Below are 115,343 nucleotides of genomic sequence, written 5' to 3'. Positions count from 1 at the left end.
CGGTGCGCCAGGGCAACTCCGGCGGCCCGCTCCTCACGACGGACGGCCGCGTGTACGGAGTCGTCTTCGCCAAATCGCTCGACGATCCCGACACCGGCTACGCCCTCACCGCCGACGAGGTCCGCGACGACATCGCCCAGGGCCGCACCGCGAACCAGCGCGTCGACACGGAGAGCTGCGCGCTCTGACCGCACGCGGGGCCCCGGCCCCACGGATCACGTGGGGCGGGGCCCTGTGCGCGCGTACGTACGGGGTGGAGCGGGGCCGGGAGGCGGGGCAGTCGCGCGCGCGGTGGCGGCGCGCCCTGCGGCCGTATGCGGAGAACAGCGCCGTCCTGCGGCTGCCGTACGCGGGAGTGTGCGCCCCCGCGCCTCCGTGCTCCCCGGCCGGGCCCTGGCGTGGGCGCCGGGGCGGTTCAGTCGCGCGTGTGCCGGAGACGGGCCGAGACCCAGCGGGCCCGGCGGCGGAGGATGAGGGGGATATTGACCCCGTCCGGGGAGGGATGCGGTGCGCCGGAACCCAACGGGCCCGGCCCCTCGTGGCTGCTCAGCGCGGAGACTGAGCGGCGGTCGCGTGCTGCGTCACTGTAGTCGTGCGTCCAGCCCATACCCCGTCCCTGCCCGGCTCCCATGGTCGGTAATCGCACCCCCGGCACCTAATTGGCCTATGCGGCTGGCAACACCTGTTCGATCGTCAGACGGCCCCGTCCGCTCAGCGGTACGGGTGGGGCCGGACGGACCGGAGAAGGGGAGCACACGGCAGCGCGGGGGGCGCACGCCCCGGAACGCACGTCGGCGGTCCGACGGCGGACGCGTGGGGTTCCGGGGACCCGGCGGCCCACCTCAGCGGTATGCGGCCCGCCTCACGGGTCCGCGCCCGCCTCAGCGGTCCGGTTCGGGGTCCCGCAGCCAGTCGATCAGCTCGCGGTTGAAGCCGAGCGGGTCCTCCTCGTGCGGGAAGTGCCCGAGCCCCTCGTAGAGCCGCCAGCGGTACGGGGCCTCGACGTACTCGCCCGAACCGGCCGCCGAGCGCGTGCGCAGCACCGGGTCGAGCGCCCCGTGCAGGTGCAGCGTCGGAACCCGTACGGGCCGCTTCATGCGCCGGTAGAACTGCACCCCGTCGGGCCGCGCGAGCGAGCGCACGAGCCAGCGGTACGGCTCCACCGCGCAGTGCGCCGTCGAGGGGATGCGCATCGCCCTGCGGTAGACGTCGACCGTCTTGTCGTCCGGGAGACGCGGCCCGGACCAGTTCCGCAGCAGCTCCCCGACGAGCGCGCCCTCGTCGGCGACGAGCTGCCGCTCGGGGACCCAGGGGCGCTGGAAGCCCCACACGTACGAACCTGCGGCGGACTGGCGGGGGTCCCTGAGCATCGCCGCGCGCCAGCGGCGCGGGTGCGGCATGGAGGAGACGACGAGGCGGCGCACGAGCTTGGGCCGCATGACCGCCGCCGTCCAGGCGAGGTAGCCGCCGAGGTCGTGCCCGACGAGCGCCGCGTCCGGCTCGCCGAGCGAGCGGATCACGCCGGTGATGTCGAGTGCGAGGTTCGCCGGGTCGTAACCGCGCGGCGTGCGGTCGCTGCCGCCGACTCCGCGCAGGTCCATCGCGACCGCCCGGTACCCGGCGGCGGCGAGCGCGGTGAGCTGCTCGCGCCACGTCCACCAGAACTGCGGGAAGCCGTGCACGAGCATGACGAGCGGCCCCTCGCCCACCTCCGCGATGTGGAAGCGCGCGCCGTTCGCCGCCACGTCCCGGTGGGTCCAGGGACCGTCGATCCGGATCGCGGGGGCGGATTGCGCCGAACGGGGGTCGGTAGCCGTCATGAGGAGGAGCGTGCCACAGCGGAGGCGCCGTCCGCTTCCTCGCCGCCCTTCCGCGCCAGCGGCGGGAACTTCTCCAGCTCCGGCGTCTCGGGACGCGGGTGGGGCTTCGCGTTGGAGAGGACCGCGGCATCGGCCTTCGCCGCCGCCGCCGCCTTCTGCGGACCCCGGCCCTTCTGCGCCTTCTTGAAGAGGACGAGCCCGATGAGGGCGAAGAGACCGGCCACGATGAGGCTCGCGGCGAAGGAGAGCAGGAAGCAGACGGAGATGTGCCAGCCGCTCCACGACCGGATGCCGTAGGCGAGCGCGAAGCTCAGCATCGGGAGCGAGAAGAGGGCGAGGGTCAGCGCGACGATGAACGCGGCGCTCCCGGCGACCCCCTTCTTCACGTCCTTCATGATCTGCACCTTGGCGAGCGCGATCTCGTCGTGCACCAGCGCGGACAGTTCGGAGGTCGCGTGGGCCACGAGCTGGCCGAGGCTGCGGTCCGCGCTCAACGCCGCAGCCGCCTTCTCGGGCTCGCCGGGACGGTGGCTCGCGCTGTCGGGTGCGCTCATCGCGTACTCCCTCTTCTCTTTCGCCGGTCTGCGCGGGGACCGGGCTCGCGGCCCCCGCCTCGTCCGGGCGGCGGCGCACCCGCCCGAAACACGGTCAGGGTTCAGATCATGCCGGACCCTTGCCCTTGCCGCTTCCCCCGCCCCGCCCGGCTGACTCCTCTTGGGTGCGGTACGGGTTCTCCCACGGGGGCGTTGTGCCAGTCCGGGCGTACGGCGTGCGGGTCCGCCTTGCGTCGTACGGGTCCGTCTGGCGTCTGGCGTCGTACGGGTCCGCGTCGCGGCGTACGGGGCTGCCTGACCGCGTTACGGGTCCGCCTGACCGCGTACGGGTCCGCCTCGCGGCGTAAGTCCGTCGCATGGCCCATGGCGCGTCCTCGCTCGCCGACGCCCTGTCAGGCGTCCCCCGCCTCCGGGTCCTCCCGCTCCCGGGCGCGGGCGCGGTGTTCGGCCGCCCGCCTCTCGTAGGAGTCGGCGAGGCGCTGATGGTGCGCCGGGTCGTCCTGCTGGTAGACGTCCGGTACGCCGTCGAGGTCCTCGTCGCGCTCCTCCTCCGCGAGCAGCCGCACGTAGACCCGGTTGCGCAGCCGCAGCAGGACGGCGGCCAGCAGGACCGCGAGGAGTGAGCCGACGAGCACGGCCGCCTTGACCTCGTCGGTGAGGTGCGGGTCGTCCGTGAAGGCGAGTTCCCCGATGAGGAGGGACACGGTGAAGCCGATACCGGCGAGCACGGAGACCGCGAAGAGATCGGACCAGGCCAGTTCGTCGCTGAGCGAGGCCCGCGTGAAACGCGCCGTCAGCCACGTACCGCCGAAGATCCCCACCGCCTTGCCGACGACCAGCCCGAGGACCACCCCGAGCGTCTCGGGGCGCGTGAAGATGTCGGCGAGCGCGTCGCCGCCCACCGCGACCCCGGCGGAGAAGAGCGCGAACAGTGGCACCGCGAGCCCCGCCGAGAAGGGGCGCACCAGGTACTCGACCCGCTCCCCGGGGGACGCCTCCTCGCCCTCCTCGCGGTGGCAGCGCAGCATGAGGCCCATCGCGACGCCCGCGATCGTCGCGTGCACGCCGCTGTTGTACATGAGCCCCCAGATCACCAGCGCGAGCGGCACGTACACGTACCAGCCCCGCACCCGCAGGTGCCGCAGCAGGACCCAGAAGACGACGAGCCCCGCGACGGCCCCGCCGAGCGCGAGGAAGTTCAGGTCGCTCGTGAAGAAGACCGCGATGATCAGGATCGCGAAGAGGTCGTCGACGACCGCGAGCGTCAGGAGGAAGGCGCGCAGGGGCGAGGGCAGCGCGGTGCCGAGCACGGCGAGCACCGCGAGCGCGAAGGCGATGTCCGTCGCGGTCGGGACCGCCCAGCCGCCCAGGTCGCCCCCGCCGACCGTGTTGACGAGCGTGTACACGAGCGCCGGCGCGATCATCCCGCACGCCGCGGCGACCACAGGCAGCAGCGCGGCCTTGGGATCGCGCAGATCCCCCGCGACCAGCTCGCGCTTCAGCTCGGCGCCCGCGACGAAGAAGAACACCGCGAGCAGCCCGTCCGCCGCCCAGTGCTCCACGGAGAGGCGCAGCCCGAGGGAGCCGGGCCCGAAGTGGAAGTCGCGGACGGTCTCGTAGCTGTGCGACAGGGGTGTGTTCGCCCAGACGAGCGCGAGGACGGCGGCGACGAGGAGCAGCACCCCGCCGAGCGTCTCGGCGCGCAGGGCGTCGGCGAGGTAGCGGTACTCGGGCAGCGGGAGGCGGCCGAGGAAACGGCGCCCGGGAGGGGGCATGCGGGTGCTGGGCACAGGGGTCTCCAGGTCCGGCGCCCGTGCGGGCGCGGTTCGGCGTCAGGTGATCACACGCCGACCAGACTTCCCGGCACCCCTCTTCGTTTGTCGGTACGCAGGGCGTACGGGGCCACCTTACTCACCGGTCCCACGCCGGGCCCTGACCTGCCGGTCGGACGGCAGGGACACAGCGGCGTCGGCCGCGCCGCGTGCTTGGTGTACAACTGTACGCCGAGCACGCGTGTGCGGGTCGGTTTACATCTGTACACCGGGGGAGCGTGCATACGGGTGTACAGCTGTGCACCGGGCGCCCCCGCGCCTCCCCGCGAACGGCGAAGGGACGGGCCCCGGAGGACCCGTCCCTTCCTCAGCCGACGGATACCGTCAGTCGTCGCTCCCGCCGGAGGCCGGCAGCTTCGACTGGATGAGGTCCATCACCGAGGAGTCCGTCAGCGTCGTGACGTCCCCCAGCTCACGGTTCTCCGCCACGTCGCGCAGCAGCCTCCGCATGATCTTCCCGGACCGCGTCTTCGGCAGCTCGGCGACCGCCATGATCCGCTTCGGCTTGGCGATCGGCCCCAGCGTCGCGCCCACGTGGTTGCGCAGCTCCGCGACCAGGTCCTCCGACTCCGTCGCGCTGCCGCGCAGGATCACGAAGGCGACGATGGCCTGACCCGTGGTCTGATCGGCCGCGCCGACGACCGCCGCCTCGGCGACAGCCGGGTGCGAGACGAGCGCGGACTCGACCTCGGTCGTGGAGATGTTGTGCCCCGACACGAGCATGACGTCGTCGACCCGGCCGAGCAGCCAGATGTCGCCGTCCTCGTCCTTCTTCGCCCCGTCACCGGCGAAGTACTTGCCCTCGAAGCGCGACCAGTACGTGTCGATGAAGCGCTGGTCGTCGCCCCAGATGGTGCGGAGCATCGACGGCCACGGCTCGGTGAGCACGAGGTAGCCGCCGCCCCCGTTGCCGACCTCGTTGCCCTCGTCGTCCACGACCGTCGCCGAGATCCCGGGCAGCGGCGTCTGGGCCGAACCCGGCTTCGTCGCGGTGACGCCTGGCAGCGGCGAGATCATCATCGAGCCGGTCTCGGTCTGCCACCACGTGTCGACGATCGGGGCCTTGTCGTGCCCGATGTTCTTCCGGTACCACATCCACGCCTCGGGGTTGATCGGCTCACCGACCGAACCGAGCACCCGCAGCGAGGAGAGGTCGAACTTCGCGGGGATGTCGTCGCCCCACTTCATGAACGTGCGGATCGCCGTCGGCGCCGCGTACAGGATCGTCACCCCGTACTTCTGGATGACCTCCCAGAAGCGCCCCTGGTGCGGAGTGTCCGGCGTGCCCTCGTACATCACCTGGGTCGCGCCGTTGGAGAGCGGCCCGTAGACGATGTACGAGTGCCCGGTGACCCAGCCGATGTCGGCCGTGCACCAGTAGACGTCCGTCTCCGGCTTGAGGTCGAAGACCGCGTGGTGCGTGAAGCTCGCCTGGGTGAGGTAGCCGCCCGAGGTGTGCAGGATGCCCTTCGGCTTACCCGTGGTACCCGAGGTGTAGAGGATGAAGAGCGGCTGCTCGGCCTCGAATGCCTCGGGCGTGTGCTCGGCCGACTGGCGCTCGGTCAGCTCGTGCCACCACACGTCGCGGCCCTCGGTCCACGCCGTGTCCTCGCCCGTACGGCGGACGACGACGACGTGCTCGACCGTGTCGAAGCGCGAGACGGCCGCGTCCACGGCCGGCTTGAGCGCGCTCGGCTTGCCGCGCCGGTAGCCGCCGTCGGCCGTGATGACGACCTTCGCGTCCGCGTCGGCGATCCGCGCGGCGATCGCGTCGGCCGAGAAGCCGCCGAAGACGACCGAGTGCATCGCGCCGATGCGCGCGCAGGCGAGCATCGCGATCACGGCCTCGGGGATCATCGGCAGGTACACCGCGACCCGGTCGCCCTTGCCGACGCCCAGCTCGATCAGGCCGTTCGCGGCACGCGAGACCTCGTCCTTGAGCTGCGCGTACGTGATGCTGCGGCTGTCGCCCGGCTCGCCCTCGAAGTGGATCGCGACCCGGTCGCCGTTGCCCGCCTCGACGTGCCGGTCCACGCAGTTGTACGCGACGTTCAGCTTGCCGTCCGCGAACCACTTGGCGAACGGCGGGTTCGACCAGTCCAGGGTCTCGGTGGGCTCCGTCTCCCAGCTCAGCCGACGCGCCTGCTCGGCCCAGAAGCCGAGGCGGTCCTCGCGCGCCCGCTCATAGGCGTCCGCCTTCACATTGGCGTGCGCCGACAGCTCCGCCGGCGGCGCGAACTTGCGCTCTTCCTTGAGCATGTTGGCGATTGACGAACGCTCGCTCACTGACCCACCGTCCCGTGGTGTAGACCAATTCTGTCCTGCCATGGGGATTCAACGCTTGCGGAGACACGAGGTCAACCCCCGCAAAGCGGACCCGCCAGAGCGCGCGTGGGCCACGCGGCCCCGCTACCCCTGGCACGTACGTCCCAGGTCGGAGGTTCATCCGCCACGCCCACGAGGTGCGCGAACGCACCGCGAGCTTCAACGAGCCCACCCGCCCGGCGACACCCCGACGGCCCCGCTTTTCCCGCTCCTGCCCACCCGCCCCGCCTCCCACTCCCCGCCGCCTGGCGGCGCGTCTCCACCGGGTGGCGGGCCCGGCTCCGCCGGAGACTGGGGGCCGGGGGCAGCGGGCAGCGGGCAGCGGGGGCGCGACGTGGCGGGGCGGCGTGGCTCCGCCCTCGTACGTACGGGATGGAGCAGCCGTACGTAAGAGGGCGGACGCCTCGGGTCGGACGCCGCAAGGTGGGCGCCTGCGGCGTGGACGCCTGCGGGCGGACGCCTCAGGTGGGACTCAAGGTGGACGTCACCGGGCGGAGGTTCGGCCAACGGACGGGCGTGTCCGGGTCCTCCGCGCGGGGGAGTCGTCCTCCTTCCCGCGGATCATTCGCGGTCCGCTCAGGCGGGCACGGGCCGCTCCGGCTCCTGGGCGCCGCTCACCTCCTCGAAGACCGGTACGGCCCCGGCGGCGTCCTCACGGAGCAGGTACGCCTGCGCCTCGCCGACGTGGAAGTACACGCCGTGCAGCGCGAGGCTGCCTTCGGCGAGCCTGCGGGCCACCGCTGGATGCCCCCGCAAGTGGTCGAGCTGCTGCACGATGTTGACGAGGCAGAGCTGCTCGGCCACATCGGCGGGATCGCGTCGCGCGAATCCGGGAAGCGCGCTCGCGTCCCCCCGCAGCCGCGCGAGGCTCGGCGCCCCGTACCGCAGCCACCGCCACAGCGGCGACAAGAGCGCGCCGTCCCGCTCTTCGCCCACGGCCCCGCCGCGTCGTTCGTCCTCGCTCAACAGCGCCTGCATCGCGCCGCAACCGGAGTGTCCGCACACGGTGATCGACTCGACGCGCAGCACGTCGACCGCGTACTCGATAGCCGCTCCCACCGAGTCGTCGCCGCTCATCGCGCCGCCACCGTTCACGGAGGCGACCCCGCTCCCCGTCGGGCCGTCCGGACCGTCGTCCGCTCCGTGCGGGGGGACGAGATTGCCCACGTTGCGGACGGTGAAGAGGTCGCCCGGACCGCTCGCCGTGATCATGCTCGTGACGAGGCGGGAGTCCGCGCAGGTGAGGAAGAGCTGCGAGGGCCGCTGCCCCTCCCGCGCGAGACGGGCGAGTTCCTCGCGCATGTGGGGCGCCGTGTCGCGCTGGAAGGCGCTGATCCCGGAGACGAGGCGCTGCGCCCCGCTGCCCCTGCCGGTCGACGCGGCCACGGGGCCGATCGTCGCCGGCCTGCGGTGGTTGCGCCAGGGCGTCCAGGGGCGGCAGTGGCCGTGCGATCCGGCCGCCGGTTCGGTGATACGGGTGCCGACCGGCCCCGTCATGCTGACCACGCCTCCCTGCGCGGTGTACGAGGTCCGCCAGTCCTGGAGCGTCTCGAAGGCGGCGTGGTCCATGAACGAGCCGTCCAGCTCGACGACCACGGTGGCTTTCGCCGGTACGTGGTGCAGCATCCGGCTGAGCCGGGGCACGGCCAGGAAAGTCAACTCCCCGCGCACGTGTACGAGGTGGTGACCCGCCCGCTCGTGGTGGACGATCCGGGTGCGGCTGAGCCGGTGCAGGGCGAGCCCAACCGCGACAGCGATGCCGAGACCGACCCCTTCGAGCACCCCGAGGAAGACGACACCGCACGTCGTCACCCCGTAGACGAGGAACTCCCGGTGCCTCGTCACGGTCCTGATGTGGTGCAGATTGACCATCTGGACGCCCACGGACATCACGAGCGCGGCGAGCACCGCGAGCGGGATGTACTGGAGCAAAGGCACCGCGAGCAGCGCGGCGACCAGTACCCACACCCCGTGCAGCATCGTCGAGGCGCGGCTCACCGCGCCCGCGTTGATGTTGGCGGTGCTGCGGACGGCGACCCCGGCGACGGGCAGTCCGCCGAGGGCGCCCGAGGCGATGTTCGCCGCGCCCTGGCCGAGCAGTTCGCGATCGAGGTTCGACCGCGGCACCCGGGCCGCCTGCTCGGGCCGTCCGGCGACGAGCTTGTCGACGGCGACCGCGCCGAGCAGCGACTGCACACTCGTGACGAGCGTGATCGTCACGACCGCGGCGACGACGCCACCGAGGGAGCCTTCCGGCAGGGCGGCCAGCGCGTGGTTGCTCCACGAGGGCAGGTCCACGCGGGGCAGCGAGAGCCCCAGGAGCGCCGCGACGAGCGTCGCCGCGGTGACCGCGACGAGCGTGGCGGGCAGCAGCTTCGCGAGCCGCGCGGCACGCCCCGGCAGCTTCGGCCACAGGTAGAGCACGGCGAGCGTCACCACGCTCATCGCGAGCGCTGCCCACTGTGTCCCCGCGAGCTGCGCCGGGAGCCCGCGGAGATTGTCGAGCACACTGCTCTGTGGCGTACCGCCGAGCACGATGTGCACCTGCGCGACCGCGATCGTGATGCCGATGCCCGCGAGCATCCCGTGCACGATCGCCGGGCTCACCGCGAGCGCGGAACGCGCCACCCGCAGCATCCCGAGCCCGAGCTGGCAGACCCCGGCGAACACGGTGATCGCGCAGGTCGCCCGCCAGCCGTACTGCTGGATGATGTCGGCCGTCACGACCGTGAGCCCGGCCGCGGGCCCGCTCACCTGGAGCACCGAGCCCCCGAGCCGCCCCGCGATGAGCCCGCCCACGGCGGCGGCGACGAGCCCCGACTGAAGCGGCGCCCCGGTCGCGAGCGCGATGCCGAGCGAGAGCGGCAGGGCGATGAGGAACACGGAGATCGAGGCGGAGAGATCGACCGCCTCGGGGAGGCGGAAACGGGGGTGCGAGCGGAGGCGGGGGCCGCCGCCGGGAGGGGGGGATGGGGGGCGAGGGGAGTCGTGGGGGGCGGTGTGCGGGGGGTGTGGGGTGTCGGGGTGGACGTGGGTGGGGGGTGTGGGAGACGTCTGGGGCGTGGGGGATGTCGGGCGTGTGGGGGACGTCTGGGGTGTGGGGGGTTCGGCCGTACGGGCCGGGGTGGGCCTGGTGGCCTCGGCCTCGCCGGGGCCGGGCTGGTCGGGGCCGGTCCGGCCCAAGCCGGGCTGGCCGGAGCCTGTGTCGGCCTTGTCGGGAGCGGGGGCAGGTCCGGGCTTGCCGTGTCCGGGCTTGTCGGGGCCGGGTCCGGGCTTGTCGGGCTCCGGCGGTCCGTGCGAGGTGTGGGTGTTTACGCGAGAGGTCATCTTCCCGTCTCCTCCGGGGCTGCGCGGTCGCGTCAGAGCGCGGCCGTGGGTCACGGCGTACAGCGGCGGGATGCGTGGTGTGCGGGGTGCGCTGAGTGTGCGGTCGGTGGCTGCCTGCGAGGGTCCGGGGCCGGGGACGTACGCGCGAGATGGGGGTGGGGGAGGCGACGCGCCGGTTCCGGGAGGACCACCGAGCACAGTGTTTCAACACTTGGTAAACGGATCGTAATTGAGAGTAAAGGATTCTTGCCGTCTATCGGGGCAAACAGGCCATCACTTCACCCGCAAGAGTGATTAATCATTTTGTACGGCTTGTCAGTCCATGACGGAATCGCCCCGTGTGTGACCTTGGCGCGGACCTCGGCCGGACCCTTCCCGCCTGCGGGACGCGGTGCGGCCCACGTGAGCGATGCAAGGAAGAAGGTGGGCCGTCATGGCTGCCACCAGAAGAATGACGGCGGTGGCCACAGTGGCCGCCGCCTGCGCCGTCGCCCTGACCGGCTGCGGGGGCGGCGCCTCCCACAACACCGATCACCCCAGGGCTCAGGGCAAGAAGGAGAAGGCCGAACCCGCCCCCGCCCCGAAGAACGCCGTCCGCCTCATCGGCGACGGCTCGACCGCCTTCACCGGCGTCCAGCCGCACCAGCTGCGCCCCGAGAAGCTGAAGCCCGGCCAGGAGCCACCCCAGTTCGTCGTCTTCTCGTGGGACGGCGCGGGCGAGGACGGCCAGAAGCTCTTCTCGCACTTCCGCAAGGTCGCCAAGGAGAACAACGCGACCATGACCTTCTTCCTCAGCGGGGTCTACATGCTCCCCGGCGCGAAGAAGGACCTCTACCACCCGCCCATGCACTCCCCGGGCCGCTCCGACATCGGCTTCAACGACCTCAAGGGCATCCGCGACACCGTCGACCAGGTCCGCGGGGCCTGGCTGGACGGCCACGAGATCGGCACCCACTTCAACGGCCACTTCTGCGGCAAGGGCGGCGGCGTCGGCGAGTGGTCCGTCGCGGACTGGCGCAGCGAGATCAGCCAGGCCAAGCAGTTCGTGAAGACGTGGAAGACCAACACCTCCACCGGCAAGACCGACCCGCTCCCCTTCGACTACGACAAGGAGCTCATCGGCGGGCGCACCCCGTGCCTCGAAGGCCAGAAGAACTTCATGGCCGCTGCGGGGCCGATGGGCTTCCGCTACGACAGCAGCGGTGTCCGCGAACAGGTCTGGCCCACCAAGAAGCAAGGCATGTGGGACCTCTCGATGCACATGGTCCCGATGCCCGGCCACACCTACGAGACCATCTCGATGGACTACAACTTCCTGGTCAACCAGTCCGGGACGACGCAGGGCGACCCCGCGAAGCGCGAGTTCTGGGGCAACCAGATGCGCCAGGGCCTCCTGGAGTCCTTCGACCGCTCCTACCGGGGCAACCGCGCCCCGGTGATCATCGGCAACCACTTCGAGTCCTGGAACGGCGGCACCTACATGCGCGCCGTCGAAGGCGTCGTCAAGACGGTCTGTCACAAGAAGGGCGTCCGCTGCGTCTCCTTCCGCGAACTCGCCGACTGGCTCGACGCCCAGGACCCCGCGACCCTCGCCAAGCTCCAGAAGCTCGGCGTGGGCCAGCCCCCCAAGGACGGCTGGGGCGCGCTCGACTCCACCACCCCGGCCGCCGCCGACGCCGCCGCGGGCGCCCAGCCGCAGAAAAAGGAGGAGAAGAAGCACTGAGCCGGGCGGGGACGAACGAAGCAGGCCCCTGCGGGGCCGGCGTCCCACAGGGGCCCGCCCCTCCGGGACCGTCCTCGCGCAGTGCGTCCCCGGAACCGTTCAGCGCTCCCGGCAGCTGGGGGGAGCGCCGCGGCCGGTCCCGCTGGCGCACAGCGGCACGGCCGACAACCGGTGAGATGTGGTGGGGTCCGTCGCGACGGACCCCACCGGCTCCGCACCCGGACCGGCATTCGGGGTGCCGGCCCGGGTACGGGCTCTGGGCTGATCGTACGGGTCCCGGGCCGGGGGAGGGGCCGGTTCGGGAGAACGACGCAGACCGTGGCCCGGACGCTACACGGACCACCCATCCCCGCAGTACGCCTCGCCGCCCTCCGCGCCTCCCACCCCCACACGCCTTCGCCGACTGCCCGGCACCCCGTCAGCCCCGGCCCGCCACCCCCACGGCGCGTCGCCCGACCCCTCAGGATTCCCTGCCGCGCAAGGGCTCCAGGCACCCGGGCGCCCCTCCCCGGCCCCGCGAACCGGCCTCCGTCAACGCCGGCTCACCGCCCGTCGCCCCGCTTCGCGGACGTCAACCTCGCGCCTCTCTCAGACCCTTCCTTCGGGGAGCCCCAAGCCGTCAACGAGCCGCCCCCGGTTCGCCCGCCCGTGTCACCACACCCGCTCAGGGCGAGGACAGCGGAGACGGTCGACCCCGTCCTCGCCGCGCGCCGTCCCGCACCGATCGCGTCTCCTCAGACCGCGTCCGTCATCGCGTCCTGGTCGAGCACGTGCCGCAAGCCGCCCGGACTCCGCTTCCGTCCGCTCTCGTCCAGAACGAAGTCGGGGTCGACCTGCGAGGCGAGGTTCGCCCCGGTCCGGTCGTTGCCCCAGCTCCGCGCGTTCTTCAGGTGGAAGTGCACCATCTGCCGCGTGTACCGCTCCCAGTCCCGCCGCGTGTACGTGGCGTCCGCGCACCCTTGGAGACTGGCCAGAGCCGCCCTGTTCTCCTCCTCCAGCTCCCCGAACGGCGCCGAGCGCCCCTTCTCCATCGCCCGCACCCACCCCGACCTGCCGACCGTCACCAGCAAGTCTTCGCCGACTTCGTCCCGCAGGAACGCGAGGTCGTCCGGCTCGTCCACCTTGTTGCCCACGACGCGGAGCGCCACCCCGAAGTCCCGTGCGTACTCCTTGTACTGGCGGTACACCGACACGCCCCGCCGGGTGGGCTCCGCCACCAGGAAGGTCATGTCGAAGCGGGTGAACAGACCGGAGGCGAAGGAGTCCGCTCCGGCGGTCATGTCCACCACCACGTACTCGTCCCGCCCGTCGACGAGGTGGTTCAGGTACAGCTCCACCGCCCCGACCTTCGAGTGGTAGCAGGCCACCCCGAGATCCGCCTCGGTGAACGCCCCCGTGACCATGAGCCGGGCGTCCGCCCCGTCCAGCTCCACCCGGCGTGCGCAGGCGTCGTGCACCGGGTTCGCCTCCGCCACCCGCAGCAGACGCGAACCGGCTCCCGGCGGCGTCGTCTTGATCATGGTGTCCACCGAGGCGATACGGGGGTTGCTCCCCCGCAGGTACTCCTTGATGAGCGGAAGGCGCACGCCCATCGCAGGCAGCTGGGCGGCCTCCTCCTCGGCCAGGCCGAGGGCCACGCCGAGGTGCTGATTGATGTCGGCGTCCACGGCCAGGACGGGGGCGCCCGTCCGCGCGAGGTGACGAACGAAGAGTGCGGCCAGGGTCGTCTTGCCGCTGCCGCCCTTCCCTACGAAAGCGATCTTCATATTCACCAAGCGTAGAGAGGTCGTGGCGCCCCGTGTCCAATCCGCGTGAAGAACACCACTCCTTCGAGGGGCGCGCCCGCCGAATGCGTAGGGTCGTACTCATGAGTACGACAGCAGCGGGCGCCGACCCGTTCGCCGCCCTCGCGGACCTGCCGGGGGTGCCCGAGGCGGTCGAATCCGTCCGCACCGCCGTGGACCGGGTCTACGCCCACCGCGTCATGCGGCGCCGCAGCAACGAGATCAGCTCCGAGGCCGCCCTACGGGGCGCTCGCGCCTCCGCCGCGCTCGACGGGGCCGACTGGGCGCTGGAGGAGGTGCGCCGCCGCACCGACTTCGGCTCGGAGCTCGAGGCGCGCACGGTGGGCGCGGCGCTGCGGCTGAGCGCCGAGGCGGGACAACTCCTCTCTGTATGGGGCCAGTCGCCCATGCGTGTACTGGCCCGGCTGCACGTGGTGGCCGAGGCCAAGGAGGCCCCCGAGGTGGGGCGGCCCCGGGTGGCGGGCGAGGGCGTCCAGGACCGCGATCTCGGGCTCGCCCTCCCTGACGCCGCCGAGACCGCGGCCAGGCTGGAGGGGCTGACCGCCCTGCTTGCCTCCGGCTCCAAGGCGCCGGCCCTGGTCGTCGCCGCGATCGTGCACGGCGAACTCCTCGCCCTGCGACCTTTCACGACACGCAACGGACTGGTCGCGCGCGCCGCCGAGCGCATCGTGCTGGTCGGCTCGGGCCTCGACCCGAAGGCGGTGTGCCCCGCCGAGGTGGGTCACGCGGAGCTGGGAGCCGAGGAATACTCCCGAGCCCTGGCCGGATACGTGACCGGCGCCCCGGCGGGTGTGGCCGGCTGGATCCGGCACTGTGCGCGTGCGGTGGAACTCGGCGCGCGCGAGTCCACCGCCGTGTGCGAGGCGCTTCAGCGCGGGGCTGCCTGAAGCGCCCTCCCCGAGTGGGTGAGCCGTCGGCGACGGCCTCCTGGCACCCGCTGTCGGTGCGAGGGCTCGGGGGGATCACGAGCGGGGGCGGCTCAGCTGCTCGTGAGCGAGCGGCGGCGGCTGGAGTACCAGACCAGCCCCGCGGCGGCGACGGCGCCGAACGCCGCCGCGGCGAGGAGCGCCGGCGTGGGCGGCCGGAACCTCGGCAGGCGCTGCTTGAGCCGTACCGGACGGTGGAAATCCAGTACTGGCCACTCACGGGCCTGTGCCTCCTTCCGCAGCGTGCGGTCGGGGTTGACGGCGGCCGGGTGTCCCACCGCCTCCAGCATCGGCAGGTCGGTCGCCGAGTCGCTGTAGGCGTAGCAGCGGGCCAGGTCGTAGCCCTCGGTCGCCGCCAGTTCCTTCACCGCCTCGGCCTTGGTGGGGCCGTAGGCGTAGTACTCCACTTCGCCCGTGTAGCACCCGTCCTCACCCACCACCATGCGGGTCGCGACGACCCGGTCGGCACCCAGCAACTCGCCGATCGGCTCCACCACTTCGGCGCCCGAGGTGGAGACGATCACCACGTCGCGCCCGGCCGCGTGGTGCTCCTCGATGAGGGACGCCGCCTCGTCGTAGATGATCGGGTCGATGAGGTCGTGCAGGGTCTCGGCCACGATCTCCTTGACCTGCCGCACGTTCCAGCCGCGACACAGGGAGGAGAGATAAGAGCGCATCCGCTCCATCTGGTCGTGGTCGGCGCCGCCCACGAGGAAGACGAACTGCGTGTACGCCGTTCGCAGAGCGGCCCTGCGGTTGATCAGTCCGCCTTGATAGAAGGACTTGCTGAACGTGAGTGTGCTCGACTTCGCAATGACGGTCTTGTCGAGATCGAAGAAGGCGGCCGTGCGCGGCAAGGAGTGGTTTTCCACGGGGCCGAGCATAGGCGCCCTCCATTCGGCGTAAGGCAGCGCGTACGGGTTTGCCTGAGAGGACCCTCGGGTACACCATGGAAGTCACGGATCGTTCGCGACCGTGTCCAACACGGCCCGACTCCTCCCCCCCCCCGAGTCGGCCGTGGAAGACGACCCCCGCTCTCCCCCCCCGGCGGGGGTCGTCGCATGTCTGCGGTCTTTTGATGCGGTATGTCCGACTCGCCATCAGCTTCACCCCCTCCGTGCACGACGTGCTCCTGCCCCGGCCGCCGGTGCGGTCGAGTGCTCGTGATGCACAGCCTGTCACGGTCCGTGGTCGCTCGGCCGCATCGAGCTGAAATCTGTGGATAACTTCGGTACTTCTCCCACTCTCGTCACCGGAATGAGTGACGGGAATATCCACTTCCCCTGAGTTATCCACAGATTTGCCGTCGGCTGCTCAATGCCTCCACGCCCTCTGCAAGCCTTAATGCGTTCGCGAAGAACGCGCAGGCCGTCACGGGGGTCTTCCTCGTCGACGAAGCGCTTCATTTCGCGGTGCGCGCATATGCGCGGCAGGCCGGTCAGCGGGGCGGATCCCGCGCGCGGACGGCAAAGACGACCGAAGGGAAGCGGAAGTGATGGGTGTGCACGGGGGAAGGCGCGAAGGGGTACGAGCAGGCGCGGGGCGGGACGGGACAAGGCCCGGGTACTTCGCGCCGGGGAGCACGGCCCGGATGCCGCGCGGGAAGCCGATGGCGAGTGTCTCCGGTACGGAGGTGAAGGAGGGGCGCCCGCCGGGGCCGCTCGTCATCACCGAGGACCCCGAACTCCTTGATGACGTGCTGCGGTTGTGCGCCGCGGCGGGCGTCCTGCCCGAAGTGCGTCACACGGCGCCCGAGCGGCGCGGGGACTGGGAGGCGCCTCCTCTCGTCCTGCTCGGCACCGACGTACTGCCTCGCCTCTCAGGAGTGAACCGCAGACCCGGGCTTCTGGTGCTGAGCCGCGTCCCTGTCACCGGGCCCGGCGTCTGGCGGCACGCGGTGGAGCGGGGCGCTGAGCACGTGCTCGTGCTGCCCGACGCGGAGGAATGGCTCACCGACCGGCTCGCCGAAGTCTCCGAGGTGGCTGAGGGAGGGACCGCGGGACCCGCCCTCACCGTCGGCGTCATCGGGGGCCGTGGCGGTGCGGGCGCCTCGACGCTCGCCTGCGCCCTGGCGCTTTCCTCGGCGGCCGACAACAGGAAGACGCTCCTCGTGGACGCCGACGCCTGGGGCGGTGGCATCGACGTCGTCCTCGGCGCCGAGCGCCAGAACGGCCTACGGTGGCCAGACTTCGCACGCTCCCGGGGCCGGTTGAGCGGCAGCGCGCTGGAGGAGTCCCTGCCCGCCGTGCACGGTCTGCGCGTCCTCAGCTGGGACCGGGGGGAGACCCCCGGCATCCCGCCCGAGGCGGTACGCGCGGTCCTCGCGGCCGGACGACGCCGGGGCGGAGCCGTCGTCGTCGACCTGCCGCGCCGCTGCGACGCGGACGTGGCGGAGGTACTGCGCCAGCTCGACCTCGTACTGCTCCTCGTCCCCAAGGAACTGCGTGCCCTCGCTTCGGCGCGCAAGGTCGCCGCGAGCCTCGGCGCCCTGACGCCCGACGTCCGGCTTCTCGTCTCCGCGCCGCCCGTCCCCGTGGCCACCGCACTGGACACGGCGGAAATGGTGCGGCTGCTCGGGCTGCCCTTCGTCGGCGAAGTGCCCTGGGAGGGCGGCCTGGTGCGCGCACAGGCCACTGGGCAGCCGCCCGGCTCGCGTGGCCCGCTCGCCCGCTTCTGCCAGGACTTCTGGGACGAGGCCGCGCCACCGCAGCAGGGAACGTCCCGGCGCGGCCGAGGACGCAAAGGCGTACGGGGCACCCACGCCCGGAGCGCCCGCCGGGAACGCCCCACGCCACCGGGCGGCCCGGAGGCCGCACTCCCCGCCCCCGCGGGACCACGCGACAGCGGCGCCGCGCAGCGTACGGCCGAAGCGTGGGGGTTCGGGAGCGGTACGCGTGTGCTCGGCCGCCGCCCCGTCGGGGCCTGGCCCGAGGGAAGCCGCCCGCCTCGTCTCGCACGGCCCTCATGCACGACGTCGGGCTCGCGAGGCGCGCGGGAGTACGCGGCGGACGAGCAGGCGGCGCTCGCCTACCGGGCCGCTGTGCGCGAGGCGGGAGCACGCCGGTGATCGCCACCGCCGAAGGGCTCCTCGACGGCGTGCGCCGCTGGCTCGCCGAGCGCGGCGCCGAACCCACCCCGGCCAAGGTCGCGCTCGCCGTCCGGGAGCAGGGGGGCGTGCTGGGCGACAGCGAGGTGCTGCGCTTCACGCACCTCCTGCGATGTGAACTCATCGGCGCCGGACCGCTCGAACCGCTGCTCGCCGACCCGGAGGTGACGGACGTCCTGGTCTCCGCGCCGGACCGGGTCTGGGTGGAGCGCGGCGGCGGCCTTGAGCTGAGCGGTGTGCGCTTCGCGGACGCCGCGGCGGTACGGCGGCTCGCGCAGCGCCTCGCCGCCGTCGCCGGCCGCCGCCTCGACGACGCCCACCCCTGGGTGGACGCGCGCCTGCCCGACGGGACACGCCTGCACGCCGTGCTGCCCCCGGTCGCGGTCGGCTCCGCGTGCCTGTCCTTGCGGGTCGTGCGCCCCCGCGCCTTCACCCTGGCCGAACTGACGGCGGCCGGCACGATCCCGCCCGGCGGGGACACCGTCCTGCGCGCGCTCGTCGCCGGACGGCTCTCCTTCCTGGTCAGTGGCGGTACGGGTACAGGCAAGACGACGCTGCTCAGCGCGTTGCTCGGCCTCGCGGGGCCGACGGAGCGCCTCGTGCTGGCCGAGGACTCCGCCGAGCTGAGGCCCGCCCACCCCCACGTCGTGCGGCTGGAGACGAGGCCCGCCAACCAGGAGGGCGCGGGGCGCGTCACGCTCCAGGACCTCGTCCGGCAGGCGCTGCGAATGCGGCCCGACCGGCTCGTGGTCGGCGAAGTGCGCGGCGCCGAGGTCGTACACCTCCTCGCCGCTCTCAACACAGGCCACGAAGGCGGTTGTTGCACCGTCCACGCCAATACGGCCTCTGATGTTCCGGCCCGCCTGGAGGCGCTCGGGACCGCTGCCGGGCTCGACCGGGCCGCGCTGCACAGCCAGGTGGCCGCCGCGCTCTCCGTGGTCCTGCACCTGGCCAGGGACAGTGCGGGGCGGCGCAGGATCGCCGAGATCCGGGTGTTCGCGCGCGACCCGGCCGGGCTCGTCACGACGGTGCCCGCGCTGCGCTGGGGTGAGGAAGCCTTTGTACGTGAGGAAGGCTGGCCCCGGCTCAGGGAGTTGCTGCGCGAACGGGGCCAGGAGCTGGCGTCATGAGCGGGCACTCCTGGGCGGCGCTCGCGGAAGCGGCGCCCGGATGCCTCGGGGTGCTCGGATCACCCGCCTGGGCGCTCGTGCTGGCAGTGGCGGGCCTGGTGGTCGTACGCCGGGTCGGGCGGCCGGGCACCGCGAGGGCCAGGGCGCTGCTGACCGGCGGCACAGGGCAGGAGCCGCCCGAGGCGTGGCGACGCGCGCTCGCGCGACTGCGGGCCGGGTGGCGCCCGGAGTGGTGGTGTCCGCCGGGGGCGGCGGCGGTGGCACTGCTGGCGGGCTCCTTCGTCCCGCTGGTGCTGGCGCTGCCCGCCTGGCCAGTCGTGCGTCGCGTGCGTCGCACCCGCGCGGAGGCCCGCGCGCGGGCCGCACGAGCGGACGCGGTGGTGGTGCTGTGCGGACTCCTGGCCGGCGAGGTACGCGCCGGTAGCGGACCGGCCGAGGCCCTGGCCCACACGGTGAACGCCTGCGGCGAGCTAGGCCCGGCTCGGGCGGACATCCTCGCGGCGGCTCGCTTCGGCGGAGACGTTCCGGCGGCACTGCGCCAGGCGGCGCGCGTGCCGGGCGCCGAAGGGCTGGTCGGCCTGGCCGCCTGCTGGCGCGTGGCGCTCGACCGCGGAGCCGGGCTCGCGGTCGGCCTGGAGCGACTGGAGCGCGCGCTCCTCGCCGACCGGGACCAGCGCGCGGACCTCCTCGCGCAGCTGAGCGGAGCGCGCGCGACGGCGGGGCTGTTGGCCGCGTTGCCGCTCCTCGGACTGCTCCTGGGATCGGCGGTCGGCGCGGCACCGCTGCGCGTGCTGTTCGGCTCGGCGCCGGGGTTCGTGTGCCTTGTGATCGGGAGCGGGCTGGAGGCCGCCGGCGTGTGGTGGTGCCTGTGGCTCGTACGGCAGGCACAGCGCGGGGCGGGGGTGGCGCGGTGAACGCGGAGGCCGTCCACAGGATGGGGATCGCGTTGTGGGCGCTGACGCTGCTCCTTCTCCCGGCGACGCTCCTCGCCCGCCGCCGGCGAGCGGTGGTACGGGGCCGTGGGCGGCGGCTGTTCGGCGCGGCGTGGGGTGGCTCTCCGCTCCGCACGGGCATTCGGGCGGAGCCTGCCGCGGCGCGGCGGTGGGTGAGCGTTGTGGGAGCGGGGTGCGCCGTGTGGTCGCTGGTCGGCGGTACGCCGGGGGCGGCCTGCGGGTTCACGGTGGCCTGCGTCGTGCACCGGTGGATGCGTGCTGACGACGTACGCCGGTCGAGGAGCGCGTCCGAAGACGGTGGGCCGCCGAGGAACTTTCGGCGACCACGGCGGCGGGAGGAAGGGACTCCGGCCGATCTGCCGCTCGCGGCGGACCTCCTCGCCGCCTGCGTGGCGGCGGGGGCGGGGCCGGTGGAAGCGGCGGAGGCGGTAGGCGCCTCGCTCGACGAGCTGGTCGGGGAGCGGTTGCGGCACGTCGCGGCGGAGATCCGGCTGGGCGGAGAACCGGAGCGGGCCTGGGCCCTGTTCGGCTCGTTGCCCGGGGCGGGCGGGCTCGCGGGCCTGCTCCAGCGCGCCACGGTCTCCGGCGCGCCGGTCGCGGGACCGGCCCTGGCGCTTGCGGCGGACTGCCGCGCCCGCTGGGCGCGCGGCGCCACCGCGGCGGCTCGGCGGGCCGGGGTGCTCGTGACGGCGCCGCTCGGCCTCTGCTTCCTGCCGGCCTTCCTACTTCTCGGGGTGGCGCCCGTGCTGCTGGGGCTGGCGGGGGAGTTGACGCGCCGCTGAGCAAGGGCGACGACGGACAGCTCGGTGGGGCGAGAACCCGCCGAGGCGGAATGAAAACCAAGGAGTACGTGATGGGGAACAACGTGAAGGCTGCACGCGGGACGCGGGCGAAGGGCGCTGGGGCGCGCGGAACCACCCCCGGCAGGAAGCGGGGCACGACCGCCGCCAGGGGCAGGGCTCGCCAAGAAGTGAGGGAGGAGCGCCTCGTCATCGCTCGTGGCTGCCGCGCTCTCGCTGCCGGTGCGCGCGAGCGGGGCGCTCCGGACGGTCACCGGGCGGGGGATAGCCGGACAGGCGATCAGCGGGTGGCAGGCGCGGCGCCTCGGCCCGGTGGCGAGCGGACGCCGGGGTGCACGGCGCTGAGCCCTCGCCGGGCGGGCAATGCCGTGGGAGAGGGGCACCCGAGGGAGGACCGCCCGGCACGCCCCGCGAAGGAGAGTGGTTCCGTGGAACCGGTGGGCTCGGTGGAGGTCAACGTCTCCGCAGCGGTTGGCGATCCTGCGGAGGCGGGCGCTTCCGCGACGCCGAGCGATCTGCCGGGGGCCGCGCGCGTGGTGGCTGGTGCTGGTCGCCGGAAGACGAAGGCCGGTGGGCGCAAGCGGCGAACGGGATCGGGGCGGGGCGCGGCCGGTAGTGCCCTTGCGCCCGGCACGCGCGCGTCGAAGCCTGCGGGTCCGGGGTCGGCTGATGGCGGCGCGGCGGAGGCTGTCGGGGCGGAGGAGGCGAAGACCGGTTCCCTGCCGGTGGACGCGGAACGTGGCGCGGGGGCGGCGCGGGCCGGGGCGGCGCTGGTGCGGGCGCGGCGCCGGGCGGAAGTGCTCGATCGTCAGCGGTCCGCCGTGGAGAGGGGCGCGGACTTCTCCCGGTACCACCGCAGGGACGCGGCGCGGCGGGAACTGATGCGGCGGCGCATCCGCTGGACCCTCCGGCAGGCGACGAAGGAGGTGCGGGAGCGCGGCGATCTCGGGATGGCGACCGCCGAGTACGCCGTCGCGCTGCTCGCTGCCGTGGGGCTCGCCACGGTGCTCTACAAGGTTGTCACGGGCGGGGCGGTGCAATCGGCCCTGCAGGCGGCGGTGATGAAGGCGCTCCATGGGTGAGGGGCGCGGTGCCGGGCGGTGTGCGGTGCGGGCCGCCGCCCGGGGGCGTCGCTCGCTCGGCCGTTTCGCCGGGCGCGGGGGCGACGAGGGGACGGTGACGGTGGAATCGGCGGTGGTTCTGCCTCTTCTCGTGGCGGTGACGCTCGCCCTCGTGTGGGCGCTGTTCGCGGCGGCGGCGCAGGTGCGGTGCGTGGACGCCGCCGGTGCCGGCGCCCGGTCCGCCGCCCGGCAGGACCCCGAGGCGAGGACGGTGGCGACGGCCCGGAAGGTGGCGCCGGATGGCGCGCGGGTGCGGGTCGAGCGCGAGGGGGACCTCGTACGGGTGAAGGTCACGGCGGAGGCGCCGGGGCCCGGCGGGCTCGGGGTGCGACTTGGCTCCTCCGCCGTAGCGCTCGCCGAAGAGGTTGTCGGCGCGGGGGAGTTGGCCTCGTGAATCCTGTGGGCAGGACGTGGGCGGGGGACGGCCGGGGTGCGGGGGACCGAGGGGCGGCGACGGTGTGGGCCGTCGCGGTACTCGCCATGCTCGGGGTCCTCTTCGGCGGTGTCCTCGCCTGCGGGCAGGTGGTGCTCGCCAGGCACCGGGCCGCCCAGGTCGCCGACCTGGGAGCGCTGGCGGCGGCGGACTCGTGGGTGGGCGGGACGGACGCGGCCTGCGGCGCGGCCGGGCGGGTGGCCGGGGCGCAAGGCGGGCGGCTCGCCGGGTGCAGGCTGCGCGGCCGGTACGCGGATGTCACCTCGGTGGGGTCCGTCGGGCCGTGGACGGTGAGAGTCAGGGCGCGGGCGGGGCCGCCGGTCGGGGCACTGGCGCCGGGCGGGTCTGCGGCGACGGAGCCGCGTCGGGGGCGCCCTTGAGGAGTTCGGTGAGGAGGCGGACGGCAGCGCGTTTGTGGAGGGGCTCGTTGCCGTTGCCGCACTTGGGCGACTGGACGCAGGAGGGGCAGCCGGAGTCGCACTCGCAGGCGGCGATGGCCTCGCGCGTCGCGGTGAGCCACTCGCGGGCGGTGGCGAAGGCGCGTTCGGCGAAGCCGGCGCCGCCGGGGTGGCCGTCGTAGACGAAGACGGTGGGCAGCAGGGTGTCGGGGTGGAGCGGTACGGAGACTCCGCCGATGTCCCAGCGGTCGCAGGTGGCGAAGAGCGGAAGGAGACCGATGGAGGCGTGTTCGGCGGCGTGGAGGGCGCCGCCGAGTTGCTGGGGGTGGACGACGGCTGCGTCGAGCTGGTCCTCGGTGACGGTCCACCACACGGCGCGGGTCCGCAGGTGGCGCGGCGGCAGGTCGAGTTTCGTCTCGCCGAGGACCTCACCGGTCAGGAGCCGGCGGCGCAGGTAGGAGACGACCTGGTGGGTCACCTCGACCGAGCCGAAGCACAGGCGGCCCTCGCCCCAGGGGATCGAGCGATCGGTCTCCAGGACGGAAACGGAGGTGGTGTCACGGGCGACTGTCGTGTACGGGGGTGACGCCTCCTCGACGAGGGCGACGTTCGCGTCGAGATCGAAGGTACGCACCTGGTAAGTGCGGCCCTGGTGGAGGTGGACGGCGCCCTCGTGGACGGTCGTGTGCGAGGCGGAGGCGTCGACGGTGCCGAGCAGGCGGCCCGTGCCCTCCTCGACGATCTGCACCGGGGGGCCGCCCTCGCCGCGGATGTCCGTGAGGTCGGCGGCACGCTCCTTGCGGGTCCAATACCAGGACAGGCCGCGGCGGCGCAGCAGCTTGGCGGCCTCCAGCTGCGGGAGCAGCTCGGCGGTCGCCGGGCCGAACAGGTCCCTGTCCTGCCCGGTCAGGGGCAGCTCGGCGGCTGCCGCGCACAGGTGCGGGGCGAGGACGTAGGGGTTGTCCGGGTCGAGGACGGTGGACTCGACCGGCTGGTCGAAGATCGCTTCGGGGTGGTGGACGAGGAAGGTGTCCAGCGGGTCGTCGCGGGCGACCAGGACGGCGAGGGCGCCCTGCCCCGTACGGCCCGCGCGTCCCGCCTGCTGCCACAGAGAGGCGCGCGTGCCGGGGTAGCCGGCGATGAGGACGGCGTCGAGACCGGCCACGTCGACGCCGAGTTCGAGGGCCGTGGTGGCGGCGAGGCCGAGGAGCTCGCCGGAGTGCAGGGCGCGTTCCAGGGCGCGGCGTTCCTCGGCGAGGTAGCCGCCGCGGTAGGCGGCGACGCGGGACGCGAGGCTCCGGTCCCGGTCGGCCAGGCGCTCCTTGGCGATGACGGAGATCAGCTCGGCGCCGCGCCGGGAGCGTACGAAAGCGACGGATCTCACACCCTGGAGTGTGAGGTCGGTGAGGAGGTCGGCGGTCTCGGCGGTCGCGGTGCGGCGGACGGGCGCGCCCTTCTCGCCCTGGAGTTCGGTGAGCGGGGGCTCCCAGAGGGCGAAGACGACCTCGCCGCGCGGGGAGCCGTCCTCGGCGACCTCGGCGATCGGCAGTCCCGTGAGCCGCTGTCCGGCGAGGGCCGGTTCGGCGGCGGTGGCGGAGGCGAGGAGGAAGACGGGCTCGGAGCCGTACCGGGCGCAGAGCCTGCGCAGCCGGCGCAGGACCTGGGCCACGTGGGAGCCGAAGACGCCACGGTAGACGTGGCACTCGTCGATGACGACGTACTTGAGCGCGCGCAGGAAGGAGGACCAGCGCGGGTGCGAGGGCAGGATGCCCCGGTGGAGCATGTCGGGGTTGGTCAGGACGTAGTTCGCGTACTGGCGGACCCACTCGCGTTCCTCGACGGGGGTGTCTCCGTCGTAGACGGCGGGGCGCACGGCGCGGCCGAGCGGGGCGGCGAGTTCGCGCACGGCGCGCCGTTGGTCGGCGGCGAGCGCCTTCGTCGGGGCCAGGTACAGAGCGGTGGCGCCACGCCCGTTGGGGGCCTCGGAGCCGTCGAGGAGGGTGGAGAGGACAGGGACGAGATAGCCGAGCGACTTGCCGGAGGCGGTGCCGGTCGAGACCACGACGGACTCGCCGTTCAGGGCGTGCTCGGCCGCACGGGCCTGGTGCGACCACGGGTGTTCGATGCCGGCCTCCTGCACGGCGGCGATCACTTCCGGCCGAACCTGATGCGGCCAGACGGCATAGCTCGCCGGACGTGGGGGCAGGTGCTCCGTATGAGTGATGCGCTCAGCGCGGCTCGACCCCCCGGCGAGACGGTCCAGAACGGCTCGGGGAGAGTGCTGTGCGGCCGTGCCCCGAGGGGGCCGGCCGGTCGTGGAGTACGTGGCCATCGACATCGAGTGTGTCACTGGCGCGGCGGACAATGCTCTGAAGGCGTCGTGCGCGCGTACCGGTAAGTGATTGAATGCCATGGCGGCTGGCGAACCGTCCCGGGGGCTCAGGCCGAGGTGTCCCGAGGGACGACCGCTCGATAGCAAGGTGCTGGAGGATCAGTGGACCTGTCCCTGTCGACTCGCAATGTGTCCGGCCCCGGTGGCGACCGTACGGTCGTCGAGGTTGGCGGCGAAATCGACGTTTACACCGCTCCCAAGCTGCGTGAGCAGCTCGTGGAGCTGGTGAACGACGGCAATTTCCACCTGGTGGTCGACATGGAAGGGGTCGACTTCCTCGACTCCACCGGTCTCGGCGTCCTGGTGGGTGGCCTCAAGCGTGTCCGGGCTCATGAGGGCTCGCTCCGTCTCGTGTGCAATCAGGAGCGCATTCTCAAGATCTTCCGAATCACGGGCCTGACGAAGGTCTTCCCCATTCACACCTCGGTCGAGGAAGCCGTCGCGGCCACCGACTGAGTTCCGCTCCGCCCCGGGCCGCAGGGCCCGGGGCCGGAGGCGGGTCGCCGCCGAGGCTTCCCCTCGACGCGCCCGCAGGCACGTTCGTACGTCTGAGGGGGACCGCATGGCCACCGTCGAACTCCGCTTCAGCGCGCTGCCCGCGCACGTCAGGACGGCCCGGCTGGTGGCGGCATCGGTGGCACGTCGCTCCGGTGTCGACGAGGCCGTACTCGACGAGGTACGGCTCGCCGTGGGCGAGGCGTGCACGCGCGCCGTGGGTCTGCACCGCAACCACGGGGTGACCGAGCCGGTGAGCGTGCGGCTGATCGAGGCGGAGAACCAGTTCTCCATCGAGGTCGTCGACCAGGCCCCGCATGCCTCGGTGACGGATGCCACCCCCGGCGCGATGATCCGCGACGACGAGGTGGACACCGAGGGCGAGGACGAGATGGGCCTCGCGGTGATCAGCGGACTCGTCGACGACGTGGAAGTCACCACGGGCGAGAACGGCGGCCGTCTGCGGATGACGTGGCCGGCGAAACCGGGCGTCCTCGCGGACAGCGGGAACCCCGTCGTCTGACGATTCCCGCCGCGCCTGAACGATTCATCTGTGCACTGGCCCTGGCCGGGCTCTTCGGGTCCGCGCCGGGCTTTCGTGTACTCGTTTGCTGGATCGTTCCTGCCCTACTATCCGGGCGCGCCGTGCAGGGGGGCGTGCCCGTGTTCGGCGTGCGCGCTCGGTCTCGGCCGACGCGGCCCGTTTCGTGCCGACGGGCCCGGTCTCGTGCCGAGGGCCCGGCGCCGGACGGACCCTCTCGCGTCGTACGGACGCGCCCGGTGTCGCCCGCCCCGTCCTCCGCAGACGCCGACCAGGGACGCCCGCGGGGATGCGCGAAGGTATTCGGCTGGCCCCCTCGTGCTGCTGAGCCCACGATTCCGCGCAGTATGCCGTGAGTCATCTCTCCCGTGGGGCAAATGGCGCAATAAGCCGCGAACTTCTCGAAGATCGAGCAGGCTCTTCCTCGGCCCCGTGTAAGTTCCGGGGCCGACAGCCATGGAGGGACCGATCCGTTGAGCAAGAAATTCGTGTGCGCACTGTCCGGCGGTGCGGTGCTGCTGCTGGCCCTGTCGGGATGCGGCGATGACAACGACGCCAAGGTCAACGACTGGGCCAAGACCTTCTGTGGCGACATCAAGCCCGATGTCGACAAGATCAACTCGGCCACCGCTGCGATCGACAAGCAGACGGCCGACACGAGCAAGCCGGCCGAGGTCCAGAAGACCGACTCGAAGGCGTTCCAGGACCTCTCGACCGCGTACAAGGGCTTGGCCCAGTCCCTCGACAAGGCGGGCGCGCCGCCGGTGGACAACGGCGAGGACACCAAGAAGGACGTGGTCAGGGAGCTGAACGCCAGCTCTGCCTCGTACGCGCGGCTCAAGAAGACCGTCGACGGGCTCGACACGAGCAACCAGGCGAAGTTCGCCGACGGGCTCAAGGACGTGGCCGCGCAGCTCGCCAAGATCTCGCAGGGCAGCAACGCCGCGCTCAACAAGCTTCAGTCCGGCGATGTCGCGAAGGCGATGAAGAACCAGAAGAACTGCCAGAAGGCGTCGCCCTCGCCCTCGGTGCCGAACGCCTCGCCGTCCACGTGAGTCCGCGCCGCCTCGCGCGGGCGGGGCGCTTCAGGCGGGGTGCCTCACCCCGGAGTGCCTGAGCCCTGGGGGGCCTCAACACGGAACGCCTCGGGCCTGGGCGCCAGCCCGGCGTGCCTCCCGCCCGAAACGCCTCAGCCCGGGGGCGTGCGCCCGGAGGGCGTGCGTCCCGAGCGCGGAAGGCGGGAGTCGCGGGCGCCCGGTTCGGGTGAGGCCGTGCCGTCTGTTGTCAGTGGGGCCCGTCACAATGGACGGGTGAGCACCACTTCCACGAACGCGAGCCCCCACGACCCCGCCGAGCCACTGCCCGGCGCCGAGAGCCTGCCCGCCCACGAGGGCAGAGGCGCCGAGGTCGCGGGCCTGCTGCGGGAAGCGCTGCGCAAGGCCGAGTTCACCGCGGACGGACTGCTCGACCTGCTGGGCGCTCCCGCGTACGCGGCCCTCGCGCGCGGCGAGACCGTGCCGGCCCTGCGCGCCACCCGCGCCGCCGGTCCTGTCGCGACGCTCGTGCGGCTCTTCCTCCTCCAGCGCGGCGTGACCCGCGCGGCGCTCGTGGCGGTGCTCGGCGAGGAGCTGGTGGCAGCGGCGGCGGAGTGCGACTGGCTGCGCGAGGACGGCGGGGGCGAGCTGCGCGCCACCGTCGACGTGCGTCCGTACGGCGGTCCCGAGGACGAGGACTGGTACGTCGTCTCCGACCTGGGCTGCGCCGTGGGCGGGGCCGGCGGGATCGGCAAGCGCGCGGAGGGCGTCGTCCTGGGCGTCGGCGGCGCCTCGACCACCCTCGCCGGGCTCACCGTGCGCACCCCGGTCGGCAGCGTTCTCGATCTCGGTACGGGCTCCGGCATCCAGGCCCTGCACGCCTCACCGCACGCCGCCCGCCTCACCGCCACCGACCTCAACCCGCGTGCGCTCGTCTTCGCCGCGCTCACCCTCGCCCTCTCCGGAGCGAAGCCCGCGCGCCTCCTCGCGGGCTCGCTCTTCGAGCCGGTCGGGACGGAGACCTTCGACCTCGTCCTCTCCAATCCCCCCTTCGTCATCTCACCGGGCGCCCGGCTCACCTACCGCGACGGCGGCCGGGAGGGCGACGGCCTCTGCCGCGAGCTGGTCTCCTCGGCGGGCGAGCGGCTCAATGAGGGCGGGTACGCGCAGTTCCTCGCCAACTGGGAGCACGTCGACGGCGAGACGTGGACCGAGCGGGTGCGCGACTGGGTCCCGGCCGGCTGCGACGCCTGGTTCGTGCAGCGCGAGGTGCAGGACGTCACGCAGTACGCGGAGCTGTGGTTGCGGGATGCGGGGGACCACAAGGAGGGGAGCGCGGAGTACACGCGGCGGTACGAGGAATGGCTCGATTCCTTCGCGGCGCGCGGCACCACCGCGATCGGCTTCGGCTGGATCACGCTGCGCCGTACGACGGCCGCCGAGCCCTCCGTGACGATCGAGGAGTGGCCGCACCCGGTCGAGCAGCCACTCGGGCCCGAGGTCCGCGCGCACTTCGCCCGCCTCGACTATCTCCGTACGCACGACGACGCGGCGCTCCTCGCCGACCACTTTCGGCTCGCCGCCGAGGTGGTGCAGGAGCAGATCGGGCAGCCGGGCGCGGAGAACCCGGAGTACGTGGTGCTGCGCCAGCACCGCGGGATGCGCCGAGCGACGAGGGTCGACACGATCGGCGCGGGCTTCGCGGGCGTGTGCGACGGCACGCTCAGCGCGGGCGCGATCCTCGACGCGATCGCCCAGCTCGTGGAGGAGGACCCGGTGCTGCTCCGGGACCGGACTCCGGCCCAGATCCGCCTCCTGGTCGAGCAGGGCTTCCTGTACCCGGTGGGACTGAGCGGGACGGGCGAGGCGGGGGAGGAGGAGCAGCCGGGCGTGCGCTGAGCGAACGGGGCGGGACGGGCTCTCGTACGGGCCGGGTGGGCCGCGGCGGGCGGGGCCGGGCGGCTCTCGTGCGTACGGGACGGGACGGGGCGGAGCGCGTGGCGGGCTGTGCCCACGGCCGGGCGGGCAGCGCATGCCCGGCTCTCCACCTCGCACGCCCCGGCCCTCGGCCCCATACGTCCCGCCCCTGCTCCCGCACCCTCGCGCCCCGGCCCGGACGCTCCCAGCCCCAGCCCCCGGCCACAAGCCCGGTCCGGCACGCTCCGGCCAGCCGCCCCGCGCCCGAGCGCCCAGCGCCCCGCACCCCCCGCGCTCCAGCGCCTCCCGCCCCGCACCCCCAGCGCGCCCCGCACCCCCCGCCCCGCGCGCCCCCCATCCCCAGCCCCTCGTCGTCTCGTGGTGTCCCCGAGTTCACCTGGGGTTCGTGTGGACGAAGCGACCCGCTGCCAGCCTTCCCGCAACAGAGGGCCCGGGGTCGGACCGGCCCGCGGGGGTGCCGGGTACGGCGCCGGGGGAGGCGGACGGCCGGATGGACAGGGTCGATGCGGTCACGGAGAACCTGCCGGCGGTCTTCGCCGGGGCGGTGTTCCTGCTTTTCGGGGGCTGCCTGCTCGTGTGGACCTGTGTGCGAATCGCTCTCGGGGTGCCGGTCGCCGAGGGAGCCAGGACGGGAACCGCCGCGGCGCTCGCGCTGCTGTTCTCGGTGAGCAGTCTCGGCCTCGGGCTCTGGTGCTTCGGGCGGATCTGAAGCGGATGGGGCGGGGGACGGGCGTACCGCCGTTGTCGTAGAGGGGGCCGAGCCGGGCGTGGGAAGGTCCGCCCGGGGGCGGGGGAGCGGGCGGTCCGGGCGGGGTCCCGCTCGTGAGGGCCCCCCGTACGCGTACCGCCGGAGGCACCCGCACCCCCTCCCACCTGCGACGGAACCAGGACGGCCCGTATCACCGCACTCCGTGCGAAACGGCTGAGAGGTGGTCCGGGCGGCAGGAATGGCGGTAGTCGGGTTACCGTTCGAGTGGCCGTTGCGGGCTTTTCCCGTTTGACACGGGGGCGGGAGGTACCGTCACACTCCGCAGCGTCAGCAGTCACCCACCCGCAGGAGTGTGGGAGGCGTCGGGTCCCCTGTGGCCCGGCCCCGGGCACGTCTTCACGTCCCGCGGACCTTGAGCCTCGACCGGAGAGAAGAGCCACGTTGTCCCCGACCAGCGAGACCGCGAACGGCGGTCGCCGACTCGTCATCGTCGAGTCGCCCGCCAAGGCGAAGACGATCAAGGGCTACCTGGGCCCCGGCTACATCGTCGAAGCGAGCGTCGGGCACATCCGCGACCTCCCCAGCGGTGCCGCCGAGGTCCCGGAGAAGTACACCGGCGAGACGCGCCGCCTCGGGGTCGACGTGGAGCACGACTTCCAGCCCGTCTACGTCGTCAACGCGGACAAGAAGTCGCAGGTCAAGAAGCTCAAGGACCTGCTGCGCGAGTCCGACGAACTCTTCCTCGCCACCGATGAGGACCGGGAGGGCGAGGCGATCGCCTGGCACCTCCAAGAGGTCCTCAAGCCGAAGATCCCCGTCCACCGGATGGTCTTCCACGAGATCACCAAGGACGCGATCCGCGCCGCCGTCGCCAACCCGCGCGAGCTGAACCAGAAGCTCGTCGACGCCCAGGAGACCCGCCGCATCCTCGACCGGCTCTACGGCTACGAGGTCTCCCCCGTGCTGTGGAAGAAGGTCATGTCGGGCCTGTCGGCCGGGCGTGTCCAGTCCGTCGCGACGCGGCTCGTCGTCGAGCGGGAACGCGAGCGCATCGCGTTCCGTTCGGCCGCGTACTGGGACCTGACCGGCACCTTCGGCACCGGTCGTACCGGCGACGCGAGCGACCCGTCCACCGTCGTCGCGCGCCTGAACACCGTGGACGGCAAGCGCGTCGCGCAGGGCAGGGACTTCGACGCGAGCGGCCGGCTCAAGTCGGACGTCCTCCACCTCGACGAGCAGGCCGCACGCACCCTCGCGAGCGCCCTCGCCGAGGCGAGCTTCGCCGTGCGCTCCGTCGAGTCGAAGCCGTACCGCCGCTCCCCGTACGCGCCCTTCCGCACCACGACCCTCCAGCAGGAGGCGAGCCGCAAGCTCGGCTTCGGCGCGAAGGCGACGATGCAGGTCGCGCAGAAGCTGTACGAGAACGGCTTCATCACCTACATGCGTACGGACTCCACGACGCTCTCCGACACGGCGATCTCCGCCGCGCGCGCCCAGGTCACGCAGTTGTACGGCGCCGACTACCTCCCGGAGAAGCCGCGTACGTACGCCGGGAAGGTCAAGAACGCGCAGGAGGCGCACGAGGCGATCCGCCCCTCGGGGGATCGTTTCCGCACGCCCGCCGAGACCGGCCTGACCGGCGACCAGTTCCGCCTCTACGAGCTGATCTGGAAGCGCACCGTCGCCTCGCAGATGAAGGACGCGACCGGCAACAGCGTCACCGTCCGCCTCGGCGGCACGGCGAGCGACGGCCGCGACGCCGAGTTCTCCGCCTCCGGCAAGACGATCACCTTCCACGGCTTCCTCAAGGCGTACGTCGAAGGCGCCGACGACCCGAACGCGGAGCTGGACGACCGCGAGCGGCGCCTGCCGCAGGTCGCCGAGGGCGATCCGCTGAGCGCCGAGGAGCTGACGGCCGACGGGCACGCCACCAAGCCGCCCGCCCGCTACACCGAGGCGAGCCTGGTCAAGGAGCTGGAGGAGCGCGAGATCGGACGCCCCTCCACGTACGCCTCGATCCTCGGCACGATCCTCGACCGCGGCTACGTCTTCAAGAAGGGCACCGCGCTCGTCCCGTCCTTCCTCTCCTTCGCCGTCGTCAACCTCCTGGAGCGCCACTTCGGGCGGCTCGTCGACTACGACTTCACGGCGAAGATGGAGGACGACCTCGACCGCATCGCACGCGGTGAGGCGCAGGCGGTGCCGTGGCTGCGCCGCTTCTACTTCGGTGAGGGCGACGGGGACGGCGCGGGCAGCGGCGCGGCCGCCGCGGCGGGCAACGGCGACGGCGACCACCTCGGCGGCCTCAAGGAACTCGTGACCGACCTCGGCGCGATCGACGCGCGCGAGATCTCCTCCTTCCCGGTCGGCGACGGCATCGTGCTGCGCGTCGGGCGGTACGGGCCCTACGTCGAGCGCGGCGAGAAGGGCACCGAGGAGTACCAGCACGCCGACATCCCCAGCGACCTCGCGCCCGACGAGCTGACCGTGGAGTTCGCGGAGGAGCAGCTCGCGAAGCCGAGCGGCGACTTCGAGCTGGGCACGGACCCGGAGACGGGCCGCGAGATCGTCGCGAAGAACGGCCGCTACGGCCCCTACGTGACCGAGATCCTCCCCGAGGGCACCCCGAAGACCGGCAAGAACGCGATCAAGCCGCGCACCGCCTCGCTCTTCAAGTCGATGACCCTCGACACGGTGACGCTCCAGGACGCGCTCAAGCTCATGTCGCTGCCGCGCGTCGTCGGCGCCGACCCCGAGGGCGTCGAGATCACCGCGCAGAACGGCCGCTACGGCCCGTACCTCAAGCGCGGCACGGACTCGCGGTCGCTCCAGACCGAGGACCAGATCTTCGACATCACCCTCGACGAGGCGCTCGCGATCTACGCGCAGCCCAAGCAGCGCGGGCGCGCCGCCGCGAAACCGCCGCTCAAGGAGCTGGGCGAGGACCCGGTGAGCGGCAAGCCCGTCGTCGTCAAGGACGGCCGCTTCGGCGCGTACGTGACCGACGGCGAGACCAACGCGACGCTGCGCGCCTCCGACAGCGTCGAGGAGCTCACGCCGGAGCGCGGCTACGAGCTGCTCGCCGAGAAGCGCGCGAAGGGCCCGGCGAAGAAGACCGCGAAGAAGGCCGCCAAGAAGGCACCCGCGAAGAAGACGGCCACGACGGGCGCGGCGAAGAAGACCGCGGCCAAGAAGACGGCGGCGAAGAAGACGACGACCGCGAAGAAGACGGCCGCGAAGACGACCACCGCCAAGAAGGCGGCGGCGGGCGCGCGATCGGGTGCGGGCGGCGACGGGGGCGATGGCGGGGAGTGAGATTCCCGGCGGAGAGTTCTCCACGGAGTGATCCTCGTGATTCCCGCGGAGTGATTCCCGTGATCCCTGTGGAGTGATCTCCGTGATCCCCGCGGAGTGATTCCCGCGAGGCGAGTGACGCGGCGAGGGCCGGACGGCGAACTGCTGTCCGGCCCTCGCCGTGCGTGCCGGGCCGGCTGCGAAGAGCCGCCCGGCCTTCGCCGTGCGTGCGGGCTTTCGCCGGGACCTGTGGCGCGGTTGTTTGGCGGTGCTGAGGTGGGTACGGGCACGACGCGGGGTTGATCACGGAACCCCGGCCCCCTGCGGAAGGAGAAGAAGGCGTGCCGGTGAGGGGACGTATGTTCGGGCGTGGCCACGGAATGTCCGATCCGGCCGATAGGCTGGCCGAATGATGCGAGCCGAGCAGGAGGCGGACGCCGCCCGGACCTCAGACCACGCGACGTCGGGCAGCGCGACCTCGGAGAGCCCGACCTCGGACAGCGCCCTGGTCGCGGACTCCCGTGAGCGCGCCGTCCGCGCGTTGCTGCGCTCGCAGCCCCTCAAGCGGCTGTGGAGCGCCCAGTTCGTGGGCGGCGTGGGCGATGTCCTCGCGCTGCTCGTGCTCGTCGTGCTCGTGCTCCAGTCCGCCGTGCTCCAGGACAGCTTCGGCGGCGGGTACCGCGGCGCGGCCCTCGCGGTCGCGGCCGTCGTCGGCGCGCGCCTCGTCGCCACGCTGCTCTTCGGCGCCGTGCTGCTCGGCCCGCTCACGGCCCTCACGGCGCCCGAGGGGCCGCTCGACCGGCGCTGGACCATGACCGCCGCCGACGGCGTGCGGGCCGCGCTGCTCATCGTGGCCCCGCTGTGGATCGACTGGACCCCGGACAACGCGCTCGCGCTCCTCCTCGTCACCGTGTTCGTCGCCGGTCTCGCGGAGCGGCTGTGGACGGTGTGCCGCGAGAGCGCGGCGCCCGCGCTGCTGCCCGCGCCACCGGTCGAGGGCGACGCGGTGCGCCCGCTCCCCGACCACCTGCGCGCCCTGCGCACACTGTCGGTGCGTACGAACTTCCTCGCCATCCCGGCGGCGGCGCTCACCCTCCTTGTCGTCACCCTCGTCGGGAACCTGCTCGGCGCGGGCCTCGACTGGTTCGCGCTGCACCAGGCCGCGCTCGCCTCGTACGTCGCCGCCGGCTTCTTCGCCGCCTCGCTCTCCGTGGTCTCGGCGCTCGAACTGCCCGGCGGACGCACGCCGCGCCCGCGCTCCCCGCTGGAGGGCCTGCGCCGCCCCCGGACGGCCGGGGCCGAGGACGGCGGAGCGCGTGACAAGGGGCGTACGGGCGCTGTGCCCGCTCTCGTCGGCGCGGGCGCGGCGGTCGCCGGTGCCGTCGCCGCCGCCGTGGGCGTCGCCGTGCTGCACGCGGCCGACCTCGGGGGCGGCCCCGTCGCGTACGGCCTCTTCGTGCTCGCGCTCGCCGGTGGCACCGCCCTCGGCATCCGCGGCGCGCGCTCCGTGCTGCCCGCGCTCTCGCGGCGCCGCCTGCTCGCGCTCGCGATCGCGCTCGCCGGGCTCTCGCTGCTGATCGCCGGGCTCGTCCCCGACATCACCACGGTCCTGCTGCTCCTGCTGCTCGCCGGTCTCGCGGCCGGTGTCTCCGCCAATACGGCGCACGCGCTGCTCGACCAGGAGACCGAGGAACCCCGCCGGGCCCGTACGACCGAGCACCTCCAGACCGTGGCACGCGTGACCGCCGCGCTCGCCGCCGTCGCCGCCCCGGTCGTCGCCGCCTTCATCGGCCCGCACCGCGTCGAGAACGGCAAGTTCACCTTCGACCACGCCGGGGCCGCGTACACCCTGATGCTCGTCGGCGCGCTGCTCCTCCCGGTCGCCGCGCTCGTCCTCGCCAAGACCGACGACCGCAGCGGAGTGCCGCTGCGCCGCGATCTGCGGGAGGCGCTGCGCGGCGGGGAGCCCGAGCAGGCGGCGACGACGACCGGTTTCTTCCTCGCCCTCGAAGGGGGCGACGGCGCCGGCAAGTCGACGCAGGCCGAGGCGCTCGCCGAGTGGATCAGGGCCAAGGGCCACGAGGTCGTCCTCACCCGCGAGCCGGGCGCGACGCCGGTCGGCAAGCGGCTGCGCTCGATCCTCCTCGACGTCTCCAGCGCCGGGCTCTCGCACCGCGCCGAGGCGCTGCTGTACGCGGCCGACCGCGCGGAGCACGTCGACACCGTCGTACGCCCCGCGCTCGAACGCGGCGCGATCGTCATCACCGACCGGTACATCGACTCCTCCGTCGCCTACCAGGGCGCGGGCCGCGACCTCTCGCCCGTCGAGATCGCGCGGATCTCCCGCTGGGCGACCGGCGGACTCGTACCGAACCTGACGGTGCTCCTCGACGTTGCCCCCGAGGCCGCGCGCGAACGCTTCACCGAGGCGCCGGACCGCCTGGAGTCCGAGCCCGCCGAGTTCCACGCGCGAGTACGGGCCGGATTCCTCACCCTCGCCGCCGCCGCGCCCGAGCGGTACCTCGTGGTCGACGGGGCGCAGGAGCCCGAGTCCGTCACGCGGACCGTGCGGCACCGCCTCGACCAGCTCCTTCCCCTCTCCGAGGCCGAGATCAAGGCCCAGGAGGAGGCGCGCAAGGCCGCCGAGGAGGAGGCCAGGCGCAAGGCCGAGGAAGAGGCCGCGCGCAAGGCCGAGGAGGAGCGCCAGGAGCGCGAGCGGCAGGAACAGCTCGCGAAGCTCCGCGCCGAGCAGGAGGAACGCAAGCGCCGCGAACTGGAGGAGGCCCGGCGGCAGGAGGAGCTGCGCCGCGAGGAGGAGGCCCGCCAGCGCGAGGAGGAGGAACGCCGCCGCGCCGAGGAGGAGCAGCGCAAGCGCGAGGCGGAGGAAGCGGCCCGCGAGGCCGAGCAGGAACGACTCCGCAAGCAGGCCGCTGAGGAGAAGCGGCTGCGCGAGGAGGCCGAGCAGCGCCGCGTCGAGAAGCAGCGCAAGGCCGAGGAGGCCCTGCTGCGCGCCGAGCGGGCGCGGAAGCTCGCGGAGGAGCAGGAAGCGGCGGCCCGCGAGGCCCGCGAGGCGGAGGAACGGGCCGCGGCCCGGGAGGCCGAGGAGCGGGAGGCCGAGGAGCGCAGGGCGCGCGAGGCGGCGGAGCGGGAGGCCGCTGAGCGGGCTGAGCGGGAAGCCGCCGAGCGGGCTGCGCGGGGGGTCGGTGGTTCGGGCGGTTCCGGTGGGCCCGGGGGTTCGGCCGGTTCCGCTGGTGACGCGCCCGACAACGAGACGACGGTGCCGACGCCGGTCGTCAGCTTCCACAAGTCCGATGCGGTACGGGACGAGGAGTCGCGGGCGGACGACGGGTCGCGGGCGGACGAGGGCGAGGGGCCGAGCTCCGGCGGCGCTCGCTTCGCGGCGGGCGACCAGGACACGACGATGACCACGCCGGTCGTCCGTCCCGGTGCCGAGGACGAGACGACGGTGCTGCCGCAGTACCGGGAGTCGGCAGACGCCGGGCGGGACGGCGTCGAGGATGAGACGACCGTGCTGCCGCAGTACCGGGAGTCGGCGGACGCGGGGCGGGACGGGGTCGAGGACGAGACGACGGTGCTGCCGCAGTACCGGGAGTCCGGAGCCGCCGCCTCCGGCGGTGCCCCGCAGGGCCCGGCGGACAACCCTGCGGACAGGGTCCCGCCCGGTTTCTTCCGCGACGAGCGTCCCGGCCCGCCCCCCGGCGGGCTCGGCCCCGACGACCGTACGCGCGAGCTGCCCCAGGTGGACGAGACCGGCGTCCCGCGCCGCCGCCCCCGTCCGGCGTGGGCCGAGGAGACACCGCTCGACGACCTGCCGACCCTCGCGGACGAACTCCTCGGGGCGCGGTACGAACCCCGGGAGAGGCCGGGGTCCGGTGCCGGTGCTGAGGCGGGGCCCGACTCCGGTTCCGGTCCGGCCTCCGGGGAGAAGGAGCGGAAGCGTCGTGGGTGGGGTGGGCGCGGGCGGAAGGACTGATGGCGCCGGGGGGCGGGGGCGCGCCCCCGCACCGCGCCCTCGCAGCTCACGCCGCCTCGGGAACCCCCTTCCCGCCTCGCGCGTTGGGCGCACCGGGGGCCCATCGAACCCCTAGGTGAAGCGTTCGACCACCCCCTAAGGGTCCCGCCTGCCCCCAGAAATCGCCCCCCAAGACCCTCCCGGCCCTCACGCCACCCGCCCCCCCCCACAAGCTCCGCCCCACAAGCTCCGTTCCCCCCTTGTCAGAGCCTTCGCCCACAATGGAGGCCGAGGCACGACGAAAGGTGCGGTGACCGATGGCGGTCTGGGACGACCTGGTGGGCCAGGAGCGGGTGAGCGCGCAGCTCGCCGCCGCGGCGAAGGACGCCGACGCGCTGGTCACGACCGTCGCCGGGGGCGGGCAGGCGGCGTCGGGCTCGCGGATGACCCACGCCTGGCTCTTCACCGGTCCGCCCGGTTCCGGACGGGCCGAGGCGGGGCGGGCCTTCGCCGCCGCGCTCCAGTGCGTCAGCCCGGACCGGGCGCTCGGCGGTGAGCCCGGCTGCGGCTTCTGCGAGGGCTGTCACACGGCGCTCATCGGCACCCACGCCGACGTCGAGTTCGTAAGGACCGACCTCCTGTCGATCGGTGTGAAGGAGACCCGCGACCTCGTGCGGCGCGCGCAGCTCTCGCCCGCCACGGGGCGCTGGCAGGTCATCGTCCTGGAGGACGCCGACCGCCTCACCGAAGGCGCGGGGAACGTGCTGCTCAAGGCCGTGGAGGAGCCCGCGCCCCGTACGGTCTGGCTGCTGTGCGCGCCCTCGCTGGAGGACGTGCTCCCCACCATCCGCTCCCGTTGCCGCCACCTGAGCCTGCGGACGCCCCCCGTCGACGCCGTCGCCGACCTCCTCGTGCGCAGGGACGGCGTCGACCCCGCGCTCGCCGCGTCCGTCGCGCGCGCCACGCAGGGGCACATCGACCGCGCGCGCCGCCTCGCGACCGACGAGCGGGCGCGAGCCCGCCGGGCGGCCGTGCTGAAGCTGCCGGTGCGGCTCGGGGACGTCGGTGCCGGGCTGCGCGCCGCGCAGGAGCTGATCGACGCGGCGGGCGACGACGCCAAGGAGGTCGCGGAGGTGACGGACGAGAAGGAGACCGAGGAGCTGCGGGCGGCGCTCGGCGCCCAGGCCGGCGGCCGGCTCCCACGGGGCACCGCCGGTGCGATGAAGGAGTTGCAGGACCGGCAGAAACGGCGCTCGACGCGTACCCAGCGCGACAGTCTCGACCTCGCGCTGCTCGACCTCACCGGCTTCTACCGCGACGTGCTCGCCCTCCAGTTCGGCGCGGGCGCGGAGATCGCCAACGAGGACGTACGGGACTCCGTCGAGCGCATCGCGCGGGAGAGCCGTCCCGAATCGACCCTGCGCCGCATGGAGGCCATCGGCGCCTGCCGCGAAGCCCTCGCGAGGAACGTGGCACCGCTCCTCGCGGTGGAGTCGATGGCGATGGCGCTCAGGGCGGGGTGAGGAACAGGGGGCCGGGGGCGTCAGGGGCTCGGCCACGGGCGGCGGGGTTGGGAAACCGGTACGGCAGCGCGAGCGGGTGCGGATTGTAGTCAAATGAGTGCGCAGGGTTAGGGTCGTGGCATGAGCCACCCGCCCCGCCGCCCGTTCCTCCCGCCACCGCGGTTCTCCCGGCCCGTCCGCGGCGCTGTGGCTCCCCGCGCGCGCTCGCGGACCGCGTCCCGTACGCGGGGGAGCGCCGGGTTCGCGACCGTCCTCGCGCTCGCCCTCGCCGCCACCGTGCCGACCGCTGACGTCCAGGCGCTCCCCACGGCCCGGCAGGTCCCGCGCGCGAAGGCCGCAGGGGTCTCGTACGAACCCCGCCTCGCCCCGTACTACCAGCAGCACCTCGACTGGCACACCTGCGGAAAGCCCGCAGCGCGGCCCACCGGGAGCACGAGCGCAGGAGCGGGCGCGGGAGCGGGCTCGCGCATGGCTCGCGAACACGGCTTCGCCTGCGCCACGGTCCGCGTCCCGCTCGACTACGCGGACCCGGGCGGCGCCGAGGTCCCGCTCGCCGTCGCGCGCAAGCCCGCGAGCGGCCCCGGCGAGCGCCTCGGTTCCCTCCTCCTCAACCCGGGCGGCCCCGGCGGCTCGGCGGTGGACTTCCTGACAGGGTACGCGGGCGAGCACTACCCCGAGGCGGTACGGGCGCGGTACGACCTGGTGGGCGTCGACCCGCGCGGTGTCGGCCACAGCGTCCCGGTGCGCTGCCTCGACGGACCGGCCATGGACCGCTGGGCGGCCACCGACCTCACGCCCGACGACGCGGCCGAGGCGGCGGCGCTGCGCCGCTCGTTCCACGCCTTCGCCGACGCCTGCCGCAGCCGTACGGGCAAGCTCCTCGGCCACGTCTCGACGGCCGAGGCGGCACGTGACCTGGACATCGTGCGCGCGGTGCTCGGCGAGCGGAGGCTCGACTACGTCGGCGCCTCGTACGGCACGTACCTCGGCGCCACGTACGCGGAACTCTTCCCGCACCGCGTCGGGCGCATGGTCCTCGACGGCGCGATGGACCCGTCGATCGACTCCCGCCGCCTCAATCTGGACCAGACGGCCGGTTTCGAGACGGCCTTCCGCGCCTTCCTGCGCGACTGCGCGCGCCGTGAGGACTGCCCGCTCCCCGCCGCCAATCCCGCGGCGAACCGCGCGCTCGCCGCCTTCCTCGCCGCCCTCGACCGCGCCCCGCTCCGTACGGACGACGGGGCGCGGCGGCTCTCCGAGGCGCAGGCCACCACCGGCATCATCGCCGCGCTCTACACCGAGGCCGCCTGGCCCGCGCTGCGCCGGGCCCTCGGCGAGGCGAGCGGGAAGGACAAGGACGGCACGACCCTGCTGAGCATGTCCGACGCCTACTACGAGCGCGACGCGGACGGCCACTACGCGCCCCTCATGGCCGCGAACGCCGCCGTGAACTGCCTCGACGCGCCCCCTGCCTTCACCGGCCCGGCGGCGGTACGTGCCGCACTGCCCGCCTTCGAGAAGGCGTCCCCGGTCTTCGGCCGCGCACTGGCCTGGACGGCCCTGAACTGCGCCGACTGGCCCCACCCCGCCACCGGCACCCCGCACCGCGTCACGGCTGCGGGCGCACCCCCGATCGTCGTCGTCGGCACCACCCGCGACCCCGCGACCCCCTACCGCTGGGCCCGCTCCCTGGCCGCCCAGCTCACCTCCGGCCACCTCCTCACCTACGAGGGCGACGGCCACACGGCATACAACAGGGGCAGCACCTGCATCGACACCACCCTCACCACCTACCTCCTCACCGGCACCCCACCCGCCCCCCGCACCACCTGCCACTGACCCCGCCCCCGCCCTGGTCGGAACCACCCCCGAGAACTGTGTAGACTTGCCGAGGCTGCTGCACCACCATGGAACAGCACACCAGCCGCCTTAGCTCAGTTGGCCAGAGCAACGCACTCGTAATGCGTAGGTCTCGGGTTCGAATCCCGAAGGCGGCTCAGTCAAACCCCAGGTCACAAAGCCCGTGACCTGGGGTTTTGTCGTTGAAGCGGGTGATGGAGGAACCGGCGGCTCCACGTTTTTGCCCCCTGGGCGGGCACGCGTGGCAGGGCGTGCAACGAGAGTGCAAGCCGGTACTTCGCGCCGTTGGCGGAGCTGACTCACCTTTTTGGAGGGGGCCTACAAGGTCCGGACATGGGTGAAATCTTGCGGGCCTTCCGCTTTCCGCTCGCTCCCACCCCCGCTCAGGAGCAGCGGTTGGTGCGCTGGTGCGGCAACTCGCGTCTCGCCTTCAACTACGCCTCGGCGGCCAAAAGGCCGCCCACGAGGACTGGCGGACTCAGGTCGTCGCGCTGGTCGACGCGGGTGTCGAGGAGGCGACGGCACGCAAGCGCGTGAAGGTCCCGACTCCGACGAAGCCGACGGTCTACAAGCGGTTCATGGCGGAGCGCGGGGATGACCGCTACGGCATTGAGGGCGTCGCACCGTGGTGGCGCGGGGTGAGCAGCCGCGTCTACCCGTCCGCCTTCCTCGACGCGGACGCGGCGTGGAAGAACTGGCTGGATTCCTCCAAGGGCAAGCGGGCGGGATGCCGTGTCGGCCATCCCCGCTTCAAGAGGGGCGTTCGTGTTCCTGGGGATCGTGGGCGAGCATGTGGCGGCCGACTCTGTCGGGGATTCTGGGCCGACCGCACGCCCTGGTCGCCAGGCTGAACCGCCTCCGGCTCGCCCACGGCCGTGAACGTTGAACAGCCGGTCTGCGGTGGGGCCGGCCAGGGGGGTACTGCCCGGCCCCCTGCGTGCCAGGGCAATGGTCGTTCCCGTGGTCAGCCCGCACCGCGCCGGCCCGTGAGGCGCACCCGACCCGGAAGGAGCAGGAGCAGAAGGCTCCAGTACTGCAGCGCCGGTACGGCGAGGGCGACGGCGAACGCGACGACCGTGGCGATGACGTTGACGCAGCTGTCGGTGTACAGGTACGCGGTCCTCCGGCGGGTCTCTTCCTCATCCCCCTCGACCATGTCCGGGTTGCCCTTGAGGATCTTCAGCATGGCCAGTCGGCACACCATGCCGACCAGGAGCACCGCGTAGTAGAACGACGCCACGACCCGGTCGCGGCCGCCGAAGGCGCCGATCATCTCCGTCGGGAGCGGGAGCAGCACGACCGACAGCAGCCATCCCATGTTCCACACCGTCAGGGAACGGGTGACCTCCTGGACCGTCGAGAAGGCCCGGTGGTGCTCCCGCCAGACGTTCGCGATGACCGCGAAGCTGAGCAGAAAGCCCCAGAACTGGTCGAGATGACCGGTGATCACCTCGCCGGCGCGCTCATGGGCGGACGCGGCCTCGGGGACGAGCTCCACCAGCGGTAGAACCAGCAGGGTGATGGAGATCGCCGTCACCGCGTCGGTGAACAGCACCAACCGCTCCCCCGAGACACCCCCCTTGATCCTGTCCGGCGCGGGAGCCGACGGCTCTTCGAGGTCGCCCCGTCCCGTTCCGGTTTCGTCGACGACGTCTCTGGCACTCACGTGTGTGCACCTCTCCTGGGTCTGCCCATCGCACCTGCCGTCGCCGAGGTGCGGGTGGTCGAGTGTTCGGATCATCAGTGGGTTGTGCAGGTTCGATCTCGGGGGAGCCCTTGCTCCGAGCGTGTCCGGCGGCAACTCGGCCGGTCGGACCTCTTCCGCCGTCAGTCGTGGGGTGCGAGGAGGTCGAGCAGGAGCCGGGCGAAGCGGTCGGGTTCGCGGAGGGGCAGTGCGTGGCAGGCGTCGGGAACGTGGACGGTACGGATGCCCGCCTGATCCCAGACCGTCCGGCCGGCGGCTTCGTCGAAGATCTGGTCGCCGTCGGCGATGACGGCGGTGATACGCGCGCGGGTCTCCGCGCCGAGCGTCGAGAGGAAGGGCCGGAAGTCGATGAGGTATCGCAGTACCGCGGCCACCGACTCGGCCGGTGTGGCCTCGGCGACGGCTGCGACGCGTTCGAGTGCGTCGGCGTCGATGGAGGTGTCGTCGGCGCGGTGCGCAAGGATGCGGCGGGCGAAAGCCGTGCCGGCGTGCGCGGCCCCGGCGAGGGCCTGAACCCCTTCGCGTGTGATGAGCCCCGCGGCCGGATCACCGGGCGGCACCGGGCCGATGACGTTGGGAGCGCAGGCGAGGACGGCGGCTTCCGCCTGTGCCAGCCCGCCGTGGGTGTACAGCCAGGACTGGACGACACCGGCGCCGAAGGACCAGCCGACCAGGATCGGTGATGCCAGGCCGGCCAGCACCGTGTCCAGGTCGCGTGACCAGAGATCCGCGCCGGCGGCAGGCCCGTCCGCGGTGAGCAGCTCCGGCTCGAGAACGGTGTCGGAACGACCGTGGCCGCGCAGATCGAACGCTATCAAGCGATAACGGTCGGCGAGTCCGGGAGCGGCCATCACCCCTTCCCACGCCTGGCACGAACTGCCGAGTCCATGGACGAAAACGATGGGGCGTCCGTCCGGCCGGCCTTTTTCGACGACATTGATGCGCACGCCGTCTTCGGTCGTCACGTAGGGCATGCAGGTCTCCGTATATGGAACGAGTACGAGTGTGACGGCCTCGCGCGGTCGGACGTCTCGGAGCCGCCGTCGGTACGGAGCACGGCCGGCCTCCGGCAGGGACACGGGCAGCGCGAGGCCAGGCCGGGATCTGTCCGGGCAGGGCGCCCGGGGGAGCCCAGTTCATGGAGGGCATCCGCAAGACCTGCGTCGACGGCGGCTACCGCGGGCATCCCACCGAGTCGTCGTGCGCCGCCCGTTCCGACAGGCCGAGGCCGATGTACCGGTCGATCGTGGGGTCGGTCACCCGGCCGTTGCTTCTTCGGTGGCGGCTGCCGCCTTCTCCAGGATCGCCGGATCGAACAGCGTGCCGGGGTGACGCAGCATGTAGGACACGTTGTTGAAGGCTCCTGACACGTCCGCGTCGACGAGGGCAGCACGGACGATCTGTTCCATGGCGCGGCGCTGCTGCCGCACTTCCTCGGGTACCTCGGTGCCGTTCTCGGCGTCGATGCGGGCGGCGTCTCCTCCCGCGGATACGGCCCAGGCGGCGTCGACGACGACCTGCTGAAGGCGGAAGAACTCGGTGGCCGCCTGGTCGAGGTCGGCGCCGCTGTCGAGGTAGGAGGCCAGGCAGGAGGCGTGCAGGGCGGCGGAACTCATGCCCTGGCCGTAGACCGGGTTGAACGACGCCACGGCGTCGCCCGTGCTGACCAGCCGCGCCGGGAGGCGGCCGGCCTCGGTGAAGTGGCGTCGCCTGCTTTCGGCCTGGTGGTATGTCACCACCTCGCGGGTGACGTCGTTGCTGGTGACGTCGCTGAAGATGGGGGGCAGCGCGGCGCACCGGGCGCGGAACTCGTCGATGGTCCTGCCGGGCCGGTGGTCTCCGTAGCCCATCAGCATGACGAGCCACTGTTGTCCTTCGATCGCGGTCGCCGCCGCGACGGACACTCCGCCCGACGGGTACCGGGGTGTGAACAGTTGCAGCACGGTCGCCGCGTCCAGGTCCGGGAGTTTCGCCGGGCGCTCGAAGAGGGCGGTCGCGTAGTTGACGGGGGTTTGCAGCCGTTCGAGCGGGGGCTGGTCGTAGCCGTCCTGCTCGAGCCAGTGCGAGAGCCTGCTGGAGCGTCCCATCGCGTCCACGACGAAGTCCGCCGCGAGGACCTCCTCCGCCCGCTCTGCCTGACCGCCTGTTCCGGTCTCGTCGTAGCGCACGCCGGTGACGGCGCCGTCGTCGTAGCGCAACCCGGTCGCCCGCGCCCGCAGGACCGAGACGTGGGGCAGGGCGGTGACCCGGTCCCGGACCAGGGTTTCCAGCAGGGGACGTCCGATGGCGAGGAATTGGTGGTCCACGCCGTCCGGGACCTGAGGGGTGTCGTCGTAGCCGACGAACTGCTGCTCGGGTCCGACGAGTGACGCGCCCCGGTCCTGTGCCTCCTGGGAGACGCCGGGAAGCCACCGTTCGATCCACAGGCGGCCGGCGGGCAGCAGCGTGTGCACCTGCTGGTCCTGCGGTACTCCGGGGCGCGACCCGGCCGTGGCCGCTGTGTCGTCGGGTTCGATGATGACGACGTTGCGCGCGCGGTCGGAGAGCACCCGTGCCGCGAGGAGTCCCGCGATGCTCCCGCCCATCACGCACGCCGTGTCGAACAGGGCAGGTGCGTCGCGCGGCGGCTCGGCGCCGACGAGGCTTTCGAAAAGGGTCACCACGGATTCGGACACCGAGGACTCCAGTCGGAGAGTGGAACGGACCTGGACCGACGGATCAGCGCCCAGGCAGCTGGAAGCAGGACCCGGAGGTCCGGCGAGGCCCGCTCGTCCCGGGGGGAGGCGGGAAGCACTCGCTCATGCTCACCGGGCCCGAACGCCGGAGACCAGTACCGGTCGGCCAAGTACGTGGTACTTCCGTGCCACCCGAGGGCGGACGGTGTGCCCGGCCCGGGGGTGGTGGGCCGGGGAGGAGTAGCGTTGCGCCGGATGAGCACCGAAGTGAGCGTGTCCCCTTGGCGGGTCGGGGATCCCTCGACACCCGTGGTCGACATCACCGTGCCGTACGCGAACGAGAACCGGGACCGCGTGCTGCTCGGGGAGTGGCGGCGGCAGGGCGGTGAGCGGGTGCCGGCGCCGCCCATGCGGCTGCCGCGGCACGGTGCGGGGACGTACCGCGCTCGCATCTGGAAGCAGAACCTGCTCGACTTGTTCCTCGAGGACCAGTACAGCGACGCGGTCGCGGGCGGCACCGGCGGTCCGGGCGGGCACCTGGAGGACCGGATCGTGACGAGCGTGACGCTCAGCGGTGAGTGGCGCTTCGCCACCGGGGGGCAGCGCGCCGCGGCGGCGGCCGGAATGGTGTGCGCGCGCAGGAACGAGGACCCGTGGGACTTCGAGATCGCCCGGGGCACCCGGGCGATCACCCTGGTCCTTCCCGCGAGCGAGATCCGCTTCCCGTCGAACACGCGGGCGGTCACCGCGGAACAGGGCTCGCCCGCCGCGGCCCTTCTGCTCGCCCAGCTCCGTCTCTGGGCGGAACTGGCGGACGGACTCGGTGCCGCTGCCGCGGGTGCGGCCCGCAACGCGACTCTGGAGCTGTTCAGAGGGCTGATGAACGACCAGGTCATCGATGACGCGGAGTTCGCACCGGCGCTCCTCAGGGCGGCGATGGACCACATCGAGACCCGACTGCTCGCCGACCCCGACCTCAGTCCCCGGGGGATCGCGGCGGCCCTGAACGTCTCCGTCCGCACCCTTTACCGCGCGTTCGGTCAAGGGGGCACGTCGCCGGTCATGGGATATGTACGGGAACGTCGTCTCGAACGCGCCAGGGCGGAGCTGACCTCGACACGCCTGACGGTGTCCGAGATCGCCGCTCGCTGGCACTTCGCCGACAGCAGCCATTTCGTCAAGGCGTACAAGAAACGATTCGCCGAGACTCCCAGCGCGTGGCGGTAGGACTCCCCAGTTGAGAGGTGTGGTGGTCCCTTGCTTCCGGTGGGCGGGTCGTCGTCCGCCTGGCGCAGGTCTGGCATCACGAGGCCGGTGCCGGGATGGCCGCCGTCGGCAACGACCATGTTCATGCGGACAGCGGCTTTCGCGCAGCGAAAGCGGACGTCGAGGAAGTGATGTCAGGGAGCCGGGCGGTCCGGGCGGCAGGTCGTTGAAGACTTGGCTCACGCAGCGACGTACAAGTCGGAGGTTCGCGTGCAGCAGGGAGTGCACCGGTCCGCTCACGCGGGGAGCGACGATGTTGCTGCTGTCACTGCCGGTGTTGTTCCCGGTAGAGATCGCGAGGACTCGTCGACTTGTGGGTTCACCACAAGTGGCGTGGCAAGCAACCCGAGCGTGTACTGCCTGTGACGCAGTCTTCTCAGCGGGGCCTTCTGGCGGTCCGAGAGCGTATGGACCGGTGGACAGCGGTGGACAGACGCCTTTCAACGGGGCGGCGCAGGGCGGCACGGCTCAACCTGGTGCAGCGGCACAGCTCAACCTGGTGCACCTGTCCTGATCAGGTAAAACGTAACGGCCTGGCACCACGCGGCACCGGGCAACTCGATCGCTCGCGGTCTCGTAACGCGTAGGTCTCGGGTTCGCATCCCGAAGGCGGCTCCGCCGAACCCCAGGTCACGTATGCCGTGGCCTGGGGTTTCTGGTGCTTGGGGCGCGGTGTGGGGTCAGCCGAGTTTGTCGACTGCCTGGTAGTAGGTCCAGGCGGTCGCGTCGCAGGAGGACTTCTTCAGGCCCGAGTAGGTGGCGCACACTCGCTGGAGGTCGGCGTAGAGGGCGTTGTCCAGGCGGGCCTTGTTGGCGTCGAAGGTGCCGGCCGCCTTGTAGTTGCGGTAGCCGAAGTCGTGGCGCGCGCACGCATTGGCGAACGGGAAGCCGAAGGGGTTGTCCGGCGAGGTGCTGCAGTAGTCGGTGGACCAGTTGAAGCCGTAGGCGCTCCACTTGGCCTGATTCGCGCGGGCGGCGAAGAACGCGTTGTAGCTGGCGGCGCTGGTCTGGGTCCAGCCGCTGAGTACGGCGCCCTTGTCGGCGGGCGCGGCGTGCGCCGACGCGGCGGGCAGGACGGCGAAGGAAACGGCCGCGGCGGCTGCGGCGGCGAGTCGGGCGAAGGAACGGCGGCGCATCAGATCTCCTCCGGTACGGCCCGGTGGAAGGGGTCCACCGGGGCCTGCGCAGACTGCGCCGGAGCGCTACACCGCTCCCATGCCGCCTCTATTCCGCCCGGACGACGGGCCGCGGCTCACGCCCGGAGGTGGGCGGGAGCCGCGAGGACCCGCCGGCGTCTCGTCCCCCTGCGGCAGGTCCGCGGAGCTCGGCCAGGGCTTGCCCATCTCCTCGTGGGCGCGGGCCAGTCGCTCGGCGAGGGGCCGTCGGGAGCGTGCAGGCGGGCGGGGCCGAGAGCCATCGTGGGAGCCGCGAGGCGGTGTGGGGTCCCGTCGCGCGTATCGCGATCGATGTGGCGTCGCTCCGCGTGGCGTCGCTCCGCGTGGCGTCGCTCCGCGCGGCGGCGCCCCGCCTCGTAGACGTCCACCAACCGGACGCTGGGGCGCGCCGGTTCGGCAACGCTGACCGGCACCCCTGAGCGGGTGGCAACCGAACGGTGGGCGGTGCGGAGGCGGTGGATCGGTTCCGTTGGGGATGCGCCCGCCGTCGCCCGAGGAGGTGCGGGTGGGGCCGTGCCGGGGGTGACGGCAGCGCGGGCGCGAGGGCGGTCGAGCACCATCCCCCGGCCTGCGCCAAGAAGCCACGCCCCCTCGCCCCCGGCGTCCTGACCCCGCGGCCCCCGGCGGGCGGTGCGGAGTAGCATGGTCGGCGGCTCCGCCCCGTGTCGCGACGGGTGGGGGAGTCACGGTGGTGGGGCCCGCCGTAACCGAACCGCGGATCAGCCGCCAACGGTCCCTGCTTGCGAGGTGAGGTGTGCGCTCGTGCGCGCGCCCGAGCGAGTGGGAGATTCCGCGTGACATCCGTGAAGCCGCGTGACCCGGCCGAAGAACCCGTCGATCCCGATGTCGGTGCGGACGTGCCCGTGAGCGGGCTCTGGGACGGGCAGGCGCCCGTGTTCGCCGTCGTCGCCGCGGGCGGGGCGCTCGGGGCGGTGGCGCGGTACGGGGCCGCCGTGCTGTGGCCGACCGCGAGCGGTCGCTTCCCGTGGACCACCTTCCTCGTCAACGTCGTCGGCTGCGCGCTGATCGGCGTCCTCATGGCGGTCGTCGCCGAACTGCGCCCGCACACCCACCGCCTGGTGCGGCCCTTCCTCGGCACGGGGGTCCTCGGCGGCTTCACGACGTTCTCCACGTACGCGATGGACGTACGGGGGCTGCTCGTCGCCGAGCGGTACGCGGCGGCCGGAGCGTGCCTCTTCGGGACGATGGCGGCGGCCGTGCTCACGGTGTGGGGGAGCGCCTCCCTCACGCGGTACGCGCTCGCGGAGCGCTTCGCGGCGGTCGTGGAGACGGAGGGGGCGCGATGAACTGGCTGCTCGTGGTGGCGGGAGCGCTCGTCGGCGCGCCCGCGCGGTACGCCGCCGACCGCTGGATCACGGCCCGCCGCCGGGGACCCTTCCCCTGGGGAACGCTGGGCGTGAACGTCCTCGCGTGCCTCGTCCTCGGCCTCGTGACGGGCGCCGCGCTCGCGGGCGCCGCCTCCTCCCACGCCGTCGCGCTCCTCGGTACGGGGCTGTGCGGGGCGCTCTCCACGTACTCGACGCTCTCCTACGAGACGCTGCGCCTCGCCGAGACCGGCGCGGGCCGCCTCGCCGTGGGCAACGCGCTGCTGTCGATGGCGGCCGGGCTCGGGGCGGGGTGCGCGGGGGTCGCGGTCGCGACGGGGGTGTGGGGGTAGCGGTCGCGACGGGTGCGGGGGTGGCGGGGCAGGGGGGCCGTGGCGAGAGCGGGTGCGTCGGCGCTGGGGGCTTCGTCCCCGTACCGCGCGAGGGCGACCGCGGGTGAGCCGCCTTGCGCGACCCCGCCTCCCGCCGTCGCTCGTGTTCAGCCCTGCGGGTCGTACGCGCCCGTGAACATGTCCACGAGGCGGCGGGACGGGTCCTCGCCGAAGAGCATGTCGAGCGAGGCGGCGGACATCGCGGCGGTCTCGGCGGCGCGGGGGAAGAGGACGGCCTCGTAGGCGGCGAGGGCGGCCTCGGTGTCCCCGGGGTGGGCGAGGAGGGCGGTGCCGAGGTCGGCGGCGTCGGCGAGCGCGAGGTTGGCGCCCTCGCCCGCGAAGGGCGACATGAGGTGCGCGGCGTCGCCGAGGAGGGTGACGCCGGGGACGCGGTCCCAGGTGAGGCCGGCGGGGAGGGCGTGGATGCGGCGCGGGATGAAGCCGTGCTCGGCCTCGTCGAGCAGTCCGCGCAACGGCGGGGCCCAGTCGGCGAAGGCGTCGAGGAGCAGCGCGCGGGTCCGCTCGCTGTCGGAGAAGTCGTGCGCGTCGAGCCACGCCTCGGGGGTGCGCAGCGCGCTGTAGATGTGGAGGGAGCCGTCCGTCTCGCGGTGGGCGAGGAAGCCCTTGCCGCCGCCGAGCGCGAAGCACATGCCGCCGCCGATGGTCGCGGCGGCCTCGGGGTGGCGGGTATCGGCGTCCATGAGGTCGAACTCGATGAAGGAGACGCCCGTGTACGCGGGCCGGGCGGGGGTGAGGAGGGGGCGGACACGGGACCAGGCGCCGTCGGCGCCGACGAGGAGACCGGTGGTGAAGACGGTGCCGTCCGCGAGGGTCACCTCATGGCGTCCGGCGCCGAGCGGGCGCGCGCCGGTGACCTTGGAGTTCCAGCGCAGGGCGTGCGGGGGAAGGGAGGCGAGCAGGAGGGCGCGCAGGTCGCCCCGGTCGATCTCGGGACGGTCGCCGTCGCCGGTGTCGGGCTCCTCGTGGACGAGGGTGCCCTTCTCGTCCCAGACGCGGACGGCCTCGCCGCCGGGGTGCACCTTCGCGCGGAACGCGGCGTAGAGGCCGGCGGTGCGCAGGGCGGCCTGGCCGGTCTCCTCGTGGATGTCGAGCATGCCGCCCTGGGTGCGGGCCTCGGGCCCGCTCTCCAGGTCGAAGACCGTCGCGTCGGTGCCGCCCGCGATGAGGACGCGGGCGAGGAGCAGGCCGCTGAGGCCGCCGCCGATGATCGCGACGGGGAAGTGGGGGGTGCTGCCGCTCGGGGTGCTGGTGCTGGTGCTGGTCATGGCTGCCTCCGGGGGAGTGGGGGCGGGTGGCTGTACCTCCACCGTAACGAACCTGTTCGTGACGAACAAGTTCGTTGAGGTGAGGGTGAGGGAGGCCACAGGGGGTCCGCAGGGCTGCCGGAGGGAGGCTCCACGATCCGGGAGGGGAGACGGCGCAGAGCAGGGGCGACGGGCGTGAGCGGGAAGGGCGCGGCGGTGCGGTCCGTCGGCGGCTTACCGAGGGATGCCGGGGGGAGCGATCCCGGAACGTCGCGTTCATCGCGGGCGCCGCCCCGCACGGCGCGGAGCCGGGGGAGGCGGTCGCGGGCCCGCTGGGGGGGTGCTGGATCGCGCGGGGCAGTGCGGGTGCGGGATCGCGTACGAGGCGACGCGGGGTGCGGGATCAGGTAGGGGGCGGTGCGGAATGCCGCGTGAGGTCCGGCCCCAGAGGTCGGCCGCAGGGGGCGCATGGGGGCCAGGGCGGCGCCGCTCCGGTGGTGGCGGGGCGGTCATGGCGGTGGTGGTTCCCCGAGTGCCGCGCGCACGCCGGGCCGCCCCGGGAACGCGGACGCCAGGGTGCTTCCCGAGACGGATCCCTCAGGCGTCGCGCGCTCCGTGCGGCCCACAGGCGAGGAGCGGTACGTGAGTCGGCTCCAGGAATCCGGGCGACGGGGATACAGGGACGGAGCAGCGGGGGCCGGGCGTCGTGGCCCGCCCCCGCGCCCCGCGCGGGTCAGCGCAGGCTGCGGACGGGGAGGAGGACGTGGGCGGAGGAGGTGAGCATCTCCGTGTCGCCGACGAACGCGGCGAGCGCCTCCTCAGTGATCTCCTGCCCGGGGACGGCCTGCGGCCAGGGGCGGGTGGCGAAGATGAAGTAGGCGTAGCCGCGCTGCTTGGCGGCGGCGAACCACTCCGGGGGGACCTCGCACTGGGCGTTGAGGTTCGGGGGCATGGTGAGCGCGGCCGAACCCGCCTCGACGAGGAGGGTGAGGGGGAGCGTGGAGGTCTGCGTACCGTCGAGGAGCGTGCCGCCGACCGGGAGTTTCGTGTCCGCGAGCAGGGCGAGGGCCGCCTCGGTCGCCCCCTCGTGGCCCGCCGTGCCGTCGCCGAGCGGGTAGGCGAGCAGGAACGGCATGTCGGTGTCGTCGTCGGGGTGCTTACCGCTCCACGCCACGACGACGAGCGTGCCGAGTTCGGCGGGGCGGAAAACGCGCTGCGCGCTGTCGGTCGAAGTCACCCCCGGACCCTAGCGACTCCGCCCCGGCCGACCGCCCGCTCTTTCACCTGTCCGGGGGAGCCCGAACCGGCCATCACTCCAAAGGGTTTGAGGGTTCGCACGGCCGTTCCGCCCGTACGAAGCAGGTTCAGCCGACGCGGCGGCGCGGTTGACGGCCGGTCCAGCCGAGGACGCCGGTCCAGCGGTGAGCCGGTCCAGGCATGAGGCCGGTTCAGCCGAGGACGCCGGTTCAGCCGCCCAGGCCGCCCAGGCTGTCGAGGGGGAGGCCGCCGAGGAGGCCCGTGGCGGCGGAGGTCGTGGAGCCGTCGCGTACGAGCGAGGCCGGGTCGAGCTTCTGCTGCGGCAGGAGCGGCTTCGCCTCGCGGGCGATGGCGTCGACGGTCTTGCCGAGCGAGTCCGGCTTCGAGGGGTCGAGTGCGTCGTTCGCGACGGTGTCCACGGCGCCCTGGAGCTGCGTCGCGGCGGCGTAGTAGCCGCCGTTGAGGCTGCTCGGCGTGAGGGCGGCGGTGTCCACGGCGGGGGCGGCGAAGGCGGGAGCCGCCGCGGTCGCCGCCGCGAGGCCGCCGACGACGACGGCCGCGGCCCTGGCGGCGGAGGGAGTGGTGCGGGGCTTGCGGTGCTTCGCCTTGCTGGCGGACATGGTGATCCTCTCTTCGGGGGTTACGCGCTCGGCGGGGCCTGCCTCGGGGGCACCGCCCCCGGTCCCGGCCGCGCGGCGGCCGGAGGGGCTGGTGGGCGAGCCCCTGTGCGAAGGGCCGCCCCCGGGCCGGGGGCGGCCTCCCACAACGTCAGGCGTTCACGCAGGTGTTGCCGAAGGCCGGGTTGAGCAGGCCGACGACGTTGATCGTGTTGCCGCAGAGGTTCACCGGCACGTGGACCGGGATCTGCACCGCGTTGCCGGAGAGGACGCCCGGCGAGAAGGCGGCGCCGCCCTGCGCGCCGGCGTCGGCGGAGGCGAGACCGGCCGAGCCGGCGAGCGCGGCGGCGGCGACGGAGGAGAGGACGAGGGCCCTGGCGGTACGCGACATGGCGAAGCGCTCCTTACGGGTGTCGAGGGATCGTGCGGGGGTCCGGCCGGTGCCGCTGGCTGCGGGGCGGGCCGGGGCGCCGGGAGCTGACCCGGCGTCTGCAACAACGGCGCCGGGGCGTCGCGCGTTGTGCCCCGAAAAGGTGAAACGCCGCCCGCCCCGGGGTGCGGAACACGCCGGGCGCGCCCTCCGATCACTGTGTGTGATCGCCCGCCGGGGAAGTCGTCGCTGGTGGGCGGGTGCGGGGTGGGCCGTTCGGGGGGTTCGGCAGTCGATCTGACAAGTACACCCGAACCGCTTCGTCGATGCTGACGGATTCTCCCGGAGGCTGGGGTTAGAGTCCCGACGTTCCGCCCTTGTTGTCATGACTTGCCCGCAGTGTGCAATTCAACGGCGTGTTGGGCGTAATGTCCGCTTTCCGGGCTGTAAGTCCGGGCTGTCCCGCCCCCATACGCCGCCCTCGGAGGGCCGTCATGCGAAGCCGACTTCCGCTGTCCGCCGTGGTGCGCCGTGGTGCGGCCTGCGCACTGTTCGCCCTCGCCGCCCTCGCCCAGGGCCCCCTCGCGGGCGCCGCCGCGCGGGACGGGGGAGCGGCGGGGGCCGCACCGGCGGCGAGCGGGACGCGGACCGGGGGCGCCGCACCGGCCGAGTCCGTACCGACCGGGGGCGGCGCGCACGCGAAGCCCGCTCAGGCGACCGGCGCCGCGCACGCCGAGCCCCGCCCCGCCACCTCGTCCGCGCCCCGTACCGCCGCCCGGCTGCCCCTCGCGCCGCGCTGGAGCGCCACCCTGCACGGGGGCTTCGCGCGGGCCGCCGCGTCGGCCGTGGTCTGCGAGGCGCCCGCCGTCAAGGGGGTGCCCGCGTGCGCGGGCGCGCGGCGCGGTGAGGGCGCGGCGAAGGGGCGTACCGCGCCCAACAACGGTGACTACGCGCTGACCTACGCGGACAGCGACGACGACCCGAACACCTACAACTCCACCCGCGCCCGCCTCGACCTCCCCGAGGGCGCGCGCATCCGCTACGCGCGCCTGTACTGGGGCGGCAATCTGCGCGTCGGTGAGCAGAAGCCGCTCGCGGACGCGGGCACCGTCCTCGTCGCGGAGCCCGGCGGCGCCTACCGGAAGGTCAGCGCCGACACGACGCTCGGGCACCGCGTCGCGGGCGGCGCCGAGGCCCTGCACGCCTCGGCCGACGTCACCGACCTCGTGCGCGCGAGCGGCCCCGGCGAGTGGACCGTGGCCCAACTCCCCATCGCCAAGGGCCACTCGGCGACAGGCGGCTGGGGCGGCTGGACGCTCGTCGCCGCCTGGGAGGAGCCGGGGGCGCCGCTGCGGCGGCTCGCCCTGTGGGACGGCTTCGAGTCGCTTCATGTCGGTGACCGCGACCGCCGCACGCTGCGCGTCGACCTGCCGGGCCATCACGTCCCGGCCGGGGCCTCGGGCCGTATGGGGATCGTCGCGTACGACGGGGACCGGGGCGTCGACGGGGACGCCGTCACGGTACGTACCGGAGAGGCGAAGCCCGTGCCGCTCGGCGGCGGCGCCGCCAACCCGACCGCCGACCTCCTCAACTCGACCATCAGCGACAACTCGACCTCCGGAAACAAGAGTTCGCGCGGAATTCCGCCACACACCTTCGGTTACGACTCCGACGTCCTCGACCTGCGCAAGGCCCTGCGGCCCGGCGGCACGGGGCTGCGCGTCGACGTCTCGGCGCAGCGGGACGCGGTGTGGCTCGGGGCGCTCTGGGCGGAGACGGACGAGGTGCGGGCCGGTCGCGGGGGCGCGGGGGGCGGCGGTACGCGGGCCGGTGCCGAAACGGCCGGGCGGCGCGACTGACCCGATTTCCGCCCCGTCCCCCCGTCCGTCCTTCGCACAGTTGGGTCAGCGCGCGTGTCAGTGTCAGCAGAACAGTGCGAACTCCCGCCCCGGACACGTGTCCTGCACCTCGCACAGCCCGTCGAGGGCGGCGTCGCGCGCGTCGTCACGGACCTCGTGCGCGCGCAGCGCGCGGACGGCCTGGACGTCCACCTCGCCTGCCCGTCCGGCGGGACGCTCGGCGAACAGGCCGCCCGTCAGGGCGCGTTCGTGCATGAGTGGTACGCGGGGCGCGCGCCCGGACCCGCGCTGCGCGCCGAAACGGCCGGTCTGCGCAGGGTGATCGACGCCGTGCGGCCCGACCTCCTGCACCTGCACAGCGCGAAGGCCGGTCTCGCCGCACGGCTCGCGGTGCGCGGGGCGCTGCCCACTGTCTTCCAGCCGCACGCCTGGTCCTTCGAGGCGGCGGGCGGCCCCGTCGGCGCCTTCGCACGGCACTGGGAGCGGTACGGGGCCCGCTGGGCCGACCGCCTCCTCTGCGTCAGCGAGGCCGAACGCCGTACCGGTGAACAGGCAGGCGTACGAGGCGAGTTCGCCGTACTGCCGAACGGCGTCGACCTCACCGCCTTCCGGCCCGAGGGCGGCCGGTACGCGTACGGGGACGGCGCCCCGCTCGTCGTGTGCGTGGGGCGGCTGTGCCGCCAGAAGGGGCAGGACGTGCTGCTGCGCGCCTGGCCCGCCGTGCGCGAGGCCGTACCGGGGGCGCGGCTCGTCCTCGTCGGTGACGGGCCCGACGAGGCGGCTCTTCGCCAACAGGCCGGTGCAGGAGTGGAGTTCGCCGGGGCCGCGCGGGACTGCGCGCGCTGGTACCGGGCCGCCGACCTCGTCGTCCTGCCCTCGCGCTGGGAGGGGATGGCGCTCGCGCCGCTGGAGGCGATGGCCTGCGGGCGCGCGCTCGTCCTCACGGACACCGGTGGCGCCCGCGAGAGCCTGCCGCGCGCGGCGCTCGCGTACAGCCTCGTACCGCCCGAGGCGCCCGGCGCGCTCACCGCCGCGCTCACCCACCTGCTGCGCACGCCCGCACTCCGCGCGGAACTCGCCGCGGCCGGGCTCGCGCACGTGCGCGCCCATCACGACGTACGACGCACCGCGCGGGCCGTCTCCGCGCTCTACGGCGGCCTCCTCGCGCGGACGCCCAGGACCACCCCTCCGGGACCGCGCGGCACGGCTGCCGGGACCCGCCCCCCAAGGGAGTCGATGACCTCGTGAGCGTGGAGAACGACCTTGTGCGCGTGGAGAACGACCTTCTGCGCGGGGAACTTCCGCCCCCGGACGGGGCGGGGCCCGGCAGCGGGACGCCCGGCACGGAGCGGCGGGTCCGGGCGGAGGCGCCGCGCCTCGCACCGGGCGCCGATCAGCGGGTCGTGGCGCAGGGCGGGGCGGGGCCGGTCGCCCTCACCCCCCGCCGCGCCCCCCACCCCTCCCTCGCCCTCGTCACCGCCGACCTGCTCGGCGTGCTCGTGGGCGGCCTTGTCGCCGGGGTGGGCCGGGGCTGGGAGTGGGGCGTCCTCACCGGGGTGCTCCTCGCCCTCACCGCGCGCTCCGCGGGGCTGTACCGGCCCGGCCCGGAGACCGGGGTGCTCGACGAGGTCCCGGCACTCTGCGCCCGTACCGCCCTCGCCTGGGCCGTCGCCGCCGCGCTGCTCGCCGCCGTCCGGCCCGCGGCGGCGCTGCCGCTCTCCGCGCTGGTCACCGCGTGGGCGGCGCAGAGCCTCGTCGCCGCGAGCGGGCGCGGCCTCGTGCACGGGCGGCGGCGCGCGCGGCGGCGTGCGCGGCCCGCCGCCGCGCTGCTCATCGGCGACGCCCGCACGCACACCGTCGCCGCGGTGCTGCGCCGGTGCGAGCGGCCCGTCGTCCTGCCCGTCGGGATCGTCGGGCCGCGCGCCGGGACGCCCGGGGACGTGCCCGTGCTCGGCTCGGCCGATGAGGTGCGGCGCGCCCTCGGCGAGCACGACGTGCGGCTCGCGCTGTGCGTCGGGGAGCCCTCGGCCGCCTACCTGCGGCTTCTGCGCGCCCACGGCTGCGCCCTGTGGCGCCTCGACGCGCGCGGCCCGGGGCACGGCGCCGCCCCCGGCACGACCGGCCTCGCCGGCTATCCGCTCACCCCGCTACCCCCCGGCCCCCGCCGCCCCGGCGCGGGCAAACGCGCCCTCGACCTCGCCCTCGCGGGCCCCGCCCTCGTCCTCCTCTCACCGCTCCTGCTCGCCTGCGCCCTCGCCGTCCGCCTCAGCGACGGCCCCGGCGTCCTCTTCCGGCAGGAACGCGTCGGGCAGTACGGGAAACCCTTCACGCTCCTGAAGTTCCGCAGCCTGCGCCCCTGCGACGACCGCGAGGCCGCCACCCGCTGGAACGTCGCCCACGACGACCGCATGAGCCGCGTCGGCCGCTTCCTGCGCCGGTCCTCGCTCGACGAACTCCCGCAGCTGTGGAACATCCTGCGCGGCGACATGAGCCTCGTCGGCCCGCGTCCCGAACGCCCCTTCTTCGTCGCCGAGTTCGGTCGTACGTACGCGGGCTACCGGCACCGGCACCGCGCCCCCGTGGGCCTCACCGGGCTCGCGCAGATCAGCGGCCTGCGCGGGGACACCTCCATCGAGGACCGCTCGCGGCACGACAACTACTACGTCGACCACTGGTCGTTCTGGCTCGACGTACGGATTCTCGCGCGCACCGCCCTCTCGCTCGTCCGCCCCTCGGGGAGCTGACCCCGTGACCCACGCAGCCACCCACGCGACCGGGCAGCCCGCCACGCACGCCGCCGTCCCCGCCACCGAGGCCGCCGTCCCCGCCGCGCCGCCCGTCGCCGCGCGGGAGGCGGCCCGCCCCGCCCCCTCACCGTCCTCGCGCGCGGCCTGCGCCGCCACGTCCCCGGCCGCCTGCTCCCCGCGCTCGCCGTTCTCGCCCTCCTCGCCTACCCCGCGAGCCCCGGCGCCGAGGGCGCGACGCCCGCCGACGCGGCCTCGGCCGTCCTCGTCCTGACCGTCGTGCTCCGGCTCCTGCGCGAAGGCCGGGGGAGCGCGGGGAGGGGCGAGAGCGGGGCGGGCGGAGACAGAGGCGGGAGCGGGGGCGAGACCGGGGGGAGCCGTGAGACCGGTGGGAGCCGCGAGGCCGGTGGGAGCCGCGAGGCCGGTGGGGCGCGCGGGGCCACCCGGTTCCGCGCCGCCCTCACCCCCCGCGCCGCCCTCGTCCTCGGCGCCCCCGTCCTCGCGCTCGCGCTCGCCGCCCTCGGTGCCGCCGACGCCGCGACCGGGATCGCCGGGCTCGGCCGCTACCTCCAGATCTTCGTCCTCGTCCCCGCCGCGCTCCTCCTCTCCCTCCGCGACGCGCGCGACGTCCGCGTCCTCGCCTGGGGACTCGTCGCCCTCGCCCTCGCGGAGGGCGGCGTCGGCGTCGTCCAGTACCTCACCGGCTCCGGCGCCTCCTACATGGGCGAGGACGTCCGCGCCGTCGGCACCTTCGGGCCCGGCGACGTCATGGGCATGGCCACCGTCGTCGCGTACGGGCTCGTCGCCGCGAGCGGCCTCGCCCTCGCCCGTACCGGAGAGGCCCCGCGCCTCCAGCGGCCCCTCGCCGCCCTCTGCGCGGCGGCGCTCCTCGTGCCCCTCGCGCTCTCCTTCAGCCGCGGCGCCTGGATCGCCACCGCCGCCGTCCTCGGCCTCCAGCTCCTCGCCGCCGGACCGCGCCGCGCCCTCGCCGTCCTCGCCGCCGCGAGCGCCGCCGCCGTCGTCCTCGTCGGCGGCCTCGGCATCGGCTCCGCGATGCTGCAGGAACGCCTCAGCAGCATCACGAAGGTCACCGACGCCCCCGACCAGTCCGTCACCGACCGCTACACCCTGTGGGCCGCGGCGGCCGACATGTGGCGCGAACACCCCGTCACCGGCGTCGGGTTGAAGAACTTCCCCGCCCACCGCGACAGCCACGCCTCGCTCGCTCTCTCGGCGGGCAGCGACACGGCGGGCGCGGGCCAGGACTTCCGCGTCCAGCCCCTCCTGTCCCCGCACAACATGTACCTCCTCGTCCTCGGCGAGCAGGGCCTCATCGGCCTCACCGCCCTCGCCGGGAGCTGGGCCGCGCTCCTCGTCCTGGGCGTGCGCCGCCTCGCCGGGACGCACCGGCGCCGCGCCCGGCGCCGCCGCCCGCTCGACTGCGGGCTCGTCGCCTGCGGCCTCCTCGTCTGGCAGCTCGTCGACTTCACCTACGCCGACATCGGCGGCCCCGCCACCGTCATGACCGCCCTCGCCCTCGGCCTCGCGGCCTGGTGGGGACTCGGGGCGCGGTACGGGGCGGAGCGGCCGGGGGCGGAGGGGGACGGGTCGTACGGGTCGGGCGGGTCCGCGGCGTACGAGGCACCGGGGCGGCCCGTCCCGTACGCGACACCCTGCCCCGCGCCGCACCGGCAGCCCGCCTCCCAGCCCTCCGAGAGGCGGACCCCATGAGCCACCGGCCCACGCCCACCGCGCCCGCCGCATCCACCGCGCTCGCCGCATCCACCGCACCCGGCGTACCCGCGACGACCGCGACGACCGCGACGACCCCGACGACCGCGATGACCGCGAAGGCGGCGGCGACCGCGAGCGCCGCGACGACCGTCCCGACCGCGAGCACCCCCGGCCCCGCCAAGGCCCTCCCCGCCCCCCGTGCCGAAGGCCCGGACCCCTCCGGCCGGTTCCTCGCGCGGGCCGCCGGGATCACCGCCGCGCTCACCGTCGCCGGGTCCGTCCTCGGGCTCGTCCGCGACCAGGCGCTCGCGCACTTCTTCGGGGCCGGGCAGGAGACCGACGCCTTCCTCGTCGCCTGGACCCTCCCCGAGTTCGCGTCCACGCTCCTCATCGAGGACGGCACCGCGCTCGTGCTCGTCCCCGCCTTCTCCCTCGCGCTCGCCCTGCGCGCCGCGAACGGCGCCGGGGAACCCGACCCCGTCCGCGCCCTCGTGCGCGCCACGCTCCCCAAGTTCTGCGCGATCCTCTCGCTCGTCGCGCTCCTCCTCGTCGCGGGCGCCCCCTGGATCGTCGAGTCCCTCGCCCCGGGCCTGCCGCGCCGTCAGCTCGCCGTCGACTGCACGCGCCTCACCGCGACCTGCGCCCTCAGCTTCGGGCTCGCCGGGTACTGCGGCGCCGCCCTGCGCGTGCACCGCCGCTACCTCTCCCCGGCCTCCATCTACGTCGCCTACAACACCGGCATCATCGCCGCGATGGCGCTCGTCGGCGCCTGGGCGGGCTGGGGCGTGCGCGCCGCCGCGCTCGGCGTCGCTCTCGGTGGCGGGCTCATGGTCCTCGTACAGGCGCCCTTCCTCGTACGGGAGTTGCGCGCGCGGCGCGTCATCGGGGGCGTGAACGGGGACGCTCCCAGGGCCCGTACGCGGCTCTTCGACCCCGCGCTCCTCGGGCCCGTCCTGTGCTTCGCGCTCTTCCGGCAGTCGCAGGTGCTCGTCGAGCGCTGGTTCGGCTCGGAACTCGCCCCGGGCGCGATCTCGCACCTCAACTACGCGCAGAAGGTCGCGCAGGTCCCCATGGTCATGTCGCTCATGCTGGCGACCGTCACCTTCCCCGTCGTCTCCAAGGCCCTCGCCGAAGGCCGCGTCGAGGACGCCCGCCGCCGCGTCGAGCGCGACCTCTCCCTCGCCGGGTGCGTCGTCCTCCTCGGCGCCGCCGCCGTCATCGCCTGCGCCGGACAGATCGTCGAACTCCTCTTCCAGCGCGGGGCCTTCACCGCCACCGACACGGCGGCCACCGCCGCCGTCATGCGCGTCTACGCCCTCGGCCTCCTCGGCCACACACTCGTCGGCGCCCTCATCCGCTCCTACTTCTCCGCCGCGCGCAGGACCTGGTACCCGGCCGCCGCCATGCTCGCCGGGCTCACCGTCACCGCCCTCGGCGCGGCCCTCCTCACCCCGCGCCACGGCGTCCTCGGCCTCGCCGCCGCCAACGCCCTCGGCATCAGCACCACCGCCGCCCTCATGCTCGCCGGGCCGCTGCGCCGCTCCCTGCCGCTCCGCACCGGGGCCGTCGCCCGCGACCTCGCGGGACTCGTCCTCGCCGCCGCCCTCGGCTGCCTCGCGGCCCACCTCGCCGCCGCGCGCCTCACCGCCCCCGCCGCCGGGCTCACGGCAGGGACCCTCGCCCTCCTCACCGTCTCCCTCGGCACCGCGCTCGCCCTGCGCCTCCCGGCCGCCGAGGTGCTCCGCCAGACCGTCGCGCACCGGTTCGCGAGTCGCCGCGCGGGCCGGTCCGGCCGTACCTCAGGTGGCCGGTCCGGCCGTACCTCACGTGCGGGCGAACCCGTCCGCGACGCGACCGCCCCCGCGTCCCCCTCGGCTCCCGAGTCCCCCTCCACTGCCGCGTCCCCCGCCACCGACGCGTCCACCCCCGCCCCCCGTACGAGAAAGCGCCGCGATGCCCGCTGAACCGCCCGCCGTCCCCGCGCCCGCCTTTCCCGCGCGCCCCGCCCCCACCACCCCGCTGTGGGTGCTCATGTACCACTCCGTCTCCGAGGTGCGCGAGGACCCGTACCGCGTCACCGTCACCCCGCACCGCCTGGAGCGTCAGCTCCGCTGGCTGCGGCGGCGCGGACTGCGCGGCGTCTCCGTCGCCGCCCTCCTCACCGCCCGCGCCGCCGGGCGCGGCGAAGGGCTCGTCGGGCTCACCTTCGACGACGGGTACGCCGACTTCCTCTCCCACGCCGTCCCCCTCCTGCACCGTTACGGCTGCACCGCCACCGTCTTCGCCCTCCCCGGCCGCCTCGGCGGCGACAACGCCTGGGATCCGCTCGGCCCCCGCAAGCCCCTCCTCACCGCCGCCGGACTGCGCCGCGTCCGCGCCGAGGGCATGGAACTCGCCGCGCACGGCCTCACGCACGTCGACCTCACCCGCGCCGACGACGCCACCCTCCGCGCCGAGACCGCCGGCGCCCGCGCGCGCCTCACCGCGCTCACCGGCACGCCCGTGGACGGCTTCTGCTACCCGTACGGCACGCTCGACGCCCGCGCCATGGACGCCGTCCGCGCCGCCGGGTACCGGTACGCCTGCGCCATCGATCCCGGCGCGCACACCGGCCCGTACGCCCTCCCGCGTGTCCACGTCGGCAGCCGCGACACGGCCCCGTTCCTCGCCCTCAAGCGCCGCCTCCACGCCCGCCGCCGCCCCACCGCGCTCGCCACGCTCCCGTACGCGCCCCTCGCGCCCGAGGAGGCGGCCCGCGTATGAGCACCGCTCAGAGCGCGCGCCCCGCTCCGGACGCCGTTCCCCGCCCGGACGCCGTTCCCCGCCCGGACACCGCCCCCCGCCCCCGCGTCCTCCACGTCATCACCGGACTGGGGGTCGGCGGCGCCGAGCAGCAGCTCCGCCTCCTCGTGCCCCGCCTCACCGCCGACAGCGAGATCGTCACCCTCACCCACCCCGGGCCCCTCGCCACCGCGCTGCGCGCCGACGGCGTGCCCGTCCACCACCTCGGCATGCGCGGCAACCGCGACCTGAGCGCGCTGCCCCGCCTCGCCCGCCACATCCGTACGGGCCGCTACGACCTCGTGCACACGCACCTCTACCGCGCCTGCCTCTACGGCCGCGTCGCCGCGCGCCTCGCGGGTGTCCGCGCGCTCGTCGCCACCGAGCACTCGCTCGGGGACACCGAGATCGAGGGCCGCCCCCTGACCCCCGGCGTCCGCGCCCTCTACCTCGCGGGCGAACGCCTCGGCACCGCGACCGTCGCCGTCTCCGACACCGTCGCCGAACGCCTCACCCGCTGGGGCGTCCCCGACACCCGCGTCCACGTCGTCCCCAACGGCATCGACGCCACCGCCTTCGCCCACGACCCCGAGCTGCGCACCACCGCGCGCACCGCCCTCGGCATCCCCGACGGCGCGCACGTCCTCGCCGGAGCGGGCCGCCTCGTCCCCGGCAAACGCTTCACCGCCCTCGTCGAGGCCCTCGCCCTCCTCCCCCCGGACCACCACCTCGTCCTCGCGGGCGCGGGCCCCGAGGAGGCCGCCCTGCGCGCCCTCACCACGCGGCTGCGCCTGGACGAGCGCGTGCACCTCACCGGCGAACAGGACCCGCACGGACTGCGCGCCCTGTTCTGCGCCGCCGACGTCTTCCTCTCGCCCTCCGCCGACGAAGCCTTCGGACTCGCCGTCGTCGAGGCACTCGCTGCCGGACTCCCCGTCCTCTACGTGCGCTGCCCCGCCCTGGAGGACCTGCCGCCCGAGTCGGCGCCCGCGGAGCGCGTCGGCGGCTCACCGGCCGCGCTCGCCGAGGCCGTCCGCTGGGGCCGCGCCACCGGCCACGGGCGCGGGCTCCCGCCGGGCGAGCGGTTCCCCGTGCCCGCCGCCGTGCGCCACTACGCCGTCGAGCGCTCCGCCGCCCTCCTCGACACCGTCTACCGCCACGCCCTCGCCCAGGCGGCGACCCCCGCCCGCCCCCCGCGCCCCCGCGCGCCCCACCCGACCCGTACGAAAGCGAACACGCCGTGAGCACCAGCCCCGCCAGCACCCCCAGCAGCCCGGCCCCCGCCCCCGCCCCCGCCCGCCGCCGCGCGGCGCTCGCCCGCCTCGCGCGACTGAGGACCCTGCCCGCCTGGGCGTTCCTCGGCGCGGGCGTCCTCCTCGGCGCGGGCGGCGGCGCCGCGTACGGGCTCGCGAGCCCCGTCACGTACTCCGCGACCGCCTACGTCCTCGCCGTCCCCGGCAAGGGCGGCGACTCCGCCTCCGCGCTCGGCTTCGCGCAGGCGTACGGGCGCGTCGCCACGCAGCTCGGCGTGCTCGGCGACGCCCAGGTCGAGGCCCGCGTCCCGCTCGCCGCGCTCCGCTCCTCCGTCACGGCCGAGACCTCGCCGGACGCCCCCATGATCGCCATCGGCGCCCGCTCCGGCGACCCCGAACAGGCCGCCGACAACGCCAACGCCGTCGCCCGCGCCCTCGTCACCGCCGCCGGGCACAACGCCACCGACACGCGCGTCTCGCTCGTCTCCTTCTCCCGCGCCCTCGCCCCGAGCGCCCCCGCGAGCCCCGGCGCGCTCCTCACCACCGGGGTCGGCGCCTGCGCGGGCGGCCTCCTCGGCGCCCTCGCCCTCCTCGCCCGCCCCCGCCGCCCCCTCGCCGGACCCGCGTCCCTCCCGGCGGGCGCCGTCCCGGCCCCGGCGGAGCGCAAGGGCGCCGACGCGTCCCGTACGAGCGAGACCGCGACCTGAACCCCCGGCGCGCCCACCGCCCAGGCCCCCGCGCCCGCCACCTGAGACCCCGCCACCTCGTTCCACCCACACCATGCACCACTCCGAAGAGCACGCGTCCCTAGAGCACGCATCCCAAGACCACGCATCCCAAGAGCACGAAGAGCACCGGGGGAAGCCCGCACCGATGAGTACCGAGCACGACACCCTCGCCCGCGCGCACCGCGTCCCCCTCCCCGGCCGCGCCGCGCCCCGCCCCGGCGACGGACTCCGCACCGAGGCCGACCCGGCACCCTGCACCACCGAATGGATCACCGAGCCCGGCGCCTTCGCGCTCCTCGCCCCCGCCTGGCGCCGCCTCACCGCCGCCTGCCCGAGCGCCACCCCCTTCCAGAGCCACGCCTGGCTCTCCTCGTGGTGGCAGTCGTACGGGACGCCCGGCGCCCTCCGCGTCCTCGTCGTCCGCAGCGGCGACCGCCTCGTCGCCGCCGCGCCGCTCATGCGCGCCCCCGGGCCGCTGCCCGCGCTCGTCCTCATGGGCGGCGAGATCTCCGACTTCGGCGACGTCCTCGTCGACGCGGCCCACGCGGGCCCCGCCGCGCGCGCCCTCGCCGCCGCACTGCGCCGCGCCGCCCGCACCGCCCTCGTCGACCTGCGCGAACTGCGTCCGGGCGCCGCCACCGAACTCCTCCTCGCGCACTGGCGCGGCCTCGTCGTGCGCCGCCCCGACTCGCCCTGCCTCGAACTCCCCGCGCGCCCCCTCGCCGAACTCCTCACCCGGCTCCCCGCCTCGCGCGCCCAGCGCTTCCGCGCCAAACTCCGCAAGATCGACGCCCTCGGCATCGAGGCGACGCCCGTCCCCGCCGAGGACGTCCCCGCCGCGATCCGCACCCTCCTCGCCCTGCACCGCCGCCAGTGGCAGGGCCGCAAGGTCACCCCCGAGCACCTGCGCCCCCGCTTCCGCGACCACCTCGTGCGCTCCGTCACGACGATGGTCCGCACCGGGGACGCCCAGCTCACCGCCTACCGCCTCGACGGCGAGACCGTCGCCGTCGACCTGACACTGCTCTCGCAGCGCCTCGCGGGCGGCTACCTCTACGGGGCCGACCCCGCGCTGCGCGAACGCAAGGCTGACGTCGCCACGATGCTCCTGCGCACCGCCTCCGCGCTCGCCGCCGAGGACGGCCGCGAGACCCTGAGCCTCCTGCGCGGCACCGAGCCGTACAAGAGCCACTGGCGCCCCGACACCGTCGTCAACCAGCGGCTCCTGCTCTCCACCCGCCGCACCGCCCCCCTCCTGTGGCTGCGCACGGCCCACGCGACCGCCCGCACCCAGGCCGCCACCTGGCTCCACGCCCACCGCGCGAAGCCCCCGACGCGGGACTGACGGCGGGGGCGGGCCCGTACCGGGGCCGCCCCCACCCCGGTCACCAGTTGAAGCGCACGCACAGCCGTCCGCCGAGCCGCTCCTCCAGCCACCCCCCGAGCCTGACGGGCCGGCAATCCCTCATCGGCGCCTGCTCCTTCTCCCCGGCGTCCTCCGCCGGAAGACCGCCCCCCGCCTTGAACGCCTGCCGATACACGGCCGTCGCCCGCTGATTCATCCGGCACTGCCACACGCCGTGCGGGCAGTAGTCGGAAATCGTCTGGTAAAGCGGCGGGTGCGCGTCCATCCAGCGGATCATCCGCCGCATGTACTCCGCGTTGTCACCATTCTTGAAAAGCCCCCACTCGGGGTACGAGATCGCCTTCCCGTGCTTCGCCGCGAAATCCACCTGCGCCTGGAGCCCGTACGGTTCCGAGATCTGCCGGTCGAAATCCGTCCCGTACGGCTGGTCGTAGGAATCCATCCCGACGATGTCCACCACGTCGTCCCCGGGATAGCACTCCGTCCACGGCGTCGCGTCGCGCCCTCGCGTCGGCGTGAAATCGAAACGGAAACCCGCGCCCTCGACCCCGTTCATCACCCGCGCGATACGCGCCCAGTACGTGCGCCACGCGCGCGGATCGGGCCCGCAGCGGTGCGTGTACGTCGTCCCGTTCATCTCCCAGCCGACCACGAGCACCGCGTCCTTCACGCCGAGCCCCACGAGCCGCCGCGCGAGCCGCTCGAAGTGCCCGTCGTACGCGCCCGCGGCACCGCGCCGCAGCTCGCGCGCCACCATCGCGTCCGGCACCCGGGCCTCCGTGCGCTCCAGCATCGGCACGTTGAGGACGAGCGTGCGGCCCGGCTCCGCCTTGTACCAGGCGGCCCAGTCCGCGAGCCACGTGGGCGCGCCCTCGATGTTCTGCCACACGTCCCCGGGCAGGTACGTGTGCCCCACCGTCACCTCCCGGCCGCCGAGCCAGCGCGAGAAGGCCGCCATGTCCGTGATGCCGCGCGGGCTGTAGTGGAGGTACGCGCCGAAACCGGGGGCGGGTGCGGGTGCGGGGCTCGCGGTGGGCGTGGCGGTGGGCGCGGGGCTCGGAGCGGGCGCGGTGGACGCGGCGGGCGGGCTCGGGGCCGGGCGGGGGAGCGTCGGCGAGGGGAACGGCGGGAACGCGGGCAGCGGGCTCGGGTCCGTCGCCGGGCGGCCGGGCGGCGCGCCGTCCTCCGCGCCCCGCACCCTCGGTGATTCCCCGTCATTCGTGTCCCCCGGTTCCCCGGCCGAAAGGGCCGCTACCGGTACCGTCGCGATCGTGACCGCGCCGACCGGGGCCGGAGCGAAAGCGAGAACGCCGAGAATTCCGGCGGCGCCGATCGCGAGTCGCTTGCGGTCGCGGCGGAATCTCTCCTTGGTCATACCAGTCTCCTGGAATTCTGGTGCCCGGTCGTACCGGCACGGAAGTGGTGGGATGTCAGTCGTATGTATTTCTCTTACGCCGACCGGGTGCGTAACCCGTTCGCGAAATCCATCCCCCGTCCGGACGAATCCCCGCCGGGGGAGAACGCACCCGAAAAGCCGGGGCGCCGGGCCACCCGGATTCCCCGCCGCGTGAGCGGCCAGAGCTGCGCCCTGGACGCGACCGTCCCCGCCGTCCTCGTCCGTGTGGACCGCAATCCCTTCCACCACGGCACCCTCGGCGCCGCCCGCTCCCTGGGCCGCGCCGGCGTCCCCGTGCACGCCGTCAGCGAGGGCCCGCGCGGCCCCCTCGCCCGCTCCCGGTACGTCGTACGGACCTGGCGCCAGCCCCCGCAGGAGACCGGGCCCGACGGCATCGCCGCCGTCCTCGCCGAGGCCGTGCGGGAGCTGCCGGGCCGTGCCGTGCTCGTCCCGCTCGACGACCACAGCGCCGTTGCCGTCGACCACCTGCCGCCCGCGCTCGCGGACCGCTTCCTCCTCCCCGCCCAGCCCCGGGGGCTCGCCGCGCGCGTCGCCGACAAGGCCCGGCTCGCCGAGGTCTGCGCCGCCGCCGGGATCGCCCACCCCGAGACCGCGCATCCCGCGAGCCCGGCCGAGGCCGCCGAGGCGGTCCGCGCGCTCGGCGCCCCCGCCATCGCCAAGTGGAGCCGCCCCTGGCTCCTGCCTCCCGGCAGCGGCCTGCGCTCCACGACCCTCGTGCGCACCCCGGCCGAGGCCGCCGCGCTCCAGGCCCGTACCGCCGAGGCGGGCAGCCCCCTCCTGATCCAGCACCTCCTGCCGTACGCCCCCGGCCGCGACTGGTTCTGCCACGCCTACGCCGACCGCGCCGGGCGCCTCGCCGCGGGCGGCACGGGCCGCAAACTCCGCGCCTGGCCGCCGGGCGCCGGGCTCACCGCCGTCGGCCGCTGGGAACACGACCCGCGCATCGACGAGTGCGCCCGCCGCCTCGTCGCGACGCTCGGCTACCGCGGCGTGCTCGACCTCGACTTCCGCTACGACGCCACCGGCACGACCCCGTACCTCCTCGACTTCAACCCCCGCCCCGGCGCCCAGTTCCGCCTCTTCACCGACCACGGCGGCCTCGACGTCGTCCGCGCCCTCCACCTCGACCTGACGGGCCGTCCCCTCCCCGCCCGCACCCCGGCCCCGGGCCGCCGCTTCACGGTCGGCACGTACGCGCTGCTCTCGGCGGTGCGCGGGGAGCGAGCCGGTTCCGCCGGGGGCACGGGGACGGGCCGGGCCGGTCGCGAGGGCGCCTGGTGGGCCGCCGACGACCCCGTGCCCGCCGCCGCGATGACCGCCGCGTGGAGCGCGCACGTCCTCGCCCGCGCGGCCCGCCGCCTCACGTCCCGGCCGCATCCCGCGCCGGAGGGGGGCGCCGTACCCGAGGGGCGTCCCGTACCCGAGGGGCGTCCCGTATCCGAGGGGCATCCCCTGCCCGAGGGGCGTCCCCTGCCAGAGGAGCGCCCCGCAGCCGAGGGACGGCCCGCAGCCGGAAAGCGTCCGGCGCCCGAGGAGCGCCCCGTACCCGTACCGCCGCCGCCCGTGGGGAACGGGGCCGACGACCAGCAGAAAGCGAGCAGCACCGCATGTACGACCTCGTAGTGGTGGGAGCGGGCCCCTACGGCCTGTCGATCGCCGCACACGCCGCCGCCGCCGGACTCCAGCTGCGCGTCTTCGGCCGCCCGATGGCCTCCTGGCGCGACCACATGCCGCCCGGCATGTTCCTCAAGTCCGAGCCCTGGGCCTCGCACCTCTCCGACCCCGCCGGGCGCTTCGGCCTCGACGCGTACTGCGCGGGCGAGGGCATCGACGCGCGGCACGGCACGCCCGTCCCCGTGCCGGTCTTCGCCGCGTACGGCCTGTGGTTCGCGCGGCACGCGGTCCCGTGCGGCGTCGACGAACGCCTGATCAGCCGCGTCCAGCCGCTGCCCGGCGGCGGTTTCCGCCTCACGACGGAGGACGGCGAGGTCCTGCTCAGCCGCACCGTCGCGCTCGCCGTCGGCGTCATGCCCTTCACCGACCTGCCACCCGTCCTCGCCCCGCTGCGCGACGGCGGGCTCGTGTCGCACAGCAGCGACCACGACGACCTGAGCCGCTTCGCGGGCGGTGACGTGACGGTGGTCGGCGGCGGCCAGGCGGCCCTGGAGACGGCCGCGCTCCTCGCCGAACAGGGCACCCGCGCGCGCGTCCTGGTCCGCGCCCCCGGTCTGTGCTGGAACACCCTCCCGCCGCCGTGGAAGCGCCCGTGGTGGCAGTCCGCGCGCGCCCCGCACAGCGGCCTCGGCAGCGGCTGGCGGAACTGGTTCTACGCGGAACTGCCCGGCATCTACCGCAAGTTGCCCGCCGACTACCGCAGCCGCGTGGCCCGCGCCGCGCTCGGCCCCGCGGGCGCCTGGTGGGTCCGCGAACGCGTGACGCGCGGTGTCGAGGTCCTCCTCGGGCGCGAGGTCCGCCACGCGGCACCGTCGGGCACGGGCCTGCGCCTCGCGCTCTCGGGCGCGACGGGGGAGACCCTGCACACGGACCACGTGATCGCCGCGACGGGCTTCACCCCGGCGGCGACCCGGCTCACCGTCCTCGACCCCGAGACGCGCGGGCGACTGCGCACGGCCGCGCTGGACGGCTCCCCGGAGGTCGACGCGGGCTTCGAGTCCTCGCTCCCGGGACTCTTCATGGCGGGGCTCGTCACGGCGGCCTCCTACGGCCCCTCGATGCGTTTCGTCCTGGGCGCTGACTACACGGCGTCCCGCCTCGTCCGCGGCGTCCGCACCCGCCTGCGCGGCACCCCCGTACCGACGCCACCGGGCACGCTTCCCCGCCCGGCGGGCGAACAGGCCCAGTTCGAACGCCGCTGAGGCGCGGGCTCGGTGCTGCTCTCCGGGGTGAGTGGGCGCTCACTCACCCCGGAAGGCGCCGAGTTATCCACAGGCTGTGGGATTCGGCCTCTGTGGCTTGTTTTTCCGCGCATCGCCTCACTGGAAAGAGTGAGAGGTTGTGCGGCTTTGCTGAAGTTGTCCACAGATGCGGGGAGGTGGGTGGAGGGCCGGGGGATTTGCGGAAGACTTGTATACGGGGCGCCCCCCAGGGAGGGCGGGGGCTGTCCCGGGCCGGGCGCGAAGGGCACCCCGAGCGGTCGGGTGCCTCGGCGCCGGTTGTGGGCGGGGGAGGCTCTGGCGCGGTGTGGCGGGACAGGTTCCTGCGCGGGCGCGACGGGACAGGCTCCCGCGCGGGCCGAGCGGGGCAGGCCCCGGTGGTGGGAGCGCAGCCCTGCCAGGGAGGCAGTGGGTCGGCGCTCGCCCCGCCCGGAGTGTCACCGGTGGGTGTCCCGCCGCCCTCGCGCTGACGTCGGCCTCGCGCTCACCTAGTCCTCGCGCTCGCCTCGGCCCCGTTCACGCCACCCCGAACATTCGGCCCCGCCCGACGCCCCCCGGCGGGCGCCCCGCCATCCCGCCATCCCGCCGCCCCGCCGCCCCGCCCCGCCGCCGCCCCCCGCCCCCCTACCCCCACCCACCCCCCGGACTGACCCCCTCCACCACCACCGCGAACAGCCGCTCCGCCTGCGCCTCCGGGTCCTCGTGGTGCTCCGTCGCCAGCGCGATCCCGATCCCCAGCGTCAGCAGGTCGTGCGGGGTGATTCCGGGTGCGACGGCGCCGTCCTGCTGGGCGCGGCGCAGCAGCGGGGCGCCGGAGTCCTCCAGCGCGGTGGCGCAGCTGCTCGGGGTGTCGCTCGGGGGCTCGTACGTGAGCGTGTCCGCGAAGCCGCGCGCGCTCACCGAGTACGCGACCAGCTCGTGCAGCCAGGTGAGCAGCGCCGCGCGGCTGTCCTCGGCCTCGGTCAGCGCCTCCGCGCGGACGCGCAGCGCCTCGATCCGCTCGTGGAAGACGGCCTCCAGGAGGGCCCGCCGGTTCGGGAAGTGGCGGCGCACGGTCGCCGAGCCGACTCCCGCCGTACGCGCGATGTGTTCGAGCGAGGCGTCGGCGCCGCGCTCGGCGACCTCCGCCTCGGCGACGGCGAGGATACGGGCGTAATTGCGCCGTGCGTCCGCACGCTGACCGGTCATGACGTCTCGCTTTGCTAAGTGGTGGGCCCCGCCGTATCGTACCGGAACAGGAAACGGTGACCCCCGCCGTTTCGCTGTCGCGAGCCCCTGGCCGCACGCCGCCCCGCGTGCCCGCCCGCCGCGCGCCCTCCCGAAGGAGCCCCATGTCCGCCCAGCCCACAGCCTCCTCCTCCGCCCCCGTCCTCGTCACCGGGGCGACCGGCCGGCAGGGCGGAGCGACCGCTCGCGCCCTGCTCGCCGCCGGGGTCCCCGTCCGGGCCCTCGTACGCGACCCCCACGCCGACCGCGCGCGGGAGGTCGCCGCGCTCGGCGCCGAACTCGTCACGGGCGACCTCATGGACCGCGCCTCGCTCGATCCGGCGGTCGCCGGGGTCCGGGCCGTCTTCTCCGTGCAGATGCCGCCGATGAGCGAGGCGGGAGTCGACTTCGCCGGCGAACTGGCCCAGGCGACGCACCTCGTCGACGCGGCCCGCGCCGCGCGCGTACCGCAGTTCATCCAGTCCTCGACGAGCGGCGTCGGCTCGCACACCGAGCTGCCCGGCTGGGGCGAGGGCCCGCTGGCGGCTTTGGAGGAGTACTACGCGACGAAGACGGCGATCATCGCCGCGGTCCGCGCGGCCGACTTCCCCCGCTGGACGATCATCAAGCCGGCCTACTTCATGGACAACCTGATCGCGCTGCTCCCGAAGGGCCCCGAGGGCGGCTTCGCCACCGTCCTCCAGCCGGACACCCTCCTCGCCCTGATCGACCCCGACGACATCGGCGTCGCCGCCGCCCACGCCGTCCAGGACCCCGACCGCTTCCACACCGTCGAACTCGAACTCGCGGGCGACCGCCTCACCATGCGCCAGGTCACCGAGATCCTCGCCGCCCAGTGGGGCATCCCGGTCACCGCCCCCGCCCTGACCCTCGAGGAGGCCCTCGCCGCCGGCATGCCCGCCTGGGGCGCGGGCCACGTCGTCAACAACGTCTCCGTCCAGCCCGCCCACCCCGAAGCCGCCGCCGCCCTCGGCATCCCCACCACCCCCTTCCCCACCTGGGCCCGCACGCACCTGTCCTTCTGACCACGCGCCAGGAACGGGCAGAGGTGCCTCGCCGGACGGGTCCGGAGCACTCGGCGGGGCCCCCGGCCCCGGCCCGCACGCCGTCCTAGCCGCCCCACCCCGTACGCTCCCGCGCCCCCGCCCCCTACCGCCGCGCTCCACCCCGTACGCCCCCGGAGCGCCTCCCCCTACGGCCTCACGCCCTCACGGCGGCCCCGAGCCCAGGAGCCAGAAGGCTCCGTAGGCTGCCGCCAGTGCCGCTGCCGCGGTCACCACGAGCCAGGCGGTGCGGCGGTGGTGGAGGCGGGAGAGGGCGAGGGCCAGGGGGAACAGGAGGGGGAAGGCGGGGAGGAGGAGGCGGGGTTTGGAGCCGAAGAAGCCGGAGGTGCACAGGGCGAGGAGCAGGACCACGCCCGTGTAGAGGACGAGGGGGAGCGGCTGGCCCTGGCGGATGCCCCGGACGTAGAGCCAGAGCAGCGCCGCCACGCCGATGATCAGGCCGATGCCGCCCGCGAAGCCGGGGCCGCTCAGCAGGTCGCCGAGGAAGCGGGCGAAGGCGAGGCCGCCGTCGAAGCCGTTGCCCCAGTCGCCCTGCACGTCGAGGTAGCCGAAGGGGCCGTGGCCCGAACTCAGGCCCGACCACAGCACGTACCCCGCCGCCCCCAGCGGCGCGAGCACGCACCCGGCCGCCACGCGCCACGTCAGGCGGCGGCCCGCCCACGCCGCCCCCCACACCGCGAGCACCACCGCGAGACCGACCGGCCGCGTCAGGCCCGCCGCCGAGGCGAGCAGCCCGGCCGGCAGCCAGCGTTCGCGCAGCAGCGACCAGAGCGACCAGGCCGCGAGCGCCGTGAAGAGCGACTCGCTGTACGCCATCGACTGCACGACCGAGACCGGCAGCACCGCCCACAGCGCCACCGCGAAGAGCGCCGGCCGCTCCCCGTACAGCCGCGCCGCGATCCGGTGGATCGCCCACGCCGCCGCGAGCGAGGCGAGCGCGCTCACACCGAGCCCCACGTCCTGCGGAGCGAGCCCCGTGAGCCCGTGACCGGCCTTCTCCAGCCAGGGCAGGAGCGGGAAGAAGGCCCGGTCCGAGAGCACGCGCCCGTCCGGCGCGGTCAGCGTGAAGTCGTAGCCGTGCTCGACGACCCGCACGTACCACAGCGAGTCCCACCGCTCCGCGAGCACCTTGTGCGCACTGCGCCCCTCCGCGCCCGCCCACACCGCGAGCGTCACGAGACACAGCACGCGCACGGCGGCGAAGAGCAGCAGGGAGAGGGGGAGGAGGGTACGAGGCACCGCCGCCGTCGCCCGCGCGGGCCGTTCGCTCGTGGGCACCGGGCCCCTCACCTCGTTCGGTTCGCCGACAGGCCCGGCCGGGAGGCACCCGTCCGGACCACGTCGAGCGACCCTACCGGTGAGCGGAGACCGCCTTGCGCCGGTAGAGGACCGCACCCCCGACGAGCAGCGTGGCCGAGGCCCCCGCGACCCCGAGGAGCCCCGCGTCCGCCCCCGTCTCCGCGAGCCGCGCGGGCTCCTTCTCCCCGCCCCCGGTCCAGCCGGAGGACGTCCCGCCGCCGTCACCCTCGTCCGTCTTCGGCGGTACGTGCCGCGGCGGTACGTGGTGGGGCGGTACGTGGTGGGGCGGTACGTGGTGCGGAGGTACGTGGTGGGGCGGGCGCGGCGTCGGGTGCTCCGGGGCGGGGGCCCCGTTGCCGCAGCCGTTGCCGAAGGCCGGGTTGAGCAGCGCCACGACGTCCACCGTGTTCCCGCACACGTTCAGCGGCACGTCGAGCGGCACCTGCACCGCGTTCCCCGAGAGCAGCCCCGGCGAACCGGTCGCCCCGCCGCGCGCCACGGACGACGTCCCGATGGCGGGGGCCGCGTGCCGCCCGCGCGGAGCGGCCCGGTCCTCGCCCGCCTCGTGCCCCGCTGTGTCCCGTCCGGGCCCGGGGGCCGCGTGCCGCCCCCGCTGCGTATGCCCGGGCCCGGTCCCCTCGTGGCGCGGCCCGCTCTCCCCGGACGCGGCCCTCTCGTGCGCGTCCCGCTCCGCGGGTCCGGCCGAGGCGCCCCCGTCCTCGTTCCCGCACCTGTTGCCGAAGGTCGGGTTCGCGATCCCGACCACGTCGACGCTGTTGCCGCAGACGTTCACGGGGGCGTCCACCGAAGCCTGCACGCTGTTCCCGGAGAGGACGCCGGGCGAGCCCGCTGCCGTGGACTCGGCGGCGAGGGCGGAACCGCCGTTCAGGGAGAGGATGCCGGAGGCCGCGGCGGCCGTCACGAGCATCCCCTTGCTGAGGGTGTGGCGCATGGCGAGGTTCTTCCTGACTCGGAGCGGAAACCGGCCCTGGGAGGCGCGCTCCCAGGGCCGGCGGACCCGGGCCCGTTCAGCGGGCCGGGGGGTGAAGCGGGATCAGGCGTTGACGCAGGCGTTGCCGAAGGCCGGGTTCAGCAGCCCGATCACGTTGATCGAGTTGCCGCAGACGTTCAGCGGCACGTGGACCGGGACCTGCACGAGGTTGCCGGAGAGGACGCCCGGCGAACCGATGGCGGCACCCTCGGCGCCCGAGTCGGCGAAGGCGGGGACTGCGGCACCGAGCGCGAGGACGGCGCCGGCGAAGACGGTGGCGGTCTTCTTGAGCATGTCGTTCCTTTCGGAAGGGGGAGGAGAGAGGGAGTGGCACGCCGGATGGGGCCCGGCGTGCCCTGTGAACGAAAGGGGGGAGCGGGAGGAAACCCCTGGCGCCGGAAGGCCGGGCAACCTTCACCCGAACGGAGAGACGCCTATAAAAAACAAAAACCCCGCCTAAGGCGGGGAAGGTGACGCTCTGTTATTTCGCAGAGAGGTTCGTTTATTCCGTGCGGAAAATCCGCCGCGCCGAATTCCCGGCCGCGCCCCCGCCGAGCCCGACTGCTCCCTCCCGCGCCCCGACGCGCTGTCCCGCACACGGCCGCACCCCGCCCGCACACACGCCCCCGCCGCACACACGACCCCGCCCCGCCCGCACACACGGCCGCGCCCCGCCGGTAACGCGTCCCTGGGTGGGACGCGTACGAGCGGGGCGCTTCGACGCCGGGACGCCGGGGGCGGCGGTCAGCCGTTGGCGGCGCCGTTGCCCGAGAGGACCGGGATGTCGTCCAGGATGTGCGACAGCGGCTCGTCGCCCTTCGCCTGGGTCGAGTTCTCGGTGCACTGCTGGTTCTGCGGCGAGGACAGGACGTTGACGTCCTGGACCGCGACGGGCACGAGGCCGACGAGCGAGCCGACGTTGCCCTTGACCGGGAGGCCGATGCAGGGCTTGTTGAGCGAGCCCTGGACCAGGCTGAGCTGCGGGCTCTGGTCGCCGAAGGTGGCCTGGTTGCCGTACGACTGCTTGGCGCCGTTGCCGGAGACCGACGTGGTGCCGCCGTCGTCGGCGAGGGCGAGGGCCTGCGGGGCGCCGAGGGCGACGACACCCGCGGTGAGCGCGGCGGCGGCCGCGAACTTCTTGATCATGTCCAACCTTTCGATGCCGCCGCACGCTGTCCCCGGGACGTTCGGGGCGGCCCCGGGAAGGGCGGGCGGCGACGGGCGATACGGAGCGTGCGCGTACGCAGCGACTGTCGGCGCGGAACGCGGCAGCCGGCTGCTTCCTGGCAAACTGCCGTACCGTCCATCGGTTTCGCCCCCTCGCCCCCCTTCACCCGTTCAGCGTCTCCGTGCCCCCGGATTCGTACGGTTTCGCAAGAATTTCTGAGAAGAACCGGCGTGGTGGGCACGATTTCTTCCGCGAAGCGCTGTTTATCATCTCAACTGCCTTGATGTGGCCCGCGTTCTTCGCCCGCCGAATTCACGGCAGTTCCCGTTTTGTGTTCACCGCCCAGGGAGGAATCCGTGATGGCTACGCGCACCGCCGTGGAGAGAAAGGGGGCCGGGGGCAGAGCCGGTACCGCGACGAAGCCCCCCAAGGCCGCCCGCCCCGCCAAGCCCGCGAAGGCCGCCGGTCCGGCCAAGGCGGCCGGAGCCGCCAGGCCCACCGGTCCCGCCAGGTCCACGGGCCCGGCCAAGCCCGCCGCGACGGCGAAGCACCCCGCCAAGGGCGGCAAGCCCGCCGGGTCCGCCAGGCCCGGAAAGCCCACCAAGCCCGCGAAGGCCCCCCGGCCCGCCCCTCCGCTCGCCACCGCCGCCGACGCCTCCACCCCCGCCCGCGGCCCGCGCCGCTCACGTTCCCGCTCCTGGAGCGCGCGCGAACTGCGCCTCGTCGACCGGCTCGCCGAGGTGCACGCCGAACTCGACGCGGCCCAGCGCGAGCGCGCCGGGCTCATCGCCTACGTCCTGCGCCTGCACGCCGGGAGCGTCGGCGCCCCCGGTCCGGACGGCTGGTCACCCGTCCACGTGGACACGGCCGCCGGGCGGCTCACGTGGCGCGTCGCGCCCGAGGACGCCGACCTCTTCCAGGAACAGGAGGCCGCCGTCCGGGCACGGGGCCGCACGCGGACGCTGCCGGTCGGCACGGCAGGCGACCGCGAGCGCTCCGTCGAGACCCTGACCCGGCTCTCCTTCCTCCACCTCCACCGCCGCCCCAACCGGCCCACCCGCAACAACCGCGGCGGCTGACCCCGTGCGAAGGCCGTACGGGTGTTTCGCCCGGTGACAGCGGTGTGATGAATCCGTGGGCCATTGGAGTGAACGCCCGCATCCCGAGCGCGGCCGGTCAGTTGACCAGCGTGCTCCGGGACGGGGCCCGTACTCGAAAGGATCACTCATGATCAAGAAGGTCATGTCTGTCGCGGCCGTCGCCGCTTCGGTCGTCGGCGTGAGCGCCGCTGTCGCCGCCCCCGCCATGGCGATCGCCAACGACGGTGGCACGACCTCGGTCTCCGGCAACGGCGCGCAGCAGGCGTACGGCAACCAGGCCACCTACGGCAACATGAGCCCGCAGCTGGCGCTCGTGCAGGGCTCGCTCAACAAGCCCTGCATCGGCCTGCCCGCCAAGGTCAACGCCGGTTCGCTCGTCGGCCTGGTGCCGATCGCGGTCCAGGACGTCAACGTCCTGTCCTCGCCGCAGAACCAGCAGTGCACCGAGAACTCGACCCAGGCGAAGGGCGACGAGCCGCTGTCGCACATCCTGGACGACATCCCGGTCCTGTCCGGCAACGGCGCCGGCAACAGCTGAGCCGCCGCGCGCCGCTCGCGCGGCGCACCGAGGGCCGCCTTCCCCGCCGGGGAGGGCGGCCCTCGCCGCGTCCGGGGCCGTTCCTCAGCGCGGCCAGGGGCTGCGGCGGGTGAGCGCGGCCCACTCCGGGTCGGGCTCGCCGGGCACCGTACGGCCCTCGGTGGTCCAGCGCTGCCACAGCCGCGCGAAGACCGGTTCGTACGAGGGATCGGGGGCCGCCGGGTCCGCGGGCGGGGGCGGCGCGGGAGGCGGGGCGGCGGCGCGCGGGGGCGGCGCGGGGTAGGGGGTGGCGGGCTGTTCGGAGGACTGGCGGCTGACGGGGATGAAGCCCTGTCGCTTCCAGCCGCCGCCTCTGGGTTCAGGTTCCGTCATGCTTCCTCATCGTCGCCAGACGTGCCCCGTGCTCAGGCCGTCACACCCCAGGGTCCCCCGTTCACCGCACGGTGTGGGGGCGAATGAGGGATTCGTGCGCCTTGCGCCCCCTCGCGCGCTCCCACGTACGGGCACACTGCGCGGGCGCCGCCCCCAGGGGGCACTGGTCCGTGGTAAACGCCGATCCCCGGCCGGCGACCGGACATCCGGCGGACGACGGGCTATCCGGCGGACGACCGGCTATCCGGCGGACGATCGCCTCCCCGGCTGGCGACCGGCTCCCCGGCGGACGCCGGACAAGCGGCGGCCCCTGTGGGCGGGCGGCGTGTGAGCTGATCGGGTGTCATGCGGGCGCGCGGCGCAACTCCGGACGGGGTGGGGCGGTTGGGGTGGCTGGTGATCCTGTCTCGGGGTCCGCTTTCCGAAAGGGGACAGTCATGAAGAAGCTGTGGGCCGCCGCCGCGGTCGCCGTCACGGTCGCGGGTGCGGGTGCCGCTCCCGCCATGGCGCTCGGCGACGACGGTGGCACGACCTCCGTCTCGGGCAACGGCGCCCAGCAGGCGTACGGCAACCAGGCGACGTACGGGAACATGAGCCCGCAGCTCGCGCTCGTGCAGGGCTCGCTCAACAAGCCCTGCATCGGCCTGCCCGCCAAGGTCAACGCCGGTTCCCTCGTCGGCCTCGTGCCGATCGCGGTCCAGGACGTCAACGTCCTGTCCTCGCCCCAGAACCAGCAGTGCACCGAGAACTCCACCCAGGCGAAGGGCGACGAGCCGCTGTCGCACCTCCTGGAGGACATCCCGGTCCTCTCGGGCAACGGCGCCGCCAACGGCTGACCGCCGCCCCCGGACGGGACCGACGAGGGCCCGCCTCCCCCCGCACACGCGCGGGGGGAGGCGGGCCCTCGCCCGTTCCCCGCCCCCGCCGCTCCGTGTGACGTGCGGGACTGGCGGGATCTTTTCCGCCGGACCGTCCGTTGGGAAGGGTGCCGGGGCGCGACTGGTAGCTTCTACAGCACTGTAGAAGTACGGGGGTCCAGCGCGGCTGCCCGTGGTCGGTCCGCCGTGCCCGGCGGGCCGGGATTTACGAGAGACGGAGTTCTCATGGCGCTCTGGGATCGCATCAAGGATTCCGCGCAGACGATGCAGGGACAGCTCGTCGCGAAGAAGAACGACCTCAAGAGCGGTGCCTTCCGCGACGCGAGCATGGCGATGTGCGCGCTCGTGGCGGCGGCCGACGGCAGTGTCGACCCCTCCGAGCGGCAGCGGGTCGCGCAGCTCATCACCTCCAACGAGGTCCTCCAGAACTTCCCCGCCGACGACCTGCGCCGCCGCTTCGAGGCCAATCTCGACAAGCTCACGAGCGACTTCGACTTCGGCAAGGTCGGTGTCCTCCAGGAGATCGCCAAGGCCAAGAAGAAGCCCGCCGAGGCCCGCGCGGTCATCCAGATCGGCATCGTCATCGGCGGCGCCGACGGCGACTTCGACAAGGACGAGCAGGGCGTCGTGCGCGAGGCGTGCTTCGCGCTGGGCCTGCCGCCGCACGAGTTCGACCTCTGAGACCTCCCGGCGCCCGCAGGGCCGCCGCGTCACGGGCCGGGGGCCGGGCCGCCGTCACGGCGACCCGGCCCCCGGCCCGTACCCGTTCCGCGCGCCCCGCTCAGACGTTGACGCCGAAGTCCGAGGCGATGCCCGCGAGCCCGGAGGCGTAGCCCTGGCCGACCGCGCGGAACTTCCACTCCGTGCCGTGCCGGTAGACCTCCCCGAAGACCATCGCGGTCTCGGTCGACGCGTCCTCGGAGAGGTCGTATCGCGCCAGTTCGGTGCCGCCCTCGCGGTTCACGACGCGGATGAAGGCGTTGCGGACCTGGCCGAAGCTCTGGCCGCGCGACTCCGCCTCGTGGATCGACACCGGGAAAACGATCTTGTCGACGTCGGCGGGGACCTGGGCGAGGTCGATCTCGATCGACTCGTCGTCGCCCTCGCCCTCGCCCGTCAGGTTGTCGCCGGTGTGGCGGACGGAGCCGTCCGGGCTGGTCAGGTTGTTGTAGAAGACGAAGTGCGCGTCCGAGACGACCTTCCCGGCCGCCGAGCAGAGCAGCGCGCTCGCGTCGAGGTCGTAGTCGCTGCCCGTCGTGGTCCGGACGTCCCAGCCCAGTCCGACCGTGATCGACGTGAGCCCGGGGGCCTCCTTCGACAGTGAGACGTTGCCGCCCTTGGCCAGCGTGACTCCCATGGTGTTCGCTCCTTGGTCTCGGGGGTGCTGCCGGTTGTGACTCGTTCCGAAAACTGCCTCGTTCTGAAAACTACAGGACTGTAGAAGTTGGTGACGGGGCCCGGTGCCGCGGCTCGGTACGATCGGGACCCGGTGCGAGCGGGCGGGTGCGAGGAGGTGCGGGCGTGAGCGGGACCGAGCGGAACGGCGGCCGACGGCGTGGACAGGGCGAACTGGAGGCCAGGGTGCTCGCGGTGCTCCACTCCGCCCCCGGACCCGTACCCGCCGGGTGGGTGCGCGAACACGTCGGTGGGGAACTCGCGTACACGACTGTCATGACGATCCTGACGCGGCTCCGTTCCAAGGACGCCGTGACCAGGGAGCGCCGGGGCCGCTCCTTCCTGTGGAGCGCCGTCGCCGACGAGGCGGGGCTCGCGGCCCTGCGGATGCGGCGGCTGCTCGACGGCGAGCACGACCGCGACGCGGTCCTCACGAGCTTCGTCACCTCGCTCTCGGCGGAGGACGAACGCCTCGTGCGCGAGCTGCTCGCGGGAGGCGGCCCGGAGGGCCCGCTCGAAGGCGGCGGGCCGGGCGGCCCGCTCGGGGGTGGCGGGGCCGGGGGCTCCGGAGGGGGCTGAGGTACGTGGAGTACGTCGTCTTCCTGCCGTTCGTCGTCCCGCTGACCGCGCTGCCGGTCGGCCGCCTCGCGGTGCGCCACCTCCACCCGCGCACCGCGACCCTCCTCCTCACCGCGCTCGCCGTCGTCCTCGCCCTGTGCAGCACCGTGTGCCTCGGCCTCTTCGGCGTCGTCGGCACGGCCCGCATCCCGCACAACCCCCTCCCGGACACCTGGGCGGACCCGGAGGTCCGGGCCGCCGTGCCGTGGGACGAGGTGACGGGCTTCGCCTCGCTGGCCGCGCTGCTCGTGGCGCTCCTCGCGTGCGTCCGCACGGGCGCGCGGCACCGCACGGCGCGGGTCGCGGCGCGGCGCGCGGCCTCGGCGGTACGGGACGGGGGCGACGTGGCCGTCCTGCCCGACCCCTCCCCGTACGCGTACGCCCTGCCGGGCCGCCCCGCGCTCGTCGTGGTCTCGCGCGGGATGCGGGAGTGCCTGACGGAGCGCGAGTACGCGGCCGTGCTCGCCCACGAGCGCGCCCACCTCGCGGGCCGGCACCACGGCCTCCTCCTCGTGGCGCGCCTCGCGGCGTGCGCGAACCCCTTGCTGCGCCCGCTCGTCGGCGCGCTCGCGTACGGCGCCGAGCGGTGGGCGGACGAGGAGGCGGCCCGGGTCGTGGGGGACCGGCGGGTGACGGCGCGGGCGGTGGGCCGCGCGGCGCTCTCCTCGCGGGGGCGCGACGACAGCGCGGGCCTCCTCCCTGCCTTCGCCGCGCCGGGCCCGGTGCCCCGGCGCGTGGCGGCGCTGCTCGCCCCGGCGCCGGTGGCGCGCTGGACGGGGGCGCTGTGGGGGCCGGTGGGGTGGGCGGTGCTGATGGCGGGCGGCGGCGTCGTGGTCTCGGCGGCATCCTCCTTCAACGCGGCGGTGACGGTGGTGGGGGTGTGGATGGGAGCGGGGGTGGTGTGAGGGCGGGACGCGTCAGTCCCGCGACATGACGACGATGCCGGGAAGGCTGAGTTCCGTGAGGGGAGTGCCGTCGGTCCGGCGGCAGTCGTCCAGGGTCACGTGGGTGAGGGACGGGAGGGAGGAGAAGGGGAAGGGGGCGGTGGAGTCGAGGGTGCAACCGCTCAGCATCAGGTGCCACAGCTCCGGCGGGGTGCCCAGCGCACCGCTCCGCCACGCGCTCACGTCGAATCCGCCGAGGACGAATGCTTCGAGAGCGGCGAAGGCACTCAGGTCGGGGACCGTGGTCGCCCCTTGGGTGCTGCGGACCGAGAGCGTCGTGAGCCGGGGCATCGGTGTACGGGTCAGGGCGCGCAGCGTGTCGTCCGACCGCAGATACACAGACAGGCGGGCCAGGTTGGGGTAGGCCGCGATCTCCTGGAAGACGCCCTTGTGCTCCGCGGGGCGTTGGGGGATCCCGACATCCGTGATCCCGGGCACGGTCCTCCCCGCGCGTACCTGCCCGGCGTGCTTGAGGACCACGAAGACGGATTCCAGGGTCATGACCGCCAGCACGTCGCGTGCGTAGCGCTCGGCCGGGAAGTAGGACCATGCCTCGACGAGGGCGTCGACAGTCTTCGTGTCCGCGCGCACCGCGTGCGTCGCCAGCATCCCCAGCGCCTCCTCCCCGCCGATCAGTGCCACGGTCTCCACCGTCCGCGCTGCCACCGTTGGGCTCAGTCCCTCCAGCGCCCTCGGCAGTTTCCGCAGGAGGCTCGGCCCCACCGCCGCCAGGGCCGCCGGGTCCGTCGAGCGGCGGGGCGGGAGGAGCCTGTCGATCGCCGCGTCGACCCGTTCCGCGACGCCCACCGGTAGTGACGTGCACGTCTCCTGGCACGAGGCCGCCACCAGCCGCAGCTTCCGCGCGTACTTCCGCTCCGCGTCGGCCCGGTCGAGAATCCCGTTCAGCAATTCCTCGCGCTGTCGCGTCTGCGCGTGCCCCGCGGCCAGGACGATCGTCTCGCGCCACAGGTCGAGGTGGGCGCGGCCCACCAGGTTGCCGACGCGGTCGGCGTCGACCGCCTCCGCCGCCGCCAGGTACTCCTGGAAGGTGCGGTGGACGAAGTCGATGCGGTCCTCGGCGGGGTCGCGCAGGAGGCCGGAGCGGTGGCGGAGCTGGTCGAGGACAGCCGCGCCGCTCAGGTCCGCCACGTGCCGCATCGTGCGCAGGCGCTGGTCCATCCAGGCGGCGGCGCGCGGCACGTCGATCTCGCTGCGGTTGTTGTCCGAGAGGCGCCAGGCGAGGTCGCGGAGGAGGACGAGTTTGTCGTCCAAGGTGAGGCGGGTGTCGGCCGCGCTGGGGATGCCGCGGTCCGCGTCGCGCTCGTGGACGAGGGTGTTGAGGGCGTTCCGGTACAACTCCATCCGGTTCTGCGGGAGCCGACGGCCCTGGGCGAGGTGCATCGCGCACAGCATCGCGGCCAGGAGCGGGGTTCCCGCGAGGGCCTGGAGGTGGGCGCGGTCCTTGAGCGCGGTGAGCAATGCCTCCTCGTACTCGGGGAGTTCCTCCGGCGCGCACGGCAGTGCGCTGCCGGAAGCCCGCACCGCCTGGTGCCAGCGGCGGACGAAGCCGGCGAGGTCGGAGGGGGACATGCGGTCGAGGTGGAGGGGCGTGAAGCCCTCGGCGGTGAGCCAGCCCGCGCGGGCCGCGGCCGGGCGCGAGGTGACGACGACGCGGATGTCCGGGTACACGCCGAGCAGGCGGCGCAGCCAGTCCCGTACCGCCGGGCGTTCCCCGGCCACCAGCTCGTCGATGCCGTCGACCATCAACAGCACCCGACCGGCGGAGAGTTCGCGTTCCGCCCAGCCCCGGGGCATGATCCCGGTGATCATCCCGGCCACGCCGTCGAGCATCCGTTCCGGCAGTGGGGGCCTGCCCCCGCCGTACTCGCGGAGCTTCACGAGGACCGGCGTCAGGCCGTTCCACTCGCTCAGCTCGCCCGTGAAGGCGCCGCGCGCGGCGGTGACGGCGAGCCAGCGCAGGAGCGTCGTCTTGCCCGTACCGGCTTCGCCGCGCAGCAGGACGCGGGCGCGGGTGCTCAGCGCGCTCTCGACGCGCAGCGAACGGGCTTCGGCCGCCGCCTCCCACTGCCCCATGTCGAGCCGTCCGGCGACGGAGGGGCGCCGACGAGTGCGTGCGGGGCCCTCCTCGCCGCGCGTGCGCAGGCTCATGTACGCGACGGACAGCGGCACGCGCGGTGGGGAGTCCTGGCCGGGGACGCGGCGGAACATCTCCACCTCGTCCAGGTCGCGGCTCAGCAGGGCGAGGTACTCGCGGCGGAAGGCGGCGTCCAGGTCCGTGCCCTCGGGGGCGAAGTGCGAGCGGTCCGGGAGGCGTTCGAGAACGCGGGCGATCTCCGCGCCCACCGTCGCCGTACGGGCCAGGAGCTCGGCCACCGCGCGTTCCTCGAAGACGGGCAGGCCACGCACGATCCGTACGTAGTACTCGGCGCACTCCGCCAGGAGCAGCTCGTAGAGGCGGGTCTCCTCGGCGTCCAGACCGGGCGGGGGAGTCGTCGTGGTGACGAGGTGGCGGACGAGTTCGGGGGCGCGTACGTCCGTCGCGAAGAGCGCGTCGTCGGAGAGGTCGCCCTTCGCGAAGGTGTCGGCCACCGCGTCCACGACGGCCTGACGGCTGTTCTCCTCGCGCCGCTCGAAGGAGTGCCGCAGGGAGGGTTCGAGACGGTCGAAGACCGCGTTCGTGATGTGCGTGAACTGGGCCTCGACCTCCCGCTGGAGCCGTACGCCCGGCAGGCGCAGGCGGATCAGCTCCTCCATGGTGAGCGCCCGTTCCTGTGTGCGCCGCCCCCGGTTCAGCCACGCCCTGCCCGCCGCGCCCGCCACCTTCGACCCCAGCCGCAGCGCCGCCGTCTCCGCGAAGACCAAGACCGTCCACCCCCGTCACCCGTCATCCCCACGAGTGTGGCAGCAACCACGCGTCCTCGTGCGTCACTTCGCGTCCGCGTAGCACTCCACGATCGCCGTGGTGAAGGGGACGCGGAGGGGGGTGTCGCCGAAGCAGACGCGGGTGGCCTCGCGGGCCGCTTCCGTGATCAGGGCGGGGATCTCGGCCGCCTCCGACGCGGGGGCGTGGACGATGACCTCGTCGTGCTGGAAGAAGACCAACTCCGCTTCTCGGGTGTGGAGTTCTCGGCGGAGGGCGGCCAGGAGGAGGAGGGTCCAGTCCGCCGCCGCGCCCTGGACGACGAAGTTGCGCGTGAAGCGGCCCCGGGCGCGGGACGCGGAGGGGGACGGGGCGGGCTCGTCCTCCTGGGGGATGCCCGCTTCCTCCTGGACCTCGCCGCCCAGCGGGGGGCACGTGCGGCCCAGCCAGGTGCGCACCAGGCGGCCCTCCTCGCCGGCGCGGGCCGCCTCGTCGACGTAGGCGACCGCCTTCGGGAAGCGGCGGCGCAGCGCCGCCAGGTTCTTCAGGCCGTCGCCCGAGGTCTGGCCGTAGATCGCGCCGAGCACGGCGATCTTGGCGCGGTCGCGGTCGCCCGCGAAGGCGCGGTCCGAGACCGCCGCGTAGAGGTCGTCGGCCTTCGCCGCCACGTCCAGGAGCGCCGTGTCGCCCGCGACGGCGGCGAGGATGCGCGGCTCCATCTGGGCCGCGTCCGCCACCACGAGGCGCCAGCCCGGGTCCGCGACGACCGCGCGGCGCACCACCTTCGGGATCTGGAGCGCGCCGCCCCCGGCCGTCGTCCACCGCCCGGAGACCGCGCCGCCCACCACGTACCGGGGGCGGAAGCGGCCCTCGCGGACCCAGTCCGCGAGCCAGCTCCAGCCGTGCGCCGTCCACACGCGGTAGAGCTTCTTGTACGTCAGGAGCGGGGCGACCGCCGGGTGGTCGACCTTCTCCAGCTCCCAGCGCCGCGTCGAGGTGAGCTTCACGCCCGCCTCGGCGAAGGCGCGCAGCACCTCGGCGGGCAGGTCGGGGCGGACGCGCCTGCCGAACGCGCGCGAGATCTCCTCCGCCAGCTCCGCGAGCCCGCGCGGCTCGCCGCCGCCCGCGTACCGCTCGCCGAGCAGCTCGCGCAGGAGGTCCTTGTGCCGCTCCGCGCTCCAGGGCAGGCCCGTCGCGTTCAGCTCGGCCGCGACGAGCGTCGCCGCCGACTCCGTGCCGGTGAGGAGCGTGAAGCGGCCCGGGTGGCCCGTCCTCGCGTGGCGGCGCAACTGCTCCGCGTAGACCTCGGCGACCGCCTCGGGCGGGAGCGGGGCGGGACGGGGGTCGAAGAGGGACGACTGCGCGTCGGGCTCCGCCGAGGGGCCCGGCGGGTCCTCGGGGACGGGCGCATCGCGCAGGCGCGCCCACGCGGCGGCGAGCGCGCGGGGCTGCCCGTACCGGCCCTCGTGGCCGAGGAGCAGCGTCTCGGCCGCCTCGATGTCGTAGCACCGCTCGACGCGGACCCCGGCGGCGAGCAGCGCCGGGTACACGTGCGGCGTCGCGCGCCAGACCCAGCGGCCCACGCCGGGGCGCGAGCGCACCGCCGTCGCCGCGTCCGGCTCGGCGACCGGGGGTGCGGCGAGCGCGCCCTCGGGGGTGAGCGGGGCGACGCGCACGCCGGGGCCCTCCGCGTCCGCGGAGGTGAGCAGCCAGCGGACAGCGGGATCGTTCATGTGTACGAGTCTTGCAGGGGGGTCCGACAACGGGCGCCCGCGCCGGGCTGTCCACAGGGTGTGGACAATGGGGGAGTGCCCCGCGAGACCGGTAAGACCCGCAAGAGCCACCAGGACGGCCGCGTCCCCCGCGACACCCCTTCGGGTGAGCGGCCTGCGGCTGATTCCGCGCGGGACGCGCTCGGCGCCGCGCTCGCCGAGGAGACCGATCGTTCTCTCGACACCGCCGCCTCCCTCCTCGCCGCACTCCCCGCCACGACCGCGCACGCCCTGCTCACCGAGCGCGGCACCGCGCTCCTCGGCGCGGCCTGGCGGCGCGGCTGGGAGCCCGCCGACCTCGCGCGGCTCGTCCGCCGCGACCTGCGGCCCGCGCACAGCCTGCGGTACGCCGTTCTCGTCCGCGAGGAGACCCGCCGGTACGCGCGCCTCGACCCCCGCTGGAAGGCCCAGCTCGCGGACCTCGACGCCGGGGACACCGGCGAGGGCATACGCCCGGACCGCTTCAGCGCGGCCGTCGAGGCCGTCGAGCTGTACCGGCTGCTCTTCAAGGTCCCCGCGATCGAGCCCGTCGGCCCGCCGCCCGGCTCCCTGCCGACCGCGCCGCTGCCCACCGACGACCGCGAGCTGACCCGCGTCCGCGCGCTGCTCGCCAAGGCCGAGGCGACCGCGTACCCGGCGGAGGCCGAGGCGCTCAGCGCGAAGGCGCAGGAACTCATGACCCGCCACCGCATCGACGCCGCGCGCCTCGCGGGCGTGCCCGCCGGGCCCGGCGAGGGCGTCGCCGCCTGCCGGATCGGCGTCGAGCCGCCGTACGGCGAGGCGCAGGCGATCCTCCTCGACGCGGTTGCCCGCGCGAGCGGCTGCCGGGCGGTGTGGAACGAGGAGCACGGCTTCTCGACCGTCGTGGGGGACGCGGGGGACCTCGCGGCCGTCGAGTTGCTGCACACCTCGCTCCTCGTGCAGGCGCACACCGCGCTCACGCGCGCGGAGGCGGAGACGAGGGCCGCGGGGCGGCGGCGGACGAAGACGTTCCGGCAGTCCTTCCTGCTCGCGTACGCGGAGCACGTCGGGACGAGGCTGGAGGAGACGGCCGAGGCCACGGTGACGGAGTCGGCGGAGCCGGAGGTGCTGCCGGTCCTCGCGGCGCGGGACGTGGCCGTCACGGAGGCGACGGAGCGGATGTTCCCGAGGACGAAGGCGGCGCGGGTGCGGGGGGTCAGCGACGAGGCGGGGTGGCGGCGGGGGACCGAGGCCGCGTCGAGAGCGGACCTCAACCACCAGCCCCTCCGGCGTTTGAGGAGCGGGGGCGGGGGCGGAGCCCCCGGGGGTGCCTCACCCGCACGCTGAGCCAGCCGCACCGGGCACCCCTTATGTCCGTATGGTGAAGGCGTGAGCTGGCTCAACGCCCTGGCCGAGACCTCCCGGTCCGGCCTCAAAGTGGAACGCAAGCGCCTCGTGCCGCTCGTCGCGCTGCGCGGCGCCGCCGGGCTCGCGCTCGTCGTCCTGCTGAGCCTCGACCTCTTCGGGCCCGGTGTCGCCGCCTCCTCCGCCTTCGGCGCGTTCTCCGCCGCCGTCGCCACCTTCCAGCGCTCCTGGCGGCCCCGGCCGCTGCTCGCGCTCGCCTCCGGGTTCAGCCTCGCCCTCTCCACCTTCCTCGGGTACGTGTGCGTCGTCCACCTGTGGATCTTCGTGCCGCTGCTCATGCTGTGGGCCTTCGCCGCCGGGATGGCCTGGGCGGCCGGGCCCACCGCGGGGATCATCGCCGCCTCGAACGTCTCCATCGTCATGGTGACCGTGACGCTCCCGGGCTCCGTCGTCTCCGCGCTCGGGCACGCGGCGGTGATCGCCGCCGGGGGGCTCGTGCAGGCCGGGCTCGTCTGGCTCGTACCGATCCGGCGCTGGGGCGCGCACCGCGACGCCCTCGCCGACGCGCTCGCCGCCGTCGCCGACTACGCGCGCAGGCTGCGCCAGGACCCCGTCGCCGACTTCGACCCCGAGCCGCTCATGGAGGCCCGCAAGGCCGCCGTGCTCACCCCCGGGCAGGCCCGCCGCCGCCCCGTCGAGCTGCGCGGACCGCGCGGGGTCGCCGAGCGCATCAGGCCCGTGCTCGCCTCGCTCGCCGACCCCGGCCTCGGGGTCCCCGCCGAGGGGCCCGCGCGCGAGCGGGTGCGCGAACTGCTCTACGCGGCGGGCACGGTGCTCGACGCGTGCGCCCGCGCGGTGCGGCGCGGACAGCCGGTGCGCGTACCGGCGGCGACGAAGGCCGTGCTGCGCACGCCCGACACCGAGGAACTGCTCTCCGGGCCCCCGCTGCGGGCCGCGCGCCGCCTGCGCGCGCTGCTCGACGACGTGCGCGACACCGCCGACCCGAGCGGCGGCACCTCCTCGCGCGTCCCGGACGACGCGCGGGAGACCGCCGCCCACGGGATGCCCGCCGTGACCCGCACCCGCACCCGCGCGCCGCTCTCGCAGCAGGCGGCGGGCATCGCGCTGCTGCTCCGCCTCCAGTTGCGCCGCAACTCGCCGGTCTTCCGGCACGGCGTGCGCATCTCCGTCGTCGCGGGCGTCGGCTACCTCCTCGGCTCCCTGCTGCCGCTCGGGCACCCGTACTGGGCGCCGCTCACCTCCGTCATGGTCATGCGCCCCGACTTCTCGCAGACCTACGCGCGCGCCGCCGGGCGCTTCACCGGGACGCTCCTCGGCGTGACCCTCGCGAGCCTTGTCGTGCGCCTCGCGCACCCCGGCACGGAACTGCTCGCGTGGCTCGCGGTGCTGTGCGGCGGGCTCATGTATCTGCTGATGCGCACGGGGTACGTCGTCGCGCAGTTCTGCGTCTCGATGTACGTCGTCTTCCTCCTCGGCATGGCCGGCACCGACCTCGAACAGACCACGCTGGAGCGGATCGGGCTCACCCTCGTCGGCGGGCTCCTCGCGATGCTCGCGTACGCGCTCTACCCGGCCTGGGAGGCGCCGCGCCTGCGCGGCAGGCTCGCCACCGCACTCCTCGCGCACACCGCCTACGCCGCCGCCGTCTTCCGCGCCTACGCCAACCCCTCCGAGGACCGCAGCGCGCAGGTGCGCAAGGACCTCCTCGCCGCGCGCGACAGCCGCTCCGAGTGGCAGGAGGCCGTCGAGAAGGCGCGCGACGAGCCCGTCCGGCAGCGGGGGCTCTCGCGCGGGGCCGCCGACGACGCGGACGAGGCGCTCGCGCAGATCGCGCGGGTCGCGATGCTCATGGAGGCGCACCTGCCCGGCCGCGGCTCCCCGCCCGTACCCCCCGCCGACCGGCTCGCGCGGGCCCTCGACGCCGCGAGCACGCGGGCCGCGCGGGACCTGCGCGACCGCACGGCGCCGCGCTGGGACGCGGTGCGCGCGGAGCTCGGGAACTGGGACGCGGCGGGGACGGGGGAGCAGGCGCCGCCGGACCGGGTCGCACGGAAGGGGGCCGGGATGCTCGTCGAGGCGCTGGAGGGCTTCTCCGCCGCGCTCGCGCCGCCGAAGCGGCCCCAGGAGGCGCGCGAGCGGGAGAAGACGGTGCGGGTGCCGTCGGTGGAGGAAGAGGAGGCGCGGCGGCCGAGGGCGGGGTGAGCGGGCTCACGTCCCTCCTTGTTGAAAATCATTTTCATATGCGTACACTGGGGTCATGGCTCACAACGCACTCCGCCCCGTCGTCAAGCTCCGCTCCACGGCGGGCACCGGCTACACCTACGTGACGCGCAAGAACCGCCGCAACGACCCCGACCGCTTGGTGCTGCGCAAGTTCGACCCCGCCGCCGGGCGGCACGTCGACTTCCGCGAGGAGCGCTGATCCCGGGCGCCCCGCACCCTGCGTAGGCGTCCTACGCAGAGTGATGTGCGCCACGTCTCCATGAGCCGGCCCCCTTCGGGGGTCGGCTTTCGCGTGTTCAGGAGGGGAGTCCCCGCCTCCCGGGAAGTCTGTAGTCAGGGGAACACCCCACGTGCACGTGCATCTGCTCATGCATCAGCACATGAACGCGGCTATGATCACGCGCAGTTGACCGATGCACCATTGGCCACAGCACTACCGGGAGCAACCAGTGCACGAGGCGTACAACGGCATGGCGGCAACCGAACTCCAGCAGGTCCACCGGGTCGTCTGGCAGAAGAGCCGGCACAGCAATTCCCAGGGCACCTGCGTGGAGTTCGCCAAACTCCCGGGCGGCGACGTCGCTGTGCGCAACTCCCGCCACCCCGAGGGCCCGGCGCTCGTCTACACGCGCGCCGAGATAGAGGCGATGCTCCTCGGTGTGAAGGACGGGGAATTCGACCACCTCGTCACGGGCTGAGGGCGACTTTCGCCAACGGGGGTCGCCGGAAGGCGGCCCGCTCCCTCCCGCGCGTACGCCCGCACACGGAGAGAGCGGGGTCCGTACGCCCGCACACAGAAAGAGCGGTGTCCGCGCACAGCGGCACCGCTCGTCGTACTTGCCGGGCCCGGGGCCCCCGCGTTCACACCCGGAACAGCGCCCACACCATCTTTCCGTGCAGCGTTCCGGCGAGCGGGTGCCAGCCCCAGCTCTCGCTGAAGGAGTCCACGAGGAAGAGGCCGCGCCCGCACTCCGCGCCGAAGTCCTCCGCGCGCGTCACCGGGCTCGCGTCGCTCGGGTCGCGGACCGCGCACATCAGGCGGCCCGCCCAGCGCATGAGGTGGAGGCGGACCGGGCTCTCGTCCGGGCCGTCCTCGGGCGCGGGCTGGGGGAGGGCGTGGCGCAGGGCGTTGGTGACGAGTTCGGAGACGACGAGGGCGATGTCGTCGGCGAGGTCGGTCAGTTCCCAGCGGTCCAGGGTCGTCCGGGCGAACTGCCGTGCCTCGCGTACGCCTTCGAGGCGGGCGCTCAAGGCGCAGGAGGCGGCGTCGCTGACCGTCGCGGGGTCCAGCGGCGGTAGCCCTTGCCTCAGCGGGTCGAGCATGGTCGATCCATTCGTCCCCATGCGAGGCACTCCCGGAATTCGCGATGGCTGCGCGGCGGTGCGCCCCCATCGTGGCGGAACGCACACAGCGGATGCAAGGGCAGATGCACGTGCACGCGCCGGAATTGCCGTCACACCTACCACTTCACCCCCATTTCTTCCCGCCAACTCGCGGCAACTCTTCCCGGCACATGACACAAGCTTTCCGTTTCCGTAACCGAACGAGTACGGCACGAAGCCTTTTAGTGGCAGACTGCGGGGCTTGTAGGCAACGCCCTTGACGTCCTATGGAGGGGAGGCTGGGTGTCGTGACCGCAGGGGACTGGGGGCAGCCCCAGGCCGAGGGGGCAGGCGGAGGCTCGGTCGTACGGCGCATCCTGCTCGGCTCGCAGCTGCGGCGGCTGCGCGAGTCGCGCGGGATCACTCGCGAAGGCGCCGGCTACGCGATCAGGGCCTCGGAATCGAAGATCAGCCGCATGGAGTTGGGACGGGTGAGCTTCAAGGCGCGGGACGTGGAGGATCTGCTCACGCTCTACGGCGTGCACGACGCGGCCGAGCGCGGTCAGCTGCTCGGCCTCGCGAAGGAGGCGAACATCGCGGGCTGGTGGCACAGTTACTCGGATGTCCTGCCGAGCTGGTTCCCGACGTACGTGGGCCTGGAGGGCGCCGCGTCGGTGATCCGGGTCTACGAGGTGCAGTTCGTGCACGGACTGCTCCAGACCGAGGCGTACGCGCAGGCCGTCGTGACCAAGGGGATGCCGGGCGGGGACCCCTCCGAGATCGAACGGCGCGTCGCGCTGCGCCTGGAACGCCAGAAGGTGCTCGTCGCCGAACGCGCCCCGCGCTTCCACGCGGTGCTCGACGAGGCCGCGCTGCGCCGCCCGTACGGCGACCGGGGCGTCATGCGCGGGCAGTTGGAGCACCTCATCGAGATGTCGCAGCACGAGAACGTGACGCTCCAGGTGATGCCGTTCAGCTTCGGCGGGCACTCGGGCGAGAGCGGCGCCTTCTCCCTGCTCGGCTTCCCCGAGTCGGACCTCTCCGACCTCGTCTACCTCGAACAGCTCACGAGCGCGCTCTACCTCGACAAACCCGAGGAAGTAGCCCTCTACGGCAGTACGTTCGAGCGGCTGAGCGCGGACTGCCCCGGCCCGGAGGAGAGCCGCGACCTGCTGCGGGGCCTGCTGCAGCTGATGTGAGGCGCCGGGAGCGGGGCCGGTTCCGTGCGGACGGGGGTGGATTCCGTACGGGGGCGGCGCCCCGTTCCCGTAGCACAGTGTCCCCCGCACGGCCCAGCCCCTGCCGCCACGCCTCCGCTCGCGCGTACCATGCACGCCAACGGGGAGCCGCGACAGGGCCCTTGGGTCCCGGGCGGCACGCGCGCAACCGGCAAGGATATACACCATGTCGTTCTTCACCGACCTGTCCCACCAGTACATCGACGGCGAATGGCGCGTCGGCCGGGGTTCCTGGGACGTCATCGACTTCAACCCGTACAACGGCGAGAAGCTCGCCGCCGTGACCGCGGCGACCGGCGTCGAGGTCGACGAGGCGTACCAGGCGGCGGCGCGGGCGCAGCCCGGCTGGGCCGCCGCGGGGCCGCACGCGCGCCGCGACGTCCTGGAACGGGCCCGCAGCGCGCTCGTCGGTCTACGCGAGGAGACCGCCGAGGCGATGATCGCCGAACTCGGCGCGACGCGCGCGAAGGCGTACTACGAGATCGACCTCGCCGCCGAGTTCCTGCGCCACGCCGCCGGGGTCGCCGTGATGCCCGACGGCGAACTCCTGCCCGCGCTCACGCCCGGCAAGGAGAACCGCGTCTACCGCGAGCCCGCCGGGGTCGTCACCGTCATCAGCCCCTTCAACTACCCGCTGCTCGTGACGCTCAAGTCCGTCGCGCCCGCGCTCGCGCTCGGCAACGCGGTCCTCGTCAAGCCCAACCAGAACACCCCGATCGTCGGCGGCGGCCTCGTCGCCCGCATCTTCGAGCTGGCCGGACTGCCCGCCGGGGTGCTCAACGTGCTCGTCACGGACATCGCCGAGATCGGCGACGACCTCATCGAGCACCCCGTCCCCAAGGTCATCTCCTTCTCCGGCTCGGACCGCATCGGCCGCCACGTCGCCGCCGTCGCCGCGCGCGCCCTCAAGCGCACCGTCCTCCAGCTCTCGGGCAACGGCGCCTTCGTCGCGCTCGGCGACCTCACGGGCGCGGCGCTCGACCGGGCCGTCGACGCGGCCGTCTTCAGCCGGTACGTGTACCAGGGCCAGGTGTGCATGGCCGCGAACCGCATCCTCGTGGACCGCGCGCTCGAACCCGCGTTCAGCGCCCGCTTCACCGAGCGCGTCGCCGCCCTGCGCACCGGCGACCCCGCCGATCCCGCGACCCAGCTCGGGCCCGTCATCGACTCGTTCCACGCCGAGGCGCTCACGGCGCTCGTCGACGAGGCGCTCGCCGAGGGCGCGACGCCGCTCCTGCACGGCCGCACCGTCGGCAACCTCGTCGAGCCCACGATCCTCACCGGGCTCTCGCCGCACTCGCCGCTGCTGCGCCAGGAGATCTTCGGGCCCGTCGCGCTCCTCGTCCCCTTCGACGGCGACGAGGAGGGCCTGCGGCTCACCAACGACACGCCGTACGGGCTCAGCAGCGCGGTCCACACCGGGGACGCCGAGCGCGGCGTCGCCTTCGCGCGGCGCGTCGAGGCCGGGATGATCCACGTCAACGGCACGACGATGGAGGACGACCCGATGGCGGCCTTCGGGGGCGTCAAGCGCTCCGGGATCGGGCGGCTCAACGGGGCCGCTTCGGTGGACGCGTTCACGACGCAGCGGTGGATCTCCGTGCAGCACGGGCCCGCGACGTACGAGCTGTGAGCGGACGGGCGGCCGGCGGACGCGGGGCCGGCCGGCGCCTGCTCCGGTGACGGGGCGGGCGGGCCGTCCTCGCGTCCCGCGCGGCGTGTTCCCGGGTGGCGGACCGAACCCGTCCGCGATCGCCCCTACCTTCCTCTTACCGGCCCCCAGGCCTACCGAAGAGGAGAACCCATGGTCAAGCACGTCGGTCCCGAGCGTCCCGGCGACGAGGCGGGCGCGCTGCTCGCCTTCCTGGACGAGCAGCGCGGCGGCATCCGCAGGGCCACGCTCGGGCTCACCGAGGAGCAGGCCCGGCAGCGGCCCTGCGCGAGCGAACTGAGCCTCGGCGGCCTCCTCAAGCACACCGCCGAGACCGAACAGGGCTGGCTCGCCCGCGCCCGGGGCACCGCACCCGACACCGTCCGCACTCCCGAGAACTGGCACGAGAGCCACGCCCTCCTCGACGGCGAGACCCTGGAGGGCGCCCGCGCCTACGCCGAGAAGGTCGCGCGCGAGACCGAGGAGTGGATCAGGTCGCGCCCGAGCCTCGACGAGACCTTCCCGCTCCCGGAGGCCCCCTGGTTCCCCGACGCCGAGGCCGTCTCGCTGCGCTGGCTCCTCCTCCACCTCATCCGCGAGACCGCCCGCCACGCGGGCCACGCCGACATCCTCCGCGAGCAACTGGACGGCGAGACGGCGTTCGCACTGGTGGCACGGGAGGGCTGAGCGGACGCCGGACGCGCGGGACGGCTGAGCGGACGCCGGACGCGCGGGACGGCTGAGCGGACGCCGGACGCGCGGGACGGCTGGGCGGAGGGGAGGCGCGAGGGCGCGGGCCCGCGCGGGCGGGACGGCGCGCGGGGCCGGGTGCCTTGGCGGGGACGGGGCAGGCGGGGGAGATGACGACCTCGCGCGAGATCACGTTCGCGAGCGGTGCGACGCACTTGGCCGGACTGCTCGCCCTGCCCGGCGGACCCGCCCCGTCCGGCGCGGGCCGGGCGGGCGTCGTGCTCGTCGGGGGTTCCGGCCCCACCGATCGCGACAACGGCACGTACTTCCCGCCCCTGCGCGCCCGCCTCCTCGCCGCCGGGTTCGCCGTCCTCTCGTACGACAAGCGGGGGGTCGGGGCCTCCGGCGGGGACTGGCGCGCGGGAGGACTGGCGGAACTCGCCGAGGACGCGACGGCCGCGCTCGCCCGGCTCCGCGCGGAACCGGGCGTGGACCCGGCGGCCGTACGGCTCTTCGGGCACAGCGAGGGCGGCTGGGTGGCACTGCGGGCCGCCGCGCGGGGCGGTCCCGAGAGGCTCGTCACGAGCGGCTGCCCCGCGGTGACCCCCGCGGCCCAGGAGCGCCACGCTCTCGCCGTGCGCGGCGCGGCCCCGGAGGTCCTCGGCCTGTACGACCGGCTGATCGCCGCCGGACGCGCGGGCGTGGGCTTCGCGGCGGCGGACGAACTGCTCGCGCGGGCGGGCCGCCCCGCGGAGCTCGACCCGTTCTGGGCGGGAGTGGACGCGCGGACCTGGGCCTTCCTCGTACGGAAGCAGGAACACGACCCGCTGCCCGACGCCGCGCGCCTGCGCTGCCCCCACACCGCGCTCTACGGCGCGGACGACCCGCTCGTGCCCGTCGCGGCGAGCGCCCGCGCCTTCGCGGGGGCGGCTCCGCGCGCCACGGCCGTCCTCGTCCCGGGAGCGGGCCACCGGCCCCCGGCGGAGGACGTCGCGCGGGCGCTCGGCGCGCGGGAATAGCAGGGCCCGCCCCGCCCCCTCAGTGGTGGAACGCCGTCGCCCGTTCCCTGCTGTGCGTCACCGGGTGCGGCTGAGCGCGGAGTTGGGGGAGGAGGTCCTCCAGGTCGCCCAGGAGGAGGTCCGCCAGGTCGGAGGAGAAGCCGTTGCGGCAGACGATGCGCAGGACCGACAGGTCCTCGCGGTTCTTCGGGAAGGTGTACGCGGGGACGAGCCAGCCGCGTTCGCGCAGGCGCCGGGAGACGTCGAAGACGTCGTACGCGGTGACGTCGGGCGTCGTCGTGAAGGCCAGGACCGGGAGTTCGTCGCCGCGCGTCAGCATCCTGAAGTCGCCCATCGCCTCGATGCGTTCGGCCAGTCCGCGCGCCACGTCCCTGCTCGACTGCTGCACCGCCCGGTACCCCTCGAAGCCGAGCCGCAGGAACGTGTAGTACTGCGCGACGACTTGCGCGCCCGGCCGGGAGAAGTTCAGCGCGAACGTGGGCAGTTCGCCACCCAGGTAGTTGACGCGGAAGACCAGCTCCTCGGGCAGCGCCGCCTTGTCCCGCCACAGCGCCCAGCCCACGCCCGGGTACACGAGCCCGTACTTGTGCCCCGAGGTGTTGATCGAGGCGACGCGCGGCAGCCGGAAGTCCCACACGAGGTCCGGGTCGAGGAACGGCGCGATCATCCCGCCCGAGGCCCCGTCCACGTGCACCGGGATGTCGAGCCCGGTCCGCTCCTGGAGCGCGTCGAGCGCCGCGCACAGGTCGGCGATCGGCTCGTAGGAACCGTCGAACGTCGAGCCGAGGATGCCGACGACGCCGATCGTGTTCTCGTCGCACAGCTCCACGGCCGCCTCGGGCGAGAGGTGGTACCGCTCGCCCTCCATCGGCACCTGCCGCGCCTCCACCTCCCAGAAGTCGCAGAACTTCTCCCAGCACACCTGCACGTTGATCCCCATCACGAGGTTCGGCCGCGCGCCGCCCGGATAGCGGTCCTTGTTCTTCCTCGTCCACCGCCGCTTGAGCGCCATCCCGGCGAGCATGCACGCCTCGCTGGACCCCGTCGTCGAACACCCCATCGCGTCCCGCGCGTCCGGGGCGTGCCACAGGTCGGCGAGCATCGCGACGCAGCGCCGCTCCAGCTCCGCCGTACGCGGGTACTCGTCCTTGTCGATCATGTTCTTGTCGAGGCACTCGCTCATGAGCACCCCCGCCTGCGGCTCCATCCACGTCGTGACGAACGTGGCGAGGTTGAGCCGCGCGTTCCCGTCGAGCATCAGCTCGTCGTGCACGAGCTGGTACGCCGGATGCGGGGCCATCGGCTCGCGCGGCAGCCGGTGCCGGGGCGGCGCCTCCCGCATCCCGTCGAGCGGGTCGGCCTCGCCGAAGAAGGGGTTCACGGCGAGCGGCTTGTCGCGCTCCCGCGCGTCCTCGGGCGGGTGGTGCAGCATGGCGCTCCCTCAGGGTGCGGGGCTCGTGTCGCGGGCAGCGTAGGCGGATTCCGTACGAAAACGGGGCAAGCGGCTACGCGACGGGAGCTGTGCCGCGCTCCTCCGGTACGGGCCCGGGGCCGCCGAGCCGCATCGGCGGCCTCCCCGTCACGAGCAGCCACGCGGGGAGCGCCGCGAGGCACAGCAGCGGCAGCACCGCCGTGTCCGCGACGAGCACCGCCGCCGTGAAGAGGCTCAGCCACCCCTGCCGCGTCACCGCGAGCAGCACCCCCAGCACCCCGCACGCCACCGCCGGAGCCTCCGGGGCCGCGCCCGGGAAGAGCTGATGCGCGCTCAGCCCCAGCGCCACCCCCACGAACACGGCCGGGAAGATCCGCCCGCCCCGGAACCCCGAGGACGCCGCCACGACCAGCGCCGCCGTCCTCACGACCGCCATCCCCACGAGCGCCCCCGCCGACCAGTGCCCCGGGTGCGCGCTCAGTTCCTTGACCTCGTCGAGCCCCTTGAAGAGCGTCAAGTGCCCGCCGAGCACCCCGAGCCCCCCGAGCACGAGCCCGCCCGCGCCGCACACCAGGACCGGGTGCCCGAGCCGCGCGAAGGCCCCGTGCGCGTACGGGAACGCCGCGACCGCGCACAGCCCGAGCACCGCGCCCGCCAGGCAGATCAGCAGGGCGGGGAGCAGGTGCGCCCAGCGCGCCCCGCCGTACGGGGGCAGCGCGAGGTCGAAGCTCGGCTCCGCGACGAGCGTCATCGTGAGCGCGCCCGCCGCGCCCGCGAGCAGCGGCGCGTACAGCCGGTCCCACAGGGCGGGGCCCGGCCGCTCCGTGAGCATCTCGGTGAGGACGAGGGCCGCCGCGACCGGCGTCCCGAAGAGCGCCCCGATCGTCCCGGCCGCCGCGAGCCCCGTCCACAGCTCGCCCGGCACGCGGGGCGACAGCCTGCGTCCCGCCGCGTACACGAGCGCCACGTTGACCGCCGTGATCGGGTTCTCGGGCCCGAGGCTCACGCCGCCCGCGAGCGAGAGCACCGTCGCGAGGAGGAGTCCGGGCAGCACGGCGAGCGGCAGCGGGGCGTCCACGAGCCCGGTCGTCGCCGGATCGGGCCCGGCGTGCCCCGGCACGTACCGCACAACGAGGCCCGTGAGGACCCCCGTGCAGGTCAGCACGAGCACCACCCACCCGGCCGCGTACCGCCCCACCCCCAGCGCCTCCGGCACGGTCCCCCACCACACCCCCTGGAGCCGCTCCGCCACCCAGCTCACCCCGAGCAGCACGCACGCGGCGAGCACGCCGGTGACGAGCGCGGGGAGCGTGAGCGGGGCGAGGCGGCGGGCGGTGGGCGTCAGGACGGGGGCGAATCCGGGCATGCCGGTACGTTACGGGCGCCGGGTCCTTCGTGACGTGCGGCACCCTAGCGCCGGGCGCGGAACCGCCCCGGCGCTCGCGCGCGTCGGCCAGGGCAGGCGCGCGCCGCCACCGGCGGCGGCCGTCCGCGCGTCGCGGGCCCGTGCGGCGCGGCGGCCCCCGGGGGACCGGCCGTGCGCGGGCCGGGAACGCGGGTGGGGCGGGCCTCGTTGGTAGCTTTGCTACCGCATGACTTTCCCCCGGCGGCAAAACGATCCCCGCCATCCCTCCGCCGAACGGTCGTCCCCCCGCCGGCCAGGACCCCCAGGAGCCCGAACGTCGTGAACTCGCTTGCTCTCGGACCGAGCTGGCTCGATCCCAACACCATGCTCGACAACTTCGGCATCTGGGGACTCGCACTCATCGTCTTCGCCGAGTCGGGGCTGCTCATCGGCTTCTTCCTGCCCGGCGACTCGCTGCTCTTCACGTGCGGGCTGCTCATCACGAGCAACCAGCTGGACTTCCCGCTCGCCGGGGCCATCGCGATCATCTGCGTCGCGGCGATCCTCGGCGACCAGGCCGGATACCTCTTCGGCAAGAAGGTCGGTCCCTCGCTCTTCAAGCGGCCCGACTCGAAGATCTTCAAGCAGGAGAACGTGCAGAAGGCGCACGAGTTCTTCGAGAAGTACGGCGCGAAGTCGCTCGTCCTCGCCCGCTTCGTGCCCGTCATCCGCACCTTCACGCCGATCATCGCGGGCGTCAGCGGGATGGCCTACCGCTCCTTCGTCACCTTCAACATCATCGGCGGCGTCCTGTGGGGCGCGGGCGTGACGCTGCTCGGCTCGTGGCTCGGGAAGATCGACTTCGTCAAGGACAACATCGAGTTCATCCTCATCCTGATCGTGCTCGTCTCCGTCGTGCCGATCGCGATCGAGTACCTGCGGGCGCGCGGCAGGAGCGGCAAGGACTCCTCCTCCGGCCCCGCCGCCCCCGCCGCGAGCGCCGAGGACGCCCGCCGCGACGACGAGGGCCCGCAGGACCCCGGCGGCTCCCCGCAGTCCGCGTGGAACAGCGCCCCGTACGCCGCGCAGCAGCCCCAGCCCTCCTACGACGGGCAGCCCTACGGCGACCCGCAGGCCCCCGGCGGCTACGCCCCGCAGCAGCCCCCCACCGGCGCGCAGCAGCCCCCGACCGGCCCGCAGCCCTACGGAGGCGGGACCTACGGCGGCCAGCAGGGCCTCGCGTACGACCGGCAGGCCCCGTACCAGGCGCCGCGGAACCCGCAGCAGTACGGGCAGCAGCAGTACCCGCCCGCCCACGGTGACCAGCCCCAGGGCTACGGCGGCCAGCAGGCGGCCCCGTACGACAACGGCGCACAGGCGGCCCCGTACGACAACGGCCGGCAGGCCCCGTACGGCGGTCAGCAGCCGTACAACGGTCAGCAGCAGCCCTACAACGGCCAGCAGCAGGCGTACGGCGGTCAGCCCCAGGGCTACGGCGGTCAGCCGCAGTCCTACGGGCAGCAGCAGCCCTACGGTGAGCAGCCCCAGGCGTACCCGCAGCAGCCCACGTCCCCGCAGCGGCCCGAAGGCGGCTACCAGGAGCCCGACGCGACCCAGCCCTTCCCCGCCTACGAGCAGGAGGGGGAGCAGGGGTACGGGCAGCAGCGGCCCCCGCGCGGCGGCTACGGCTACCCGGACGAGGAGCGGCGCCGCTGAGCGGTCTCCCGCGACACGCGCACGGGCCCGGGGCGGGCGTCAGAAGCCCCGGGTCCGTTTCGCTCCCTTGCGGGCGATCGTGCCGGGCACGCGCAGGAAGAGCCGCGAGATCTCCGAGCCCAGGTTGACGCCGATCGCGATCGCGAGCGCCGTCGCGACCGCGCGCGACAGCGACAGCAGGCCGTCGTCCAGGTCGTTCTGCGCGATGCCGAGCAGCCCGTAGTACGTCGCCGAACCGGGCAGGAGCGGGCCGATCGCCGCCGTCACGTACGGCAGCGACGAGGCGAACTGGTAGCGCGAGAGCAACTGCCCGAACAGGCCCACGAGCCCGGCGGCGACCGCCGTCGCGGCGACCGGCGAGATCTTCCCCGTGAAGTGCATCGAGCCGTAGACGAGCCACGCGACGCCGCCGTTGAGCGCCACGGGGATGACCGTCGAGCGCTCCTGCTGGAGCAGCACCGCGAAGGCGAGGGACAGCGCGACCGAGGCGAGGAGCTGCGCGACCGGCCTGTTCACGGTGTTCCCGGTCACGTCCGGGTCGAGACTCGCGTGCAACTGGACGCCCGCGTACAGCACGACGAGCACCCCGATGACGATCCCGACGAAGAAGTACAGGACCTCCAGGAGCCGGGCGGCGGCGGTGATGTAGTAGCCGGTCAGCCCGTCCTGCACCCCGGCGACGAGCGCCCGCCCCGGCAGCAGCGCGAACAGGCCACCGGTGATGACGGCGGAGGCGCGCAGGTCCGAGTGGACGAGGTTGAGGGTGACCCCGATCGCGGCGGGAGGGGTCGCGGCGACGAGGAACTGGTAGAACTCCGGCAGCCCGCGCCCGGCGGCGAGCCACGCGAGCCGGTCGCCGAGCATCGCGCCGATCGCCGCGCAGAAGAAGACGGCCGGGCCACCACCGACGAGCACGGAGGCGCTCCCCGCGAGCAGCCCGTTCGCCGCCGTGAGCGCCCAGCCGGGGTACGGATGCCGGTTGCGGCGTATCACCGCGAGCCGCCGGTACGCCTCTTCGAGCGACACGTCCGTGCCGGGCGAGGTGAGGTCGTCGACGAGCTGGAAGACGGCGGAGAGCCGCGTGTAGTCGGTGCCGCGCCGCCGCACGGTGCGCGCGGCGGTCACGGGGTCCTCGACGAGGCTCGGCTGGTAGCTGATGTTGAGGAGCGTGAAGGTGACGTTCGGCTCGACGCGGTCGAGCCCGTACGAGCGCGAGACGGCGAACATCGCGGCCTCGACGTCCTCGGCGCCCTCGCCGCCCGCGAGCAGCAGCTCCCCGATGCGGAGCGTCAGGTCGAGGACGCGGGGGACGGCGGGGCCCTCCTCGGCGTCGTGCTTCTGCGCCGACTCGGGGGTGGGGCGCTCGGCGACCGGCATGCGCAGCATCGTGCGCATGCGGTCCTGCCACGGGGCCTCCTTCGTCAGGCGCAGGATCGGGACGCCCTCGGCGGGCGTGAAGGCGGGCGGGGCGTGACGGGCGTCGTAGGTGTGGGGGAGGGAGAAGGCGGAGGTGGTGGCGGCGGACGTGTCGGCCTCGGGGGGCTCGGGCGGGACGAAGCCCTCGGGGAGGGAGAACTCCGAGGTGACCTGCGGATCGTCCTCCGCCCTCGGCTCGGTCCACGTCGGCCTGGCGGTGGCGGCGGCGACGCCGGAGGGCGGCGAGAAGGCGCTGCGGGCCTCGTCGGACTGGGGCTTCGCGGAGCCTTCCTCGGCCTCCGTCGCGCCCGCGCCGCCGCGGCTCTCCGCACCGCCCCGGTCCCGGTCACGGCGCTCGTCCTGGTGGCCCCGGTCCTCGTCCCGGTCCTCCGCCTCGCTCACCTGTCGCCTCGCTCCTCGTCCGCCGCTGACTCGTCCCCCGGCTTCGGCTCACCCACTGGACAGCACCGTAAACGCCCTGGCCGCGGGGGGCCCGGCGAGTTCCGCGCGGTGGGTTCCGCCCGGCGGGGGACCGGGCCGTGCCGCGCGGCCGGTTCCGTACGGCACGGCGAAGGGCCGCACGGAAACCCGTACGGCCCTTCGGACCGGCCCTCCCCGGGGATGCGGCGCCCCGCGCGGGCCGGTGCGGCTCAGTGGCCGCCCTGCTCCTTGAGGCGCTTGCGGCTCGCCTCGATCTCGGCCTCGGCCTCGGCGCGGCCGACCCAGTCCGCGCCCTGGACCTCCTTGCCGGGCTCCAGGTCCTTGTACGACTCGAAGAAGTGCTTGATCTCGTCGCGCAGGAAGGGCGAGACGTCCTCGATGTCCTGGAGGTGCGCGAAGCGCGGGTCACCGGCCGGGACGCACAGCAGCTTGTCGTCGCCGCCCGCCTCGTCGGTCATCTTGAACATGCCGATCGTGCGCGCCTCGACGAGGACGCCCGGGAAGAGCGGCTCGTCCAGGATGACGAGGGCGTCGAGCGGGTCGCCGTCCTCGCCGAGGGTGTTCTCCACGAAGCCGTAGTCCGTCGGGTACGCCATCGACGTGTACAGGCGGCGGTCCAGGCGCACCCGACCGGTCTCGTGGTCCACCTCGTACTTGTTGCGCGAACCCTTCGGGATCTCGATCGTGACGTCGAACTCCACCGCTGGCTCCTCCATGTCGGTACGTGTCCGAACGTGGCCGTGCCACGCCCGTTGCTGAGCTGTTCGTGACTGCGTCCGACCGGGGGACCCCGTCCGGCTCCGGTTCCCGGGGAGGGACCCGTACGGACCGGGGCGCCGTGCTCGCGGTAAGGCGCAGTGGTTAAGTGTCCCTCACTCCGCTCAGTGATCGTGAAAGGGGCTGGTCCGCCGTGCCCGAGCCGAAGCTGCCCGCACGCCCGCGGCCCCGCGGCCCGCTGACGAGTCTCCAGCTCACGGCCGTCGCCGCCGTCGCCGGGCTCCTGCTCGCCGGCGGCACGGCCGCCCTCGCCGGGCCCTACGACTCCTCCGGACAGCGCGTCGCCGAGGCCCGCCGCGCCGCCGCGCGCCCCGCCCCCGGCGCCGCCGGACCGCAGGCCGCGCACCGCCCCCTCACCTCCGCCGGGCTCCCCTCCCCGGCCCCGAGCGCGGGCCCCGTGCTCGACGGGCTGCGCACCGGCGGCGGCGACACCGCGGGCGGCCGGGGCCCCGCCCTCGCGGGCCGCCTCGACCCGCTCCTCGCCGTGGACGAACTCGGCAAGGGCCCCTCCGCCTCCGTCGTCGACCTCACGAGCGGCGAGCAGGTCTACGGGAACCACGCCGCCCGTGCGGCGACCCCCGCCTCCGTCACCAAGATCGCCACCGCCGTCGCCGCCCTCGACGCCCTCGGCCCCGACCACCGCATCAGGACCCGCGTCGAGAAGGACGGCCACCGCCTCGTCCTCGTCGGCGGCGGCGACCCCACCCTCACCGCCCGCGCCCACCCCGGCGAATACGCGAGCCTGCGCACCCTCGCCCGCCGCACCGCCGAGGCGCTCGGCACGGAACACGGCACGTACACCCTCGTGTACGACACCTCGCGCTACGCGGGCACCACCCGGCACCCCATAGGACCCAACGAGAACCTCGCCCCCGTCACCCCGCTCATCGCCGACGAGGGCCGCCTCGACTCCAGCGACCACGGCCCCGCCGACCGCAGCACCGACCCCGCGCTCGACACCGCCCGCCGCTTCCACGACCTCCTCGCCGAAGCGGGCGTGAAGCTCCGCGACGAGGTCGAGACCGGCGACGGGAAGAAGGCCCCCGCCGAGGACTCCTCGGGGTCCCCGAAGCCGGGCGAGGACGCCAAGGGCGGTGAGGACGCCAAGGGTGGTGAGGACGGCAAGGGCGGTGAGGACGCCAAGGGCGGTGAGGACGGCGGGATCGCCTCCGTCTCCTCCGCGCCCCTCGCCACGATCGTCGAGCGGATGCTCACCTACTCGGACAACGACATCGCCGAGCACCTCGCCCGCCAGACCGCCCTCGCCACCGGCGCGAAAGCCGACTTCAAGGGCGGCGCCCGCGCCGTCCACGACCGGCTCGACAAGCTCGGCCTGCCCGTCGAGGACACGTCCTTCCACGACGGCAGCGGCCTCGACCGCGCCGACAAGCTCACCCCCGGACTCCTCACCGCGCTCCTCGCCGAAGCCGCCCGCAAGGACCAGCCGGGCCTGCGCCCCGTCCTCACGGGCCTCCCGGTCGCCGGATTCACCGGCACCCTCGCGACCCGCTACACCGCCGAGCACAACAAGGCCGGCACCGGGCTCGTCCGCGCCAAGACCGGCACCCTCACCGGGGTCAACACCCTCGCCGGGACCGTCGTCACCCGCTCGGGCCGCCTCCTCGGCTTCGCCTTCATGAGCCACGACGCCCCCGACCCGATGGCCGCCCAGGCGGCGCTCGACAAGATGGCGACGGCCCTCGCGGAGAGCTGACCCGCCTCCCCCACCCGCCGCGCGCGGCTCTTCCGCGGGGCGCGGGGGTCCCCCGGCCGGGGGCCGGGGGAGGGCGGGCGCGGTGGGGGAGGGGTCGGCACGGCAAACCGCCCGCGCCCTGGCCCGCCCCCTCCTTTCCGCCCCGGAAACCCCGTACCGTTGACACATGACGAGCCTCGGTGGTCCCCAGATGGTCGACTGGAATCTCGCGGTCACCACCGCGACCCGCCTCCTGCGTCCGGGCCCGGAGGTGAGCCGCGACGAAGCCCGCGCGGTCGTCGCCGAACTCCGCGCGCACGCCGCCTCGGCCGAGGAACACGTCCGCGCCTACACCCGTATGAGCCCCCCGCCCTCCGCCGACACCCCCGTCCTCGTCGTCGACCGCCCCGGCTGGGTCCGCGCCAACGTCGCGGGCTTCCGCTCGCTGCTCGCGCCGCTGCTCGACAAGATGCAGGACCGCAGGAACGAGGGCGGCTCGTCGAGCATCGTCACCGCGCTCGGCGGCAAGGTCACGGGCGCCGAACTCGGCGTCCTCCTCTCCTTCCTCTCCTCGCGCGTCCTCGGCCAGTACGAGACCTTCGCGCCGCCCTCGCGCGAGCTGCCCGGCGGCAGCGGCGGCGGACGGCTCCTCCTCGTCGCGCCGAACATCGTCCACGTCGAACGCGAACTCGGCGTCGACCCGAGGGACTTCCGCCTGTGGGTCACCCTCCACGAGGAGACCCACCGCACCCAGTTCACCGGCGTGCCCTGGCTGCGCGACCACCTGGAGAACGAGATCCGCGGTTTCCTCGACGAGACCGAACTCGACCCCGGCCACTTCGCCGACCGCCTCGGCGAGACCGTCCGCTCCCTCCTCGACCGCGACGGCCGGGAGAAGAAAGCGGCCGAAGGCGCCGACGACGAGGACGGCGGCTCGCTCGTCGAACTCGTCCAGACCCCCGTCCAGCGCGAGATCCTCGGCCGCCTCACCGCCGTCATGTCCCTCCTCGAAGGCCACGCCGACTACGTCATGGACGGCGTGGGACCCGCCGTCGTGCCCTCCGTCGGCGAGATCCGCGAGAAGTTCCAGGAGCGCCGCGCCAAGGGCGCCAGCCGCATCGACCTCGCCCTGCGCCGCCTCCTCGGCCTCGACGCGAAACTCCGCCAGTACCGCGACGGGGAACGCTTCGTCCGCGCCGTCGTCGAGGAGACCGGCATGGACGGCTTCAACCGCGTCTGGACCTCACCGAACACGCTCCCCACGAAGCGCGAGATCCACCACCCCGCAGAGTGGATCGCCCGCGTCCACGGCGACGAGACCGGCCCGGACACCCCCGGGGACGCGGCGAACTGACGGGGCGAAGGGCGGGGACGGGGTGAAGGGACGGGGGCGGAGCGCGGGGAGGCTGGGCGGGGCGGCGTACGGGTGGGGCCGCGTGACGGAGTGACGTACGGGTGGGGCGGCGCGACGGGGTGACGTACGGGTGGGGCGGCGGGGCGGACGGCGGGCGCCCCTCGCCCGTACCGGAAAACCCGCAGGATTCCGCTCGCGGTACGTGACCACAGGCGCCCGCCGCCCGTTACCCGAGAACGAGCCCCGCACGTGCCCCGGCGGCAGTGAAACGCCCCGGTAATCACCCATCCGAGGGACCGTGAGCCCTCGGCGGGCGTGCGATGCTCGAAGAAGGGCCCCCTTCTGTCACCATCTACGCACCCTGCGTGACAACCGGGGTGGTGGACGAACGCCGCGCGCCCACGCGCCGTACGGCCGTCCCCCTCCCCGCCCCGGCCCCCGGGGGCACACGCGCTCCAACGAAGGGAACACGGACATGGGTCCCCATCCCGCGGTCGCGGCGATACGTCTGGCGGTCCGCCGCGCCCTGCACGACATCCTCAGCGAGAACGCCGCAGGCCCCCTCGGCCCCGGCGCACGCCCCGCCCCCCGCGACCCCGAGCCCCCGGCGATGGCCGCGGCGGCCCCGCCCGACCCCCTCCCCGCGGGCCCCGCCGACAGCGGTCCCGACTGGGCCGCGCGCCTCCTCCACTCGCGCCGCCCCTTCCCCGCCCCGGACCCCGCGGCGCCCCTCGTCCTCGTCGCCTGCTCCGGCGGCGCCGACTCCATGGCCCTCGCCTCCGCCCTCGCCTTCGAGGCCCCCCGCCTCGGCATCCGCGCCGGGGGCGTCACCGTCGACCACCGCCTCCAGGAAGGCTCCGGCCGCCGCGCCGCCGAGGTCGCCGCCCGGCTCACCGCCCTGCGCCTGACCCCCGTCGAGGCCGTCGCCGTCGACGTCGGCCGCGCCGGAGGACCCGAGGCCGCCGCGCGCGAGGCCAGGTACGCGGCACTCGACGCCGTCGCCGAGGAGCACGGCGCCGCCGCGATCCTCCTCGGCCACACCCGCGACGACCAGGCCGAGACCGTCCTCCTCGGCCTCGCCCGCGGCTCCGGCACCCGCTCCCTGTCCGGCATGGCCGAGATCTCCGGGCCCGGCGGACGCTACCGCCGCCCCTTCCTGCGCATCGACCGGCAGACCGCCCGCAAGGCGTGCATGGTCCAGTCGCTGCCCGTGTGGGACGACCCGCACAACACCGACCCCGCCTACACCCGCTCCCGGCTGCGCCACGAGGGCCTGCCCGCCCTGGAGAAATCCCTCGGCAAGGGCGTCGTCGAAGCCCTCGCCCGTACGGCCCAGCTCTCCCGCGACGACGCCGACGCACTCGACGCCTGGGCCGCGCGCGCCGCCGGGACCGTCCGCGACGAGCACGGCGCACTCGACTGCGCCGGCCTCTACGCCCTGCCCGCCGCCGTCCGCCGCCGCGTCCTGCGCGCCGCCCTCCTCGACGCGGGCGCCCCCGGCGGAGCGCTCTTCGCCGCGCACATCGAGGAGGTGGACCGGCTCATCACCGCCTGGCGCGGGCAGCGGGCCCTCAACCTCCCCGGGAAGGTCGAGGCCAGGCGGCTAGGTGGCAGACTGGTCATCCGGCAAGGCTGAGGCGCGCGCCCACGGGCGGGCGCGCCGCCGCCCCCGGTTCGACAGACGAAAGTGATGCGCGTGGACGCGAAAGACATGGGCTCCGACCTCCAGTCGGTCCTCCTCACGAAGGAAGAGATCGACGCGAAGCTCGCCGAGCTGGCCGCCAAGATCGACGCGGAGTACGCGGGCAAGGACCTCCTCCTGGTCGGAGTCCTCAAGGGCGCGGTGATGGTCATGGCCGACCTCGCCCGCACCCTGTCCACCCCGGCCACGATGGACTGGATGGCCGTCTCGTCCTACGGGGCGGGCACCCAGTCCTCCGGCGTGGTGCGCATCCTCAAGGACCTCGACACCGACATCAAGGGCCGCCACGTCCTGATCGTCGAGGACATCATCGACTCCGGGCTCACCCTGTCGTGGCTGCTCACCAACCTCGGCTCGCGCGAGCCCGCCTCGCTGGAGGTGTGCACGCTGCTCCGCAAGCCCGACGCCGCGAAGGTCGCGATCGACGTGAAGTGGACGGGCTTCGACATCCCCAACGAGTTCGTCGTCGGCTACGGGCTCGACTACGCGGAGAAGTACCGCAACCTGCCCTTCGTCGGCACCCTCGCCCCCCACGTCTACGGAGGCTGACGGCCGCGCGCCCGCACGACGGCGTCGCTCGCACGGGTCACCGGGGCCCGCGCGAGCGCGCCGGGCCGAGGGCGCGTCACACTCCGCGGGCCGCCCCGGGAACCCGGACGCCTCCTCCTCCGTTGGACGAGGCGTAACCAGGTTCCCCAGCACTCCCCTGCGTCTTCGGGTGACAATGCTGGGGTACCGTCCGAAGAACAGTCTTTATCTCACTCACTATGGCAGGAGGGACGGGGCGCATCCCGCTCCGTGTGGATGGACGTGAAGCGATACTTCCGTGGGCCGGTCATGTGGATCGTGCTGGCCGTCCTCGCCGTGGTCGTGTTGATGCAGTTCGTCGGTTCGTCCGGCGGCTACAAGACGGTGGACACCGGTCAGGTCGTCAAGGCGATCGACCAGGACAAGGCGAAGGCGGTCAAGCTCAGCACCGGCGATGACCACATCATCAAGGTCGAGCTGAAGAAGGACCAGAAGGTCAAGGGGAGCAGCAAGATCCAGGCGAGCTACATCGGTGACCAGGGCACCGCACTCGCCGACACGCTCCAGCAGAAGTACCAGGACAACAAGATCCCCGACGGCTACACCGTCCAGCCGTCGAAGCAGAGCCCGTTCCTCAGCATCCTCTTCTCGTTGCTGCCGATCATCGTCATCGTCCTCATCTTCCTGTTCCTCATGAACCAGATGCAGGGCGGCGGCTCCCGCGTCATGCAGTTCGGGAAGTCCAAGGCGAAGCTCCTGACGAAGGACACCCCGAAGACGACCTTCGCGGACGTCGCGGGCTCCGACGAGGCCGTCGAGGAACTCCAGGAGATCAAGGAATTCCTCCAGGAACCGGCGAAGTTCCAGGCCGTCGGCGCCAAGATCCCCAAGGGCGTCCTGCTCTACGGGCCTCCCGGTACGGGCAAGACGCTCCTCGCCCGCGCGGTGGCGGGCGAGGCCGGGGTGCCGTTCTACTCGATCTCGGGTTCCGACTTCGTCGAGATGTTCGTCGGTGTCGGTGCCTCCCGTGTGCGCGACCTCTTCGAGCAGGCCAAGGCGAACGCCCCGGCGATCGTCTTCGTCGACGAGATCGACGCCGTGGGCCGGCACCGCGGCGCGGGCCTCGGCGGCGGGCACGACGAGCGCGAGCAGACGCTCAACCAGCTCCTCGTCGAGATGGACGGCTTCGACGTGAAGGGCGGCGTCATCCTGATCGCCGCCACGAACCGGCCCGACATCCTCGACCCGGCGCTCCTGCGCCCGGGACGCTTCGACCGGCAGATCGCCGTCGACCGCCCCGACATGCAGGGCCGCCTGGAAATCCTCAAGGTGCACGTGCAGGGCAAGCCCGTCACCGACGGGGTCGACCTCGCCGCCGTCGCCCGGCGCACCCCGGGCTTCACCGGCGCCGACCTCGCCAACGTGCTCAACGAGGCCGCGCTCCTCACCGCGCGCAGCGACAAGAAGCTCATCGACAACAGCATGCTCGACGAGGCCATCGACCGCGTCGTCGCGGGCCCCCAGAAGCGCACCCGCATCATGTCGGACAAGGAGAAGAAGATCACCGCGTACCACGAGGGCGGACACGCCCTGGTCGCGGCGGCTTCCCCGAACTCCGACCCGGTGCACAAGATCACCATCCTGTCCCGGGGCCGCGCCCTCGGCTACACGATGGTGCTCCCGGACGAGGACAAGTACTCGACCACGCGCAACGAGATGCTCGACCAGCTCGCCTACATGCTGGGCGGCCGGGCCGCGGAGGAACTCGTCTTCCACGACCCGACCACCGGCGCGGCGAACGACATCGAGAAGGCCACCGGAACCGCCCGCGCCATGGTCACCCAGTACGGGATGACCGAGCGGCTCGGCGCGATCAAGTTCGGCGGCGACAACTCGGAGCCCTTCCTGGGCCGTGAGATGGGCCACCAGCGCGACTACTCGGAAGAGGTCGCGGCGCTCGTCGACGAAGAGGTCAAGAAGCTCATCGAGACCGCGCACAACGAGGCGTGGGAAATCCTCGTGGAGAACCGGGACGTCCTCGACAACCTGGTCCTCTCGCTCCTGGAGAAGGAGACGCTCGGCAAGGAGGAGATCGCCGAGATCTTCGCCCCGATCGTGAAGCGCCCGGCCCGCCCGGCGTGGACCGGTTCGTCCCGCCGGACGCCCTCCACCAGGCCGCCGGTGCTCTCGCCGAAGGAACTCCAGCTCACGCACGGCGCCCATGGCACCGCGGGCGCCAACGGCACCCAGCCGAGCCAGGTCTCCGTCGACAAGACGCCGCAGGCCGAGCCCGAGTCCTCCCCGGAGGACCGCGGCGAAAGCTGAGCACGGCGAGAGCCGAGCCCGGAATGAAGCCCGTCCCCGCCAGGTTTTAGCCTGGAGGGGGCGGGTTTTCCCGTATCCCCAGGTCCGGGCACCGGCCCCGGGCGGCGGCACGGCAACGGAACGAGGCAGACATGACCGACCCGGTGACCCTGGACGGCGAGGGCACGATCGGTGCCTTCGACGAGAAGCGGGCCGAGAACGCCGTCCGCGAACTCCTCCTCGCGGTGGGCGAGGACCCCGACCGCGAGGGGCTGCGCGAGACCCCGGGCCGGGTCGCCCGCGCCTACAAGGAGATCTTCGCCGGGCTGTGGCAGGAGCCGGAGGACGTCCTCACCACGACCTTCGACCTCGGGCACGACGAGATGGTCCTCGTGAAGGACATCGAGGTGCAGAGCACCTGCGAACACCACCTCGTGCCCTTCGTCGGCGTCGCCCATGTCGGCTACATCCCCGCGTCGGACGGCAAGATCACCGGGCTCTCCAAGCTCGCCCGCCTCGTCGACGTCTACGCCCGCCGCCCCCAGGTGCAGGAACGTCTCACCACGCAGGTCGCCGAGGCGCTCATGCGGATACTGGAGCCGCGCGGGGTCATCGTCGTCATCGAGTGCGAGCACCTGTGCATGTCGATGCGGGGCGTGCGCAAGCCCGGCGCGAAGACCCTCACCTCGGCCGTGCGCGGACAACTGCGCGACCCGGCGACCCGGGCCGAGGCGATGAGCCTGATCATGGCGCGATGACGGTGCGGTGACGGGCTGAGCTTTCGGCGGTGGGGGTGTGCGGAGCTGCGGGCGCCGAGCTTTGGCCGGGGGCGGGCCGGGGCCGGACCGGCGGGGTGGCGGTGGGAGGCCCGTACCGCTGGAGGGCGTACCGACCGCTGAAGGCCGTATCACTGGGAAGCCCGCCCGTATCGCTGGGCCGCTGTGCCCCGTGCCCGCGAGGCTTCTGCTTCTGTCAGCTCGCCGGGTGCGGGGTGTCGTCGTCGTGGTCCTCGGGGAGCTTGCAGACGTGCTCCAGGAAGAAGGCGACGGCGACGACGGCCGCGCCCGCGAGCACCGTGAGACCGGCGTAGACCGCCTGGTCGCGACGGGCCGGTTCGTCGAGGCGGGTCAGGAGGAACACGCCCATGCCGCCGTACAGACCGGCGACGACCGCGGCGACGAGGGCGCTCGCCTGGCCGAGGACGACGGCGCGGGCCGTCTGGAGCGGATTGACCCCCTCGGCCTCCGGCCTGCGCTCGCGCTGGGCGCGGAGCCGGGAGCGCGTCGACAGCGCGGTGGCGAGGAGCAGCGCGGCGAGTGCGAAGAAGACGACGGGCGCGGCGACGGGCACGGACGGAAGCTGCCCGTACGCGTCCCAGAGCCGGGCCCCGGCCCAGGCGAGCACCCCGGCCACGAGGAAGATCCCGGCGAGCACCCGGAGGCGGAGCTTCTGCACCTGACTGTCGTCCCTTCGTACGCCCACGGGCCCCGTGGCCCGTCCGCGAGCGCCCCTCGTCGACCCTAACGGCTATTCGGGGACGATCAGTTCCAGGTCCCGGCGCGGGGTGACGCCCTCGTCGCCGACCGCCGCGAGGAGGTCACCGACCGTACCGCGGCCGGGCAGGCTCGCGCCGGGCTCGATGTCGGCCCAGGGCGCGAGGACGAAGGCGCGTTCGTGGGCGCGCGGGTGCGGGAGCGTGAGTACGGGGTCGTCCGAGACGACGTCCGCGTACGTGACGATGTCCACGTCCAGCGTGCGCGGCCCCCAGCGCTCGGCGCGCTCGCGGTGGAACGCCTCCTCGACCGCGTGCGCGCGCTCCAGGAGCGAGGAGGGCGGCAGGGTCGTGCGGATCGAGACGACGGCGTTGAAGTAGGAGGGCTGGCTGCCCGGCTCGACGCCCCAGGGCTCGGTCTCGTAGACGGGCGAGACGGCCTTGACGCGCAGGCCCGGGGTGTCCTCCAGGGCGTCGATCGCGCCCTGGAGGTTCTCCAGGCGGTTGCCGAGGTTCGAGCCGAGGGCGACGACGGCGCGGTGCGGGTTGGACAGCGTGGTGTCGGCGGCGTCCACCTGGGCGACGACGGACGCCGGCACCGGCTGGACGGTGGGGTCCCCGTGGACCTGGTCGCGTGCGGTCATGCTCGGCTCCGGGTGATGGTGACGGTCACGTCGTCGAAGGGGACCGTGATGGGTGCTTGGGGTTTGTGGACGACGACCTCGACCTCGCGCACGGCCGCGTGCCGCAGGCAGGTCCGCGCGATGCGCTCGGCGAGGGTCTCGATGAGGTCCACCGGCTCGCCCTCGACGACGGCGACGATCTCCTCGGCGACCACTCCGTAGTGCACCGTCCGCTCCAGGTCGTCCCCGGCGGCGGCGGGGCGCGTGTCCAGACCGAGGCTCAGGTCGATCACGAAGGTCTGGCCCTCCTCGCGTTCCTCGGGGAAGACACCGTGGTGTCCCCGGGCGCGCAGGCCGCGCAGCGCGACACGATCCACGTACTCACTCCAGCGGTCGTCGGCCCCCCGAGGGTTCCCCGTCCGGCGCGGGCGGCGCCGTCCGGCACGGCGGGGCCGCGTTCGAATGCTTCTGGCGTATTCGAATCTACCCGCGCGGGCTGACAGGGGGCGATGGCGGGTGGGGAGCCGGCAGCCGTGTGCGCGCAGCCCCCGCCCTCCCAGGGGGCACCCCTGCAACAAGTCTTTCAGCGATTCGGCCCCCCACTCGACCACCCCCCGCAATCTGTGGATAACTCCGCACAAGTCAAAAATCCGCTCACTCTTCCGAGTGAGCGGATTTTTCGCCCGGAGCACGCGGGTGCCGCGTCGCGCTACGGTTCAGGCCGGCGTCGCGTCCCCCGGCCCCCGGGGCTCCTCGTCGGGACCGTCCTCCTCGTCGTCGTCCCTGGTCAGGACGGGCGAGGCGTGGTGCGACCACAGGCGCCAGCCCGCGGCCGTGCGGCGGAAGAGGTTCGTCGCCACGACGAGCTGACCCAGGAGCGGGCCCGGACCCTCCTCGTCCTCGGGGGCCGGGGCGCCCGAGAGGATGTTCTCGGTGCAGGTCAGCAGTGCCGTCTGGCCGTGCACCGTGACCGCGACATCGGTCAGGAAGAACTGGATGTACTCGGTGTTCGCCATGATCACCGCGTAGCTGCGCAGCACCTCGCCGCGCCCGCTGAGCACCGGCCACCCCGGGTGCACGCACGCGATGTCGGAGCCGTCCCCGTCGTTGACGTCGTCCGTCGTGTCCAGCCACAGCCCCGCGAGCGCGTCGAAGTCGCCGGCCTCCATCGCCGCGTAGTAGGCCGCGTTCGCCTGCTCGACCTCCTCGGCCGCCGTGCGCGCGCTCACCGGGCGGCCTCGACGGCGCGCGCGACGCGCACCGCGTCCGCGCTCGCCCGTACCTCGTGCACGCGTACGCCCCAGGCGCCGCCCGCCGCCGAGAGCGCCGAGACCGCGGCGGTCGCCGCGTCGCGTTCGCGCGCGGGCGGCGGGGCCGCCGAGGTGTCGCCCGCGAGCACGCGGCCGAGGAACCGCTTGCGGGACGCGGCCACGAGGAGCGGGCGGCCGAGCGCGCGCAGCCGGTCGAGGTGCGCGAGGAGTACGAGGTCGTGCTCGGTCGCCTTCGCGAAGCCGAGCCCCGGGTCGAGCAGGACGCGCTCGGGCGCGACCCCCGCCCCGACCACCGCCGCCATGCGCTGCTCCAGCTCGCTCACCACCTCGCCGACGACGTCCGCGTAGACGGCGCGGGCGTTCATGTCCTCGCTGAAACCGCGCCAGTGCATCACGACGAACGGCGCGCCCGTCGCGGCGACCATCGGGACCATCGCGGCGTCGGCGAGGCCCCCGCTCACGTCGTTGACGAGGTGCGCCCCCGCGTCGAGCGCCGCCTCGGCGACCCGGGCGCGCATCGTGTCGACCGAGAGCGTGACGCCCTCGGCGGCGAGCGCCCGCACGACGGGCACGACCCGCCGCAGCTCCTCCGCCTCGTCGACGCGCGAGGCGCCGGGGCGCGTCGACTCGCCGCCGACGTCGACCAGGTCGGCGCCCTGCGCGACGAGTTCGAGACCGTGCTTCACCGCGGCCTCGGTATCGAACCAGCGTCCTCCGTCCGAGAACGAATCGGGCGTCACGTTGACCACCCCCATGACCGCGCACCGGTCCCACTCGGGCAGACCCTCGACGCGACCGCGCCCACGCAACGTACTCATGGCGCCCAGGGTAGGCGCTGCACGGGCGCGGGAGCGGGCGCGCGGGCACGCGGGTCCGGCGCGGCGACGCTGGTCAGGGGCGTACGCGGGAGGCGCGGGACCGCGGGGCGGGACGCGGCGCGGCGGTACGGGGACGGGGCGGCGGTACGGGTGTGGGGCGGCCCACACCCGCGGCCACGCGAGCCCGTGGCAACGTCGCCACCCGAACCGCGCACCCGCGGCCGGGTGACGGCAGGTGACCCCGTTCCGCCGGCCCCCCGCCGCTCAGACCGAACTGACCGTCTCCAGGGCGATCTCGGCGCGTGCCACGTCGCGCGCGTCCGCCGCCGTCGAGCGGCGCAGGGCCTCGTGGAGGCGGGCCGGGGTGAGGACGCCGAGGAAGCGGTCGCCGTCGCCCGGATCGGTCACGGCGATCCAGCCCGCGTCGTGCTGCAGCATCGTCGCGAACGCCTGCTTGAGCGTCGCGCCGACGGGCAGCCACGCCTCCATGCGGCGGACGCGGTCCGCGACGGTGCCGGTCTCCGGCAGCGCGTCGGCCCCGTCCTCCGTACCGCCGATCCAGCCGCGCAGCGCGCCCGTGCCGTCCAGGACGACGGCCCAGCGGGCGTCCTCGGCGCGCAGGCGCGCGGAGACCGCGGCGAGCGGGTCGTCGAGCCGCACGACGGGCGGCTGTTCGAGGTCGCCGGGCTCGATCGGTGTGACGGAGAGGCGCTTGAGGCCGCGGTCGGCGCCGACGAAGTCCGCGACGTACTCGGTCGCGGGGGCGCCGAGGACGGTGCTCGGTGTGTCGAACTGCTCGATGCGGCCCGCGCCGTAGACGGCCATGCGGTCGCCGAGCCGGACCGCCTCCTCGATGTCGTGCGTCACGAAGAGGACCGTCTTGTGCACGGCGGCCTGGAGGCGCAGGAACTCGGACTGGAGGCGCTCGCGCACGACAGGGTCGACCGCGCCGAACGGCTCGTCCATGAGGAGGACCGGCGGGTCGGCCGCGAGCGCGCGGGCCACGCCGACGCGCTGACGCTGACCGCCGGAGAGCTGCTCGGGGTAGCGGTCGCCGTAGACGGAGGGATCGAGGCCCACGAGATCGAGGAGTTCGGCGGCGCGGGCGCGCGCCTTCGCCTTCTTCCAGCCGAGCAGGTGCGGCACGGTCGCCGTGTTGTCGAGGACCGATTTGTGGGGGAAAAGGCCCACTTGCTGAATGACATAGCCGATGCGGCGGCGCAGTTCGACCGGATCGATGCCGGATATGTCCTCGCCGTCGAGGAATATGTGCCCGGCCGTCGGCTCGATGAGCCGGTTGACCATCTTCATCGTCGTGGTCTTGCCGCACCCGGAAGGGCCGACGAGGGTGACGAGTTCACCGGCCGCGACCTCGAAGGACAGGTCGTCGACGGCCGTGGTGCCGTCCTCGTACCGCTTGCTGACGTGCTCGAACCGGATCATGGGTCCCCATTGTGGTCGGTCTTGTGTCTCCAGTGTTGCCGCTTGTTGCCGGAATGCGACGGGGCGACGAAGAGTTCGGAGGATTGTCAGTGGCCCGGGTTAGGGTCGCGGCAGATCGACCACGTGTGCGAACGCGCGCGAGCGGGCGGCGCTGCGGGCACGGCTCGGGCGGACGCCCGGACCTCGTGACGGCGGCTCGGACGCGGCTCGGTCACGGTACGGACGCGGCGGGGTTGGCGTGCGTGCCGGCGGGTAGTCGGACGGCTGTTCTCGGGAGGTCCGGGGGCGAACAGGGACCGGAGGAGGTGGGCTCGCGCATGAGCGGACAGAACTGCTTGGTCACGAACGAGTGGATCTGCGGCGAGTATCTGCGAACCCGCAGCCAGGAACTGATGGACGCGACGGTGCAGCACGT

95 protein-coding genes, 1 tRNA gene and 1 pseudogene (2 of these 97 running past the window's edge) are annotated in these 115,343 nt (G+C 74.0%); 59 read left to right on the top strand and 38 right to left on the bottom strand.

Annotated elements, in window-relative coordinates; translation table 11 throughout:
• Positions 1-188: the 3' portion of a MarP family serine protease gene (locus STTU_RS14105; protein WP_007823922.1), read on the top strand. 1,012 nt of this gene lie to the left of the window's left edge; only the last 188 of its 1,200 coding nucleotides appear in the window; the start codon falls outside the window, past its left edge; its stop codon occupies positions 186-188.
• Between the two features lie 227 nt (positions 189-415).
• Here the strand turns inward: STTU_RS14105 and STTU_RS35405 are convergent, their stop codons facing one another.
• The 6 genes from STTU_RS35405 to STTU_RS14080 all read right to left on the bottom strand — a co-directional run bounded on the left by STTU_RS35405 (position 416) and on the right by STTU_RS14080 (position 9,414).
• Positions 416-607 carry a hypothetical protein gene (locus STTU_RS35405; protein WP_009067666.1) on the bottom strand — a complete coding sequence of 64 codons (192 nt, stop codon included), beginning with the start codon at positions 605-607 and terminating at the stop codon, positions 416-418.
• A gap of 274 nt (positions 608-881) precedes the next feature.
• The gene (locus STTU_RS14100) at positions 882-1,820 is read right to left on the bottom strand and encodes an alpha/beta fold hydrolase (RefSeq protein ID WP_009067667.1); all 939 of its coding nucleotides are present in this window, start codon (positions 1,818-1,820) and stop codon (positions 882-884) included.
• Positions 1,817-2,374: a phage holin family protein gene (locus STTU_RS14095; RefSeq protein ID WP_007823918.1), complete on the bottom strand. Its 558-nt coding sequence runs from the start codon at positions 2,372-2,374 to the stop codon at positions 1,817-1,819. Before STTU_RS14095 ends, STTU_RS14100 begins: the two co-directional genes overlap by 4 nt.
• Positions 2,375-2,766: 392 nt before the next feature.
• Positions 2,767-4,149: a Na+/H+ antiporter NhaA gene (gene nhaA, locus STTU_RS14090; protein WP_007823911.1), complete on the bottom strand. Its 1,383-nt coding sequence runs from the start codon at positions 4,147-4,149 to the stop codon at positions 2,767-2,769.
• Positions 4,150-4,530: 381 nt separating this feature from the next.
• A complete protein-coding gene (gene acs, locus STTU_RS14085; protein ID WP_234019384.1) occupies positions 4,531-6,465 on the bottom strand; it encodes an acetate--CoA ligase in 1,935 nt (644 codons plus the stop codon).
• 642 nt (positions 6,466-7,107) lie between these two features.
• Positions 7,108-9,414, bottom strand: coding sequence for a bifunctional SulP family inorganic anion transporter/carbonic anhydrase (locus STTU_RS14080; RefSeq protein WP_043255173.1), 2,307 nt, complete (start codon positions 9,412-9,414; stop codon positions 7,108-7,110).
• Positions 9,415-10,291: 877 nt separating this feature from the next.
• On the opposite strand from STTU_RS14080, the gene STTU_RS14075 reads away from it, so the two are divergent.
• Positions 10,292-11,581, top strand: a complete 1,290-nt coding sequence (locus STTU_RS14075) for a lipoprotein (RefSeq protein ID WP_043255170.1) — start codon at positions 10,292-10,294, stop codon at positions 11,579-11,581.
• 734 nt (positions 11,582-12,315) lie between these two features.
• Here the strand turns inward: STTU_RS14075 and STTU_RS14070 are convergent.
• Complete coding sequence (locus STTU_RS14070; protein WP_007823899.1) at positions 12,316-13,347, bottom strand: ATP-binding protein; 1,032 nt, start codon at positions 13,345-13,347, stop codon at positions 12,316-12,318.
• Between the two features lie 101 nt (positions 13,348-13,448).
• Here STTU_RS14070 and STTU_RS14065 point away from each other — a divergent pair, with 101 nt between their 5' ends.
• On the top strand, positions 13,449-14,273 hold the full coding sequence (locus STTU_RS14065; protein WP_043255168.1) for a hypothetical protein: 825 nt from the start codon (positions 13,449-13,451) through the stop codon (positions 14,271-14,273).
• Positions 14,274-14,365: 92 nt separating this feature from the next.
• Here STTU_RS14065 and STTU_RS14060 read toward each other — a convergent pair whose 3' ends face one another.
• Positions 14,366-15,196: an HAD family hydrolase gene (locus STTU_RS14060; RefSeq protein ID WP_007823897.1), complete on the bottom strand. Its 831-nt coding sequence runs from the start codon at positions 15,194-15,196 to the stop codon at positions 14,366-14,368.
• A 725-nt stretch (positions 15,197-15,921) separates the two neighbouring features.
• Between STTU_RS14060 and ssd the strand changes: the two are divergent.
• The 7 genes and pseudogenes from ssd to STTU_RS33035 form a co-directional block, all read left to right on the top strand.
• A pseudogene (gene ssd, locus STTU_RS14055) lies at positions 15,922-17,010 on the top strand (septum site-determining protein Ssd); the annotation flags it as partial.
• A gap of 365 nt (positions 17,011-17,375) precedes the next feature.
• Positions 17,376-18,548 carry a TadA family conjugal transfer-associated ATPase gene (locus tag STTU_RS14050; protein ID WP_043255166.1) on the top strand — a complete coding sequence of 391 codons (1,173 nt, stop codon included), beginning with the start codon at positions 17,376-17,378 and terminating at the stop codon, positions 18,546-18,548.
• Complete coding sequence (locus STTU_RS14045; protein WP_043255164.1) at positions 18,545-19,462, top strand: type II secretion system F family protein; 918 nt, start codon at positions 18,545-18,547, stop codon at positions 19,460-19,462. The genes STTU_RS14050 and STTU_RS14045 overlap by 4 nt, the downstream gene beginning before the upstream one ends.
• A complete protein-coding gene (locus tag STTU_RS14040) occupies positions 19,459-20,283 on the top strand; it encodes a type II secretion system F family protein (protein WP_043255161.1) in 825 nt (274 codons plus the stop codon). Before STTU_RS14045 ends, STTU_RS14040 begins: the two co-directional genes overlap by 4 nt.
• Before the next feature lie 446 nt (positions 20,284-20,729).
• Positions 20,730-21,383 (top strand): DUF4244 domain-containing protein, encoded by a 654-nt coding sequence (locus STTU_RS35400; RefSeq protein WP_007823888.1) that lies wholly within the window; start codon positions 20,730-20,732, stop codon positions 21,381-21,383.
• Positions 21,376-21,816, top strand: a complete 441-nt coding sequence (locus STTU_RS14030) for a TadE family type IV pilus minor pilin (RefSeq protein WP_199785021.1) — start codon at positions 21,376-21,378, stop codon at positions 21,814-21,816. Before STTU_RS35400 ends, STTU_RS14030 begins: the two co-directional genes overlap by 8 nt.
• Positions 21,813-22,235: an Rv3654c family TadE-like protein gene (locus tag STTU_RS33035; protein WP_324607885.1), complete on the top strand. Its 423-nt coding sequence runs from the start codon at positions 21,813-21,815 to the stop codon at positions 22,233-22,235. The genes STTU_RS14030 and STTU_RS33035 overlap by 4 nt, the downstream gene beginning before the upstream one ends.
• Here STTU_RS33035 and STTU_RS14025 read toward each other — a convergent pair.
• On the bottom strand, positions 22,153-24,666 hold the full coding sequence (locus STTU_RS14025) for a DEAD/DEAH box helicase (protein WP_029397179.1): 2,514 nt from the start codon (positions 24,664-24,666) through the stop codon (positions 22,153-22,155). The two genes, STTU_RS33035 and STTU_RS14025, sit on opposite strands and share 83 nt — an antisense overlap.
• Positions 24,667-24,747: 81 nt before the next feature.
• On the opposite strand from STTU_RS14025, the gene bldG reads away from it, so the two are divergent.
• The 12 genes from bldG to STTU_RS35390 all read left to right on the top strand — a co-directional run bounded on the left by bldG (position 24,748) and on the right by STTU_RS35390 (position 40,863).
• Complete coding sequence (gene bldG, locus STTU_RS14020) at positions 24,748-25,101, top strand: anti-sigma factor antagonist BldG (RefSeq protein ID WP_007823876.1); 354 nt, start codon at positions 24,748-24,750, stop codon at positions 25,099-25,101.
• Between the two features lie 106 nt (positions 25,102-25,207).
• Positions 25,208-25,663 (top strand): ATP-binding protein, encoded by a 456-nt coding sequence (locus tag STTU_RS14015; protein WP_007823874.1) that lies wholly within the window; start codon positions 25,208-25,210, stop codon positions 25,661-25,663.
• A gap of 491 nt (positions 25,664-26,154) precedes the next feature.
• Positions 26,155-26,736 (top strand): hypothetical protein, encoded by a 582-nt coding sequence (locus tag STTU_RS14010; protein WP_007823873.1) that lies wholly within the window; start codon positions 26,155-26,157, stop codon positions 26,734-26,736.
• Positions 26,737-26,991: 255 nt separating this feature from the next.
• Entirely contained in the window at positions 26,992-28,614 is a 1,623-nt protein-coding gene (locus STTU_RS14005) for a DUF7059 domain-containing protein (protein WP_007823871.1), read from the top strand.
• Between the two features lie 529 nt (positions 28,615-29,143).
• Positions 29,144-29,362 (top strand): hypothetical protein, encoded by a 219-nt coding sequence (locus STTU_RS14000; protein ID WP_010290503.1) that lies wholly within the window; start codon positions 29,144-29,146, stop codon positions 29,360-29,362.
• Positions 29,363-29,803: 441 nt separating this feature from the next.
• Positions 29,804-32,677 (top strand): type I DNA topoisomerase, encoded by a 2,874-nt coding sequence (topA, locus tag STTU_RS13995; RefSeq protein ID WP_007823869.1) that lies wholly within the window; start codon positions 29,804-29,806, stop codon positions 32,675-32,677.
• Positions 32,678-33,065: 388 nt separating this feature from the next.
• Complete coding sequence (tmk, locus tag STTU_RS13990) at positions 33,066-36,650, top strand: dTMP kinase (protein ID WP_420713554.1); 3,585 nt, start codon at positions 33,066-33,068, stop codon at positions 36,648-36,650.
• 296 nt (positions 36,651-36,946) lie between these two features.
• On the top strand, positions 36,947-38,152 hold the full coding sequence (locus tag STTU_RS13985) for a DNA polymerase III subunit delta' (RefSeq protein ID WP_007823864.1): 1,206 nt from the start codon (positions 36,947-36,949) through the stop codon (positions 38,150-38,152).
• Between the two features lie 186 nt (positions 38,153-38,338).
• Positions 38,339-39,991, top strand: a complete 1,653-nt coding sequence (locus STTU_RS13980) for an alpha/beta hydrolase (RefSeq protein ID WP_007823863.1) — start codon at positions 38,339-38,341, stop codon at positions 39,989-39,991.
• 84 nt (positions 39,992-40,075) lie between these two features.
• Positions 40,076-40,149: transfer RNA gene (locus STTU_RS13975), tRNA-Thr, on the top strand.
• A gap of 196 nt (positions 40,150-40,345) precedes the next feature.
• Positions 40,346-40,549 carry a helix-turn-helix domain-containing protein gene (locus STTU_RS35395; protein WP_043255157.1) on the top strand — a complete coding sequence of 68 codons (204 nt, stop codon included), beginning with the start codon at positions 40,346-40,348 and terminating at the stop codon, positions 40,547-40,549.
• Positions 40,504-40,863 (top strand): transposase, encoded by a 360-nt coding sequence (locus STTU_RS35390; protein ID WP_234019383.1) that lies wholly within the window; start codon positions 40,504-40,506, stop codon positions 40,861-40,863. The genes STTU_RS35395 and STTU_RS35390 overlap by 46 nt, the downstream gene beginning before the upstream one ends.
• A 113-nt stretch (positions 40,864-40,976) precedes the next feature.
• Here the strand turns inward: STTU_RS35390 and STTU_RS13965 are convergent, their stop codons facing one another.
• From STTU_RS13965 to STTU_RS13955, 3 genes are all read right to left on the bottom strand, one after another.
• A complete protein-coding gene (locus STTU_RS13965; protein ID WP_234019231.1) occupies positions 40,977-41,678 on the bottom strand; it encodes a TMEM175 family protein in 702 nt (233 codons plus the stop codon).
• A gap of 161 nt (positions 41,679-41,839) precedes the next feature.
• The gene (locus STTU_RS32240) at positions 41,840-42,691 is read right to left on the bottom strand and encodes an alpha/beta fold hydrolase (protein WP_078518973.1); all 852 of its coding nucleotides are present in this window, start codon (positions 42,689-42,691) and stop codon (positions 41,840-41,842) included.
• Between the two features lie 282 nt (positions 42,692-42,973).
• The gene (locus tag STTU_RS13955) at positions 42,974-44,392 is read right to left on the bottom strand and encodes an FAD-dependent oxidoreductase (RefSeq protein WP_234019230.1); all 1,419 of its coding nucleotides are present in this window, start codon (positions 44,390-44,392) and stop codon (positions 42,974-42,976) included.
• 255 nt (positions 44,393-44,647) lie between these two features.
• Between STTU_RS13955 and STTU_RS13950 the strand changes: the two genes are divergently transcribed.
• On the top strand, positions 44,648-45,619 hold the full coding sequence (locus tag STTU_RS13950; RefSeq protein ID WP_007823858.1) for a helix-turn-helix domain-containing protein: 972 nt from the start codon (positions 44,648-44,650) through the stop codon (positions 45,617-45,619).
• Between the two features lie 719 nt (positions 45,620-46,338).
• Here STTU_RS13950 and STTU_RS13945 read toward each other — a convergent pair.
• On the bottom strand, positions 46,339-46,794 hold the full coding sequence (locus STTU_RS13945; protein WP_007823855.1) for a phospholipase: 456 nt from the start codon (positions 46,792-46,794) through the stop codon (positions 46,339-46,341).
• Positions 46,795-47,636: 842 nt separating this feature from the next.
• On the opposite strand from STTU_RS13945, the gene STTU_RS13935 reads away from it, so the two are divergent.
• Together STTU_RS13935 and STTU_RS13930 are read left to right on the top strand one after the other, a co-directional pair.
• Positions 47,637-48,140, top strand: coding sequence for a fluoride efflux transporter FluC (locus STTU_RS13935; protein ID WP_007823851.1), 504 nt, complete (start codon positions 47,637-47,639; stop codon positions 48,138-48,140).
• Positions 48,137-48,511 (top strand): fluoride efflux transporter FluC, encoded by a 375-nt coding sequence (locus tag STTU_RS13930; RefSeq protein ID WP_043255152.1) that lies wholly within the window; start codon positions 48,137-48,139, stop codon positions 48,509-48,511. The genes STTU_RS13935 and STTU_RS13930 overlap by 4 nt, the downstream gene beginning before the upstream one ends.
• Before the next feature lie 146 nt (positions 48,512-48,657).
• Here the strand turns inward: STTU_RS13930 and STTU_RS13925 are convergent, their stop codons facing one another.
• The 4 genes from STTU_RS13925 to STTU_RS13910 form a co-directional block, all read right to left on the bottom strand.
• On the bottom strand, positions 48,658-49,836 hold the full coding sequence (locus STTU_RS13925; protein WP_007823848.1) for an FAD-dependent oxidoreductase: 1,179 nt from the start codon (positions 49,834-49,836) through the stop codon (positions 48,658-48,660).
• Between the two features lie 712 nt (positions 49,837-50,548).
• Positions 50,549-51,052, bottom strand: a complete 504-nt coding sequence (locus tag STTU_RS13920) for a DUF5949 family protein (protein ID WP_007823847.1) — start codon at positions 51,050-51,052, stop codon at positions 50,549-50,551.
• Between the two features lie 229 nt (positions 51,053-51,281).
• Entirely contained in the window at positions 51,282-51,692 is a 411-nt protein-coding gene (locus STTU_RS13915) for a hypothetical protein (protein ID WP_043255150.1), read from the bottom strand.
• A 148-nt stretch (positions 51,693-51,840) separates the two neighbouring features.
• Complete coding sequence (locus STTU_RS13910) at positions 51,841-52,080, bottom strand: chaplin (protein ID WP_007823845.1); 240 nt, start codon at positions 52,078-52,080, stop codon at positions 51,841-51,843.
• Between the two features lie 473 nt (positions 52,081-52,553).
• Here STTU_RS13910 and STTU_RS13905 point away from each other — a divergent pair, with 473 nt between their 5' ends.
• The 9 genes from STTU_RS13905 (at position 52,554) to STTU_RS13865 (ending at position 64,503) form a co-directional block, all read left to right on the top strand.
• Positions 52,554-53,918, top strand: a complete 1,365-nt coding sequence (locus tag STTU_RS13905; RefSeq protein WP_007823844.1) for a hypothetical protein — start codon at positions 52,554-52,556, stop codon at positions 53,916-53,918.
• A gap of 60 nt (positions 53,919-53,978) precedes the next feature.
• Positions 53,979-55,166 carry a glycosyltransferase family 4 protein gene (locus STTU_RS13900; protein ID WP_007823843.1) on the top strand — a complete coding sequence of 396 codons (1,188 nt, stop codon included), beginning with the start codon at positions 53,979-53,981 and terminating at the stop codon, positions 55,164-55,166.
• Positions 55,167-55,189: 23 nt separating this feature from the next.
• The gene (locus tag STTU_RS13895; RefSeq protein WP_158678791.1) at positions 55,190-56,662 is read left to right on the top strand and encodes an exopolysaccharide biosynthesis polyprenyl glycosylphosphotransferase; all 1,473 of its coding nucleotides are present in this window, start codon (positions 55,190-55,192) and stop codon (positions 56,660-56,662) included.
• A 279-nt stretch (positions 56,663-56,941) separates the two neighbouring features.
• Complete coding sequence (locus tag STTU_RS35385) at positions 56,942-58,393, top strand: O-antigen ligase family protein (RefSeq protein ID WP_267881225.1); 1,452 nt, start codon at positions 56,942-56,944, stop codon at positions 58,391-58,393.
• Positions 58,390-60,360 carry a lipid II flippase MurJ gene (locus tag STTU_RS13885; RefSeq protein ID WP_007823841.1) on the top strand — a complete coding sequence of 657 codons (1,971 nt, stop codon included), beginning with the start codon at positions 58,390-58,392 and terminating at the stop codon, positions 60,358-60,360. Before STTU_RS35385 ends, STTU_RS13885 begins: the two co-directional genes overlap by 4 nt.
• Positions 60,350-61,159 carry a polysaccharide deacetylase family protein gene (locus tag STTU_RS13880; RefSeq protein WP_043255148.1) on the top strand — a complete coding sequence of 270 codons (810 nt, stop codon included), beginning with the start codon at positions 60,350-60,352 and terminating at the stop codon, positions 61,157-61,159. Before STTU_RS13885 ends, STTU_RS13880 begins: the two co-directional genes overlap by 11 nt.
• Positions 61,156-62,421 carry a glycosyltransferase gene (locus STTU_RS13875; protein ID WP_078518972.1) on the top strand — a complete coding sequence of 422 codons (1,266 nt, stop codon included), beginning with the start codon at positions 61,156-61,158 and terminating at the stop codon, positions 62,419-62,421. The genes STTU_RS13880 and STTU_RS13875 overlap by 4 nt, the downstream gene beginning before the upstream one ends.
• Positions 62,418-63,137, top strand: a complete 720-nt coding sequence (locus STTU_RS13870) for a lipopolysaccharide biosynthesis protein (protein WP_086021140.1) — start codon at positions 62,418-62,420, stop codon at positions 63,135-63,137. The genes STTU_RS13875 and STTU_RS13870 overlap by 4 nt, the downstream gene beginning before the upstream one ends.
• A gap of 166 nt (positions 63,138-63,303) precedes the next feature.
• Entirely contained in the window at positions 63,304-64,503 is a 1,200-nt protein-coding gene (locus tag STTU_RS13865; protein ID WP_007823833.1) for a GNAT family N-acetyltransferase, read from the top strand.
• Positions 64,504-64,543: 40 nt separating this feature from the next.
• Here the strand turns inward: STTU_RS13865 and STTU_RS13860 are convergent, their stop codons facing one another.
• Positions 64,544-65,899 (bottom strand): glycoside hydrolase family 26 protein, encoded by a 1,356-nt coding sequence (locus STTU_RS13860; protein ID WP_007823831.1) that lies wholly within the window; start codon positions 65,897-65,899, stop codon positions 64,544-64,546.
• A gap of 192 nt (positions 65,900-66,091) precedes the next feature.
• On the opposite strand from STTU_RS13860, the gene STTU_RS13855 reads away from it, so the two are divergent.
• Together STTU_RS13855 and STTU_RS13850 are read left to right on the top strand one after the other, a co-directional pair.
• Positions 66,092-67,564 carry a hypothetical protein gene (locus STTU_RS13855; protein WP_007823829.1) on the top strand — a complete coding sequence of 491 codons (1,473 nt, stop codon included), beginning with the start codon at positions 66,092-66,094 and terminating at the stop codon, positions 67,562-67,564.
• Positions 67,549-68,817 (top strand): FAD-dependent oxidoreductase, encoded by a 1,269-nt coding sequence (locus tag STTU_RS13850; protein WP_199785020.1) that lies wholly within the window; start codon positions 67,549-67,551, stop codon positions 68,815-68,817. Before STTU_RS13855 ends, STTU_RS13850 begins: the two co-directional genes overlap by 16 nt.
• 642 nt (positions 68,818-69,459) lie before the next feature.
• Here STTU_RS13850 and STTU_RS13845 read toward each other — a convergent pair.
• Complete coding sequence (locus STTU_RS13845; RefSeq protein WP_007823825.1) at positions 69,460-70,023, bottom strand: TetR/AcrR family transcriptional regulator; 564 nt, start codon at positions 70,021-70,023, stop codon at positions 69,460-69,462.
• Positions 70,024-70,166: 143 nt separating this feature from the next.
• Here STTU_RS13845 and STTU_RS13840 point away from each other — a divergent pair, with 143 nt between their 5' ends.
• Complete coding sequence (locus STTU_RS13840; protein ID WP_043255142.1) at positions 70,167-71,087, top strand: NmrA family NAD(P)-binding protein; 921 nt, start codon at positions 70,167-70,169, stop codon at positions 71,085-71,087.
• A 183-nt stretch (positions 71,088-71,270) separates the two neighbouring features.
• On the opposite strand, the gene STTU_RS13835 is transcribed toward STTU_RS13840, so the two are convergent.
• The 4 genes from STTU_RS13835 to STTU_RS13820 all read right to left on the bottom strand — a co-directional run bounded on the left by STTU_RS13835 (position 71,271) and on the right by STTU_RS13820 (position 74,562).
• The gene (locus STTU_RS13835; protein ID WP_007823821.1) at positions 71,271-72,404 is read right to left on the bottom strand and encodes a glycosyltransferase family 39 protein; all 1,134 of its coding nucleotides are present in this window, start codon (positions 72,402-72,404) and stop codon (positions 71,271-71,273) included.
• Between the two features lie 73 nt (positions 72,405-72,477).
• Positions 72,478-73,377: a chaplin gene (locus tag STTU_RS36060; protein WP_007823819.1), complete on the bottom strand. Its 900-nt coding sequence runs from the start codon at positions 73,375-73,377 to the stop codon at positions 72,478-72,480.
• A 102-nt stretch (positions 73,378-73,479) separates the two neighbouring features.
• Positions 73,480-73,710 (bottom strand): chaplin, encoded by a 231-nt coding sequence (locus tag STTU_RS13825; RefSeq protein ID WP_007823817.1) that lies wholly within the window; start codon positions 73,708-73,710, stop codon positions 73,480-73,482.
• A 450-nt stretch (positions 73,711-74,160) separates the two neighbouring features.
• Entirely contained in the window at positions 74,161-74,562 is a 402-nt protein-coding gene (locus STTU_RS13820; protein ID WP_043255140.1) for a rodlin, read from the bottom strand.
• A 381-nt stretch (positions 74,563-74,943) separates the two neighbouring features.
• On the opposite strand from STTU_RS13820, the gene STTU_RS13815 reads away from it, so the two are divergent.
• Complete coding sequence (locus STTU_RS13815; RefSeq protein WP_043255139.1) at positions 74,944-75,663, top strand: hypothetical protein; 720 nt, start codon at positions 74,944-74,946, stop codon at positions 75,661-75,663.
• Positions 75,664-75,811: 148 nt separating this feature from the next.
• On the top strand, positions 75,812-76,222 hold the full coding sequence (locus STTU_RS13810) for a rodlin (RefSeq protein ID WP_007823810.1): 411 nt from the start codon (positions 75,812-75,814) through the stop codon (positions 76,220-76,222).
• 84 nt (positions 76,223-76,306) lie between these two features.
• Here STTU_RS13810 and STTU_RS13805 read toward each other — a convergent pair whose 3' ends face one another.
• Entirely contained in the window at positions 76,307-76,594 is a 288-nt protein-coding gene (locus STTU_RS13805) for a hypothetical protein (RefSeq protein ID WP_007823808.1), read from the bottom strand.
• Positions 76,595-77,031: 437 nt separating this feature from the next.
• Here STTU_RS13805 and STTU_RS13800 point away from each other — a divergent pair, with 437 nt between their 5' ends.
• Both STTU_RS13800 and STTU_RS13795 read left to right on the top strand, forming a co-directional pair.
• Entirely contained in the window at positions 77,032-77,430 is a 399-nt protein-coding gene (locus STTU_RS13800; protein WP_007823807.1) for a rodlin, read from the top strand.
• Between the two features lie 267 nt (positions 77,431-77,697).
• Positions 77,698-78,153 carry a tellurite resistance TerB family protein gene (locus STTU_RS13795; protein WP_007823806.1) on the top strand — a complete coding sequence of 152 codons (456 nt, stop codon included), beginning with the start codon at positions 77,698-77,700 and terminating at the stop codon, positions 78,151-78,153.
• Between the two features lie 100 nt (positions 78,154-78,253).
• On the opposite strand, the gene STTU_RS13790 is transcribed toward STTU_RS13795, so the two are convergent.
• A complete protein-coding gene (locus tag STTU_RS13790; RefSeq protein ID WP_007823805.1) occupies positions 78,254-78,829 on the bottom strand; it encodes a TerD family protein in 576 nt (191 codons plus the stop codon).
• A gap of 164 nt (positions 78,830-78,993) precedes the next feature.
• Between STTU_RS13790 and STTU_RS13785 the strand changes: the two genes are divergently transcribed.
• Complete coding sequence (locus STTU_RS13785) at positions 78,994-79,446, top strand: BlaI/MecI/CopY family transcriptional regulator (RefSeq protein WP_043255136.1); 453 nt, start codon at positions 78,994-78,996, stop codon at positions 79,444-79,446.
• Between the two features lie 5 nt (positions 79,447-79,451).
• The gene (locus STTU_RS13780) at positions 79,452-80,390 is read left to right on the top strand and encodes a M56 family metallopeptidase (protein WP_007823803.1); all 939 of its coding nucleotides are present in this window, start codon (positions 79,452-79,454) and stop codon (positions 80,388-80,390) included.
• 12 nt (positions 80,391-80,402) lie between these two features.
• Here STTU_RS13780 and STTU_RS13775 read toward each other — a convergent pair whose 3' ends face one another.
• Both STTU_RS13775 and STTU_RS13770 read right to left on the bottom strand, forming a co-directional pair.
• Complete coding sequence (locus STTU_RS13775) at positions 80,403-83,312, bottom strand: NACHT domain-containing protein (protein WP_007823802.1); 2,910 nt, start codon at positions 83,310-83,312, stop codon at positions 80,403-80,405.
• A 63-nt stretch (positions 83,313-83,375) separates the two neighbouring features.
• Positions 83,376-85,043: a bifunctional 3'-5' exonuclease/DNA polymerase gene (locus STTU_RS13770; protein ID WP_007823801.1), complete on the bottom strand. Its 1,668-nt coding sequence runs from the start codon at positions 85,041-85,043 to the stop codon at positions 83,376-83,378.
• Positions 85,044-85,118: 75 nt separating this feature from the next.
• Between STTU_RS13770 and STTU_RS13765 the strand changes: the two genes are divergently transcribed.
• The 4 genes from STTU_RS13765 to STTU_RS13750 all read left to right on the top strand — a co-directional run bounded on the left by STTU_RS13765 (position 85,119) and on the right by STTU_RS13750 (position 89,350).
• Positions 85,119-86,390, top strand: coding sequence for a DUF2786 domain-containing protein (locus tag STTU_RS13765; RefSeq protein ID WP_007823800.1), 1,272 nt, complete (start codon positions 85,119-85,121; stop codon positions 86,388-86,390).
• Positions 86,391-86,432: 42 nt separating this feature from the next.
• Positions 86,433-88,631, top strand: coding sequence for an FUSC family protein (locus tag STTU_RS13760; RefSeq protein WP_007823799.1), 2,199 nt, complete (start codon positions 86,433-86,435; stop codon positions 88,629-88,631).
• A 55-nt stretch (positions 88,632-88,686) separates the two neighbouring features.
• On the top strand, positions 88,687-88,851 hold the full coding sequence (rpmG, locus tag STTU_RS13755; protein WP_007823798.1) for a 50S ribosomal protein L33: 165 nt from the start codon (positions 88,687-88,689) through the stop codon (positions 88,849-88,851).
• Between the two features lie 250 nt (positions 88,852-89,101).
• Positions 89,102-89,350, top strand: a complete 249-nt coding sequence (locus STTU_RS13750) for a DUF397 domain-containing protein (protein WP_007823797.1) — start codon at positions 89,102-89,104, stop codon at positions 89,348-89,350.
• 163 nt (positions 89,351-89,513) lie between these two features.
• Here STTU_RS13750 and STTU_RS13745 read toward each other — a convergent pair whose 3' ends face one another.
• A complete protein-coding gene (locus tag STTU_RS13745) occupies positions 89,514-89,996 on the bottom strand; it encodes an ATP-binding protein (protein ID WP_043255134.1) in 483 nt (160 codons plus the stop codon).
• 287 nt (positions 89,997-90,283) lie between these two features.
• Between STTU_RS13745 and STTU_RS13740 the strand changes: the two genes are divergently transcribed.
• From STTU_RS13740 to STTU_RS13725, 4 genes are all read left to right on the top strand, one after another.
• Complete coding sequence (locus tag STTU_RS13740) at positions 90,284-91,174, top strand: helix-turn-helix domain-containing protein (protein WP_009067818.1); 891 nt, start codon at positions 90,284-90,286, stop codon at positions 91,172-91,174.
• Between the two features lie 205 nt (positions 91,175-91,379).
• Positions 91,380-92,846, top strand: coding sequence for an aldehyde dehydrogenase family protein (locus STTU_RS13735; protein ID WP_007823778.1), 1,467 nt, complete (start codon positions 91,380-91,382; stop codon positions 92,844-92,846).
• A gap of 171 nt (positions 92,847-93,017) precedes the next feature.
• Positions 93,018-93,551, top strand: a complete 534-nt coding sequence (locus tag STTU_RS13730) for a DinB family protein (RefSeq protein ID WP_007823776.1) — start codon at positions 93,018-93,020, stop codon at positions 93,549-93,551.
• Between the two features lie 173 nt (positions 93,552-93,724).
• Positions 93,725-94,573 (top strand): alpha/beta hydrolase family protein, encoded by an 849-nt coding sequence (locus STTU_RS13725; protein ID WP_043255132.1) that lies wholly within the window; start codon positions 93,725-93,727, stop codon positions 94,571-94,573.
• A gap of 19 nt (positions 94,574-94,592) precedes the next feature.
• Here the strand turns inward: STTU_RS13725 and STTU_RS13720 are convergent, their stop codons facing one another.
• A complete protein-coding gene (locus STTU_RS13720) occupies positions 94,593-96,005 on the bottom strand; it encodes a glutamate decarboxylase (protein ID WP_007823771.1) in 1,413 nt (470 codons plus the stop codon).
• A gap of 73 nt (positions 96,006-96,078) precedes the next feature.
• The gene (locus tag STTU_RS13715; protein WP_007823769.1) at positions 96,079-97,371 is read right to left on the bottom strand and encodes an ion channel protein; all 1,293 of its coding nucleotides are present in this window, start codon (positions 97,369-97,371) and stop codon (positions 96,079-96,081) included.
• 318 nt (positions 97,372-97,689) lie between these two features.
• On the opposite strand from STTU_RS13715, the gene STTU_RS13710 reads away from it, so the two are divergent.
• Positions 97,690-99,066, top strand: a complete 1,377-nt coding sequence (locus STTU_RS13710) for a VTT domain-containing protein (protein ID WP_043255129.1) — start codon at positions 97,690-97,692, stop codon at positions 99,064-99,066.
• 39 nt (positions 99,067-99,105) lie between these two features.
• Here STTU_RS13710 and STTU_RS13705 read toward each other — a convergent pair whose 3' ends face one another.
• Positions 99,106-100,884: a threonine/serine ThrE exporter family protein gene (locus STTU_RS13705; protein ID WP_007823765.1), complete on the bottom strand. Its 1,779-nt coding sequence runs from the start codon at positions 100,882-100,884 to the stop codon at positions 99,106-99,108.
• Between the two features lie 248 nt (positions 100,885-101,132).
• Complete coding sequence (locus STTU_RS13700) at positions 101,133-101,624, bottom strand: inorganic diphosphatase (protein WP_009067826.1); 492 nt, start codon at positions 101,622-101,624, stop codon at positions 101,133-101,135.
• 209 nt (positions 101,625-101,833) lie between these two features.
• Here STTU_RS13700 and dacB point away from each other — a divergent pair, with 209 nt between their 5' ends.
• The 6 genes from dacB (at position 101,834) to folE (ending at position 110,039) form a co-directional block, all read left to right on the top strand.
• On the top strand, positions 101,834-103,414 hold the full coding sequence (gene dacB / locus STTU_RS13695; RefSeq protein WP_234019229.1) for a D-alanyl-D-alanine carboxypeptidase/D-alanyl-D-alanine-endopeptidase: 1,581 nt from the start codon (positions 101,834-101,836) through the stop codon (positions 103,412-103,414).
• A gap of 166 nt (positions 103,415-103,580) precedes the next feature.
• Complete coding sequence (locus tag STTU_RS13690; protein WP_043255125.1) at positions 103,581-104,747, top strand: zinc-dependent metalloprotease; 1,167 nt, start codon at positions 103,581-103,583, stop codon at positions 104,745-104,747.
• A gap of 475 nt (positions 104,748-105,222) precedes the next feature.
• Complete coding sequence (tilS, locus tag STTU_RS13685; RefSeq protein ID WP_007823759.1) at positions 105,223-106,383, top strand: tRNA lysidine(34) synthetase TilS; 1,161 nt, start codon at positions 105,223-105,225, stop codon at positions 106,381-106,383.
• Between the two features lie 54 nt (positions 106,384-106,437).
• A complete protein-coding gene (gene hpt / locus STTU_RS13680) occupies positions 106,438-106,998 on the top strand; it encodes a hypoxanthine phosphoribosyltransferase (protein ID WP_007823758.1) in 561 nt (186 codons plus the stop codon).
• A gap of 255 nt (positions 106,999-107,253) precedes the next feature.
• Positions 107,254-109,302 (top strand): ATP-dependent zinc metalloprotease FtsH, encoded by a 2,049-nt coding sequence (gene ftsH / locus STTU_RS13675; protein ID WP_007823757.1) that lies wholly within the window; start codon positions 107,254-107,256, stop codon positions 109,300-109,302.
• A 131-nt stretch (positions 109,303-109,433) separates the two neighbouring features.
• Positions 109,434-110,039 carry a GTP cyclohydrolase I FolE gene (gene folE / locus STTU_RS13670; RefSeq protein ID WP_007823756.1) on the top strand — a complete coding sequence of 202 codons (606 nt, stop codon included), beginning with the start codon at positions 109,434-109,436 and terminating at the stop codon, positions 110,037-110,039.
• Positions 110,040-110,253: 214 nt separating this feature from the next.
• Here folE and STTU_RS13665 read toward each other — a convergent pair whose 3' ends face one another.
• From STTU_RS13665 to STTU_RS13640, 6 genes are all read right to left on the bottom strand, one after another.
• On the bottom strand, positions 110,254-110,736 hold the full coding sequence (locus STTU_RS13665; RefSeq protein ID WP_007823755.1) for a DUF3180 domain-containing protein: 483 nt from the start codon (positions 110,734-110,736) through the stop codon (positions 110,254-110,256).
• A 72-nt stretch (positions 110,737-110,808) separates the two neighbouring features.
• The gene (gene folK / locus STTU_RS13660; RefSeq protein WP_009067832.1) at positions 110,809-111,417 is read right to left on the bottom strand and encodes a 2-amino-4-hydroxy-6-hydroxymethyldihydropteridine diphosphokinase; all 609 of its coding nucleotides are present in this window, start codon (positions 111,415-111,417) and stop codon (positions 110,809-110,811) included.
• The gene (gene folB, locus STTU_RS13655) at positions 111,414-111,773 is read right to left on the bottom strand and encodes a dihydroneopterin aldolase (protein ID WP_007823752.1); all 360 of its coding nucleotides are present in this window, start codon (positions 111,771-111,773) and stop codon (positions 111,414-111,416) included. Before folB ends, folK begins: the two co-directional genes overlap by 4 nt.
• 339 nt (positions 111,774-112,112) lie before the next feature.
• Entirely contained in the window at positions 112,113-112,625 is a 513-nt protein-coding gene (locus STTU_RS13650; protein WP_043255122.1) for a nuclear transport factor 2 family protein, read from the bottom strand.
• Entirely contained in the window at positions 112,622-113,485 is an 864-nt protein-coding gene (gene folP, locus STTU_RS13645; protein ID WP_078490375.1) for a dihydropteroate synthase, read from the bottom strand. Before folP ends, STTU_RS13650 begins: the two co-directional genes overlap by 4 nt.
• A 264-nt stretch (positions 113,486-113,749) precedes the next feature.
• Positions 113,750-114,928 carry an ABC transporter ATP-binding protein gene (locus STTU_RS13640; RefSeq protein ID WP_007823746.1) on the bottom strand — a complete coding sequence of 393 codons (1,179 nt, stop codon included), beginning with the start codon at positions 114,926-114,928 and terminating at the stop codon, positions 113,750-113,752.
• A gap of 317 nt (positions 114,929-115,245) precedes the next feature.
• Between STTU_RS13640 and STTU_RS13635 the strand changes: the two genes are divergently transcribed.
• Positions 115,246-115,343 carry the beginning of an ABC transporter permease gene (locus STTU_RS13635; protein ID WP_043255119.1) on the top strand. 634 nt of this gene lie beyond the right edge of the window, so the window shows 98 of its 732 coding nt (coding positions 1-98); the start codon lies at positions 115,246-115,248; its stop codon lies off the right edge, out of view.

The sequence above is a fragment of the Streptomyces sp. Tu6071 genome, assembly GCF_000213055.1.
GTDB lineage: Bacteria > Actinomycetota > Actinomycetes > Streptomycetales > Streptomycetaceae > Streptomyces > Streptomyces evansiae.
The sequence above is the reverse complement of the archived record's forward strand: the minus strand, read 5'-3'. Positions and strand labels throughout refer to the sequence as shown.

Excerpts from the sequence above, each read along its gene's own strand:
- STTU_RS13860 (WP_007823831.1), bottom strand. The coding sequence starts at position 65,899 with ATGACCAAGGAGAGATTCCGCCGCGACCGCAAGCGACTCGCGATCGGC.
- ftsH (WP_007823757.1), top strand. The coding sequence starts at position 107,254 with ATGGACGTGAAGCGATACTTCCGTGGGCCGGTCATGTGGATCGTGCTG.
- STTU_RS35395 (WP_043255157.1), top strand. The coding sequence starts at position 40,346 with ATGGGTGAAATCTTGCGGGCCTTCCGCTTTCCGCTCGCTCCCACCCCC.
- STTU_RS14030 (WP_199785021.1), top strand. The coding sequence starts at position 21,376 with ATGGGTGAGGGGCGCGGTGCCGGGCGGTGTGCGGTGCGGGCCGCCGCC.
- STTU_RS13790 (WP_007823805.1), bottom strand. The coding sequence starts at position 78,829 with ATGGGAGTCACGCTGGCCAAGGGCGGCAACGTCTCACTGTCGAAGGAG.
- STTU_RS14075 (WP_043255170.1), top strand. The coding sequence starts at position 10,292 with ATGGCTGCCACCAGAAGAATGACGGCGGTGGCCACAGTGGCCGCCGCC.
- nhaA (WP_007823911.1), bottom strand. The coding sequence starts at position 4,149 with ATGCCCCCTCCCGGGCGCCGTTTCCTCGGCCGCCTCCCGCTGCCCGAG.
- STTU_RS13930 (WP_043255152.1), top strand. The coding sequence starts at position 48,137 with ATGAACTGGCTGCTCGTGGTGGCGGGAGCGCTCGTCGGCGCGCCCGCG.
- STTU_RS13810 (WP_007823810.1), top strand. The coding sequence starts at position 75,812 with ATGATCAAGAAGGTCATGTCTGTCGCGGCCGTCGCCGCTTCGGTCGTC.
- STTU_RS13880 (WP_043255148.1), top strand. The coding sequence starts at position 60,350 with ATGCCCGCTGAACCGCCCGCCGTCCCCGCGCCCGCCTTTCCCGCGCGC.
- STTU_RS13715 (WP_007823769.1), bottom strand. The coding sequence starts at position 97,371 with ATGCCCGGATTCGCCCCCGTCCTGACGCCCACCGCCCGCCGCCTCGCC.
- folP (WP_078490375.1), bottom strand. The coding sequence starts at position 113,485 with ATGAGTACGTTGCGTGGGCGCGGTCGCGTCGAGGGTCTGCCCGAGTGG.
- STTU_RS13915 (WP_043255150.1), bottom strand. The coding sequence starts at position 51,692 with ATGTCCGCCAGCAAGGCGAAGCACCGCAAGCCCCGCACCACTCCCTCC.
- STTU_RS13690 (WP_043255125.1), top strand. The coding sequence starts at position 103,581 with ATGACGAGCCTCGGTGGTCCCCAGATGGTCGACTGGAATCTCGCGGTC.
- STTU_RS13795 (WP_007823806.1), top strand. The coding sequence starts at position 77,698 with ATGGCGCTCTGGGATCGCATCAAGGATTCCGCGCAGACGATGCAGGGA.
- STTU_RS13745 (WP_043255134.1), bottom strand. The coding sequence starts at position 89,996 with ATGGGGACGAATGGATCGACCATGCTCGACCCGCTGAGGCAAGGGCTA.
- STTU_RS13850 (WP_199785020.1), top strand. The coding sequence starts at position 67,549 with ATGTACGACCTCGTAGTGGTGGGAGCGGGCCCCTACGGCCTGTCGATC.
- STTU_RS35405 (WP_009067666.1), bottom strand. The coding sequence starts at position 607 with ATGGGCTGGACGCACGACTACAGTGACGCAGCACGCGACCGCCGCTCA.
- STTU_RS14060 (WP_007823897.1), bottom strand. The coding sequence starts at position 15,196 with ATGCTCGGCCCCGTGGAAAACCACTCCTTGCCGCGCACGGCCGCCTTC.
- STTU_RS14045 (WP_043255164.1), top strand. The coding sequence starts at position 18,545 with ATGAGCGGGCACTCCTGGGCGGCGCTCGCGGAAGCGGCGCCCGGATGC.
- STTU_RS14070 (WP_007823899.1), bottom strand. The coding sequence starts at position 13,347 with ATGAAGATCGCTTTCGTAGGGAAGGGCGGCAGCGGCAAGACGACCCTG.
- STTU_RS13770 (WP_007823801.1), bottom strand. The coding sequence starts at position 85,043 with ATGAACGATCCCGCTGTCCGCTGGCTGCTCACCTCCGCGGACGCGGAG.
- STTU_RS13805 (WP_007823808.1), bottom strand. The coding sequence starts at position 76,594 with ATGACGGAACCTGAACCCAGAGGCGGCGGCTGGAAGCGACAGGGCTTC.
- STTU_RS13720 (WP_007823771.1), bottom strand. The coding sequence starts at position 96,005 with ATGCTGCACCACCCGCCCGAGGACGCGCGGGAGCGCGACAAGCCGCTC.
- STTU_RS13945 (WP_007823855.1), bottom strand. The coding sequence starts at position 46,794 with ATGCGCCGCCGTTCCTTCGCCCGACTCGCCGCCGCAGCCGCCGCGGCC.
- STTU_RS13885 (WP_007823841.1), top strand. The coding sequence starts at position 58,390 with ATGAGCCACCGGCCCACGCCCACCGCGCCCGCCGCATCCACCGCGCTC.
- STTU_RS13950 (WP_007823858.1), top strand. The coding sequence starts at position 44,648 with ATGAGCACCGAAGTGAGCGTGTCCCCTTGGCGGGTCGGGGATCCCTCG.
- STTU_RS14065 (WP_043255168.1), top strand. The coding sequence starts at position 13,449 with ATGAGTACGACAGCAGCGGGCGCCGACCCGTTCGCCGCCCTCGCGGAC.
- STTU_RS13840 (WP_043255142.1), top strand. The coding sequence starts at position 70,167 with ATGTCCGCCCAGCCCACAGCCTCCTCCTCCGCCCCCGTCCTCGTCACC.
- STTU_RS13820 (WP_043255140.1), bottom strand. The coding sequence starts at position 74,562 with ATGATCAAGAAGTTCGCGGCCGCCGCCGCGCTCACCGCGGGTGTCGTC.
- STTU_RS13845 (WP_007823825.1), bottom strand. The coding sequence starts at position 70,023 with ATGACCGGTCAGCGTGCGGACGCACGGCGCAATTACGCCCGTATCCTC.
- STTU_RS13865 (WP_007823833.1), top strand. The coding sequence starts at position 63,304 with ATGAGTACCGAGCACGACACCCTCGCCCGCGCGCACCGCGTCCCCCTC.
- STTU_RS14095 (WP_007823918.1), bottom strand. The coding sequence starts at position 2,374 with ATGAGCGCACCCGACAGCGCGAGCCACCGTCCCGGCGAGCCCGAGAAG.
- STTU_RS13735 (WP_007823778.1), top strand. The coding sequence starts at position 91,380 with ATGTCGTTCTTCACCGACCTGTCCCACCAGTACATCGACGGCGAATGG.
- STTU_RS13640 (WP_007823746.1), bottom strand. The coding sequence starts at position 114,928 with ATGATCCGGTTCGAGCACGTCAGCAAGCGGTACGAGGACGGCACCACG.
- STTU_RS13905 (WP_007823844.1), top strand. The coding sequence starts at position 52,554 with ATGCGAAGCCGACTTCCGCTGTCCGCCGTGGTGCGCCGTGGTGCGGCC.
- folE (WP_007823756.1), top strand. The coding sequence starts at position 109,434 with ATGACCGACCCGGTGACCCTGGACGGCGAGGGCACGATCGGTGCCTTC.
- STTU_RS14100 (WP_009067667.1), bottom strand. The coding sequence starts at position 1,820 with ATGACGGCTACCGACCCCCGTTCGGCGCAATCCGCCCCCGCGATCCGG.
- STTU_RS13730 (WP_007823776.1), top strand. The coding sequence starts at position 93,018 with ATGGTCAAGCACGTCGGTCCCGAGCGTCCCGGCGACGAGGCGGGCGCG.
- STTU_RS14015 (WP_007823874.1), top strand. The coding sequence starts at position 25,208 with ATGGCCACCGTCGAACTCCGCTTCAGCGCGCTGCCCGCGCACGTCAGG.
- STTU_RS13825 (WP_007823817.1), bottom strand. The coding sequence starts at position 73,710 with ATGCTCAAGAAGACCGCCACCGTCTTCGCCGGCGCCGTCCTCGCGCTC.
- STTU_RS13800 (WP_007823807.1), top strand. The coding sequence starts at position 77,032 with ATGAAGAAGCTGTGGGCCGCCGCCGCGGTCGCCGTCACGGTCGCGGGT.
- STTU_RS13925 (WP_007823848.1), bottom strand. The coding sequence starts at position 49,836 with ATGACCAGCACCAGCACCAGCACCCCGAGCGGCAGCACCCCCCACTTC.
- rpmG (WP_007823798.1), top strand. The coding sequence starts at position 88,687 with ATGGCTCACAACGCACTCCGCCCCGTCGTCAAGCTCCGCTCCACGGCG.
- folK (WP_009067832.1), bottom strand. The coding sequence starts at position 111,417 with ATGACCGCACGCGACCAGGTCCACGGGGACCCCACCGTCCAGCCGGTG.
- tmk (WP_420713554.1), top strand. The coding sequence starts at position 33,066 with ATGATGCGAGCCGAGCAGGAGGCGGACGCCGCCCGGACCTCAGACCAC.
- STTU_RS13725 (WP_043255132.1), top strand. The coding sequence starts at position 93,725 with ATGACGACCTCGCGCGAGATCACGTTCGCGAGCGGTGCGACGCACTTG.
- STTU_RS13910 (WP_007823845.1), bottom strand. The coding sequence starts at position 52,080 with ATGTCGCGTACCGCCAGGGCCCTCGTCCTCTCCTCCGTCGCCGCCGCC.
- tilS (WP_007823759.1), top strand. The coding sequence starts at position 105,223 with ATGGGTCCCCATCCCGCGGTCGCGGCGATACGTCTGGCGGTCCGCCGC.
- hpt (WP_007823758.1), top strand. The coding sequence starts at position 106,438 with ATGCGCGTGGACGCGAAAGACATGGGCTCCGACCTCCAGTCGGTCCTC.
- STTU_RS36060 (WP_007823819.1), bottom strand. The coding sequence starts at position 73,377 with ATGCGCCACACCCTCAGCAAGGGGATGCTCGTGACGGCCGCCGCGGCC.
- STTU_RS32240 (WP_078518973.1), bottom strand. The coding sequence starts at position 42,691 with ATGCCCTACGTGACGACCGAAGACGGCGTGCGCATCAATGTCGTCGAA.
- acs (WP_234019384.1), bottom strand. The coding sequence starts at position 6,465 with ATGCTCAAGGAAGAGCGCAAGTTCGCGCCGCCGGCGGAGCTGTCGGCG.
- STTU_RS13985 (WP_007823864.1), top strand. The coding sequence starts at position 36,947 with ATGGCGGTCTGGGACGACCTGGTGGGCCAGGAGCGGGTGAGCGCGCAG.
- STTU_RS14025 (WP_029397179.1), bottom strand. The coding sequence starts at position 24,666 with ATGGCATTCAATCACTTACCGGTACGCGCGCACGACGCCTTCAGAGCA.
- STTU_RS13875 (WP_078518972.1), top strand. The coding sequence starts at position 61,156 with ATGAGCACCGCTCAGAGCGCGCGCCCCGCTCCGGACGCCGTTCCCCGC.
- STTU_RS13815 (WP_043255139.1), top strand. The coding sequence starts at position 74,944 with ATGGCTACGCGCACCGCCGTGGAGAGAAAGGGGGCCGGGGGCAGAGCC.
- STTU_RS14000 (WP_010290503.1), top strand. The coding sequence starts at position 29,144 with ATGGACAGGGTCGATGCGGTCACGGAGAACCTGCCGGCGGTCTTCGCC.